100 protein-coding genes (1 of these 100 only partly in view) are annotated in these 115,343 nt (G+C 50.1%); 72 read left to right on the forward strand and 28 right to left on the reverse strand.

What is annotated here, in order from left to right:
* The 4 genes in view from ACJ67_RS03570 to ACJ67_RS03585 are tightly spaced (at most 59 nt apart) and all read left to right on the forward strand, a layout consistent with a single transcriptional unit that may run on beyond the window.
* On the forward strand, nucleotides 1–672 hold the final stretch of the coding sequence (locus ACJ67_RS03570; protein WP_053092877.1) for a TonB-dependent siderophore receptor. 1,590 nt of this gene lie to the left of the window's left edge; only the last 672 of its 2,262 coding nucleotides appear in the window; its start codon lies off the left edge, out of view; its stop codon occupies nucleotides 670–672.
* A gap of 59 nt (nucleotides 673–731) precedes the next feature.
* On the forward strand, nucleotides 732–2,792 hold the full coding sequence (locus ACJ67_RS03575) for a TonB-dependent receptor (RefSeq protein ID WP_049637907.1): 2,061 nt from the start codon (nucleotides 732–734) through the stop codon (nucleotides 2,790–2,792).
* Nucleotides 2,793–2,837: 45 nt separating this feature from the next.
* Nucleotides 2,838–3,320: a copper uptake system-associated protein gene (locus ACJ67_RS03580; protein WP_049637908.1), complete on the forward strand. Its 483-nt coding sequence runs from the start codon at nucleotides 2,838–2,840 to the stop codon at nucleotides 3,318–3,320.
* Nucleotides 3,310–4,791: a PepSY-associated TM helix domain-containing protein gene (locus ACJ67_RS03585; RefSeq protein WP_049637909.1), complete on the forward strand. Its 1,482-nt coding sequence runs from the start codon at nucleotides 3,310–3,312 to the stop codon at nucleotides 4,789–4,791. Before ACJ67_RS03580 ends, ACJ67_RS03585 begins: the two co-directional genes overlap by 11 nt.
* 39 nt (nucleotides 4,792–4,830) lie before the next feature.
* Here the strand turns inward: ACJ67_RS03585 and ACJ67_RS03590 are convergent, their stop codons facing one another.
* A complete protein-coding gene (locus ACJ67_RS03590) occupies nucleotides 4,831–6,114 on the reverse strand; it encodes an HD-GYP domain-containing protein (protein WP_049637910.1) in 1,284 nt (427 codons plus the stop codon).
* Nucleotides 6,107–9,049 (reverse strand): EAL domain-containing protein, encoded by a 2,943-nt coding sequence (locus ACJ67_RS03595; protein ID WP_049637911.1) that lies wholly within the window; start codon nucleotides 9,047–9,049, stop codon nucleotides 6,107–6,109. Before ACJ67_RS03595 ends, ACJ67_RS03590 begins: the two co-directional genes overlap by 8 nt.
* Nucleotides 9,050–9,145: 96 nt before the next feature.
* Between ACJ67_RS03595 and ACJ67_RS03600 the strand changes: the two genes are divergently transcribed.
* The 5 genes from ACJ67_RS03600 to ACJ67_RS03620 all read left to right on the forward strand — a co-directional run bounded on the left by ACJ67_RS03600 (nucleotide 9,146) and on the right by ACJ67_RS03620 (nucleotide 14,676).
* Entirely contained in the window at nucleotides 9,146–10,378 is a 1,233-nt protein-coding gene (locus ACJ67_RS03600; protein ID WP_049637912.1) for a sialidase family protein, read from the forward strand.
* A 317-nt stretch (nucleotides 10,379–10,695) separates the two neighbouring features.
* The gene (clpB, locus tag ACJ67_RS03605) at nucleotides 10,696–13,278 is read left to right on the forward strand and encodes an ATP-dependent chaperone ClpB (protein WP_049637913.1); all 2,583 of its coding nucleotides are present in this window, start codon (nucleotides 10,696–10,698) and stop codon (nucleotides 13,276–13,278) included.
* Between the two features lie 82 nt (nucleotides 13,279–13,360).
* The gene (locus tag ACJ67_RS03610) at nucleotides 13,361–13,870 is read left to right on the forward strand and encodes a hypothetical protein (protein ID WP_049637914.1); all 510 of its coding nucleotides are present in this window, start codon (nucleotides 13,361–13,363) and stop codon (nucleotides 13,868–13,870) included.
* A gap of 52 nt (nucleotides 13,871–13,922) precedes the next feature.
* Nucleotides 13,923–14,342 carry a secondary thiamine-phosphate synthase enzyme YjbQ gene (locus tag ACJ67_RS03615; RefSeq protein ID WP_049637915.1) on the forward strand — a complete coding sequence of 140 codons (420 nt, stop codon included), beginning with the start codon at nucleotides 13,923–13,925 and terminating at the stop codon, nucleotides 14,340–14,342.
* 46 nt (nucleotides 14,343–14,388) lie between these two features.
* Complete coding sequence (locus tag ACJ67_RS03620; protein ID WP_053092878.1) at nucleotides 14,389–14,676, forward strand: hypothetical protein; 288 nt, start codon at nucleotides 14,389–14,391, stop codon at nucleotides 14,674–14,676.
* 76 nt (nucleotides 14,677–14,752) lie between these two features.
* On the opposite strand, the gene ACJ67_RS03625 is transcribed toward ACJ67_RS03620, so the two are convergent.
* On the reverse strand, nucleotides 14,753–16,132 hold the full coding sequence (locus ACJ67_RS03625; protein WP_049637916.1) for a murein hydrolase activator EnvC: 1,380 nt from the start codon (nucleotides 16,130–16,132) through the stop codon (nucleotides 14,753–14,755).
* A gap of 17 nt (nucleotides 16,133–16,149) precedes the next feature.
* A complete protein-coding gene (gene gpmI / locus ACJ67_RS03630) occupies nucleotides 16,150–17,700 on the reverse strand; it encodes a 2,3-bisphosphoglycerate-independent phosphoglycerate mutase (RefSeq protein ID WP_049637917.1) in 1,551 nt (516 codons plus the stop codon).
* Between the two features lie 130 nt (nucleotides 17,701–17,830).
* On the opposite strand from gpmI, the gene ACJ67_RS03635 reads away from it, so the two are divergent.
* The 5 genes from ACJ67_RS03635 (at nucleotide 17,831) to ACJ67_RS03655 (ending at nucleotide 21,181) form a co-directional block, all read left to right on the forward strand.
* Complete coding sequence (locus ACJ67_RS03635) at nucleotides 17,831–18,241, forward strand: rhodanese-like domain-containing protein (protein WP_049637918.1); 411 nt, start codon at nucleotides 17,831–17,833, stop codon at nucleotides 18,239–18,241.
* Nucleotides 18,242–18,263: 22 nt separating this feature from the next.
* Complete coding sequence (gene grxC / locus ACJ67_RS03640; RefSeq protein ID WP_026295337.1) at nucleotides 18,264–18,521, forward strand: glutaredoxin 3; 258 nt, start codon at nucleotides 18,264–18,266, stop codon at nucleotides 18,519–18,521.
* A gap of 93 nt (nucleotides 18,522–18,614) precedes the next feature.
* The gene (secB, locus tag ACJ67_RS03645) at nucleotides 18,615–19,091 is read left to right on the forward strand and encodes a protein-export chaperone SecB (protein ID WP_018986067.1); all 477 of its coding nucleotides are present in this window, start codon (nucleotides 18,615–18,617) and stop codon (nucleotides 19,089–19,091) included.
* A 57-nt stretch (nucleotides 19,092–19,148) separates the two neighbouring features.
* Nucleotides 19,149–20,141, forward strand: a complete 993-nt coding sequence (locus ACJ67_RS03650) for an NAD(P)H-dependent glycerol-3-phosphate dehydrogenase (RefSeq protein WP_049637919.1) — start codon at nucleotides 19,149–19,151, stop codon at nucleotides 20,139–20,141.
* A 119-nt stretch (nucleotides 20,142–20,260) separates the two neighbouring features.
* Complete coding sequence (locus tag ACJ67_RS03655) at nucleotides 20,261–21,181, forward strand: SdiA-regulated domain-containing protein (RefSeq protein ID WP_231587240.1); 921 nt, start codon at nucleotides 20,261–20,263, stop codon at nucleotides 21,179–21,181.
* Between the two features lie 58 nt (nucleotides 21,182–21,239).
* On the opposite strand, the gene ACJ67_RS03660 is transcribed toward ACJ67_RS03655, so the two are convergent.
* From ACJ67_RS03660 to ACJ67_RS03670, 3 genes are all read right to left on the reverse strand, one after another.
* A complete protein-coding gene (locus ACJ67_RS03660; protein ID WP_049639749.1) occupies nucleotides 21,240–21,866 on the reverse strand; it encodes an FKBP-type peptidyl-prolyl cis-trans isomerase in 627 nt (208 codons plus the stop codon).
* Nucleotides 21,867–22,121: 255 nt separating this feature from the next.
* Nucleotides 22,122–23,759, reverse strand: coding sequence for a chaperonin GroEL (groL, locus tag ACJ67_RS03665; RefSeq protein ID WP_049637920.1), 1,638 nt, complete (start codon nucleotides 23,757–23,759; stop codon nucleotides 22,122–22,124).
* 46 nt (nucleotides 23,760–23,805) lie between these two features.
* A complete protein-coding gene (locus ACJ67_RS03670) occupies nucleotides 23,806–24,093 on the reverse strand; it encodes a co-chaperone GroES (protein ID WP_018986062.1) in 288 nt (95 codons plus the stop codon).
* Between the two features lie 237 nt (nucleotides 24,094–24,330).
* Here ACJ67_RS03670 and ACJ67_RS03675 point away from each other — a divergent pair, with 237 nt between their 5' ends.
* Nucleotides 24,331–25,872, forward strand: coding sequence for a DUF6883 domain-containing protein (locus ACJ67_RS03675; protein ID WP_156171639.1), 1,542 nt, complete (start codon nucleotides 24,331–24,333; stop codon nucleotides 25,870–25,872).
* Between the two features lie 31 nt (nucleotides 25,873–25,903).
* On the opposite strand, the gene ACJ67_RS14970 is transcribed toward ACJ67_RS03675, so the two are convergent.
* From ACJ67_RS14970 to ACJ67_RS03720, 9 genes are all read right to left on the reverse strand, one after another.
* The gene (locus tag ACJ67_RS14970) at nucleotides 25,904–26,365 is read right to left on the reverse strand and encodes a hypothetical protein (protein WP_049637922.1); all 462 of its coding nucleotides are present in this window, start codon (nucleotides 26,363–26,365) and stop codon (nucleotides 25,904–25,906) included.
* 25 nt (nucleotides 26,366–26,390) lie between these two features.
* Nucleotides 26,391–27,719, reverse strand: a complete 1,329-nt coding sequence (gene atzF, locus ACJ67_RS03685) for an allophanate hydrolase (protein WP_049637923.1) — start codon at nucleotides 27,717–27,719, stop codon at nucleotides 26,391–26,393.
* 51 nt (nucleotides 27,720–27,770) lie between these two features.
* Nucleotides 27,771–29,336, reverse strand: a complete 1,566-nt coding sequence (locus tag ACJ67_RS03690) for a hypothetical protein (protein WP_197080657.1) — start codon at nucleotides 29,334–29,336, stop codon at nucleotides 27,771–27,773.
* Between the two features lie 30 nt (nucleotides 29,337–29,366).
* A complete protein-coding gene (locus ACJ67_RS03695; protein ID WP_049637924.1) occupies nucleotides 29,367–30,038 on the reverse strand; it encodes a cysteine hydrolase family protein in 672 nt (223 codons plus the stop codon).
* Nucleotides 30,039–30,239: 201 nt separating this feature from the next.
* A complete protein-coding gene (gene hpxZ / locus ACJ67_RS03700) occupies nucleotides 30,240–30,608 on the reverse strand; it encodes an oxalurate catabolism protein HpxZ (protein ID WP_049637925.1) in 369 nt (122 codons plus the stop codon).
* A 16-nt stretch (nucleotides 30,609–30,624) separates the two neighbouring features.
* On the reverse strand, nucleotides 30,625–31,962 hold the full coding sequence (locus ACJ67_RS03705) for an AtzE family amidohydrolase (RefSeq protein WP_049639751.1): 1,338 nt from the start codon (nucleotides 31,960–31,962) through the stop codon (nucleotides 30,625–30,627).
* A gap of 11 nt (nucleotides 31,963–31,973) precedes the next feature.
* Nucleotides 31,974–32,192: a DUF4089 domain-containing protein gene (locus ACJ67_RS03710; RefSeq protein ID WP_197080658.1), complete on the reverse strand. Its 219-nt coding sequence runs from the start codon at nucleotides 32,190–32,192 to the stop codon at nucleotides 31,974–31,976.
* Between the two features lie 87 nt (nucleotides 32,193–32,279).
* Nucleotides 32,280–32,978, reverse strand: a complete 699-nt coding sequence (locus tag ACJ67_RS03715; protein WP_049637927.1) for a GntR family transcriptional regulator — start codon at nucleotides 32,976–32,978, stop codon at nucleotides 32,280–32,282.
* A gap of 303 nt (nucleotides 32,979–33,281) precedes the next feature.
* Complete coding sequence (locus ACJ67_RS03720; protein ID WP_049637928.1) at nucleotides 33,282–35,333, reverse strand: bifunctional diguanylate cyclase/phosphodiesterase; 2,052 nt, start codon at nucleotides 35,331–35,333, stop codon at nucleotides 33,282–33,284.
* 248 nt (nucleotides 35,334–35,581) lie between these two features.
* Here ACJ67_RS03720 and ACJ67_RS03725 point away from each other — a divergent pair, with 248 nt between their 5' ends.
* From ACJ67_RS03725 to ACJ67_RS03825, 20 genes are all read left to right on the forward strand, one after another.
* Nucleotides 35,582–36,559, forward strand: a complete 978-nt coding sequence (locus ACJ67_RS03725) for a methyl-accepting chemotaxis protein (protein WP_197080659.1) — start codon at nucleotides 35,582–35,584, stop codon at nucleotides 36,557–36,559.
* Nucleotides 36,560–36,585: 26 nt separating this feature from the next.
* A complete protein-coding gene (locus tag ACJ67_RS03730; RefSeq protein WP_049637930.1) occupies nucleotides 36,586–36,954 on the forward strand; it encodes a response regulator in 369 nt (122 codons plus the stop codon).
* Between the two features lie 54 nt (nucleotides 36,955–37,008).
* Nucleotides 37,009–37,332 (forward strand): lipid asymmetry maintenance protein MlaB, encoded by a 324-nt coding sequence (locus ACJ67_RS03735; protein WP_049637931.1) that lies wholly within the window; start codon nucleotides 37,009–37,011, stop codon nucleotides 37,330–37,332.
* A 25-nt stretch (nucleotides 37,333–37,357) separates the two neighbouring features.
* Nucleotides 37,358–39,541: a chemotaxis protein CheA gene (locus ACJ67_RS03740; protein WP_049637932.1), complete on the forward strand. Its 2,184-nt coding sequence runs from the start codon at nucleotides 37,358–37,360 to the stop codon at nucleotides 39,539–39,541.
* Between the two features lie 58 nt (nucleotides 39,542–39,599).
* Nucleotides 39,600–41,225, forward strand: a complete 1,626-nt coding sequence (locus tag ACJ67_RS03745) for a methyl-accepting chemotaxis protein (protein WP_049637933.1) — start codon at nucleotides 39,600–39,602, stop codon at nucleotides 41,223–41,225.
* Between the two features lie 69 nt (nucleotides 41,226–41,294).
* Nucleotides 41,295–41,813, forward strand: a complete 519-nt coding sequence (locus ACJ67_RS03750; RefSeq protein WP_049637934.1) for a chemotaxis protein CheW — start codon at nucleotides 41,295–41,297, stop codon at nucleotides 41,811–41,813.
* A gap of 32 nt (nucleotides 41,814–41,845) precedes the next feature.
* Complete coding sequence (locus tag ACJ67_RS14585) at nucleotides 41,846–43,630, forward strand: methyl-accepting chemotaxis protein (RefSeq protein WP_049637935.1); 1,785 nt, start codon at nucleotides 41,846–41,848, stop codon at nucleotides 43,628–43,630.
* A 251-nt stretch (nucleotides 43,631–43,881) separates the two neighbouring features.
* Nucleotides 43,882–45,447 carry a methyl-accepting chemotaxis protein gene (locus ACJ67_RS03760; RefSeq protein WP_369799109.1) on the forward strand — a complete coding sequence of 522 codons (1,566 nt, stop codon included), beginning with the start codon at nucleotides 43,882–43,884 and terminating at the stop codon, nucleotides 45,445–45,447.
* Nucleotides 45,448–45,555: 108 nt separating this feature from the next.
* Nucleotides 45,556–46,086 (forward strand): chemotaxis protein CheW, encoded by a 531-nt coding sequence (locus ACJ67_RS03765; RefSeq protein ID WP_049637936.1) that lies wholly within the window; start codon nucleotides 45,556–45,558, stop codon nucleotides 46,084–46,086.
* Between the two features lie 23 nt (nucleotides 46,087–46,109).
* Complete coding sequence (locus tag ACJ67_RS03770; RefSeq protein WP_049637937.1) at nucleotides 46,110–46,922, forward strand: protein-glutamate O-methyltransferase CheR; 813 nt, start codon at nucleotides 46,110–46,112, stop codon at nucleotides 46,920–46,922.
* Between the two features lie 9 nt (nucleotides 46,923–46,931).
* Nucleotides 46,932–47,471 (forward strand): chemotaxis protein CheD, encoded by a 540-nt coding sequence (locus ACJ67_RS03775; RefSeq protein ID WP_049637938.1) that lies wholly within the window; start codon nucleotides 46,932–46,934, stop codon nucleotides 47,469–47,471.
* A 14-nt stretch (nucleotides 47,472–47,485) separates the two neighbouring features.
* Complete coding sequence (locus tag ACJ67_RS03780) at nucleotides 47,486–48,562, forward strand: chemotaxis response regulator protein-glutamate methylesterase (RefSeq protein WP_049637939.1); 1,077 nt, start codon at nucleotides 47,486–47,488, stop codon at nucleotides 48,560–48,562.
* A complete protein-coding gene (locus ACJ67_RS03785) occupies nucleotides 48,559–49,275 on the forward strand; it encodes a DUF2490 domain-containing protein (RefSeq protein WP_156171640.1) in 717 nt (238 codons plus the stop codon). Before ACJ67_RS03780 ends, ACJ67_RS03785 begins: the two co-directional genes overlap by 4 nt.
* Nucleotides 49,276–49,557: 282 nt before the next feature.
* Nucleotides 49,558–51,882, forward strand: a complete 2,325-nt coding sequence (locus ACJ67_RS03790) for an FdhF/YdeP family oxidoreductase (RefSeq protein WP_049637940.1) — start codon at nucleotides 49,558–49,560, stop codon at nucleotides 51,880–51,882.
* Nucleotides 51,872–52,219, forward strand: coding sequence for a helix-turn-helix domain-containing protein (locus tag ACJ67_RS03795; RefSeq protein WP_049637941.1), 348 nt, complete (start codon nucleotides 51,872–51,874; stop codon nucleotides 52,217–52,219). The genes ACJ67_RS03790 and ACJ67_RS03795 overlap by 11 nt, the downstream gene beginning before the upstream one ends.
* Before the next feature lie 77 nt (nucleotides 52,220–52,296).
* On the forward strand, nucleotides 52,297–53,733 hold the full coding sequence (locus tag ACJ67_RS03800; RefSeq protein ID WP_049637942.1) for a PLP-dependent aminotransferase family protein: 1,437 nt from the start codon (nucleotides 52,297–52,299) through the stop codon (nucleotides 53,731–53,733).
* Between the two features lie 273 nt (nucleotides 53,734–54,006).
* Nucleotides 54,007–57,246: a response regulator gene (locus ACJ67_RS03805; RefSeq protein ID WP_049637943.1), complete on the forward strand. Its 3,240-nt coding sequence runs from the start codon at nucleotides 54,007–54,009 to the stop codon at nucleotides 57,244–57,246.
* The gene (locus tag ACJ67_RS03810) at nucleotides 57,224–57,583 is read left to right on the forward strand and encodes a response regulator (protein ID WP_082163900.1); all 360 of its coding nucleotides are present in this window, start codon (nucleotides 57,224–57,226) and stop codon (nucleotides 57,581–57,583) included. Before ACJ67_RS03805 ends, ACJ67_RS03810 begins: the two co-directional genes overlap by 23 nt.
* A gap of 36 nt (nucleotides 57,584–57,619) precedes the next feature.
* Entirely contained in the window at nucleotides 57,620–58,690 is a 1,071-nt protein-coding gene (locus ACJ67_RS03815) for an HD domain-containing phosphohydrolase (protein WP_231587241.1), read from the forward strand.
* Between the two features lie 650 nt (nucleotides 58,691–59,340).
* Nucleotides 59,341–61,263, forward strand: a complete 1,923-nt coding sequence (locus ACJ67_RS03825; RefSeq protein ID WP_082163902.1) for a bifunctional diguanylate cyclase/phosphodiesterase — start codon at nucleotides 59,341–59,343, stop codon at nucleotides 61,261–61,263.
* Here the strand turns inward: ACJ67_RS03825 and ACJ67_RS03830 are convergent.
* Nucleotides 61,260–62,444: an EAL domain-containing protein gene (locus ACJ67_RS03830; protein ID WP_049637947.1), complete on the reverse strand. Its 1,185-nt coding sequence runs from the start codon at nucleotides 62,442–62,444 to the stop codon at nucleotides 61,260–61,262. The genes ACJ67_RS03825 and ACJ67_RS03830 overlap by 4 nt on opposite strands.
* A gap of 216 nt (nucleotides 62,445–62,660) precedes the next feature.
* The gene (locus ACJ67_RS03835) at nucleotides 62,661–64,568 is read right to left on the reverse strand and encodes a bifunctional diguanylate cyclase/phosphodiesterase (RefSeq protein ID WP_049637948.1); all 1,908 of its coding nucleotides are present in this window, start codon (nucleotides 64,566–64,568) and stop codon (nucleotides 62,661–62,663) included.
* Nucleotides 64,569–64,955: 387 nt separating this feature from the next.
* Between ACJ67_RS03835 and ACJ67_RS03840 the strand changes: the two genes are divergently transcribed.
* From ACJ67_RS03840 to ACJ67_RS03860, 5 genes are all read left to right on the forward strand, one after another.
* Entirely contained in the window at nucleotides 64,956–65,456 is a 501-nt protein-coding gene (locus ACJ67_RS03840) for an RNA polymerase sigma factor (protein ID WP_049637949.1), read from the forward strand.
* A 6-nt stretch (nucleotides 65,457–65,462) separates the two neighbouring features.
* Nucleotides 65,463–66,488 (forward strand): FecR domain-containing protein, encoded by a 1,026-nt coding sequence (locus tag ACJ67_RS03845; RefSeq protein WP_231587242.1) that lies wholly within the window; start codon nucleotides 65,463–65,465, stop codon nucleotides 66,486–66,488.
* Nucleotides 66,489–66,531: 43 nt separating this feature from the next.
* Nucleotides 66,532–67,053, forward strand: coding sequence for a sigma-70 family RNA polymerase sigma factor (locus tag ACJ67_RS03850; protein WP_231587243.1), 522 nt, complete (start codon nucleotides 66,532–66,534; stop codon nucleotides 67,051–67,053).
* A gap of 2 nt (nucleotides 67,054–67,055) precedes the next feature.
* Nucleotides 67,056–68,060, forward strand: coding sequence for a FecR domain-containing protein (locus ACJ67_RS03855; protein WP_049637950.1), 1,005 nt, complete (start codon nucleotides 67,056–67,058; stop codon nucleotides 68,058–68,060).
* 78 nt (nucleotides 68,061–68,138) lie between these two features.
* The gene (locus ACJ67_RS03860) at nucleotides 68,139–71,774 is read left to right on the forward strand and encodes a TonB-dependent receptor domain-containing protein (protein ID WP_049637951.1); all 3,636 of its coding nucleotides are present in this window, start codon (nucleotides 68,139–68,141) and stop codon (nucleotides 71,772–71,774) included.
* Between the two features lie 30 nt (nucleotides 71,775–71,804).
* Here ACJ67_RS03860 and ACJ67_RS03865 read toward each other — a convergent pair whose 3' ends face one another.
* On the reverse strand, nucleotides 71,805–73,787 hold the full coding sequence (locus ACJ67_RS03865) for a tetratricopeptide repeat protein (RefSeq protein WP_049637952.1): 1,983 nt from the start codon (nucleotides 73,785–73,787) through the stop codon (nucleotides 71,805–71,807).
* 392 nt (nucleotides 73,788–74,179) lie between these two features.
* Between ACJ67_RS03865 and ACJ67_RS03870 the strand changes: the two genes are divergently transcribed.
* From ACJ67_RS03870 to ACJ67_RS03995, 26 genes are all read left to right on the forward strand, one after another.
* Nucleotides 74,180–77,665 (forward strand): TonB-dependent receptor domain-containing protein, encoded by a 3,486-nt coding sequence (locus ACJ67_RS03870; protein ID WP_231587281.1) that lies wholly within the window; start codon nucleotides 74,180–74,182, stop codon nucleotides 77,663–77,665.
* A 127-nt stretch (nucleotides 77,666–77,792) separates the two neighbouring features.
* Nucleotides 77,793–78,737 (forward strand): hypothetical protein, encoded by a 945-nt coding sequence (locus tag ACJ67_RS14975; RefSeq protein WP_231587244.1) that lies wholly within the window; start codon nucleotides 77,793–77,795, stop codon nucleotides 78,735–78,737.
* A 173-nt stretch (nucleotides 78,738–78,910) separates the two neighbouring features.
* Nucleotides 78,911–79,849 (forward strand): hypothetical protein, encoded by a 939-nt coding sequence (locus ACJ67_RS14980; protein WP_231587245.1) that lies wholly within the window; start codon nucleotides 78,911–78,913, stop codon nucleotides 79,847–79,849.
* A gap of 73 nt (nucleotides 79,850–79,922) precedes the next feature.
* Nucleotides 79,923–82,094: a calcium-binding protein gene (locus ACJ67_RS03885; RefSeq protein WP_231587246.1), complete on the forward strand. Its 2,172-nt coding sequence runs from the start codon at nucleotides 79,923–79,925 to the stop codon at nucleotides 82,092–82,094.
* Between the two features lie 65 nt (nucleotides 82,095–82,159).
* Nucleotides 82,160–83,917, forward strand: a complete 1,758-nt coding sequence (locus ACJ67_RS03890) for a type I secretion system permease/ATPase (protein ID WP_049637955.1) — start codon at nucleotides 82,160–82,162, stop codon at nucleotides 83,915–83,917.
* Entirely contained in the window at nucleotides 83,914–85,632 is a 1,719-nt protein-coding gene (locus tag ACJ67_RS03895) for a type I secretion system permease/ATPase (protein ID WP_049637956.1), read from the forward strand. The genes ACJ67_RS03890 and ACJ67_RS03895 overlap by 4 nt, the downstream gene beginning before the upstream one ends.
* Entirely contained in the window at nucleotides 85,623–86,972 is a 1,350-nt protein-coding gene (locus tag ACJ67_RS03900; RefSeq protein WP_231587247.1) for an HlyD family type I secretion periplasmic adaptor subunit, read from the forward strand. The genes ACJ67_RS03895 and ACJ67_RS03900 overlap by 10 nt, the downstream gene beginning before the upstream one ends.
* Before the next feature lie 260 nt (nucleotides 86,973–87,232).
* Complete coding sequence (locus ACJ67_RS03905; RefSeq protein ID WP_049637957.1) at nucleotides 87,233–88,546, forward strand: TolC family outer membrane protein; 1,314 nt, start codon at nucleotides 87,233–87,235, stop codon at nucleotides 88,544–88,546.
* A gap of 25 nt (nucleotides 88,547–88,571) precedes the next feature.
* Nucleotides 88,572–88,997 carry a type II secretion system major pseudopilin GspG gene (gene gspG, locus ACJ67_RS03910; RefSeq protein ID WP_018986028.1) on the forward strand — a complete coding sequence of 142 codons (426 nt, stop codon included), beginning with the start codon at nucleotides 88,572–88,574 and terminating at the stop codon, nucleotides 88,995–88,997.
* Between the two features lie 22 nt (nucleotides 88,998–89,019).
* Entirely contained in the window at nucleotides 89,020–90,213 is a 1,194-nt protein-coding gene (locus ACJ67_RS03915; RefSeq protein WP_049637958.1) for a type II secretion system F family protein, read from the forward strand.
* 101 nt (nucleotides 90,214–90,314) lie between these two features.
* Nucleotides 90,315–92,009, forward strand: a complete 1,695-nt coding sequence (locus tag ACJ67_RS03920) for a GspE/PulE family protein (RefSeq protein ID WP_049637959.1) — start codon at nucleotides 90,315–90,317, stop codon at nucleotides 92,007–92,009.
* On the forward strand, nucleotides 91,990–92,904 hold the full coding sequence (locus tag ACJ67_RS03925) for a hypothetical protein (protein ID WP_049637960.1): 915 nt from the start codon (nucleotides 91,990–91,992) through the stop codon (nucleotides 92,902–92,904). Before ACJ67_RS03920 ends, ACJ67_RS03925 begins: the two co-directional genes overlap by 20 nt.
* Nucleotides 92,885–93,397 (forward strand): hypothetical protein, encoded by a 513-nt coding sequence (locus ACJ67_RS03930; protein WP_049637961.1) that lies wholly within the window; start codon nucleotides 92,885–92,887, stop codon nucleotides 93,395–93,397. The genes ACJ67_RS03925 and ACJ67_RS03930 overlap by 20 nt, the downstream gene beginning before the upstream one ends.
* Nucleotides 93,385–93,948 (forward strand): hypothetical protein, encoded by a 564-nt coding sequence (locus ACJ67_RS03935; protein ID WP_049637962.1) that lies wholly within the window; start codon nucleotides 93,385–93,387, stop codon nucleotides 93,946–93,948. The genes ACJ67_RS03930 and ACJ67_RS03935 overlap by 13 nt, the downstream gene beginning before the upstream one ends.
* Nucleotides 93,945–94,439 (forward strand): hypothetical protein, encoded by a 495-nt coding sequence (locus ACJ67_RS03940; protein ID WP_049637963.1) that lies wholly within the window; start codon nucleotides 93,945–93,947, stop codon nucleotides 94,437–94,439. Before ACJ67_RS03935 ends, ACJ67_RS03940 begins: the two co-directional genes overlap by 4 nt.
* Complete coding sequence (locus ACJ67_RS03945) at nucleotides 94,436–96,403, forward strand: type II and III secretion system protein (protein WP_049637964.1); 1,968 nt, start codon at nucleotides 94,436–94,438, stop codon at nucleotides 96,401–96,403. Before ACJ67_RS03940 ends, ACJ67_RS03945 begins: the two co-directional genes overlap by 4 nt.
* Nucleotides 96,404–96,529: 126 nt before the next feature.
* Complete coding sequence (locus ACJ67_RS03950; protein WP_049639760.1) at nucleotides 96,530–96,961, forward strand: hypothetical protein; 432 nt, start codon at nucleotides 96,530–96,532, stop codon at nucleotides 96,959–96,961.
* Between the two features lie 3 nt (nucleotides 96,962–96,964).
* Nucleotides 96,965–97,336, forward strand: a complete 372-nt coding sequence (locus ACJ67_RS03955) for a type II secretion system protein (RefSeq protein WP_049637965.1) — start codon at nucleotides 96,965–96,967, stop codon at nucleotides 97,334–97,336.
* Nucleotides 97,323–97,817: a type II secretion system protein gene (locus tag ACJ67_RS03960; protein ID WP_049637966.1), complete on the forward strand. Its 495-nt coding sequence runs from the start codon at nucleotides 97,323–97,325 to the stop codon at nucleotides 97,815–97,817. The genes ACJ67_RS03955 and ACJ67_RS03960 overlap by 14 nt, the downstream gene beginning before the upstream one ends.
* Before the next feature lie 201 nt (nucleotides 97,818–98,018).
* Nucleotides 98,019–98,657, forward strand: coding sequence for a MotA/TolQ/ExbB proton channel family protein (locus ACJ67_RS03965; protein WP_049637967.1), 639 nt, complete (start codon nucleotides 98,019–98,021; stop codon nucleotides 98,655–98,657).
* Between the two features lie 4 nt (nucleotides 98,658–98,661).
* Nucleotides 98,662–99,075: a biopolymer transporter ExbD gene (locus tag ACJ67_RS03970; RefSeq protein ID WP_049637968.1), complete on the forward strand. Its 414-nt coding sequence runs from the start codon at nucleotides 98,662–98,664 to the stop codon at nucleotides 99,073–99,075.
* Between the two features lie 6 nt (nucleotides 99,076–99,081).
* Complete coding sequence (locus ACJ67_RS03975) at nucleotides 99,082–99,891, forward strand: TonB family protein (RefSeq protein ID WP_049637969.1); 810 nt, start codon at nucleotides 99,082–99,084, stop codon at nucleotides 99,889–99,891.
* A gap of 217 nt (nucleotides 99,892–100,108) precedes the next feature.
* Nucleotides 100,109–100,720 carry a hypothetical protein gene (locus ACJ67_RS03980; RefSeq protein ID WP_156171642.1) on the forward strand — a complete coding sequence of 204 codons (612 nt, stop codon included), beginning with the start codon at nucleotides 100,109–100,111 and terminating at the stop codon, nucleotides 100,718–100,720.
* Between the two features lie 160 nt (nucleotides 100,721–100,880).
* Nucleotides 100,881–101,402, forward strand: coding sequence for an RNA polymerase sigma factor (locus ACJ67_RS03985; protein ID WP_049637971.1), 522 nt, complete (start codon nucleotides 100,881–100,883; stop codon nucleotides 101,400–101,402).
* The gene (locus tag ACJ67_RS03990; protein ID WP_197080661.1) at nucleotides 101,402–102,391 is read left to right on the forward strand and encodes a FecR domain-containing protein; all 990 of its coding nucleotides are present in this window, start codon (nucleotides 101,402–101,404) and stop codon (nucleotides 102,389–102,391) included. The genes ACJ67_RS03985 and ACJ67_RS03990 overlap by 1 nt, the downstream gene beginning before the upstream one ends.
* Before the next feature lie 91 nt (nucleotides 102,392–102,482).
* Nucleotides 102,483–106,022, forward strand: a complete 3,540-nt coding sequence (locus ACJ67_RS03995) for a TonB-dependent receptor domain-containing protein (protein WP_049637973.1) — start codon at nucleotides 102,483–102,485, stop codon at nucleotides 106,020–106,022.
* Nucleotides 106,023–106,024: 2 nt separating this feature from the next.
* On the opposite strand, the gene ACJ67_RS04000 is transcribed toward ACJ67_RS03995, so the two are convergent.
* Nucleotides 106,025–106,924 carry a LysR family transcriptional regulator gene (locus ACJ67_RS04000; protein ID WP_049637974.1) on the reverse strand — a complete coding sequence of 300 codons (900 nt, stop codon included), beginning with the start codon at nucleotides 106,922–106,924 and terminating at the stop codon, nucleotides 106,025–106,027.
* A 112-nt stretch (nucleotides 106,925–107,036) separates the two neighbouring features.
* On the opposite strand from ACJ67_RS04000, the gene ACJ67_RS04005 reads away from it, so the two are divergent.
* Nucleotides 107,037–107,792 carry an SDR family NAD(P)-dependent oxidoreductase gene (locus ACJ67_RS04005; protein WP_049637975.1) on the forward strand — a complete coding sequence of 252 codons (756 nt, stop codon included), beginning with the start codon at nucleotides 107,037–107,039 and terminating at the stop codon, nucleotides 107,790–107,792.
* A 133-nt stretch (nucleotides 107,793–107,925) separates the two neighbouring features.
* Here the strand turns inward: ACJ67_RS04005 and ACJ67_RS04010 are convergent, their stop codons facing one another.
* The 5 genes from ACJ67_RS04010 to ACJ67_RS04030 form a co-directional block, all read right to left on the reverse strand.
* Entirely contained in the window at nucleotides 107,926–108,225 is a 300-nt protein-coding gene (locus ACJ67_RS04010; protein WP_049637976.1) for a type II toxin-antitoxin system RelE/ParE family toxin, read from the reverse strand.
* A gap of 2 nt (nucleotides 108,226–108,227) precedes the next feature.
* Nucleotides 108,228–108,515, reverse strand: coding sequence for a CopG family ribbon-helix-helix protein (locus tag ACJ67_RS04015; RefSeq protein WP_197080662.1), 288 nt, complete (start codon nucleotides 108,513–108,515; stop codon nucleotides 108,228–108,230).
* Between the two features lie 211 nt (nucleotides 108,516–108,726).
* Nucleotides 108,727–109,584: a DUF6279 family lipoprotein gene (locus tag ACJ67_RS04020; RefSeq protein ID WP_049637978.1), complete on the reverse strand. Its 858-nt coding sequence runs from the start codon at nucleotides 109,582–109,584 to the stop codon at nucleotides 108,727–108,729.
* A 162-nt stretch (nucleotides 109,585–109,746) separates the two neighbouring features.
* Nucleotides 109,747–110,274, reverse strand: coding sequence for a YMGG-like glycine zipper-containing protein (locus ACJ67_RS04025; protein ID WP_156171643.1), 528 nt, complete (start codon nucleotides 110,272–110,274; stop codon nucleotides 109,747–109,749).
* Nucleotides 110,275–110,283: 9 nt separating this feature from the next.
* Nucleotides 110,284–110,703, reverse strand: a complete 420-nt coding sequence (locus ACJ67_RS04030) for a hypothetical protein (protein WP_049637980.1) — start codon at nucleotides 110,701–110,703, stop codon at nucleotides 110,284–110,286.
* Between the two features lie 154 nt (nucleotides 110,704–110,857).
* On the opposite strand from ACJ67_RS04030, the gene ACJ67_RS04035 reads away from it, so the two are divergent.
* From ACJ67_RS04035 to pqqA, 4 genes are all read left to right on the forward strand, one after another.
* Nucleotides 110,858–111,436 carry a hypothetical protein gene (locus ACJ67_RS04035; RefSeq protein WP_231587248.1) on the forward strand — a complete coding sequence of 193 codons (579 nt, stop codon included), beginning with the start codon at nucleotides 110,858–110,860 and terminating at the stop codon, nucleotides 111,434–111,436.
* Complete coding sequence (locus ACJ67_RS04040; RefSeq protein WP_049639761.1) at nucleotides 111,436–112,494, forward strand: aldo/keto reductase; 1,059 nt, start codon at nucleotides 111,436–111,438, stop codon at nucleotides 112,492–112,494. The genes ACJ67_RS04035 and ACJ67_RS04040 overlap by 1 nt, the downstream gene beginning before the upstream one ends.
* A 27-nt stretch (nucleotides 112,495–112,521) precedes the next feature.
* Nucleotides 112,522–113,616: a phospholipase A gene (locus ACJ67_RS04045; protein WP_049637982.1), complete on the forward strand. Its 1,095-nt coding sequence runs from the start codon at nucleotides 112,522–112,524 to the stop codon at nucleotides 113,614–113,616.
* A 132-nt stretch (nucleotides 113,617–113,748) separates the two neighbouring features.
* Nucleotides 113,749–113,820, forward strand: coding sequence for a pyrroloquinoline quinone precursor peptide PqqA (pqqA, locus tag ACJ67_RS14590; RefSeq protein ID WP_081624291.1), 72 nt, complete (start codon nucleotides 113,749–113,751; stop codon nucleotides 113,818–113,820).
* Between the two features lie 72 nt (nucleotides 113,821–113,892).
* Here the strand turns inward: pqqA and ACJ67_RS04050 are convergent, their stop codons facing one another.
* Nucleotides 113,893–114,387: a pyridoxamine 5'-phosphate oxidase family protein gene (locus ACJ67_RS04050; protein ID WP_049637983.1), complete on the reverse strand. Its 495-nt coding sequence runs from the start codon at nucleotides 114,385–114,387 to the stop codon at nucleotides 113,893–113,895.
* Nucleotides 114,388–114,407: 20 nt separating this feature from the next.
* Nucleotides 114,408–114,611 (reverse strand): hypothetical protein, encoded by a 204-nt coding sequence (locus ACJ67_RS04055; protein WP_049637984.1) that lies wholly within the window; start codon nucleotides 114,609–114,611, stop codon nucleotides 114,408–114,410.
* A gap of 213 nt (nucleotides 114,612–114,824) precedes the next feature.
* On the opposite strand from ACJ67_RS04055, the gene ACJ67_RS04060 reads away from it, so the two are divergent.
* The gene (locus ACJ67_RS04060) at nucleotides 114,825–115,058 is read left to right on the forward strand and encodes a DUF2171 domain-containing protein (protein WP_049637985.1); all 234 of its coding nucleotides are present in this window, start codon (nucleotides 114,825–114,827) and stop codon (nucleotides 115,056–115,058) included.
* Nucleotides 115,059–115,065: 7 nt separating this feature from the next.
* On the opposite strand, the gene ACJ67_RS04065 is transcribed toward ACJ67_RS04060, so the two are convergent.
* The gene (locus ACJ67_RS04065; RefSeq protein WP_049637986.1) at nucleotides 115,066–115,311 is read right to left on the reverse strand and encodes a hypothetical protein; all 246 of its coding nucleotides are present in this window, start codon (nucleotides 115,309–115,311) and stop codon (nucleotides 115,066–115,068) included.
* Nucleotides 115,312–115,343: the final 32 nt, after the last annotated feature.

Here is a 115,343-nt window from a genome sequence, read left to right on the forward strand (position 1 = left end):
GAGGTGGCACATACCGCCAATATTGCATTTGAATGGCACGACGAGCCCCAAGCCATCTGGTCGACAAAACTGAATGCCTACTATACCTACATTAATGACTATATAGATGCTAAACGTTGTAACTTTGGGCGTTGTCCTGCTTCGCTCCTAAACAGACAGGACAGCTTTGTCCTGCTGCAGTATGTCAACCAGTCAGCAAGGTTACATGGCTTTGATTTCTCCGCTTATAGACAGTTAATCAGCAGCGATGCCGTAGGCGTAATTAGTTCCAGAGCGGTAATCAGCTATGTGCGTGGTGAGAACACAACGACAGGCGATAATTTGTATCACATCATGCCCTTGAATGGGCGTTTTTCTCTGGAGAATAAACTGGGGGGGTGGTTGTCGACAGCTGAGTTGCAGTTGGTTTCAGACAAAAGGCATGTTTCGCAAGTACGTAATGAAACCCGAACCGATGGCTACGGCCTTTTGAACTTGCGAACTAGCTACACTAACAAGTTTATGCGAGTCGATCTCGGGCTGGAAAATGCACTAAACAAGCTCTATTTCTCTCCGTTAGGCGGGGCTTATTTGGGGCAAGGTGATCCAATGAGTACATCGACGATTCCATGGGGTATTAATTTACCCGGTATGGGCCGATCCGCCAATGTCGCAGTCACTTTCTTTTACTAAAAGCATCACTGCATCCATACGCGATGCAGCAATTTGAAATTTTCCCAGGGAGACTAATCATGAACAAAACAAAAATAGCGCTGGCTATCTTGTCGGCACTGCCTTATCTGGCACAGGCAGAACACGAAGGCACTGTGCATCTTGATGAGGTGAAAGTGGTTGCTGAAAAACTGAAGGCATCAACGACACAGCCTGACAAAGAGGCCGCCAAAGAAGCGTTGAACAAAACGGCAGGCGGCACGACGCTGGTGGATATGGATAAGGTGCGAGAAGGCCGCGTTTCTACCTTTCAAGACAGTTTAGGCTTGGCGACTGGGGTTTACATACAATCACGGTTTGGTGCGGAGGAAAGTCGTCTATCCATTCGTGGATCAGGCTTGCAGAGAACTTTTCACGGACGCGGCTTGAAGTTGATGCAGGATGGTGTGCCCGTCAATCTGGCGGATGGTAGTTTTGATTTCCAGGCCATTGAGCCATTGGCCGCCAGTTACGTGGAAGTTTATCGTGGTGCCAACGCCTTGCGTTATGGTGCAAGTAATCTTGGCGGTGCCATCAACTTCTTGTCACATACTGGTTACACCGGTCCACGCTTGGAGGCACGCTATGAAGCGGGTTCTTATGATTACAGCCGGGCCTCTGTGTCGACCAGCAATGTGATTGGTGATGTGGATTACTACGTCAACGCGAGTTATTTCGACCAGCGAGGGTTTAGAGATTTCGCTGATCAGATGGCGCATCGCGTCAATGCAAATATTGGTTACAAGATCAGCCCGGATGTGGAAACGCGTTTTTATGTCGGGTATGCGCGCAGTGATTCAAATTTACCGGGCAATTTAACCAAGGCGCAGCTCAAACGTGATCCAAGTGACGCTTTTCTGGGATCAGTCGGTCAGCAAAAGCGGGATATTGATTTATTCAGGATTGCCAATAAAACCAACATTCAACTGAGTGATCAATCCAGTCTGCAGGTCTCGGCGTACTTTTCGCATAAGGACTTGTTCCACCCCATCTTCCAGGTGATTGATCAGGACACCAATGATTATGGCCTGGATATACGACTGCAGCATTCAGGCGAACTTTTTGGATATAAAAACGAATTTACGCTTGGGTTTAACCCCAGTGCTGGTGTTGGCTATGATGAGAGAAACCTCAACCTACAAGGGCGTAAAGGTGCACTTGTAAACAAGCTGGTAAACCGTTCGAGAAACTTGGAAGCATATGCGGAAAACCGTTTTTTTGTGACGGATAAGCTGGCGTTAATTGCTGGCCTGCAATATACCAACTCGGAAAGAAAGCTGACGGATAAGTTATTTACCAATGCTGCACAAGATGAGAGCTTTAAGGCGACTTATGTACAAACCAACCCTAAGATTGGTGTTTTGTATCATCTTGAACCATCAATTCAGTTATTCGCTAACCTTTCCCGAAGTTATGAGCCACCATCTTTTGGCGAATTAGCTGGTGGTATTCGTCCTAATATTGTCAAGGCACAAGAGGGGACTACTTTTGAGGTGGGGTCACGGGGTAACTCTGAATCAATTGACTGGGATGTGGCGGTTTACTATGGCAAGCTGAAGAATGAGCTATTGCAAACAGCGGTATTTGCCGCAGGCAATAATCCGGTACCGGCGGCGCAGACCACGAATGCAGACAAAACCGTTCACGCTGGACTGGAGTTTGGAATGACTGCAAGGTTACCAATGAGCTTAGAGTGGCGTCACAGTTTGTTGATCAATCGCTTCAGGTTTGACGGCGACGATACATTTGGTAACAAAACATTGCCAGGCATACAGAAAAGTTTAATAAGAGCAGAGTTGATGTACCGCGGAAATGACTTCTTGAATGGTTTTTATATGGGACCTACCTTTGAATGGTCACCTCAGGACTACTATGTTGATTTTGCTGAAACGTTCAAAGCAGATCAGTATTTTATATGGGGTCTCAAAGCCGGACAAAAAGTTAACCAACATTGGTCCTGGTTCCTGGAGGGGCGAAACCTGGCAGACCAGAAATATGCAGCGACGACCTCTGTGGTCAGAAATCAAAATGGTGCAGATGGCGCCTTGTTCCTGCCAGGGGATGGTCGCACCGCTTACCTGGGCGTGACCTGGACATATTAGTGAAAAACCGGGGTGCCTGGCACCTCGTCGATGGAGGGTCATTGAATGAAAGTGATCGTGAAAATCAGCCTGTTGTTAATTGCGCTGAGCATCGCCACAGCGCATGCCCACTCAACCGCCGCAGAAGACGAACAATCGGTTGCAAAAGAAATGCATGAAACCTGGGATAAACCTGATCAGCCTTTGAAGTTGCCAGTGATTGTGATTCATCACGGTATGGCGATTGCGGACTGGATTCAGGGCGATAAGGGAGGGCGTGCTTTGCTTAAGTATCATCCTGAGCATCAGCATTGGCATACCCTGCTTTGTGGTGGGTCGGAGTTGACTGCATCCCGGCATTTGCAGGAGGCGGGCATGTCAGCGGCGGATGCGCAGTCGCTAGTGCTTTTGCTACAACAGCGTGAGCAAGTATTGCCGGAAGATCAACGCAAGCAGGTCAACAGCTTCAGTGGTGTGGTGAAGTTCAGCAAAGGTAAACCTGTCCCCTCGGTAGGACATGAAATGCATGGTGAGGCACATGGCCATTAAATTATCTGCACTTAAAAACCAATGGTTGTTCTGGCACCAGTGGATAGGCCTCGTTGCCTGTATTGGCATGGTATTGTGGGGGTTGTCGGGCGCGTCACACCCGCTGATGAGCCGCTTGCAACCAGCGCCCAGACAATTCATGCCGCCCCTGGTGCCGGTCGATATGAGTCAGGCAGTTTCGCTACCTGGCCTGTTGAAACAACAAGGGATCACTCAATTTAATCATATCAGTCTGGTGCAACTAGAGGGGAAGGGGTATTACCGGATCGCGCAAACTGGGGCAGTTCGCTATTTCTCTCTTATTGATGGTGCAGAACGCAATGATGCCGAGCAAGCGCTGGCTGTGAACCTGGCCAATTACTATACCGGACGTAACGATCCGTCCATGACGTCTGTTGAGCCTGTCACTGAATTTGAGTTGGATTATCATCCGGTGAATCGTTTATTGCCTGTGTGGCGTGTGGCTTATGCGGATGGTCATGGCTTGCGTGCCTATGTAGAAACCGAGCAATCCAGATTGGCTACTCTGGTTGATGACCGGCGCGCTTTTTTGACCAAGGTGTTCCAGTTTGGACATAACTGGTCGTTTCTCCAGGCTTGTTCAACCTTGCAACTAGCCGTGGCAACCTTGGTGTTGGTATTGATTTTGGCTTCTGCCGTGACCGGCGTTGTGCTCTACATCAAGCAACGCAAAACTGCACCTTTCCGATTAAGGCGCTGGAGCCTGCAGTGGTGGCACCGTGAATTTGGTATATGGGTGTCAGTGGTGATTTTATTATTGGCCAGCACGGGTTTGTTTCATTTGTGGATGTCAGACATTCAGCAACGCAGGCCTGTCATCTCTACCGTGTACGCCAGTGAAAGCGCTGCACTCAGTGGGGCAGCCTGGTCGCAGGTGGCCGCTGGTAAAGTGTTAAAACTGGATATTTATGGCCGTGGAGCAACGCTATTCTGGCAAGTGATTCCGGTCGTTGCCCGGGAGCAGGCTTTGCCATCGGCACAAGTGGCCGCCATGCACCAACATCATCATGCGGAGCATGTGCAGCGCCCGGCGGAGCCACTATTATGGTTGACGCGCGGCCAGCAAACATCAGTCCTGACGCCGACGGCGTACACCACTGAATGGCTGACAGTCATGGCTGGCAACACCGCGCCTGATATTCAATCAGTCACATGGGTCACGGCTTTTGCCAATGAGTATGGCTTTGTTTTTAAACGTTTGCCCGTGTTAAAAGTACAAACGGCGCAGACTGATCACACACGCTTCTACCTAGAGCCTGCGACAGGCGTGCTGGCCGCGACGATCAACGACACGGATGGCCTGGAAGGCTTTGTGTTTGCGTATTTGCACAAATGGAGTTTCAAGTCTGTCAGCAAAGATGTGCGTGATGTGCTAGCCATTCTGGCGGCCCTCGCGGTCAGCCTGACCGGGTTGCTTGGGGCTTATTTATTCGCGAAAAAGAGGATATGACACACAGTGACTGGCCCAAAGGGCCAGTGTGCTAGGGGGTTATGAGGCAGCGTAAATCTTGTCCAGGAAGTAACTGGTACGCTGTTTCAACCGTAACATGCTCTGCAGGGCATTCGGGAGTTGTTCAGGTTTCAGGCATTGAATAATATTGATATCCAATGCTTGCCTGAGGTCGATAATTTCCCCTTCTACCTCGCGGTCATCACTCAGCATCTGGATAAACGGGCGCAAAGGTTGTTGCGGATTGGTGGAGAGCACCGTGGCCAGTTTCTGGTCAGACAGGCGCACCACACTTCCAGGCGGGTAAATACCCAGGCACTTGATAAACCGGCGCAGGATAGACTGGTCAAACTGGTGGCGTTGTTGCGCAAACATGACGCTGAGGGCTTCATAAGGGGTTTTGGTCAGCGCCGGATTAGAGGGATTGCACAGGTTGTCGTACATGTTGGCAATAATCAGGATGTGCGATAGCGGGTCAATCTGGTCACAATGCAGCCCTTTTGGGTAGCCGCTACCATCGGCAAATTCATGATGCTGTGAAATCAGCGTCAGTATCCTTCTTGGCACGGCCACGTCGCGCAGCATATTCAGGCCAAGCAGGACATGGGTCTGATAAATCGCGGTTTCACGTACACTGAGCGGGTCTTTCTTGAGCAGTATCTTGTCACTGATCTGGCGCTTGCCGATATCATGCAAAATCGCTGCCATGCCCAGCACCACTGCGTCGTCGTCCGTGATATCCAGGTTTTTCGCGAGCAACATCGCCACCACCAGGGTGTTCAATTCATGCTGGAAGTGCTGGTCACCAATACGGTGGCCATTCATGGCGTGAATCGCTACATCGCCTTCTGTCAGTGTGCTGCTGACCAGGTCTTCAACCAGCTTGGATGCCATGCCATAAGCCTGCTCCGGACGCTCGGTTGATAATTTCTGGATGTTTTTGACTTCACTACTGGTCTTCATGAACTTCTGTTCACTTTCCGCAATCGCTTGCCTCAGTGCCAGCTGTTTCTTTTGCGATGGGCTTAATTCCGGCGCGTCATCAATGATCTCAAGTTTTGGCGAGCCAGCTTTCCTCAGCGGGAATTCAACCACATTCTGGTAAGCAGCATGCCTGAGCGGGGTATTCGAACTGCGTCTTGGGTCATAACGTAGTTGTTTCAGCCCCAGGGATTTAATGGTCTCAATTTGCGAGTCATCTGTGATCTTGAAATTACTGACCGAAAAAGGGTGATCCATCCAACCCAGGTCGAGGTGGATGTATAGACCAACCTGCAGCTGGTCTATGTCTATATAAAAGGTGTCGGAGGCTTGATTAGGCATGGCGTTTTATTTTTCTTTGATTGTTTAAGACTAATAACTGCAGAAAATCCTCGGCATTGACCGGATAAGCATAGAGGTAACCTTGCGCTGTCTGGCACCCCAGCTTCTGTAAAAACTTTTCCTGTTCTTCGGTTTCGACACCTTCGGCAACTACGCTGAATCCCAATTGCGTTGCCATGGCGTAGATAGCACTGGTGATGGCCGCATCATCTTTGTCATCAGGCAAATCTTTGACAAAACTGCGGTCGATCTTGATCTGGTCCAGCGGCAAACGTTTCAGGTGGGACAGTGAGGAGTAGCCAGTGCCAAAATCATCAATGGCAATGGTCACTCCCAGCAGCTTGAGCTGGTTAAAGGTACTCACCACGTGCTGGGTATGCTGCATCAGCGTACTTTCAGTGATTTCCAGCTCAATGATAGAAGGATCACATTCACTGTCCATCAAGATGCCATAGACGGTATCCGCAAATTTGCTTTTCATGATTTGCACGCCTGACACATTAATGGCGATCTTGCTAAACTCAGGATGCTGTTTATGCCATGTATGGGCCTGGCGCACGGCCTGGGTCAAGGCCCATTCGCCTATGCTGAGAATCAGGCCGGTTTCTTCGGCCAGCGGGATAAATTTGGCGGGCGAAATCATGCCCTGGGTAGGATGCTGCCAGCGGATCAAGGCTTCAGCACCGATAATCATGCCGGTCTTCAAGTCAATCTGTGCCTGGTAGAACATTTTGAGCTGATTTTTCGTCAGTGCCTGGCGTAACTCGGTTTCCAGCTGGAAGTGTTCAACCGCATCGCGACTCAAGGAGGCGTCGTAAAACGACACATGGTTTTTACCATTATTCTTGACATGGTACATGGCCAGGTCAGCTGCTTTGATCAGGCTTTCTACATCCTGGCCGTCCTGCGGATACATGGAAATGCCGATACTGGCGCCGACAAAAATCTCATGATGGTCTATCAAGAACTCGCGCCTGAGGGCATCAAGGATGTCATGGGCTTTTTGGGCTGCATCAGATTTGCCGTGCAGGTTTTCCAGCAAGATAATAAATTCGTCTCCACCGAGCCGGCCAACAATGTCCGATTCACGCAGCGAGGCGCGCAAACGCTCGGTCACACCCAGCAGGAGCTGGTCGCCAGAATAATGCCCCAGGCTGTCATTGATATTTTTAAAGCGGTCCAGGTCGATGAACAACACGGCGGCTTGTTGTGCATTGCGGTTGGCACGCTGTATCGCATGCGTAAACAAATGATTAATCAGTCGGCGGTTGGGTAACCCGGTCAATGGATCATGGTTCACCAGTGAGTTCAACTGCTTTTGTGATCGCTTCATTTCACTGATATCTGCAAACACGCCCACGTAATTGGTAATCACATTGGCATGGTTGCGTACTGCAGTAATGGTCATCCACTCGGTATAGCTGTCGCCATTTTTGCGGATGTTCTCAATTTCGCCTGACCATTTGCCATCGCGCTTTAATGCGCCAAATAAACCGCGTGGACGCTGCCTGAAAATTTGTGGTTTAGTCCCCAGCACTTCAGACTCTTCGAAGCCAGTGATCAGCGTGTAACCTTGGTTGATCCCAACCAGCTCGCCCGCCGGATTGACGATCATAATGCCTTCTGTGGTGCTGTCGAAAGCGATCTTGGCCAGCTTGAGGTGCTTGCCGGTACGCTCACGGTCAATCGCAACACTCAGTGTACGGCCAATGGCCATCAGTGAGCCCAGTTCTTGTGAGCTGGTATTGTCGGCATCGAAACAGCGCTCGATGACCACGGAGCCCCACCACTCATCGTCTATCATGAGCGGCACAATCACCAGGTTGACGGTGTCGTGTGATTTGAGCAAGGCCCGCTCTGTTTCGGGTAGCATGAGTGCATCACACATCACAGGTTGCCCTTTCGAGAGCAGGGCATACCAGCGTTGCAGTTCCGGCGACAGGAAAGAAATCTTTTCCCAATGCTGGTACGTGTGATGGAAGCCGTTGATCGCCCAGTGGAACAGTGCTTTTGAGCGGATTTCAGTTTTTTTGCGCGTAGTAATGGTTTCGTGTTGTAACAATACCGCGCGGCTGAAGCGGAAAGACAGGCAGCATTGCTGCAGCACATTTTCTGCCACGCTTTGCCAGCGTTCTGCCGAGTGCAACATCCAGTCGCACGAAATCAGGGTGTCCAAGACTGCACTACGGTTTTGTAACTGGGTTTCAATGAACTTCTGTTCACTGACATCGCGTGCCACAGTAATCAGGTGGCTGGGTTGATCTTTCTGGTCGTGATAGGCAACCTTGTTCACTTCCAGGGTTTTGTATCCACCTTGCGGCAAATGTACCAGCTCCTCGTTGTGGTAAGCCTGTCTGGACTGCCAGACTTGCTGGTCAGACTTTTCGTGGTGTTCAAAACTGTTACGGAAGACCGGGTGTAAAGTGTCTGCAATTTGCAGATTATTGAGAAACTCAAAATCAAAACTATCCATCTGGAAAGTGTTGAGCATCTGCTGGTTGGCCATCATCCAGCGGTTTTCATGGTCCTTGATGCAAATGAGGTCCGGACTCATCTCAATCAAAGAGCGCACGATGGATTGCATGTGCACCAGCTGGTCAGCGAGGGTATGCTCTTTTTCCTCAAGCATGAGGCCGATGGCACGACGGTCCGATGGCGGATAAAACAGGCGGCATTTGAAATCTCGCTTTAAACCATGAATCACGAGTGTGATACTGAGTTCAGTGCGGCCTTCGCGCATAGCTTGAACCAACAGCTGGCAAGTTTCTTTCGGTAGCACCCCATTACTCTCTCCCAATAGCGCCTGGGCAGCGGTGCTGGCCGCAATGCAGTGTGCCCGGCGATTAAGCGCCAGCATAGGCATCTCAGGCATGGTTGCGGCCAGGGGCTGCAACCATGCTGTGCTATGATGATCAAAAGCGGTTGGTAATGACATAATTAAAATCTGCTTTGCTGCAATGTGAGTGTTGGCACAGTTAAGTGGGTTAACGGCGCAATGGGCGCTAAACTTTAGCGAGTTTCACTTGTGTTAATGAACGTCAATCTTATCGGTAACGGTAGCCTGCACAGGCTGCGTTTAAACGTGTTTTTGAGCCTGTTTCTGCTGGTGACAGCGTGGCTGGATTGTGCACACGCCCATGAAGGGCATCATGGTCATGCTGAAGCGCAGCCCACAGCGTTGTCGGTCAGCGTGGCCTCTGATGCTGCAGGCCGGATCTGGCTGGCACAAAGCAGGCAAGGGCAGGTTTGGGTGGCATCGCTGGATGCCAATGGTAAGTTGCTAGGCCGAGAGATAGTGGTTAATCCAGTGGCAATGAAAGTGGCCGCGGATGGCGAAGCCCGGCCTAAAATCGCGGTCGCGCCCAACGGCAATCTGTATGTTACCTGGACCGAATCCCTGAAAAAACCCTATGCGGGATATATCTGGTTTGCGCGCTCAGTCGATGGTGGTAAAAGCTTTGAGGCGCCATATATCGTGCATCAGAATCGCGACGAGATCACCCATCGTTTTGACAGCTTGCAGGTTGCGGCGAATGGCACCATTACCGTGGCCTGGATTGATAAGCGGGATTTGCTGATAGCCAAGGCGGCAGGTAAACCTTATGACGGTGCAGCGATTTACTACGCGGTTTCAACGGATCACGGCAAAACTTTTGCGCCGGAACAAAAGTTGGCGGATAGCAGTTGCGAATGTTGCCGGATTGCCATGACCAGCAAGCCGGATGGGACGGTAGCGGTGCTCTGGCGACATGTGTTTGAAGGGAGTGAGCGAGATCACGCCATGGCTGAAATTGGCGCATCGGGCAAGCCGGTGCTGGTGCGTGCCAGTTATGGCCACTGGAAAGTGGATGGCTGTCCGCACCATGGTGCGGCGATTGCCGTTGGTGAGGGCTTTGGCTATCACCTCGCTTATTTTGATGGCGCAGGAGATAAGCCGGGATTGCGTATCGCCCGCATGGATGACCATGCCTGGGTAACCTCACCGCCACGGCGCATCGGCGACGCTAAAAGAAATGCCGGTCATCCGGCCTTGTTGAGTATCGGCGATAAAGTCTGGCTGGCTTGGCTAGAACATGACGCCGGAGGGTACGAAGTCTGGGCTATGGCCTCACTGGATGGCGGCCGTACCTGGGGCTCCGCGACCGTTTTGTTGCACAGTGCTACCAAGCTTGACTATCCGCAATGGTTAAATCTGCAAGGCAAAGTGATACTGGCAGTGAGCACTGTGGATAAAGGGTTGCAACTCATTTCCTTTACCCAGTAGCAATGCAAAGGATACACGGAATAAGTGGCTACGCGGCCAAATTGCTGCGTTGCGCGGTTTTTTGGTTTCGGCATAACCTAAAGGTTAGCCTACACCGCAACACTTCGTTAGTTGTCGCAACCTCGCTGTACACCTCGTACTATCTCGGTTCCTGCGTTCCGTGCGCCTTGCACTTTATCTCGCTCACTCACTTATTCCGTGTATCCTAAAATCTTACAAATTTGATCTATATCTATTGAAAACGCTAAAACCCGCCGCATTATAGGGTTATCCAGCCGCAAGGGTGCGGCATGACTTTAATAGTGAAAGGGTTTGCAATGCGTTTTGATAAACTCACAACCAAATTCCAGCAGGCACTGGCCGATGCCCAGAGCATGGCCGTGGGTGCCGATCATCCCACCATAGAAGCACCACATTTGTTACTGGCCATGCTAAACCAGGACGACAGCAGTGTTGCTGCGCTTTTGTCACGTGCGGGTGCGCAGGTAAGTGCGCTTAAAAGCAGTCTGCAACAGGCCATTGATGATTTGCCCAAGGTCAGTGAAAACAGTGGAGATGTCAGCATTTCGCGCGATCTCAATAACCTGCTGAACGTCACTGACAAACTCGCGCAAAAGAGTGGCGATAGCTACATCGCCAGCGAAATGTTTTTGCTGGCATTGGCTGATGACAAAGGCCATACCGGCAAACTGCTCAAGCAACATGGCGCCAACAAATCAGCGCTGGAGCAGGCCATCAAGGCTGTGCGTGGCAATGAGTCCGTCAATAGCCAAGAGGCCGAAGGTCAGCGTGAAGCATTGAAAAAATACACGCTGGACCTGACCGAGCGTGCGCGTGCAGGCAAGTTGGATCCGGTCATTGGCCGCGACGATGAAATCCGCCGCGCTATCCAGGTCTTACAGCGTCGTACCAAGAACAATCCGGTATTGATTGGTGAGCCTGGCGTGGGTAAAACTGCGATTGTTGAGGGCCTCGCGCAGCGCATCGTCAATGGAGAAGTGCCTGATTCACTTAAGAACAAAAAAGTATTGAGCCTGGATATGGCCGCCTTGCTGGCTGGTGCCAAATACCGTGGTGAATTTGAAGAGCGCTTGAAAGCGGTGCTCAAAGAGTTGGCACAAGATGAAGGCCAGACCATCGTCTTTATTGACGAAATTCATACCATGGTGGGGGCGGGCAAGTCTGAGGGGGCGATGGACGCGGGCAATATGCTCAAACCGGCCTTGGCGCGCGGTGAGCTTCACTGTGTAGGTGCGACCACGCTGGATGAATACCGTAAATACATCGAAAAAGATGCAGCCCTGGAGCGCCGTTTCCAGAAAGTGCTGGTGGATGAACCTAGCGTCGAGGCGACCATTGCCATCCTGCGCGGTTTGCAGGAAAAGTACGAATTACACCATGGTGTGGAAATTACCGACCCGGCGATTGTTGCGGCGGCTGAATTGTCCAACCGCTACATCACAGACCGCTTTTTGCCGGATAAAGCCATCGACCTGATCGACGAGGCAGCCTCACGCATCAAGATGGAAATTGACTCGAAACCGGAAGTGATGGACAAGCTGGACCGACGCCTGATTCAGCTCAAGATCGAACGGGAAGCCGTACGCCGCGAAAAAGACGAAGCCAGCCAGAAACGATTTAGTCTGATTGAAGATGAAATCAGTAAGCTGGAAAAAGAGTATGCCGACCTCGAGGAAATCTGGAAAGCGGAGAAGGCTGCCGTGCAAGGCTCGGCAGGCGTAAAAGAGGCGATTGAAAAGGTCAAGCTGGAGATGGAAGCGGCCAAGCGTAAAGGCGATTGGCAACAGGTGTCTGAATTGCAGTATGGCAAATTGCCGCAACTCGAAGCCCAGTTGAAGCATGCCTCTACAGCGGAAGCCAGTGGTGCGGTTAAACATAAAATGCTGCGCACCGAGGTGGGTGCCGACGAGATTGCCGAAGTGGTGAGCCGTGCCACCGGAATTCCTGTCAGCAAAATGATGACCGGTGAGCGGGAAAAACTGCTGAATATGGAAAGCCGTTTACATGAGCGCGTCGTGGGGCAGGATGAGGCCGTACGTTTGGTGTCAGATGCCATCCGCCGCTCGCGTAGTGGCCTCAGCGATCCTAACCGCCCGTATGGCAGCTTCCTGTTCCTGGGCCCAACCGGTGTAGGTAAAACCGAGTTGTGTAAAGCACTAGCCAGCTTCCTGTTTGATAGCGAAGAGCACCTGGTGCGCATCGATATGAGCGAGTTCATGGAGAAGCACTCCGTCTCGCGCCTGATTGGCGCGCCTCCTGGCTATGTTGGCTATGAAGAAGGTGGCACCCTGACCGAGGCCGTGCGCCGCAAACCTTATTCGGTGGTATTGCTGGACGAGGTGGAGAAAGCGCATCCAGATGTGTTTAACGTGTTGCTGCAAGTGCTGGATGATGGCCGTTTAACGGATGGTCAGGGGCGTACGGTAGACTTTAAAAATACCGTGATTATCATGACCTCGAACCTGGGTAGCCAGATGATACAAAGCATGGCAGACCAGGATTACCAGGTAGTGAAACTGGCCGTGATGGGTGAGGTAAAAACGCACTTCAGGCCGGAATTCATTAACCGGATTGATGAAGTGGTGGTGTTCCATTCACTGGGTGAAGCGCATGTGAAATCGATTGCCAATATCCAGTTGCAGTTGCTGGCCAAACGTCTGTCAGCCATGGATATGCAGTTGGACATCTGTGATGCGGCACTGGCCGAGATTGCCAATGCCGGGTTTGATCCGGTGTATGGCGCGCGTCCTCTCAAACGTGCCATCCAGAGCGAGATTGAGAATCCGCTGGCAAGGGAAATCCTGGCTGGGCAATTCGCAGCCAAAGACACGATCCGTGTTGATTTCCAGGCCGGAAAGATGCAGTTCCGCAAAGGCTGACAAAGGCGGCGACTGAACCTTGAACCATCGCAAAGGGTCATACCCGTATGACCCTTTGCTTTATCGGGTAGAATGGATCCTTATGCACTCTTCAAATTACGTTGCTTTAATAGTTGTGTTGGCTTTGTTGGCTGGCTGTGCCACCCAGCCGCCACAACCTGTGCAAATTGAACGCATCTCCCCTGAGCAACTTGCTGCGTTGGTGCCACCACCGCAGTCAACCTTGACGCTGGAAGAAATTGTCACCATGAGCAAGCAGGGTAAAACGGATGCCGAGATTATAGAAGCGATCAAGCAGTCACAATCCCGCTATGTGTTGACGCCTTCCCAAGTTTTGTCATGGCATCAAAAGGGTATTTCCAAGGGCGTGCTGGATTATATGCAGCAGGCCAACGCGCTGGCCGAGCAAAATGCCATTGCCGATGAAATCAACAAACGCGAAAAAGCACGCGTTGAAACTGAAACCAAGCTCAAGCGTGAACGGGATGCCGCCAGGTTGCGTAGTATGGATCCGTGGTTTTATGGCCCCGGCTTTTATGGCGGCCCATGGGGATACCGGCCTTATTGGGGTGGTGGCTGGCGCTACTGGTAATCCAGGCTAGCGGTTCACGCGATAAGTCGGTTTTTTGGGTTGAGAATCTTGCATGCGACAACAGCACGAAACACTTTCGATTAATGCACAAGGTCGGCGGTTGTATGATATTACGCCGCAAGTCCTGCAGTGGGTACAGCAGTCAGGCATCCAAACCGGTTTGCTGACGCTTTATATTCAACACACTTCTGCCAGTCTGTTGATCAATGAAAATTATGATCGTGATGTGCTGGTAGATATGGAAGCCTTTTTCAATCGGCTGGTCCCAGACGGGGATGATTTGTTTATTCATACCGTAGAAGGGCCTGACGATATGCCGGCGCATGTGCGCACGGCATTGACGCAAACCAGCCTGTCTATTCCTGTGTTACAGGGGCGGGTAGCGCTGGGCCAGTGGCAAGGCATTTTCCTGTTTGAGCACAGACATTTGGCTTCTCGCAGGCGGGTGCTTATGCATGTGATGGGTGATTAAACCCAGATTTTTATAACTTAGTAAAACACATAAAGAGGAGATGCGTATGAAGTGGAGCACATGTTTGTTAACGATATTCCTGGCTTTGGGTCTGATCTCTTGCAGCAAGGAAGAGGAAATGCCTGTTCCGGAAACTTCACCAGCGGCTGAACCCGCAGCCCAGGAAACCCCTGCGCCCGCAAAATCATCTGGCGGTGGTGGTTATGAGCCGACAGCAGATGAGCGTGTGCCGGGTATTACCATGTCTCAGGAAGAGATTGATAAGCAGACTGCAGAAGCACTGGCAAACACCCCTATGCCTGACATTCCTGGTGAGGAATCCTCTAATAAATAGTCTCTAGTCTATCTATCAAGGGCGTGCACCTGCGTCCTTGTTCAACTTCCTCTATCGCAATCGATTTTGCGACCTGCTATTTGACAGTACTCCACTGCAAGGGATCAAAAGGGACACTGTTACGGCGTAATTCATAATAAACGCCATTTTCTGCGTTACCGCCACTGTTACCTACTGCTGCAATGGTGTCGCCAGTTTTAACGGCTTGCCCTGACGATTTGTACAAGGCTTCGTTATTGCCATACAGGCTCATGTAACCATTCCCATGGTCAATCACAATGAGGTTGCCAAAACCACGCATCCAGTCAGCAAATACCACCTGGCCGCCTGCCACAGACTTCACCTCGCTACCTTCTTTGGCGCGGATAAAAATGCCTTTCCAGCTGACACCAGTGTCGGCGCGCGCAGTTCCAAAACGGTTAATCACATCGCCACGTACTGGCAAACGCAAGCGTCCGCGCAGTTGGGCAAAATTTTCTTTGCTGGCGCTGTATTCAGGTAAGGTTTCATTTTTGGCGATGACGGTGCTGGAAGAGGTGCTCTCGTTGTCCTCAACATTGGTTTGCGGTGAGCGTTCAAAGGTACGGCCTGCAGACTTTTTCTTACGGGCCAGTTCCGCTGCACGTTTCGCCGCTGCTGCTTTTTCGCGTTTGGCTTTTGCCAGCGCTTCCTGTTCACGCTTTTTCGCTTCCGCCAGCAAGCGCTGGAACAGTTGTGACAACGCCTCTTCGTCTTTTTTCAGGCGTACCATCTGTTGCTCTTGCGTTTCAATCTGTTTAGACAGCTCGTTGAGTGCCTCCGTACGACGCGATTTCTCGCCTTCTAACTTTTGCGTCGTTTCGCTATATTGGTTTGCCAGTCGTTCGGTTTCATGTAGCTGTTCGGTCGTGGCTGCACGGACACGCGCGATGGCTTCCTGGTTGTCTTGCAGTGATTGAATTTGTTGCTGGTGTGCTGCGGTCAGGTACCCCAGATATTTGAGGTTGCGTGTAGTGTTAGCAGGGTCCTGCTGTTGCAACAGCATTTGCAAGGGGCTGTTGTTGCCGTGACGGTATTGCTGGTTGAGTTGTTCACTCAGCGTATTGCGCTGCTGGTTGACCTGGCGCTGCAACAGCGATAACTGCTTTTGCAGGTCCTGCAGTTTGCTGCGGTTTTCCTGTTGTGCATCCTGGATCTCACGCAGTTTTTTGCGCGAGGCGCTGATCGCCGTTTCAGAGGCTTTCAAGGCCTCGTGCGCATCCTGTTTTGCGACGCGGGAAGCTTTGAGCGCATTGGCCAATTGCTGTATTTTTTCTTTGACCTGCTCCAGATCGCCTTTAGTTGTCTCCGCTTTATCGTTTGCTGCGGCACTCGCAGGCAGGGCTAAGATGCCCAGCCATAGACAGAGGCAAACGGTGCAGCAGGAGGTCCATCTTGAGGACTGCTTGGACAGGGCGAAAATGCTGAACTCAGACATGCATCAGGCTTAGCGGCTTAAGCGTTTGCATTGAGGGTAATCAGGTTCTTGCCAGTCATTTCTGAAGGTTGGGGAATGCCCATCAGTGACAGCAACGTCGGCGCAATATCAGAAAGCGCACCACCTGCAGCAATGCTGCCTGGGCGGCCAATATAAATAAACGGCACCAGGTTGGTGGTATGCTGCGTGTGTGCCTGATCGCTGGCATGGTCAAACATGCTTTCTGCATTGCCGTGGTCTGCGGTAATAATCACTTCTGCACCTATTTTCTGCGCAGCGGCTACCACACGGCCAATACAGGTATCCAGTGTTTCCACGGCTTTAATCGCCGCTTGCAGGTTGCCGGTATGGCCTACCATGTCGCCATTGGCATAGTTGCATATCACCGCCTGGTATTGCCCTGACTCAATGGCGGCGACCAGTTTGTCGGTGACTTCTGGTGCGCTCATTTCAGGTTGCAAGTCGTAAGTGGCGACTTTTGGCGAAGGGACCAGGATGCGGTCTTCACCATCAAATACCGTTTCTTCACCGCCATTAAAGAAAAATGTCACGTGTGGATATTTTTCAGTTTCGGCGATACGTAGCTGTTTGAGGCCAAGCTTGGAGACATACTCACCAAACGTATTAGGAACCGTGTAGGGGGCAAAAATCGGTTCGGCCAGCGTCTGGTTTTTGTCATACTGGGTCAGCGTAAAGTAGTGGCTGAAGTGAGGGATGCGGCTACGGGCAAAACCGCTAAATTGCTGGTTGAGCAAGGCGTCAGTCAATTGGCGGGCGCGGTCACTCCTGAAGTTCATAAACACCAGGCAGTCACCGTCCTCCATGCGGATCGGGGCGTCATTAGCGGCGCGGATGGCGGTGCATTTGACAAACTCGTCACTCTCATCACGCGCATAAGCCTGTTGTAATGCCGTGAGGCTATCGGGTGCAACATGGTCTGCAAGGCCATTGACCAGCAACTCATAAGCGACCGACACACGCTCCCAGCGTTTGTCCCTGTCCATGCCATAGAAACGGCCACCCACAGAGGCCACTTTGCCTACGCCAAGGGTTTTCAGGTGATCCTCGAGTGCTTGCAGGTAAGGTTGTGCGCTCTTTGGCGGTGTGTCACGGCCATCCAGGAAGGCATGCACATACACTTTGCTCAGGCCTTGCTGTTTGGCCATATTGAGCATAGCGTGAATGTGTGGCTGGTAGCTGTGTACGCCGCCATCAGACAACAGGCCGAGGATGTGCAGGGCTTTGTCGTTTGCTTTGAGGTCTTGCAGGGCATTCACCAGTGCGGGTAACTGGAAAAACTCACCGGTTTGTATGCTGTTATTGATGCGCTCGAAGTCTTGAAAGACGATACGTCCCGCCCCAATATTCAAATGGCCCACTTCTGAGTTGCCCATTTGTCCGTCAGGCAGACCGACGTAGTGTTCAGAGGCATTGATCAAGCTATGCGGGTACGACGCTCTCAGTCTGTCCAGGTTGGGCGTGTTCGCTTGCAGGACGGCATTGAATTCAACGGTCTCGCTGTGACCAAAACCATCGAGAATCAGCAAAATAACAGGTTTGATAGGCATGGCTAAGAATCTTTAAAGTGGTGACGCAATGTCAAATGAATGATTCGTCTATTATAATCGCAACCGCAGGTGACGCCTACCAGAAGGGCGCAGGACTGTGAAAACATAAAGTGAATAGGCAGGTAAAAAAGTGGATTTTTTTAAGCAAAATGTATTGTTGATCGGTTTGGCAATTGGCTCCGGACTGGCCTTGTTGTGGCCCATGCTGAATCGTTCGTCAGCTGGGGCGACTGTGCTTTCGGTCACTGAAGCAGTTGTACTGATGAACCGAAAATCTGCTTTGGTGCTGGATGTGCGTGAGGCGGACGAGTTTGCGCAAGGCCATTTGCAGGGTGCCCGCAATATACCGCTTTCGCAACTGGATGCACGCAGCAAGGAACTGGAAAAGTTTCGTGATAAACCCGTATTGATTGTCTGCCAGCGTGGCAGTCGCGCCAGCAAAGCGTCCAAATTACTCAAAGCGCAAAATTTCAGTGCATTGAATGTATTGAAAGGCGGCATGCAGGCCTGGCAGGAAGCCAACATGCCCACCGGCAAATAAGAACTCATTTTTAAGGATCATCATGGCTAAAGTCGTAATGTATACCTCAGCAGTCTGCCCATACTGCATGAATGCGGAGCGCTTGCTCAAAAACAAGGGCGTGACCGAGATTGAAAAAATCCGTGTCGATTTGCAGCCTGAACTGCGTGCTGAAATGATGGAGAAAACTGGCCGCCGCACGGTACCGCAGATATTTATCGGTGACCATCATGTGGGCGGTTTTGATGACCTGCATGCGCTGGATGTGCAGGGTGGGCTGGATCCATTGCTGGCCGCATAGATACCGCTGCTTTTGTCACAAAAAACACATAGTCATGCCGCACGTGTCCGGTTAGAATAGCGGCTTTGTGTATTGATCAATTAAGGATAATTCATGGCTCAGGATTCACAGAACCAAACAGAACAGAACGCAGCGCCCATTTTCAGCATTGAAAAATTGTACGTACATGACGCTTCGATTGAAGTGCCTAATGCGCCTGCCATTTTCACTGAGCGTACCACACCGCAAATCAATGTGGAGCTGGGCAACAGCGCGCAGCAGATCGAAGACGGCATTTTCAACGTGTCTATTAAAGTGACCGTGACGGCCAAAATAGAAGACAAGACAGCGTTCCTGGTTGAAGTTAACCAGTCCGGCATTTTTGCGATCCGTAACGTGCCACAAGAAAACATGGAGCCTATCCTGGCCGTGGCTTGCCCTAACATCCTGTTCCCATATGCACGTGAAGCGATTTCCGATATGGTCACCCGTGCAGGCTTTATGCCGGTATTGTTGAACCCGATCAACTTCGAAGCACTGTACCTGCAACAGCAACAACAAGCCGCACAAGCTGCTGGTGCGCCTAACTAATTTATTCAATGAAACGGCATCGCTAGTCACGCTGGTGATGTGTCTGGATAAAGTCAAATGAGTAAGGTTGCAGTTCTTGGAGCCGGTGCCTGGGGCACTGCGCTCGCCATGCATATCGCGCTACAGCACGAAGTTGTGCTGTGGGCGCGTAACAGCGGCCATGTTTCCGGTATGCGTAAAGCGCGTGCCAACCCGCTCTATCTCGGTGACTTTGCATTCCCTGAAAAACTCTCGGTAGAAGATGATCTGGCGGCTGCGATTGATGGCGCCGATTTGATTTTATCCGTTGTACCTACGGCCGGGTTCCGGCCTATCTTGCAACAGCTCAAAGCTTTGGGTATTACACAGCCCTTGATCTGGGCCAATAAAGGTCTTGAACCCCAAACGGCCAAGCTGCCTTTTGAAGTGGCACAGGAAGAGCTGGGTGCTGATTATCCATGGGGCGTATTAAGCGGCCCCAGCTTTGCAGCTGAGCTGGTACGTGGCTTGCCGACGGCGATTACCTTGGCTGCCAATCACCGCGAGCTAGCGCAGCAAGCGGCACAGCTCATACACGGTGGCTGTCTGCGCGTCTACGATAGCACCGATGTGGTCGGCGCTTCTGTCGGTGGTGCGGTGAAAAACGTGATGGCGATTGCCTCCGGGATCTCAGATGGCATGGGTTTTGGCAACAATGCACGTGCGGCCATGATCACGCGCGGGCTGGCAGAAATCACCCGCTTTGGCATGGCACTCGGCGCCAAAGCGGAGACCTTTATGGGGCTGGCTGGGGCAGGTGACCTGATCCTGACCTGTACCGGTCAATATTCGCGTAATCGTGAGGTCGGTTTGCAACTGGCTTCAGGCAAGTCTCTTGAAAGTATCCTCGCCGGTTTGGGCCATGTGGCAGAAGGCGTGAATACGGCGCGTGAAGTGATGCGCCGGGCTGAAACCATTCATGTTGAAATGCCGATTACCTTTGAAGTCAATCAATTATTGACCAACCAAAAGACTGCGCAAGAGGCTGTCAGTGCCTTGCTCGGTCGCGGTCAGCGTCAAGAATCCGTTTAACCATCCTCCCAAATACTCCTGAGTCGAGTCGACCGGGGACAACTCTTTAGCCGATTTCTGGAACTTACGTACACGCATGTATGTCTGCCTAATGGGTAACATTTACAGGTAGTCCTCTTATGAAGTTTCTAAGGCCGCGCATGGCTAAAGCCGGTTTGGCATTCAGTTTACTGGCAGGCTTGCTGGCAACGCTTTACATGATCAAAGCCGAGGCGCTGGTGTGGCACGTGTGGCATCAATTACATCCGACAGATCATCACGGGCTTGATCTGGCACAGTATCAAGTCTCGATAGAGGCCAAGCCGCTATCTGGTTATAAAAACTTATCTGGGATTACATTTAATCGCGAAACCGGTACCCTTTTCGCCGTCTTGAACGATATGGGTAAGATTATTGAGTTAACTACTGATGGTGTGCCTTTGCGTGAGATCAGTGTCCAAGGTGTCGATGACCTTGAGGGGATTACGCATATTGAGCGAGATTACTTTGCGGTTGCAGATGAGCGTCAAAGTCAACTTTTGCTACTGAATATTGGTCCGGAAACGAGGGAAGTGTCGATCAATGATGCTAAATTATTCCGTTTGGGGCTGAATGAACGGGGAAATAAGAATTTTGAAGGCGTGTCTTGGGACAGCTTGCATCATCGCCTGATTGTCGTCAAAGAGCGTGATCCAAAATACGTCATTTCAGTCACCGGCCTCTATCAAACCGAGCAAACACAGCTTAATGGGGTCGTGGTTGAGCGCATGCCTCAATATGACCAGGCGATCAAATGGGTGATGCGTGACTTGTCAGAAGTATCGCATCACGCACAGTCTGGGCACCTGTTTTTGCTCAGTGACGAATCAAAACTGTTAAAGCAGTTTGACGAATCAGGGCAACCCATGGGGTCGTTGGCCTTATGGAAAGGGTTCCATGCTTTGCATAAAAGCATACCGCAACCTGAAGGGGTCACTTTGGACGACGCAGGAAATATTTACGTCGTCAGCGAGCCTAACCTCTTTTATGTGTTCAAGCCGCAGTCCAAGCGACCAGTTTAAATAACAAGAAACCCGCCAAAGCGGGTTTTTATTGGCGTTAATGAACAGAGTTTCAGCCTTATTCAATTGCCAATAATTCAACTTGAAATACCAGCGTAGCATCCGGGCCAATCACAGGACCGCTGCCATTTACGCCATAAGCCAGGTTGGATGGAATGGTCAGTTCAAATTTGCTACCCACATTCATCAACTGTAAGCCTTCTACCCAGCCTGCAATCACACCGGTGACCGGGAAAACGATAGGCTCGCCACGCTCGTAAGAGCTGTCAAACACGGTACCGTCTGTCAGGGTGCCGTGGTAATGCACCTTAACGCGGTCTTGAGTGGTGGGTTTGGCCCCATTGCCTGCCACCAACTCTTTATACTGCAAGCCGCTGGCTGTCGTGCTCACCCCTTCTTTTTTAGCATTCTCTGCCAGGTAGGCGGCGCCTTCAGCCTGGTTTTTAGCAGATTTTTCAGCATGCGCGGCGCGTTGTTTTTCCTGGCTATATTTTTGTACTTCCTCAATCGTGCTGCGTTTTTCAGCATCGGATAAACGCGAAGGCGAACCTGACATCACATCGGAAATCGCCAGCGCTAATGCCGTTGGATCAATATCCAGGCCGTCGTTTCTAAGCTGGTGCGCCATGTTTTCACCAACGATATAACTCAAGCGCTGGATTAAAGTATCTAACTGGTTTGCCATAATGGTAAGTTCTTTCGTAATTTGAATAGATTGCGTTTGAATGGCGCAATCCATCATTATGGCCGAGAAAGCCAGATAAAACAAAACCCGCCAAAGCGGGTTTTGTCAGTTTTGGAGCGTTACTTAGTGCATTTCAACTTCAATGCGATGGTGAGGCTAGGCGGTGAGACATTTGCGACGCAGACAGTACATGAAGTACGGCAAGGAGCAAATGTCGAAACCAACGACGCATCACCGATGCAGTGAAGATTGAAATTACATCATGCCGCCCATGCCACCCATCCCGCCCATATCCGGCGCAGCAGGTGCATCTTCTTTAGGCAGTTCAGCGACCATGCAGTCAGTAGTCAACATCAAGCCAGCCACAGAAGCTGCGTTTTGCAGTGCAGAGCGCGTGACTTTAGTTGGGTCCAATACGCCCATTTCAACCATGTCACCATAGGTTTCGTTGGCAGCGTTATAACCGTAGTTGCCTTTACCAGCAGCCACATTGTTCACTACTACAGATGGCTCAACACCAGCGTTTTGCGTGATTTGACGCAGTGGCTCTTCAACTGCACGCAATACGATTTTGATACCAGCATCTTGATCCAGGTTGTCACCTTTCACTTTGGCAATTGCCTCGCGAGCACGAATCAGTGCTACGCCACCACCAGCCACGATCCCTTCTTCAACCGCAGCACGTGTTGCGTGCAATGCATCTTCCACGCGGGCTTTTTTCTCTTTCATTTCGATTTCGGTTGTCGCGCCAACCTTGATCACGGCAACACCGCCAGCCAGTTTGGCTACGCGCTCTTGCAGTTTTTCACGGTCGTAGTCGCTAGACGCTTCTTCGATTTGAGTTTTGATCTGACCGATACGCGCTTTGATCGCTTCTTCGTTACCTGCGCCGTCGATAATGATGGTGTTTTCTTTACCCACTTCGATGCGTTTAGCTTGGCCCAGATCGTGCAGTTGTACGGCTTCCAGTTTCAGGCCGACTTCTTCAGAAATCACAGTACCGCCAGTCAAAATAGCGATGTCTTCCAACATGGCTTTACGACGGTCACCAAAACCAGGCGCTTTCACAGCGGTGGTTTTCAGGATGCCACGGATGTTGTTCACTACCAACGTTGCCAAGGCTTCGCCATCAACATCTTCAGCGATGATCAGCAATGGACGGCCCGCTTTCGCTACTTGCTCCAGGGTTGGCAGCAAGTCACGGATGTTGGAGATTTTCTTGTCGTGCAACAATACGAATGGGTTGTCCAGCAACGCGATTTGACGCTCTGGGTTGTTGATGAAGTAAGGGGACAGGTAACCACGGTCAAACTGCATGCCTTCAACCACGTCCAGCTCGTTGCTGAGGCCAGAACCGTCTTCAACAGTGATCACGCCTTCTTTGCCTACTTTGTCCATCGCATCAGCAATGATTTGGCCAACAGAAGTGTCAGAGTTAGCAGAAATAGCGCCTACTTGAGCGATTTCTTTGCTGGTCGTACAGGGTTTGGATTGTGCTTTCAGGTCAGCAACAGCTGCTTCAACCGCTTTGTCGATACCGCGCTTCAGGTCCATCGGGTTCATGCCCGCAGCCACAGATTTCATGCCTTCGCGGATGATCGCTTGTGCCAATACGGTCGCAGTTGTTGTACCGTCACCAGCGATGTCATTGGTTTTAGAAGCGACTTCTTTCACCATCTGTGCGCCCATGTTTTCGAATTTGTCTTTCAATTCGATTTCTTTAGCGACTGAAACACCATCTTTAGTGATGGTTGGCGCGCCGAAAGAACGCTCCAATACCACGTTACGGCCTTTAGGGCCCAAAGTGACACGCACTGCGTTAGCCAATACGTTAACGCCATTTACCATTTTTTGGCGAACGTCATCACCAAATCTTACGTCTTTAGCTGCCATTTAAATTCTCCTAAATTTCAAATGTTTGGGATCAGTTGTGAGTCGATTACTCAACAATCGCCATAATGTCTTCTTCGCGCATGACCAACAGCTCTTCGCCGTTGACTTTCACTGTTTGGCCGGAGTATTTGCCGAACAATACTTTGTCGCCGACCTTCACGTCCAAGGCAATTGCCTTGCCGTTTTCATCTTTTTTGCCATTGCCAACTGCCTGAACCACACCTTGGTCTGGTTTCTCGGTTGCACTGTCAGGGATCACAATGCCAGAAGCAGTAGTGCGCTCTTCAGCAGCGCGTTTAACAATTACACGGTCGTGCAACGGACGAATGTTCATTAGATTCTCCTTGGAGTTTTCCTAAAGTGTTATAGGGATAACGTTAAAACTAAAACAATAAAAGCGGTACGCATTTTAGCACTCGCGCACCTTGATTGCTAATTGGGGTGGGATTTTCTGATTTCAAGGGGGAACACATAAAAATTTTGTGGTTTTTTGTAGCAAAAATTCTTTGTGTTTACTCTTAAGCTTTACTAGGATATTTTTGCTAAATTAAATAACTACAAATTAAAAAGTATGGAAGAAACTACGGGACCATTCGCATTTTTCTTTGATTCTAAACACCATGATTGCGATGAGCATTTTTACGGTCCGCCTTGCACATCAAAAATAATGGATGCTCTTGCAGAATGCGGAAGTGAAATCAGTACTCAAATTACCCGAGGAGATCTGCTTCTTCATTATTTTGCATATCAGATATCTGCTGTTAGATCTGAAAGAACAGGGAAAAATGATCTACTTACGGTGGGACATACTCTAACGGCGAATCAAGAGTTGTATCGTTTATTACTTTGTGACTTCACAGACTCTTTGAAAGCTTATTGGCATACTGTAAACACTGTTAACTTTATGTTTCAGTTACCTAAGAATCACATTTGGACAATAGTGCTTCCCACAGTCCCTCTTTCCGTTGCACAACGTATTGATCAAAAAGTAAAAAGTTTTGGTCCTTATTTAGGCGCTTCATATGTAGATATGGGCAATCCTCTTCATTCAAAAGTATTTCAATTTCCAGCAGGATTATATTTTCAAAATGGAAAGTTTTATTCAGACAGTGAAGAAATAACATCGCTTTATAGTCACAGCGTTGAGACTGTAATTATTGATGAATCTAATTATTATGAGCTGGAGATGCCACGACTATTACAGCCATTGGAACTCAGCGAGCGTGGTAAATTGAGTCTTGAGAGAATGCAAGGAAGAAATTTTGAGACTCACGCAATCAAATTAGCAAAAGCATTAATGGAGTATTTAAATAAAAATTCTAATCCAGATGCTATTTCGTTTAACGCTGCCAGTGGGCATTCGAATTTCGAGCCAGTTTGTGATGAAAGAAAAATTAGGGATTATCTCCTTAACCCAGATCATATTGAAGGGGGGCCAAAAGCTAAGTTCTTCACTGAAACGTTAGGAATTACTAGGGATGACTGGAGGTATTTAACTGATCAAATTATTAATGCTGTTAAAACCGTTCCCGCATTCACTGTTAGAAAGAGTCCTCATGGGATTAGTCACAGCGCTGTAATTGAAATAATTGGAAGGAATAACCGTACAGCTTTAATAAAAACTGCCTGGATAGTAAGAGAAAATGAACCACCACGTTTTGTTACAGCAATTCCATTTTCTGAGGATTTAGATTTTGAATTCCAGGTGCCGGCTCAAAATATTTCGCCTGTTGGGTTACATGGGGATGAGTTATATGAAGATATCTATAAAAGAGCAAACACGGCGGGTTTGAAAGCAGCTGAAAACTGTGTACCTATACCTATGGTTATAGAGGGCTATGGTCCTGTATTTGGAGGTGAATGTGGCGATGCTTGGGTTACGATTCCAAATGATGAAGCTGGTATGAAAGCCTGGCTTAAGAGCAATAATATTGGAACGAAAGACTATAAATTGGGATGGAGAGTGGATGGTAATTTAGAGCAGTTTCAACCAAGTAAAGGAGAGTTCTGGACTCTTCAGGCAATCGCTCCAAAAGAAGCATACGCTAGAGCATTTTGCAAAGTTCTAAATGATAATAATATCAAATGCAATGTATTTACATTGCTAGATTAGTTAGAGGGTATAAATAATTTTCTGTAAACGGTCATTTTGCAGGAAACTGCGATCGTACTTTTGGAGTAGAAATGGCCGTATCTGAAGCCCTTGAATTGCTCCCGTTTTGCGCTTCCAAATAAGCCCTCCACCCCACAAAGCTCGATATATCAGTCGCAGTTTCACTGGCATAGGCTTCGCACAAAAAAACAGCGACTTGCTGGCCGTCTTGCAGGGTGAGGGTGCCAAAGCCTAGCGGTGCGGGGACGCTGGCGACCAATTCGCCGTAATTCTCCAGCGGCAGTTGCCAGACTTCCAGGGCGATTTGGCTGCCGCCTGTATTAACTCTGACCAGACCCGGACGGGGTGGATTAAAGCCTGCCAGACTGTAGAGTTTGTAGTCGGCTGAGGTGTGGGTGGCGCGCACAAAGGTGGCTTGCAACGCCAATAGCTGCGGGTTGAGGGGCAGGCCTTGCATATGGGCGCCGCAGACGGCGACTTCTATCATGCGCATGAGTTTTCCTTGTATTTTTGTGGGGTTATCGTCCCAGGCGTTGCGCGAGGTTAGCCAGTGCTTGGTCATGAAAGGCGGGCGCGCAGAGCGTGATGCCAAATGGCAGGCCGTTTTGCTGGAATCCGGCCGGGATGGCGATGGCAGATAAATCAAGCAGGTTCATAAAGTTGGTGTAGTAACCAAGGTTGCTGTTGGTCTGGATCGGGTCTTGTTCTACTTCTTGGATGGTGTAAATCGTGCCTGCCGTCGGCGTCACCATCAGGTCAACCTCGGCCCAGTATGGCTTTGCCTGTGCCTGGTTTGCTTTGAGCTGGTATAGCGTGCGGTAGGCATCCGCTGCGCTGAATTTGCTGGCGCCTTGAATAATCTTGCGCGTGACCGGATGCATGGCTTCTGCGTTTGATTCAATAAACGGCTGAATGGCCGCATAGCGCTCGGCGACGATGGCGCCTTCATAAAGCAAGCGCGCGGTGTTTAAAAACACCGAAAAATCGACTTCAACTTTTTGCCCACCGATGGCTTGCAGGGCTTGAGTGGCTTGGGTAAACAAGGCCGGGGTCTCGGGGTTGCCAAAAAAATTGAGTTGGTCAGGCCGTGGCACCCCAAAGCGGAATTGGGTAGGAAATTGGCGGGGCGCATCTATTGGGAGCGGGCGCGAATAGGCATCTTGGCTATCTTCTCCTTGTGCGACTTGCAGTACTGTTTGTGCATCTTCGGTGGTGCGGGCAAAGATGGAGACACAATCGAGTGAGCGGCAAGCTGGCACCACGCCATGCGTGCTGAGCAAGCCACAAGTCGGTTTGATGCCTACGAGGTTGTTAAATGCGGCTGGCACGCGGCCAGAGCCCGCGGTGTCTGTGCCCAGGCTAAAACTGGCCATACCTAACGCCACGGCCACGGCAGAGCCGGAGCTGGAGCCGCCGGAAATATAGGCGGGATCAATGCTGTTTTTGCAGGCGCCATAAGGCGAGCGCACGCCGACCAGGCCGGTGGCAAATTGATCCAAATTAGTTTTGCCGACCGGGATCGCGCCTGCCGCGATGAGTTTTTTGACTACCGTGGCATGTTGCCCGGCCGTGTAGGCAAAGTCCGGGCAGGCGGCCGTGGTTGGATATCCCGCCAGGTCTATATTGTCTTTGATGGCAAACGGGATGCCGTACAAAGGCAGGCTGGCCGGGTCCATGGCTTCCAGTTGGCAGGCATAGATCAGCATCTCTTCCAGGCTGATGCTGTAAATCCAGACGTGATGGCTGTCTTCGGCATGGATTTTTTCTGCCAGTTGCCGCACCAGTTGGCTGGGTTTTAAACTGCCAGCCAGATAAGCAGCGCGTAAGTGCGAGATGTTCAAGTTCATGGGGCGCGGCTCCAGAGTGATTGGGTGAGTTTTAGTGCGCGCTGGCGCTACTTAGTGTTGGCTGGCGAGCCCGCTGGGCATGGGATTTAAACGCGCATACTTGCTGCTCAGCCCTAGCAGGACTGCGACTACCAGATAGCTGGCGGCAATCGGCAGGGATTGCCCGATGCCAATGGCTTCGCCATGCATGAGGCCAAAGTAGGTAAATACCGCTGCAGCCAGCGCAAATCCGGCAGCTGTTGCCAGCTTGCGGTCTATGACCAGTGCGGCAATGGCACCCAGCATCAAACCGCCTAAAATGGCACCACCGCCTAGTACTTCCAGACCGTGGTACAACACGCCTACCTGGCCCAGCTTATCCAGCCCCAGCGTGGCGGCGTTGGTGCCAGCCACCGCGAGGACGTTGTCAATTTGCAGCTTTCCCCAGGCCGCGATGTGAGGCAAAAAGGCCAGGATAATCGCGGGCGCATGGCTTTTGGGCGTTTCTTGAAACGCTTGTGCGCCAATCAGCATGCCGATATATAGCAGGATAGGTGAGATAGCGACCACCGGAATCAATGAGGCCATGAGGGCGATGATGCCCAGCCAGGAGAGCAGCAAGACGATCACCCCCGTAGCCGCTGAGTAGCCGATACGTCCGCCCATGGCTTTCCAGCCCGGGTGGCCGATGTACACCGCATTGATAAAGGGGTTGCCCATCAGACAGCCAATCAGGCTGATCACCCCGTCGGCCGTCAACACTCTTGTCGTCGGAAAGCTGTCGCCCCCTGCTGCGGCGCTTTCCACGTTGTCCATCGCTTCGACCAGGTCATAAATGCCAAACGGGATGGCGGTCACCAGAATGACGCCTAAAAACTCAAAGCCGGAAAAGACGTGGTTGATGGCAGGTAACGGGATGGAAAAACCAAAGTTGGCGATGGCGGCACTGACGTTGGTGAGGCTCATCTGCGCATAATTGAGCCCCAGCAGGTTGGAGCCCCAGGCGATCAGCGTACCGGCAGCAATCGCCACCAAGCCGGCCGGGATGCCTTTGAAATAGCGCACCCCGCCAAACCAGCTGGCGAGGATAATGGCGAAACACACCACGCCGACCATGGGGGTCATAAACATCTCCAGCGCCGGGCGCAAGCTGATAAACGCGACCGAGACGCCCGCCAGTGTCCCCAGCAAGGCGGCACGCGGGGTAATTTTGCGGATCACCGGGGCAATAAACCCGCCCAGCATCAGTACAAAACTCTGGATAAATACCCAGGCCAATCCGGCCTCCCAGCCTTTGACCGGATCGCCGCTACTCAGCGAGATCGGCAGCATGATGACAAATACCACCACAAACATGTGCGGCACGCTGACACCAGAGGGTAGCGCGCACACATCATTGCGCCCGGTTTGCTTAGCGAGTTGATAGGCCAGCCAGGCGTAATACATGGTGCTCAAAAACAGCATCAGCCCGGTGGCAGGTAAAATGCGGCCAAACACCATCTCGTCCGGCATTTTGAGCACGTACCTGAGCAGGCCGGTGAGCACCAGCAGGTTGACCAGAATATTGGTGCCAAAACCAAAGAGCGCGTTCCAGTCGCCTGGTGACCAGAGTTTGATGCCTGAAGCGGTTTTCATCATGGGGGTTCTCCTCAAATGGCGGATGCCTGATTATTTTTGCAATACGTTGACCAGTTGCTGGCTATCGGTGACCCAGCCAAAAATCGCGCCTTGGGCGGCAAACATGCGCAGGCTGACAGCGTGAAATTCTGGGTTGTATGAGGCGCAACAATCGCCTGGAATCAGGCATCTGAAGCCACGGTCATTGGCTTCACGCACGCTGGTATGTACGCAGACTTCGGTCGTCACCCCGCAGACAATCAGCGCCTCGATGTTGCGCTTGCGCAATAGCAACTCCAGGTCAGTGGCATAGAAAGCGCCTTTACCTGGTTTGTCGATCACCGGCTCGCCTGCGATGGGCGAGAGCGCCGGGATGATGTCGTGTCCCGGTTCGCCACGGATTAGGATACGGCCCATGGGCCCTGGATCACCAATGCGCAGTTTTGGCGAGCCGCGTTCCACTTTGGCCGGAAAGGCGTCAGTCATGTCTGACCGGTGGCCTTCGCGGGTGTGGATCACCAGTATGCCCTGTGCCCTGGCGGCCGCCAGCACTGCCTGGCAAGGCGCAATGGCGGCTTTTAGCAAGCTGACATCATTGCCCAGGCTTTGCCCAAACCCGCCTTCTTCAATAAAGTCGCGCTGCATGTCGATGATCAAAAGCGCCGTGTGTGTCAGGTCAACATCGAAGGGTTCCGGTAGGGCGGGCACGCTGAGAATTTTCATTGGGGCGGTTTTCTTAAAGTGGCGTTTGAAATGGTTATGTTGTATACAACAAAGCAAATCGTGTGCCTGAGTGGGTCTTTAGCTGATTTTTAAAAAATCCCTTTTAAAACAATATGTAATCAGCCGGGTGGGTCAGGGGAAATACTTGGGTGCAGGCATTGATTTGGCACAAAATAGTGCAACTTGCACCATGCTTGTACATTATGGTTTTAGGAAAGACACATGCGCCGCTGCGATTTTCCAGCCTTGTGCGGTACGTATCCAGCTTTGACTCTGACGGCCATGGACGTCACCGCGCATGAATTCTGTGCTGGTATTGGCGTAGTCTTCACCGTAGGTGGTGATTACAGTATTCAGCAGGGTACGTGATGCTGGCGCAGGACGTTGTTTTCTGAAAGCGGAAATTTGTTCCCAGCCATAGAGATTTTCTGTCGCACCATAACGGACGGCATGCGGACTTTGCCAAAAAAAATCAATCAGCGCCGTCACGTCATTGTTGGTCAGCGCCTGCTCATAGGCAGCAAAAACGGCCTCGATTTCAGCCAATATTCTTGGATCGTTGATGTGCATGGTGATCTCATTACCTTTAGTTTCTGACTACGGGAGCCTGACAGACCGATTGTTGTTGCAACCAGTGAGCTACAACCAGTAAATTCGCTTCCTGATGGGGGGCGCCAATCAGCTGAACTGCGATTGGCAACTGGCCTGGCAAATGTACCGGCACGGCTACGACAGGCAAGCCGATGAATGAAATTGGCTGGGTGAACATCCCCATATTCGGCCTTAACAGCATGCGATGTCCCTGGATGTCCATTTCTTCCTGTCCCAACGGTTGGGCACAGCATGGGGTAGCCGGTGCAATCAGTATGTCATGGTCTGCAAATAACTGCATGGCTTGCTCAAAAAACCAGCGACGCAGGCGTTGCGCTTGCACGTACCAGGTGGCAGGCACCAGCGTCCCGGCCACTAATCTTGGAAAAACCAGTGGGTCAAAGTCCGTCCCTTGTGTGCGCAGCCTTTCCAGATGACGGTTGCCGCCTTCGCTGGCGGTAATCAGGTAGGCCGCTGAACGTGCACGAGCTACCTCTGGTAACTCAACCGTTTTTGAGACTTGAAGCGCCTCACATACCGCATTAACCGCCGCCAGTGACTGATCATCGCCTTGTTCAAAATACCCCCCCAGCCTGGCAGCGCGGGCGGGTAATGCGTTACTTTGTGTAAAAGGCTTGCCATGGAGCACTTCAAAACAAAGTGATAGATCTGCTGCCGAGCGTGCAAAAACACCGGCATGATCAAAACTGTGCACAAATGGAAACATGCCTTGCAAAGACAAGCTACCGTAGGTTGGTTTGAGTCCAAACAGGCCGCACATCGAAGAGGGCACGCGGACAGAACCATTGGTATCCGAACCCAGTGTCAGCGGAACAAAACCGGCAGCCACGGCGGCGGCCGAGCCGCCTGATGATCCTCCGGCACTGCGGCTGGGATCATGCGGGTTGCGGCTCGCACCAAAATGATGATTCTCAGTGGTGAAGCCGTAGGCATATTCATCCATGTTCAGTGCGCCCAGCAACACCGCACCAGCCCGTTGCATGGCGGTGACCAGATGCGCGTCTGTATGGGCTGGCGGATAACCCTGGTTGATTTTGGCACCTGCCAGCGTGGTCAGTCCTGCAATATCAAACAGGTTCTTGACGGCGTAAGGCACGCCAGCGAGTGGCGGTAATGATTCACCACGTTGACGGGCGGTATCAATGGCAGCTGCTTCCTGCAAGGCTCGGCTGGCTGTCACGGTGGTGAAGCTGTTATAGCGCCCGTCATGTTGGGCAATCTCATCCAGCACCCGCTCGGTGACACTCACGGCACTGACCTCGCCATGACGAATGGCGTGAGCGATGGCGATAGCGTCATCGCTTCCGTTCATAAGTGCACCCTTCATTGACCTGAGCTTTCATCACCAGGATGAAACACGGGTGCGGGCTCAATATGCTCGTCCAGAGGCAAGCCCATCACACGCTCTGCATGACCAAGCAGCAGTGTGTAGTGATGTGTGGTATGCGAGAGGTCTGCCGGGGAGAGGGTAATCCCTTGAAGGAGTAACTGGCGGGCAACAAATGCCAGGGTGTCAGCGTCTGCTGGCTGGGCGTTAGACAAAATAGACTCCTTGATCAGTGTGTTATTGTATACAACAAACAAGCAATTGCCATACCAGCTCCCCCTGCCGGCGGCCTGGGCAGGACGCTATTTTGTAGATTTTCCCATCGGCTTTTTTCTTGCCAGGGCAGTCAGGGTCAGGGTTTTGGCGAATTCACGACTACGCTGGATATGCCGTTTCATGGCAAGTTTAGCCTTGCCTTTATCACGCTCTTTAATCAGCTGCAAAATCTCAAAATGCTCACTGTAGGTGCGTTGACTGCGATTGTCCGAGTTCAGGTCGAGGCGGCGGATCACCCGTATCCGGTGATTGATCTTTTCCAACAGGGCGGCCAACACCGGCTTTTCACTGGCAAGGGCCAAACCCACATGAAACGCTTCGTCTTTGCCTCCCAAGTCTATCCCGCAAGACAATTCCTGGTCATGCGCTTCCGGTTGCCAGGCTGCCATCATCTGATCTATCTGTTTGTCATTCATGGCGTTGACGGCGGATTCCACGATCAGCAATTCAATGGCAATCCTCGCTTCATAATATTCCATCAACTCGCTCACATCGAGTTCGCGGATAAAGCACCCTTGCTTAGGGCGGATGCTGAGGAACCCCTCTATCTCCAGACGTTGCAGCGCCTGTCGAATAGGTGTGCGGCTGACACCAAACATTTCGGCCAGGACTTGCTCGGTCACACGCGAGCCAGGATACAGCTCAAACGAAATGATTTTTTGCTTGAGTTCTCTATACAGGGTATCCACTTTAGAGGGTTTGTCGGTTTTTTGTTTTCTGGGCATACACATAATGTGTCGGGGAAGACGCTTTAAGATACTTGGATAATCGGCTGTCAGCAACTGTTGGACTGCTTAAAAAGGCTCTTTTCTGCGTTCTGGTCTGTGCTGACCAGGCAGGTTCGGCGGGATATCTTTTACGGGAGGTCTGTTGCTTCAGTATTTTGGTGATTTTTAAACGCCGACTGGCCTTGGACATGACTATGGTAACGAAGGAGATATTTTGGGCGCAAGTGCGAATGCTGCGACGCGAAAAGCAGATACTACAAAAAGCTGGCTGACGCTGCTCTATCAGTTTTAAGGCTTCGCTTAAACTAGATTAGCTGTCTGTTTTTCGCTTAACTGCAACTTAAACTGCGCATACGGCATGGGTTTGTAATAGTAATAACCCTGCACGATGGTGCAAGACGTTCTTTTAAGGAAATTCAGTTGCTCCAAAGACTCAATACCTTCCGCAACGATCTCAAAGTGCAGGATTTCTGCAAGCTTGATGATGGCCTTCACCAGTTCTGTATTGTCCAGATGTAGCGGAATGTCACTCATGAAACTGCGGTCTATCTTGATCTGGCTGATAGGGTATTTCGTCAGATAACTCAATGAAGAATAACCGGTGCCAAAGTCATCCAGCGAGATGGTGATGCCCAGCGCGGCAATTTGTAACAGGGTTTTGAGGACCTCTTCACTCTTTTCCAACAGCACAGATTCGGTGATCTCCAGCTTGATCCAGGTGGGATGACATTGCCAATGGTTCAGTTGGTATTGCAGGAGATCAAAAAAGAGGGGTGCCTGAACCTGGTGCGAAGATAAATTGATTGAAAGCGGGATAATGTCATCGCGATACTGATTGATTTCGGCGGCACAGCTAATCCCTTGACTCAACACCCAGTGACCAATGTCCAGAATCTGCCCGTTGCGTTCAGCCACGGGAATAAACTTGTCCGGTGGAATAAACCCTTTAAGCGGATGTTTCCAGCGGAGCAAAGCCTCTGCACCGGCAATCCGGTTGTCGCGGATATCCACCTGCGGTTGCAGATAAACTTCAAACTCCCTGTTTTCAAGCGCATGCGACAGGGCCGTCTCCATTTCAATGTAATCCAGTGACTCCTGCAAAAAGCCGGGGGCGAAAAACAGGTATTGTTGCAGCGTTTTTTCCGCCTTGGTCGCGGCCAGTGTGGTATACGGGACCAGAAGCTTGAAGTTCTCAGTATCTTGCGGCAATTTCATGATCCCGGCATACGCCTTGATCTTGATCGTACGGATCCCAAGCGAATAAGGGGCTTGCAAGCGATTAATCAATGTTTCAATTTCGGCAACCAGCTTTTGATCATCGCCACATTCTTCCCTGACCCATAAAAAACTTGAATAAGAAACACGTGCGATCAGGCTATTGGAAACCACTTTTTCTTGTAGTCTTGCCAGAAACTGATTCAACAGCTCAGTGGTGTTGGCGGGGCCAATAAACTCGGACAGCTCCTCCAAAGATTGCATCTTGATCAAGGTCGCCACCACGGGTTGTTCTGCTTTAAAGCACTGAGGATATTGCTGTAAAAATCCCAGTTTATTGAGTACCCCCGTTTCCTTGTCAAACAACAGGGATTGCTGCAGCCTGTACATCAGGCTGTTTTCTGACACTTGATGCGGGGGTAACTGCTTTCCTTCGAGTAAGTTATTGATTAAGCTTAAAAATTCACTAGGCTCTGATCCCAGCACTGCCATTATTTTTTGATAGGTTTTTTTGCCGGAAACATACAGGACAGCGAGCAGTAACAGCATGCTGGCCAGATAAATGCCGATGTTGGTGAACTCCAGGTATTCGAGCGCCCTGAACTCTTGCTCGGTTTGCGACAGATTGGCAGCGAGTGCGTGATCTATGCTCTCTATGGTTGCTTTTCCTGCATGAAATAACGGTGTAAATCGTGGGGTGAGCGTGGCCTCTGATTTGTCTCGCGGCTGTTGAATTAACAAGTGGTGGAGCTCGAGATTAAATTCTCGGTACGCTTGTTCAATGTTGTCAATCAGTGCCCGGTTTTGCGGATTGAGTGCGGGTTGTTCTTTGAGCTGCTCCACTTTGGTGGTCAGCATGTTTGTTTTGTTCAATATTTCTGTCAACACATCATTGTGCGCATATAGATCCTGCGTTCTGAGCGACTCTCTGACATCTGAAATCAGCATTAGAGTTTGCGTTCTCACCTCATTCAGCGTTTCCATATTGGGAATCAAGGTATTTGTGATCACACCACGCGAGAAATAGGTCTGGTGCGTCATCCAGATCAGGCAACCAACGGTCACAGAAATGCTGGTCATCATTATTAAGATGAGTCTTAATAAGGTTTTCTTGATATTGACTTCCTGCATTTTCATGACCAACTCCTTGTTTTACGTGAAAAATTCACGTGGTCGGTTGTGTGCCGCTCGTCTCTTTATAACGCCATAAATACAGCTTGCTTTAACCTCATTTTGTAGTGTTTAAAACTGGATAACAAAACCCGTTCTTATCCTGTAATTAAAGTGTTGGTTCGTCCATTAATATTGAGATAAATAGATTGGGAAATCTTTCAAGGACGTCATGCATGCAAAATTACTACGATCACACTTCAAACAGCAGCAACATGTCTGAATTTCATCATGACGAATTGCAGCAGTTGTGCCAATCGGTACTGCCGCTTTGGGCTGATCAGATTCATGCGGCAAAAACGCTGACCAGCAGTTCGATTGATGAGTTGAGTGCGAAATTTTCAGGGCTGTCACAAAGTGTGAGGGCAGTGACCAGTCAGGAACAGTCACAAAGTAACCAACAGTTGCTTGAGTTACTAAACCTTAGCCAGGACCAATTAGCCACAGTCATTGTCTTGCTCAAAAACAGCATCGAAGAAAAACAAACTTTGCTACAGGCTGTTTCCACGTTATCCGGGTATACCAAGAACTTGCTGGATATGGCAGATGTGGTCACCAGAATTGCCAAGGAAACCGGGATGGTGGCAGTCAATGCTGCGATTGAGGCTGCGCGCGTGGGTGACCGCGGACGAGGCTTTGCTGTGGTGGCAGAGGCGGTGAGAAGATTGTCTACCGATGCCGGGACAACCGGTTCTCATATTTCCGAAACCGTTAAAAACGTGTCAGAAGCCATTAAAAATGTCTCCCAGGTCTCTAAAGAGTTTGAAGCAAAAGATGCCAAAACGCTGGTGGAGGCCGAGCAGATTGTGAACTCTGTGGTAGATAAGTTTGGACATACCGCTAACGAAGTCATCCAGGCCAGCCAGCAGATGATGAATGAGAGTCAGCAGGTGGCTAATGAAATTGACCAGGTACTTTACGCCTTGCAATTCCAGGATCGTGTCAGCCAAATGCTCAGCCACGTACAGCAGGATATCGAAAAACTAAATCACAAGGTGGACGATGTCAATGGTCTGGGCGGTGTCGATGAGTGGTTAAGGGAGCTTAAATCCACTTATACCATGCGCGAACAAACCCAGATTCATGAAAAGCGCGCTAAGCCTGCTTCTGGATTCAGCAAAAAAACCTTCGGTGCAAAAGCCACCCCTCCGCCTGCGACTAGCAATGATGCGGATGACATTACTTTCTTTTAAACCTTATCTATCACAAGGACTAAGCCATGGCAAAAACCATTTTAATTGTCGACGACTCTTCCTCTTTACGATCCGTGGTGGGCACTGCCCTTAAAGGTGCAGGCTACGATGTGATTGAAGCCGAGGACGGTAAGGACGCACTCACCAAGTTAAACGGACAAAAAATTCACCTGATTATTAGCGATGTGAACATGCCTAACATGAATGGCATTGAGTTTCTTAAGGCCAGTAAACAAATTCCGGCCTACAAATTTACCCCAGTCATCATGCTGACGACAGAAAGTGCCGAAGAGAAAAAAATGCAAGGTCAGGCAGGTGGCGCAAAGGCCTGGATGGTGAAACCGTTTCAACCACCACAATTGTTAAATGCAGTCTCTAAATTAGTACTGCCATAACAGTGAGCAAATCAGTGCTGTCGGCCAATCATATCTCTTACGGAGTCCCCCATTATGCCAGTCATGATCAATACCAATGAGGCGCGTTGTGCGCTGACCTTCAGCGGCGAGCTGAATATTTACAACGTGGCCGAGACACTGGCACAGATCAAGGCTGAAATGAGCAAGACATTGCCCATTTATGTGGATTTGTCCGAGGTGGATGAAGCCGATGCGGCTGGCTTGCAGATATTGATGGCTATCCGCTTACACACTCTTTCTCATGGTCTGGCTTTCCAGCTTGAAAATCCCAGTGAAGCGGTCATGGCATTGATCGAGCTTTCGGACATGGCCGGTTTTTTTGGCGTCACCCAAGTGCTCACTGATATCGCCGCTTGAGATCAATATACGAGGATAAAACACCATGCAACTAGATGAATCCCTGCAGATTTATATTATTGAAAGCCGCGATTTGTTGCAGCAAATGGAAGAGGCTTTGCTCACGCTGGAGCAAAATCCGGAAGACGAGGAAAAGATTAATGCCATTTTCCGTGCCGCGCACACCATTAAAGGGTCAGCAGGATTGTTTGGCCTCGATTTTATTATCAGCTTTACCCACGTGGCCGAAAGCGTACTTGATAAGGTGCGTAATGGCCAAATCCCGGTGACCGAAGAAGTTGTCGCCCTGTTCCTGGAGGTGGGCGACTTTATCAGCAAGCTGATTGATCATGTGGCCGAAGGCACCAAACCTGACGCCGATACCATGGTGGTGAATGATGGCCTGATTAACCGGTTGAACGTCTACTTGGGTGCACCTCCTGCAACGGCGTCTGCCTTGCCTGTTGCCTCACAAAATGACGCTTCTGGTGAGGTCGAAAGCCTGGATGGTGTAGAGACCAGTTGCTGGCATATCTCATTAAGATTTGGGCCTGACACTTTCCGCAGCGGCATGGATCCTTTCAGTTTCCTGCGTTATATGAATACCATGGGCAAGATTGTGCATGTCGCGACCATCACCCAGGCACTGCCATCTCTGGAAGGCATGGATGCAGAGAGTTGTTACCTGGGCTTTGAAATCAGCTATGAAAGCCAGGCAAGTAAAGTTGAAATCGAAAGTATTTTTGATTTTGTTCGTGACGATTGTGACATTCATATCCTGCCACCGCACAGCCAGGTTCAGCACTATATTGACCTGATTGACCGCCTCTCGAATGAAGAGATGAAGCTGGGCGAGATTCTGGTCAAGTGTGGCACCCTGACGCCAACAGAGCTTGAAGCGGCACTGGCCAAACAGGCTGATGTTGCCGCGGATGATAAACAACCGATTGGTGAAACGCTGGTTAATGCGCAGCTGGTACAGCCAGCGGTGGTCAATGCGGCGCTTGAAAAACAACGCCAGGTCAAAGAAACCAAAAATTCAGAATCCAACTTTATCCGCATTGATGCCAACAAGCTCGATGAACTGATTAACCTGGTAGGCGAGCTGATTATCGCCGGCGCAGGTGCTACCTTGATTGCCGACAGAATAGGTGACAGCGCCATGAACGAAGCCACTTCCAATATTGCGACATTGGTAGAGCAAGTGCGCGACTCAGCCCTGGCACTGCGCATGGTGCAAATCGGTGCCACGTTCAGCCGCTTTAACCGTGTCGTACGCGATGTGAGCAAGGAGCTGGGTAAAGATATCCGCCTCGAAATCAGTGGCGAAGAGACCGAACTCGATAAAACCGTGGTGGAAAAAATCAGCGATCCGCTCACCCATCTGGTGCGTAATTCCATGGACCACGGTATTGAATCTGCCGAAGCGCGTGTCGCTAAAGGCAAGCCCGCTTATGGCACGCTCAAGCTTAATGCTTTCCATGATTCAGGCAGTATTGTGATTGAGGTCAGTGATGATGGCGCAGGCCTCAACCGCGACAAGATCCTGGCCAAAGCCATAGATAAAGGCTTGGTATCCGCAGAACAGTCACTCAGCGATAAAGACATTTATAACCTGATTTTTGAAGCAGGTTTTTCAACGGCAGATGCCGTGAGTAACCTGTCTGGCCGCGGTGTGGGCATGGATGTGGTCAAGCGCAATATCCAGGCCTTACGCGGCACCATAGATATTCAATCCACCCCAGGACTGGGATGCACCATGAGCATCCGCCTGCCGCTCACGTTGGCGATTATTGATGGCTTCCTGGTCGGTGTGGCGGATTCCTCCTATGTGGTGCCATTGGACATGGTGGTGGAATGTATCGAATTGTCGGCTGAGGATTACGCATCTTCAGTCAGCGATAAACGTAACTTTATTAACCTGAGGGGCGAGGTGTTGCCTTACCTCAAGCTCAGGGATGAGTTCGAATGTAAAGGGGAACCTCCCACACGGCAAAACATCGTCGTCATGCAGTACGCAAATCAAAAAATAGGATTAGTGGTGGATAAGTTAATTGGTGAATTCCAGACCGTGATTAAACCCTTGGGCAAGGTGTTTGAACATGTGAAAGGTATTGGCGGCTTCACCATTCTAGGCTCAGGCAGTGTGGCACTGGTGCTGGATGTGCCGCGCATGATGCAACTGGCCAATATGGAAAGCATAAAAGAACAGGCGCTTGTAGAAGAGTAGTCATCGTTTTCAAGCGATTCAGCCAAACAATTTATTGATTAATGAAAGTAGGTTTTTAATGAAAGTTTCTCAAAAAATATCACTCATGATCGCCATTGCAGTCATTGGGTTATTCAGTTTGATCGGCCTTAGCTATAGCAGCATTGAAAAGGTATTTGAAGCCACAAACAATGCAAACGTGAATGGTATTCCAAGCATCAGTACTCTGAACGAGGGGATGAAAAAGTTTGGTCAGTTGCGTGTCAGGGTGTATCGCCATGTGCTTAATACTGACCAGAACAATATGACCAAGATCGAAGAGGCCATTAGCGAAGCAAGGAAAGGTCTTGAAGATGCGCTCGTTAAATACAACAATGAAAACATCGCCGATGCTAAAGATAAAGAGTTATTGGAAAAAGTGCGCAAAGGCTTCGATGCTTACGCCCCTGGCATGACTGAGGTGATCAAACTTTCCAGAGAGGGTAAACAAAAAGAAGCATTGGCTATCTTGACTGCAAATGCCAAATTGGCAGAAGAGCTGAATACGGCCATTGATGAGCATATGGCCTATAACCAGGCACTGGCTAAATCCTCTGCTGAAACTGCGATTGAAATCAAATCGTCTGCTGTGGTGACCGGCTTGGTGGTAGGTGGGGTGCTTTCATTAGTGGTGTTAGGGTTGGCATTTGTCACCATTAGATCGATTACCCGCCCCTTGAATAGCGCGGTCAAATCTGCCAATGCGATGGCTAACGGCGATCTCACCGAACGTGTGGAAGTGAATTCAAAAGACGAAATTGGGCAGATGATGGCAGCAATGAAGACGATGTCTGAAAAAATCAGCAATGTGATTCATGAGATCAAATCTTCTGCTGACAACATTGCCAGTGCGTCTGAGCAAGTGAGTGCAACCGCACAAAGCATCAGCCAGGCGACTAACGAGCAAGCGGCCTCTGTAGAAGAGACTTCTGCCTCAGTAGAACAGATGAGCGCTTCGATCAACCAAAACGCAGAAAACTCCAAAGTGACCGATGGCATTGCCGGTAAAGCGGCCACAGATGCCAACGAAGGCGGCGCCGCGGTGAAAGATACTGTCGCTGCCATGAAGAGCATTGCAGACAAAATCAGCATTATTGATGACATTGCCTACCAGACTAACCTGCTGGCCTTGAACGCGGCGATTGAAGCGGCACGTGCGGGTGAGCATGGGAAAGGCTTTGCAGTTGTTGCCGCAGAAGTGCGCAAGCTGGCAGAGCGTAGCCAGGTGGCGGCGCAAGAGATTGGTGAAGTCGCCAAGAGTTCTGTGGGCTTGGCTGAGCGCGCTGGTGACCTGCTGGATGAGATCGTGCCTAGCATCAACAAAACCAGTGACTTAGTACAAGAGATTTATGCTGCGAGTGAAGAGCAGAGCAGCGGCGCATTGCAGATTACAGCGGCCATGAACCAACTGAGCCAGGCTACCCAGCAAAACGCCAGCTCGAGCGAGGAACTGGCAGCGACAGCAGAAGAGATGAGCGGCCAGGCTGAGCAGTTACAGCACCTGATCGGGTTCTTTAAAGTGAGCGTGGATGACGTTCCTGTGTCTTCAGCGACTAGAAGCGTGATCAAAAAAGTATCCAAGCCCCTGGTTTCTAAGCCTGCGGTGAATACGTCCCATCATGACTATGAGGCGCAAATTGATGAAGCTCAGTTCGTCAAGTTCTGACGAAATTTAACGCAGCAGTATTGACAGTTAACCTGATAGAACTTGACGGCATCTTTGAAAGGAAAATTCATGAGTAACCTTAGTGTGGCAGAGCCACCAAAAACTCAGCAAGCAGTGTTAGAAAACAGGATTCAGCAATATCTGACCTTTGTTCTCGGGAGAGAAATATTCGCCCTCAATATTCTCAATATCAAAGAGATTATTGAGTATGGGCAACTCACCGAAGTGCCAAAAATGCCAGGCTTTATCCGCGGTGTCATTAATTTACGCGGAGCCGTGGTGCCGGTGATTGATATGGCCGCACGATTTGACAAGCCCAGCGCAGACATTACCCGTAAAACCTGCATTGTGATTATTGAAGTTGCGCATGCAGGCGGTACGCAAGTCGTTGGCGTCATGGTCGATGCCGTGAATGAGGTAGTAGATATAGAGTCAGGCAACATTGAGCCAGCCCCTACTTTTGGCGCCAACATCCGTGCTGACTTCATTGAAGGCATGGGGAAAATTGAAGGCAAGTTCGTGATTATCTTGAATGTCAACAGTGTGTTGTCTGTAGACGAGATAGCAACCTTGGCTAGTACGGTTTAAATGCATCACTAAATGTTGAAAAGGAAGATGAAATGAAAATGACCGTTGCAAAAAAAATGATATTGCTGATTGGCACAGCGGTATTTGGCCTGATTTTAATCGCCTCCATGGCGCAATATTATCTGGATCAGGTGTACACCAAAACCAACTACCTTAATATCAATACAGTGCCAAGCATTATCGTGCTGGATGATATGTCCAAAGCTTATTCAGATATGCAAGAAACGGTTTATCAGCATATCGTCAATACGGATGACGCCACCATGACGCAGCTTGATCGAGTGATCTTGGAGTACCGAGCCAAGCTGGATGAAGGCGTTAAGAAGTATGAGTCCGAAAATATCACGGATGATAAAGATCGTAGCTTGATTGAAGGGATTAAATCGGAACTCAGAAGCTATGACACCGTGCGTGAACGAGTGCTGTCTCTTTCGCGTGCCAACAAGATTGACGAGGCACGTAAGGCAGTCTTTGCGGCGAAAGATGATTTTCTGAAAGTGTCTCAGGCGATAGAAGCGGACAGAAGATATAACGTTGAGATTGGTCAGAAGGCCTCAAAAGACGCCTCTGAGACACAGGCGACCGCTTTACTTCTATCTCGCACAATCGCCTTGGCAGTTATCGTGCTAGCGGCCGCAATAGGCTTCTTTATCACTCGTAACCTTCTCAAACAATTAGGCGGTGAGCCAGATTACGCGGCATCTGTGGTCAAAACAGTGGCCGCAGGTGATTACACCGTTCAGGTGGAAACCAAGCCAGGTGATACCAGCAGTCTGTTGTATTCCATGAAGCAAATGGTTGAACAATTGCTGGCACAAATCGGTGGCGAGCCCGCTTATGCGGCGGGCATTGTTAAGCGCGTGGCTGAAGGGGATTTAACCGTTAAAACAGATTTACGCCCAGGCGACACAACCAGTATTTTATTTGCCATTGATGGCATGGTAAACCGCCTCACAGGCATTATTTCTGAAGTGCGTGGCTCTGCCGACAATATTGCCAGTGCTTCTGAGCAAGTGAGTGCGACTGCGCAAAGCATCAGCCAGGCCACCAACGAACAAGCCGCTTCTGTAGAAGAAACCTCTGCCTCAGTTGAGCAGATGAGTGCTTCCATCAACCAGAACACCGAGAACTCCAAAGTGACTGACGGCATTGCCGGTAAAGCGTCTAAAGATGCTAATGAAGGCGGTGCTGCGGTAAAAGATACCGTGATTGCCATGAAGAGCATTGCCGACAAGATCAGCATTATTGATGACATTGCCTACCAGACTAACCTGCTGGCCTTGAACGCTGCCATTGAAGCGGCACGTGCCGGTGAGCATGGCAAAGGTTTTGCGGTAGTGGCAGCAGAGGTACGCAAGCTGGCCGAACGTAGCCAGGTGGCCGCACAAGAAATCGGTGAAGTGGCTAAGAGCTCTGTTGGCTTGGCCGAACGCGCTGGTGACCTGCTGGACGAAATTGTCCCTAGCATCAACAAAACCAGCGACCTGGTGCAAGAGATTTACGCTGCCAGTGAAGAGCAAAGCAGTGGTGCATTGCAGATTACTTCTGCCATGAATCAATTGAGCCAAGTCACGCAACAAAACGCCAGTTCGAGTGAAGAACTTGCTGCCACAGCCGAAGAGATGAGCGGCCAGGCTGAGCAACTTCAACAACTGATTTCCTACTTTAAAGTAGGTTCTGACGGGAATGGTAGCTTTTCAGCTGCAGTGAAAAAGAGTGCTAAGAAAGTGACTCCACCAGCCAGTAGTAAAACATCAGTACAAGTAGCGACTGCTATGTCGGCTGACATTGATGAGTCACAGTTTGTGAAGTTTTAATTGATCAGGTGTGTGAGGCATGTGACTGGAAGCATCTTTCATACGCCTAAAAAAGCGAGTAGTTTTTTTAAAATGTGTCATCCTTTTCAGGGGAAACCGCAATGTCTATCTTCAACTATAGGGTAGTGAATAAAAGTCGTATCCAGTCTGCGCAGCAATGTCTGAGCCAATTTGTGAACGGGCAATTGAATCACACGATAGACCTCAGTATCCAAGATGAGTTAACCCCCATCTTCATGCAGATTCACGAATTGCAGCAGCAGTTGGCTCAGAAGCAACAATCTCTCGATATCTTTATGCATGAAATGAATCATATGTCCAAGGAGCATGACGCGGGTGACATTGATGTGGTGATGAATGTGGAAAAATTCCAGGGCGACTTCAAAGTGATGGCGCAAGGCGTGAATGATATGGTTGCGGGTCATATTGCGGTGAAGAAGAAAGCGATGGCCGTGGTAAAAGCATTCGGTGAAGGTGATTTTGATGCGCCTCTAGAGGCTTTCCCAGGTAAGAAAGCCTTTATTAATGCCACCATAGAAAAAATGCGATCAAACCTCAAAGGATTTATCAAAGATATGAATCATATGTCTGATCAGCATGATGCTGGAGACATTGATGTTGTGATGGATACAACCAAGTTTGAAGGCGACTTTAAAGTCATGGCTCAAGGCGTGAACGATATGGTCAATGGACATATCGCCGTGAAGAAGAAGGCCATGGCGGTGGTAAAAGCCTTTGGTGAAGGGGATTTTGAGATGGCTTTAGAGAAATTCCCTGGTAAGAAAGCTTTTATTAACGAGATCATCGAGCAGGTCCGTAGCAATCTCAAGGCGGTAGGAGAGGCTATGTCGGTGATGAAGGAAATGGAGGCTGGAAATCTGACTGTCTCTATTAAAGGCAATTACGTGGGTGAATTTGATGATTTCAAGAAATCCTTAAACGGGATGATTGAAAAACTTTCTTATGTCATTGCTGAGGTGAGAGGTGCAGCCAATAACATTGCCAGTGCCTCTGATCAAGTCAGTGCCACGGCACAAAGTATCAGCCAGGCCACCAATGAGCAAGCCGCTTCGGTGGAAGAAACCTCTGCTTCTGTAGAACAGATGAGTGCCTCTATTAACCAAAATACCGACAACTCCAGAGTCACAGATGGCATCGCTGGTAAAGCAGCGACAGACGCTAACGAAGGTGGCGTAGCGGTGAAAGATACAGTTGTTGCCATGAAGAGTATTGCTGACAAGATCAGCATTATTGATGACATTGCTTACCAGACCAACCTGCTGGCATTGAATGCTGCGATTGAAGCTGCCCGTGCCGGTGAGCATGGCAAAGGCTTTGCCGTGGTGGCGGCTGAAGTGCGTAAATTGGCAGAGCGCAGCCAGGTGGCTGCTCAAGAGATTGGCGAAGTCGCCAAGAATTCTGTCGGGTTAGCCGAGCGTGCCGGTAAGCTCCTGGACGAAATTGTGCCTTGTATTAATAAAACCAGTGACCTGGTGCAAGAGATCTACGCCGCCAGTGAAGAGCAAAGTAGTGGTGCATCGCAGATCACTGCGGCCATGAACCAGCTGAGCCAGGCGACACAGCAAAATGCCAGCTCCAGCGAGGAACTGGCAGCGACAGCCGAAGAAATGAGCGGGCAGGCTGAGCAGCTGCAACAACTGATTGCTTTCTTTAAAGTGGGTTTAGAGGATGTTCATTCATCATCAGCAAAACATAGCGAGAAAAAAGTCAGTAGTCATCATGGTTCCAGAACGCCTTTAAAAGTAGCGACTACCCATGTAGCGGATGTGGATGAATCCCAATTTGTGAAGTTCTAGGGTGTTGTGAAGTGGGTGGCGTTTAAAAACGACGCATGGGCAGGGTTGTTTCCAGCTAATCAAGCGTAGCGCTGGTAAATCTCCATCATTAAAAAGAGGATTTGAAAGATGACTGAACTGGCAGTGGCCAATGCCCAGAGTAAAGCAGGCACTTTAATAGCGAATACGATCCAGCAATACCTGACGTTCGTGTTAGGCCGAGAAATTTTTGCCATCAATATCCTCAATATCAAGGAAATTATTGAGTATGGGCAGTTGACCGAAGTGCCCAAGATGCCGGCATTTATCCGTGGCGTGATTAATTTGCGTGGTGCGGTGGTGCCTGTGATTGATATGGCGGCACGGTTTGATAAACCTACTTCTGAGCTTACCCGTAAAACTTGCATCGTGATTATTGAAGTTGCGCATGCCGAAGGGACGCAAGTCGTTGGCATCATGGTCGATGCCGTGAATGAAGTGGTGGATATTGAGCTTGGTAACATTGAGCCAGCGCCTAGTTTTGGCGCCAATATCCGCGTCGATTTTATTGAAGGAATGGGCAAGATCGAGGGCAAATTCATTATTTTGCTCAACGTGAACAAAGTGCTTTCTGTTGATGAAATTTCCAGTCTGGTCACCGGTACCAGCTTGGCAGGCTAAAAAGTAGGTGAAGGGTGACACAGATGGACCATATTGAATCGCTGACGGCCAAAGAGTTTGGCTTGTTCAAGAGTTTTATTTATTCGCAGGCCGGGATTGCATTATCGGATGTCAAAAAACCGCTGGTGAGTGGCAGGCTGACTAAACGCCTGCATTTTCATAGGCTTAACTCATTCACGCAGTATTACAAATTGATCAATGATCCGGCCAATGCGACCGAGAAACAGATTGCGATTGATTTGCTCACCACCAATGAAACCCATTTTTTCCGGGAACCCAAACATTTTGATTTCTTTAAAGATGTCATTTTGCCCAAACGCAGCAAAGGCAAGCCTTTCCGGGTCTGGAGTGCGGCCTGTTCTTCTGGCGAGGAGCCTTATACCATTGCCATGCTACTGGATGAACATCTGGGTAAAGAGCCATGGGAAGTAGTCGCCTCTGATTTGAGTACCAAGGTGTTACACCAGGCACAAACCGGTTGTTACAACATGCAGCGGGCTTCTGAGATCCCCAGGCAATATTTGACCAAATATTGCCTGAAAGGCACGGGGGATCACGAAGGTGAATTGCTCATGGTTAAGGAACTGCGGCAGCGGATCAAGTTTTTACAGGTCAACCTGACCAAACCTTATCCTGATCTCGGCCAGTTTGATGTGATTTTTTTGCGTAATGTGATGATTTATTTTGATGTAGAGACCAAGCGCCAAATTACCGATCAAATGCTGCCGCTGCTTAAAAATGACGGCTATTTCATGATCAGCCATTCCGAGAGCTTGAATGGCGTGACAGACAAGTTTGCTTCAGAGGCGCCCTCCATTTATAAAAAAAGCACTTAATGGTTGCTTATGTTGAAGCGTACCCAGCCTGCATTTTGTTTTGGATTGATGGATAAAAAACCGGAAGAGGTTTTTGAGGTATTTTTGCAGCCTGGCGAATGGTACTGGGGCGATGCAGATACCAGAATCCGCACCATCCTAGGCTCTTGTGTGGCCGTCACCATCTGGCACCCTGAGAAGCGTGTAGGCGGTATGTGCCATATCCTGCTGCCTCAGCGCCAGGCCTCTCACAAAAAAAATAGTCCCGCCCTTTCCGGCAACTCTGCAAAGTATGCGGATGAAGCGCTTGCCTTAATGATGGGCGAAATGGCAAAACTCAAGATTCGTCCCAAAGAGTGCCAGGTGAAGGTGTTCGGAGGCAGCAATATGTTTCCCAAATTGAAATTACAGCAAAAAGATAATATTGGAGACCGGAACTTGCATGCGGTCCTCATGCATCTGGCTGAACATGGTTTTCAAATTCATGCCAATCATTATGGTGGTGAGGATTCGCGGTATATCATTTTTGATATCTGGAACGGGTTTGCCTGGGTGAAGAGCAGGGTCTAAAAACGGATTTTAATATGAAAAAAATCAGAGTAATGATCGTGGATGATTCTGCGGTCGTCAGAAAAGTCCTCACTGAGAAAATTGCCAAATCGTCTGAGATTGAGGTCATTGCCTCTGCCTCAGATCCTATTTTTGCCATGGATAAAATGATGAAGGACTGGCCGGATGTGGTGATCCTTGATGTGGAAATGCCGAGGATGGACGGCATTACTTTCCTCAAGAAAATCATGGCACAACGTCCGACACCGGTCATTATCTGTTCTACCCTGACCGAGAAGGGTGCGGAGACCACTATTCAAGCACTGGCGGCTGGGGCAGTCAGCATTGTGACCAAGCCCAAAGCAGGCTTAAAAGATTTTTTAGAAGATGATGCTAATGACATCGTCAATGTGATCAAGATCGCGGCTAAAGCCAACCTGAAACGCATGGTGCAGATGGAGCCCGTGGCTAAAGTACAGCCCAAATTGACTGCGGATGCGGTGTTGGCTGCGCCCAGCACTCGAGCCATGGCGCAAACGACAGAAAGTATAGTCGCCATTGGCACCTCTACCGGCGGTACACAAGCGCTGGAAGCGGTGCTGACCAGCTTGCCTCGCGTGTCTCCGGGTATGGTGATTGTGCAGCATATGCCAGAGAACTTTACCGCAGCGTTTGCCAAACGACTCAATGATCTTTGTGAAATCGAAGTGAAGGAAGCAGCGCATGGTGACCGTGTGATTCCCGGCCGTGCCCTGATTGCCCCTGGCGGCAAGCATATGCTGCTTAAACGCAGTGGCGCCCAATACCATGTTGATATCATCGATGGCCCATTGGTCAGCCGTCACCGGCCCTCGGTCAACGTGCTATTCCGTTCGGTGGCGCAACAAGCCGGTAAAAACGCCCTGGGAATCATTATGACCGGCATGGGCGATGACGGTGCGCAAGGATTAAAAGAAATGCTGGACGCCGGGGCAGAAACCCTGGGACAAGATGAACGAAGCTGCGTTGTTTATGGCATGCCCAAAGAAGCACACAAGCTGGGGGCGACCCCTAAAGAAGTGCCGCTTAGCAAAATCCCTCTCGAAATCATGAATTACTGGAATAAGAAATGAAATCCCTATTAAGTAGTCTGCCATTTGATTTTAAACCCTGGCTGCAAACGGCAGCCGCGCTGCCTTTGTGTATGCTAGGCAGCCTTGCCATGGCCGACGTCGAAGAGGATGGGCGCTACTGGCTCAATATTTATGCCCAAGGCAAGTTGCCGGTGGAAAACTTGTACTGGAGCATGGATACGCACCCGCGTTGGCGCGATGAGGGTAAACATTTCGATACGCTTATTCTGCGTCCTGCCATTTTCTACAAGGTGACGCCAAAAGCCAGCGTCTGGCTTGGCTATGATACGGTCATTAACCATCCTGCGGGCGCTTCTTCCTATAAGGAAAATCGCCTGTGGCAACAGTTCTTATATCAGTTTGATCCTGTCGCAAATGTCACTTTTATGAGCCGGTCACGCCTGGAAAACCGGGACCGTGAAGACTTTAGCCAGAATGCCTATCGTTGGCGTCAGATGGTGCGTGCCAGCATGCCTTCCACATTCAATCCGCATTTATCCTGGGTGGTGTACGACGAGCTGTTTATTAATTTTAATGACACCAATTGGGGTGTGCGCAAAGGCTTCGACCAGAACCGTTTGTTTCTGGGGGTCAACTGGAAATTCAGTGATTTTAGCAATGCGGATATTGGCTACCTTAACCAATACATCAATACCAAAACAGTAGACCGCGAAAATCATGTGCTGATGACAGCCATCCGCTTTAACTTCTAACACTATCCCTGTTAGGGAGCGTTCGTATTGCTACCGCCGTGTGCAATACGCCAACAGTGCATCATCCGATCCGTGGGGCCCGATTATCGTCCCTTCTGTGAGGGAGATTCCGGCCTGCACTTTGTGTCTTTGATGGCCTGACTGTACCCTAAAAATTAAGCCTGTCTGTATCTGGTTTCTTTGCCCGGCCTGCCTTACGATGACATTCATCAAAATTCCGCGAGGATAGGCTGACAAAGATAAGCCGATGTCAGTCTACCCTCTGCCACCTTAGTAGGACATATGTCACAACCTAAAGCTACCATCAAACCATATCACCACCCGGCCGCCGGTTGGGGGGCGTTAAAACAAGTGGCTGCGCAACTCGCGCTGCAAAAAATCCCTGTGAAGGGTGTGATGACCCTGCTGGCGCAAAACCAGCCGGATGGCTTTGACTGTCCTGGCTGCGCTTGGCCAGATAAAGAGCATACCTCTACCTTTGAGTTCTGTGAAAACGGCGTGAAGGCCGTGGCTGCAGAAGCGACTGCCAAGCGCGTACCGCCAGCGTTTTTTGCCAAACACACCGTCACTGAGCTGATGGGGTGGGGAGATTTTGAGCTGGAAAATGAAGGCCGATTGACGCACCCCATGCGGTATAACGCGGCCACGGACAAGTATGAAGAAGTTTCCTGGGACGACGCATTCGCGTTGATTGCATCGCACCTCAATGCCTTGGCAGACCCCAATGAGGCGATTTTCTATACCTCAGGCCGTGCCGGGAATGAGGCAGCTTTTCTTTATCAATTGTTTGTACGTGAGTTTGGCACCAACAACTTCCCTGATTGCTCTAACCTATGCCATGAATCGACCAGCATTGCCTTGCCTGCTACGGTCGGCATAGGCAAGGGTTCAGTCACATTGCATGATTTTGAGCATGCGGACACTATTCTGATTTTTGGCCAGAACCCGGCCACCAATCATCCCCGTATGCTCGGCGAATTGCGCGAGGCCGCTAAGCGCGGTGCGCGTATCGTAGCAATTAACCCGCTCAAAGAGCGCGGCCTGGAACGTTTTGCCGACCCGCAAAGCCCGTTTGATATGCTGTCGTTCAAGGGCAGCAAGATCAGTGACTTGTTTATCCAGCCTAAGTTGGGCGGCGATTTGGCGCTGATCAAGGGCATGATCAAATTTGTCATCCAGTGGGATGACGAAGCGATCAAGCATGGCAGTGAGCGTGTGGTGGACGTGGATTTTATTAACCAGCACACCAACAATTTTGAGGCGATTGCCGAAGATGCCCGCCAGGAAAGCTGGGCTGTGATTGTCAAAGAGTCTGGCGTCCCCTTGGCGCAGATTGAGGAAATCGCACGCATTTATGCCACGGGTGATCGAGTGATTTCTACTTGGGGCATGGGCATTACCCAGCACAAGCATGGCGTGGCCACCATCAAGACCCTGGTCAATTTAATGCTGTTGCGCGGCAATATCGGCAAGGAAGGTGCTGGCCTGTGCCCGGTGCGCGGTCATAGCAATGTGCAGGGCAACCGCACGGTAGGCATTTACGAGAAGATGCCAGCAGAATTCCTCGAAAGCCTGGAGCGCGTGTTTGATATCAAAGTGCCCAGAACGCCGGGTTATGATGCAGTGGGGGCTATCCAGGCCATGATAGATGGTAAGGCCAGGGTATTCTTTGGCCTGGGCGGTAATTTCTCCATCGCTACGCCTGACACCGACCGCACCTGGGAAGGCATGCGCAATTGCGATTTGACGGCGCATGTGACCACCAAACTGAACCGCAGCCATCTGGTGCATGGTAAAGAAGCGCTGATCCTGCCATGCCTGGGCCGAACCGAAATCGATACCCAGGAAAGCGGCCCGCAAGGCGTGACCGTGGAAGACTCCATGAGCATGGTGCATATCTCTTACGGCATGAACAAGCCAGCCTCACCGCATTTGCTGTCTGAGCCAGCGATTGTGGCCCGCCTGGCGCATGCCACGCTCAAACACAGCAAAACACCGTGGCTGGAATTCATCAAGGATTACAGCAAAATCCGCGATGCCATTGAGCAGACCATGCCGGTGGCCTTCAAGGATTACAACGAGCGCATCAAGGTGCCTGGTGGATTCCGCATGCCAGTACCTTCCAGCGAACGCATCTGGAATACGCCTTCTGGCAAGGCCGAGTTCACCTTACAGGCCATCCCGCAAAACTCGCCTATCCACCAGGCGCGTGAGCAATATGGCGACCAGTTGTTTGTACTCATGACGACGCGCTCACATGACCAATACAACACGACCATTTATGGCATGGATGACCGCTACCGCGGCGTGTTTGGCCAGCGCCGCGTGGTGTTTATGAACCCTGCAGATATTGAGCGCATGGGGCTGCAAGCAGGCGACTGGGTCAACCTGGTGAGTGTCTGGCAGGATGGCATTACCCGCCGCGCAAATAATTTCCTGGTAGTGTCTTACGACATCCCGCAGGGCTGCCTGAGCGGCTACTACCCCGAAACCAATAACCTGGTGCCTTTAGAGAGTGTGGCTGACCAGTCACGTACGCCTACGTCTAAATCCATCCCCGTCATCATCGAGAAAACGAAATCAACAGAGGTCGCCAATGCTGCGTGAGTATGATGCCTATCCAGAGCAGGCATTAGAAGCATCTTCCCAGGTAGAAACTTCTGTCGAGGAAGGCTTCCTTTCAGAATATGTCCCTCTCGATAACAGTACGGTATTGATGCTGGGTATTCTGGAGTTGCTGCATGCTGAACATGCACAAGGCAGGGCGGCTGTCTCGCTGGCCGTCATCTGCAAACGGCTGGGCGTTCGCATGAGTACCCTGCAACGCTTGATGACCGCGTTAAGTGAACAGGCCTTGGTCGAAGTGGTCACGCAAAAAGACCGCCTGGTAGCCAGCCTGACCAAAAACGGTGAGGAAGTGGCACTGGCTTTGCAGGCCTCTTAATCACAATGTAGTGAAACGCCAGCCATGTCTGTGGCTGGAGTATAATCAGGCAATCCCATTCCCGCCTGTTCGCCTTCATGAAGCTTTATGTCTCGTTCGCTGCCCGCATCCGCGCCATGATTGATGAAGGCGTGCTACGGCCCGGTGAACGGATTTTCTCGGTGCGCCAAGCCAGCCAGAAATATGAGCTCAGTATCAGCACCGTGTTACGCGCCTATCTGTTGCTCGAACAGGAAGGCGTCATCAGCAGCCATCCGCAATCCGGTTATTACGTCACGCCACGCAAGCGTTTGCAGCAAAAGCAAGCTTCCCCATTGGCCAAAGATATCAACCTGTCCGAGATTGATGCCAGCAAACTGGTGCTGACCACACTCAAATCCATCCGTGAATTTGGCACGGTGCCCCTGGGTTCACCGTTTCCGGATCCACAACTGTTTCCACTCAAGCGTATCCATCAATATGAAAAAGCACTCACCGATGATGAAGGAGAGTGGGGTGTACTCAGCGACTTGCCACCAGGCAATGAGTTCTTGCGCCAGCAGATTGCGCGGCGCTACTTGGTCAACGGTATGGATGTATCGCCGGACGATATTGTGATCACCCATGGTGCGACCGAGGCGATCACGCTTTGCCTGCAGGCAGTGGCTAAGGCTGGGGATACCATTGCGCTGGAATCGCCGGGCTACTATGCACTGGCTCACACGGTGGAACGTCTGGGCATGAAGGTGGCAGAAATCCGCACTGATCCTGAATCGGGGATAGACCTGGATGCGCTGCGTGCGGTCACGGATAATGTGCGGATTGCCGCGGTGATCCTCACCACGAACTTCCAGAATCCGCTAGGCTTTGTCATGCCCGATGACAAGAAAAAGGCCTTGGTGGCTTTCCTGACCGAACAGAATATCCCGCTGATTGAAGATGACGTGTATAGCGAACTGTATTTCAGTGACGCACCACCTTTACCGGCTAAAGCGTTTGATCAGGCAGGCATCGTGTTACATTGCTCCTCGTTTTCCAAATCCCTGGCGCCCGGTTACCGTGTGGGCTGGACGACTGCTGGACGCTACCGCCAGGAGGTTGAACGCCTGATGTTCCTGAATAGCCTGTCGCTGACGTCTGCCCCGCAGATCGCCATTGCAAAATTTATGCAGCGCGACAGTTTCGAGCAGCACCTGAAACAGTTGCGGCACACATTGCGCTCAAACTATGTATTGATGCGCAATGTCATTGAGCAGACTTTTCCTGCCGGGACGCAGCTGTCTGTGCCTCAGGGCGGCTATGTGATCTGGGTAAAACTGCCACCGGCACTGGATGCGCTTGAGCTATACCGCAAGGCCATCGACAATGGCATTACTGTTGCGCCTGGGACCATCTTTTCGCGCAAAAAAGAGCTGACCCACTACATCCGCCTCAATTTCAGTCACTTGTGGACACTGGCGATTGAGCAAGCAGTGCGTGATGTTGGCGCATTGGCTTGTGAAATGATTGCGGCTGACGCTTCAGTCAGAAATTAAGCCGAGCCTACTGGAAAAGGCCAAGCCAGCCTTGGCCAGCGTTGATTCACACTGCAAATTTTTTAAAGCGACTGGCATGGCTGGCCGATTTAAAAAAGTTGTTTACACGCTGCTTGTTGATTTCGTCACAAACCACTCTGTAAATGTATTAATATAAATGCTATTGCGCCTTGTATAACATTAACAAGAAACTGGTGCTACAGCGTTAACGGATCAATCCTGGGTGTGATCAAACAGTGGGGGGCATCGGTATGCGAGTGGCAGGAGTCGTTTGTGAAGCCTAGAAAAAACGAGTTCTGGGCACTGGAATCCGTGATTATTTACGGGTTCATCAGCTTTTTTGCGCTATTGGTCTTGCTGGGCATCACCAGCATGATCTATCTTCAGCGTTTTTCTGAGAATAGCAGTTGGGTGACCCATACCCATGCCGTGATTTCCAAACTGGACCACGGCTTGAATTTTTTCAACCAGCTGGAAGTTGCCCAGCGCGGATTCCTGCTGACTGGGGATGTCAGCTCGATCGGCCGCCGCGATGCGGCCTTGGCGGATTTGCAGAAAGAAATTTCGCAGCTTGCAGTCCTGACCAAGGATAACACTTTCCAGCAACAGCAAATCACCCAGCTAAGGCGCCTGATCGACCGGCGGATTCTTTACTTTTACCAGCTTAACGAGCTTGCACGTGCAATGCCTGCAGATAAATTGAAAGAGCTGCTGCGTAAAGATTTTATCCGCAAGGAAGAGATGCTCGAAATTCGCGGTGTGTTTAACGCCATGTCGCTGGAGGAGCAGGGGTTGCTTTCAACGCGTACCCAGTCAGAGCAGGAGCATGCCAAAGATCTGCTTATCCTGTTTGCGGTGATGTCTATCGCCATCCTCATTTTCTTCCCGCTGCTGCTCTGGCGCATCCAGCGCGATCTCAATATCCGTAAACAGGCTTCTGTTGTACAAAAGCGACTGACAGATATTCTCGATGCCTCACCAGATCTTATTGCCAATGCCAATCTGCAAGGGGATTATTTTTACCTGAATAAAGGTGGGCGAAAGTTACTGGGCATAGGCGAGGATGAAGACATTACTTCGCAACCTGTCTCACGCATGCGTCCGCAGTGGGCGATTGAGCTCATCCATAATAAAGGCATCCCGACCGCATTGAGCAATGGTTTCTGGAGCGGTGAAACCGCTTTTATCACGCGTGCCGGTACAGAAATCCCGGTCTCCCAGGTGGTGGTGGTGCACCGCAATGCTGAGGGTGTCCCTACCCATTTATCTACCGTTGCTCGCAACGTGAGCGACTTCAAGCAGATTCAGTATGACCTGACCCATGCTGCGGTGTACGATCAAACGCATAGTGAGGTGCTCAGGCTGTTCAATGCCAACTATGACCGCGCACATATCTTGCCTAACATGCTGGAAATTTTAGCCAGGAATCATGCCTTCCCGGTGTCGGCGGTTTATGGCTATGACGAATGGAGCGGATTCTACCGTCTGGAAAGCGCACACGCAGCCCCGGTGGATATCCTCAATGAATTTAAGCTGGGCCACGGCGTGATTGGTGAAGCCATCCAGAACAATCAAACCCTCATCCTGAGCGAACTGGATGAATTACCTTCGCTGACGATTGAAACCGGCTTGATGTCATTCAAACCTAAAGACATCATTATTTGCCCTGTGACGTACCAGGAGAAACGTCTGGCCGTGCTGGTGCTGGCCGCAAGTAAAACCCTGACCGAGCGGGATCAAACCTTTATTGAGCGTTTATCGGCGCAACTGGGCGTCGCACTTCACAATATCCAGCAGTACGGCGATCTTAAACTCTTGGCCGAACAACTACGCCTGCGTAGCGAAGAAATTGGCTTAAAGAACGAGCAATTATTGGAAGCCGACCGGATGAAGTCAGAGTTTCTTGCCACCATGTCGCATGAGCTACGCACGCCTTTGAATGCCATTATCGGCTTTTCCGAGATTCTCAGGGATGGCTTGATTGGGCAATTGACGGATAAACAGAAGGCTTACGTCAATGATATTTTTGAGAGTGGTCAACACTTGCTCTCACTGATTAACGATGTGCTCGATTTATCCAAGATAGAAGCCGGACGGATGGTGCTGGAGGTGGAGATTATCGACCCCAGGGCATTGCTGCAAAACTGTCTTTCCATCATTAAGGAAAAAGCAGTCGCCCAGCGGGTCCAATTACAGACAGAGGTGTCGGAAGCTTTGGGCGCTGCCTGGTTAGATGCACGCAAAGTGAAGCAAATTGTGTATAACCTGTTGTCGAATGCGGTCAAATTCACGCCTGAGGGTGGGCAAGTCACTTTACGGGCGCAACTGGTTGAGCGCGAGGCGATACTGGCCAAAACAAGACATATTTCGGGCAGCCACATCTCAGGGCTAGGCAACGACACGCCATTTATTGAAATTGCCATTACGGATACGGGCATCGGCATTGAACCACAGGATATTCCACGTCTGTTTCAACCTTTTGTCCAGGTGGAGAGCACGTTGTCGCGCCGTTTTGAAGGCACCGGGCTGGGATTGGCGCTGGTACGCAAGCTGGCTGAAATGCACGGTGGCGCTGTGGCTGTAACCAGTACTCCTGGTAAGGGCAGTACATTTACCGTCTGGTTGCAATACAAGTCCAGTTCGCCAGAAACTGCTTCTGGCCCCATGGCCACGGCTGACGGCATGCGGCCACTGCCAAGCAGTGAGCCACCACATGTGTTAGTGCTGGAAGATGATGACCGCGCTGCTGATCTGATCCGACTACAGCTTGAGGCAGACCATTGCAAGGTGACGCGGGCAGCCACAGCCGAAATTGCCCTGGCGATTCTGGCAGGTGATCCACCGCCAGATTTGATTACGCTGGATATTTTGCTGCCTGGCATGGATGGCTGGGAGTTTCTGAGCAAACTCAAGGCCGACAAAAGGCTGGCACATGTGCCGGTGGTGATTCTGTCTATTGTGGCAGACAGCAACCGCGGGTTGTCGCTGGGGGCTGCACAAGTGCTGCAAAAGCCCGTGTCGGCAGAAGATTTGCAAACGGCCTTGTGCAAGCTGGGCTTTGTGAAGCCGGTTGATCAACAGCCAGGGTTAAATGTGTTGGTGGTGGACGATGACCCCAAAGCGGTCGAAATCATTTCCACCTATCTTGAGCATGCCAACCACGCTGTGTTGCGTGCCTACAGCGGCAGTGAGGCCATACACATTGCAAAATCACAAACGCCAGATTTGATTGTGCTGGATTTGATGATGCCGGAAATCAGCGGGTTTGAAGTGGTTGAAGATTTAAAGCTGGATAAGCGCACGGCTAAAATACCCATCATCATCGTCACCTCCAAATTCCTCACACCTGACGAACGGCAGATGCTCAAAGGCCAGGTGCTGGCAGTGCTGGAAAAGTCTGAATTCAATCATGGCAATTTCATCAGTGAAGTCCATCGTGCATTAGCGGGTAAGCGTGGCCGCCAGGCACCGCGAAAAAATAAAGGCAAGCATGGCAAGCATACTGATCATTGAGGATAACGCCATGAATATGCGTCTGGCGCAATTGATTCTGGAAACTGCAGGCCATGAAGTATTACAGGCGGTCAATGCGCAGGAGGGCATGGAGATTGCCCGTAGCCAGTCTCCAGCGATGATATTAATGGATATCCAGTTGCCAGGCATGGATGGTCTGACCGCTACCCAATTGCTTAAAAAAGATGCAGATACCAGGCACATCAAGATTGTTGCGTTGACGGCTTTTGCCATGAAAGGGGATGAAGAAAAAATGCGGGCGGCAGGGTGCGATGGTTACATCGCCAAACCTATCCGCTACAAAGCGTTTCTGGAAACAATTGAAGCCTTACTCTAATCAAAACAATACGCAGGAAGGGGGTATAAATTGGACATGAAAGTGACACGCAAGACCATACTCATCGTTGATGATGAAGCAACTAACCGTACCTATCTGGAGACGCTGCTCAGCGCTGAAGGCTATGCCACCTTGCAGGCACAGGACGGGAAAATGGCCTATGACATGATACTGGCACATCGGCCTGACTTGATCCTGCTGGATGCCATGATGCCCGTGCTGGATGGTTTCGAGTTGGCTGAACAGCTAAAGAGTCATCAAACCACCAAGATTATTCCCATCATTATGCTCACTGCCCTGGCCGATAGAGAATCCAAAATGCGCGCCTTGCAATGCGGTGTTGAGGAGTTTGTGACCAAGCCTGTCGACCGGGCAGAACTCTGGATCAGGGTCCGTAACCTGCTACGCCTCAAGGAATATAATGACTTCCTGGCGGATTACAGTCATACGCTGGAAGAGCAGGTAGAAGAGCGGACCGCACAACTGGTGGCCAGTTACTTTGATTCCATGTTCAGCATTATGCGTGCTGCAGAGTTTCGCGATGAGGAAACAGGCGCCCATATTCACCGCATTGCATTCTTCTGCAAAGAGCTGGCCGCCGATTTAGGCATGCCTGCAGACTTTATTGATACGATTTATCATGCCAGCCCGCTGCATGATGTGGGCAAGATTGGGATTCCTGATCATATCCTGCTCAAACCCGGCCCGCATACAGCTGAGGAGTGGGCCATCATGAAAACCCATTCCGCATTGGGCGACAGTATCCTCGGTCACGGCAAGGGTACTTCCCCTTTTATGATGATGGGGGCAGAGATTGCCTTGAATCATCATGAACGGTGGGATGGCAGTGGTTACCCGAATGGCCTGAAAGGGGAAGAGATTCCGCTGTCTGCGCGCATTATGATGATGAGTGATGTCTATGATGCGCTACGCAGCAAGCGCCCATATAAACCGGCGTTTACGCACGAGCATGCAGTTAAAATCATTATGGAAGGAGATGGCCGAACACAGCCTGTTCATTTTGACCCCATGATTCTTGACGCTTTTAAAAAACTTTCTGCGCGTTTCAGGGATATTTTTGAAGAACATGCCGATCCAGCAGCATGACATGGGTAAAAATGATGGCTTTACCTCCTGATCCTCGTCTTTGGATACCCCCTCCCACGGAGGGCTGCATATTGATCCTTATGACACTTGATAAGACGGTGCGTTATTGACCTTGCAGGGTGAAGTTCCCAGGCCTGAAAAGTCCTCACATCCTTTATTAGTCCGATTGGGCTATCAAGAAAAATGCCTGCAGGTTTTATAATGCTCAGCATAAATAGGGTTTGTTTCATATAAAGGGTGCTTCTATAAATTCAACTTCCGTCGCCATGCGGTGTTGCTCATAAAAAATTTCTCCTTACATATTACCTATATGCTGCGTCAAATTTTTTAATCGCGCCTTGTCTGGCTTAGCAATTTGAATTTATAGAAGCACCCTACAGAAGCTTGATGATTGCATACAAAGCTTCAGCGTCCCATAAACTGCTCGGACATGTCACGTCAAGTGATGTCTTCGATGATTCGATGGTCTGTTCACAAAGTCTGTCCCCCCTTTATCAACGCGTGTTGATCTCAATGTTGGCTGCTTGGAAAATGCTGCTTTCAGTAAACGCTTTTTTAACCCAGTTGGATTGGCTGCACTTGCGCGCATGTCTTTTTTTAGCGATGACGGTATGTCATTGCGTCATGAATGTTCAGAGATTGTTTAAAAGATGATCAGCATACGGTATTACAACTATTTCGATGAAGACCTTCTCCGGGCCAGGTACTTCTCCCTCTTGCCTTATGTGCCTGTGGTGATTGTGGCGGCGGTGGTGGCCATGCTCACGCAGATCTCCGTGTTTCATTCCACTGAGCCATTCTTGTGGTCATTTGTGATTCCAGGCTTGCTGACCGTGGTGTCGGCGGGGGTGTTTGTGTACTGGTTTTTTCACCGCAAGGAGCAGCCAGACATTGCCATCGTCAGGCGTCGCTTGCAATTTTTTGCCAGTTTGCTGGTGGTGGCCGGCATCACAACCATTATTTGTGATTTGCATCTTTTGCAACATTCTGCTGGCTACAGCCGCTATTTCCTGATTGTACAAATGACCTTATATGGGATCTGCTTTCCATTTTTGCTCGTGAGCCTGGGACGCCCGGCCTATATCTACAACCTCATGCTCATTACGACCACGGTGTTTTACCTGTTGTATGCCGATGTCGAATACGCCCAGCCCTTTGCCTTTATGATCCTGGTTTTTGAGGCTGGGATGCTCGCGGCCATGCACCGGCGCAATAAAGGATTTGACTCGCTGGTATTCAGCTCACTCCACGCGCAGCAGCTGGCCATTGAAAATGCGCGCCTGGCCAACGTTGATATCCTGACCGGGTTGCCTAATCGCCGCCAGTTTTTTGCAGCAATTAAGGCTCAATCGCTAGATCATTTAAAAACGACAGGGATGCGCTTTGCCATCGGCATTATTGACCTGGATAGATTCAAATTGGTCAATGATTCGCATGGCCACAGGGTGGGTGATCTGGTGTTGATAGAAATTGCACGACGACTCAGTGAGTATGATGACTGTCACCAGCCGATCAGTTTCTATCGCCTGGGCGGGGATGAATTTGCTTTTCACAAGCATTTTGGTGGCGATGAAGCTGGCTTGAAAAGCTTGGGGCAAGCACTGATTGCGCTCATTGAACAACCGGTGTCGGTAGATGGCCTGGTATTCCACCTCAGCGCATCTACCGGGATCGCCGTGTTCCCCGACGTGGACGATTCAACCGAAAAGCTGTACGAATACGCAGATTATGCGCTCTACCAGGCTAAAAATAGTGGCCGTGGACATCCCGAGCTATTCTCGCCACAGCATCTTGGCAGTTTGCAGGCCAGGACTCAAACCGAACGGGCGTTACGCACTGCGAATATCAGGCAGGAGTTTTCCACGGTATTCCAGCCCATCGTCAATACGACAGCCAATCGCCCTGTGGCGTTTGAATGTCTCGCCCGCTGGCATAGCCCCGTCATCGGAGAGGTCACACCTAATGAATTTATTCCTGTCGCAGAAAGTATCGGCCTGATTTCGAATATCACACTGGTGCTGTTCGAAAAAGCAATACAGGCCATGCGTGACTGGCCGGAACAGGTCGGTTTGTCATTCAATTTGTCGGCCAACGATATTACTAACGATAAAGTGATCCATGACCTGATCCAGATGATTGCCGGCAGTGGCGTAGAGGCACAACGTTTTACTTTTGAGCTGACGGAAACGGCCTTGCTGCAAGATTATCTTTCGACCAGGAATAATATCGAATTATTGCGTCAGGCAGGCGTGGCCCTGGCGCTGGATGACTTTGGCACAGGTTACTCCAGCTTGAGTCATGTGCAAGGTTTGCCCTTGAATAAAATCAAGGTCGACCGAAGCTTTGTGCACGACATTGAAACCAACCCGAAAAGTAAAATGATCGTCAGTTCGATTTTGGTTTTATGCCGTGGCATAGGCATCGATTGTGTGGTGGAGGGGGCAGAGTCAAGAAGCCAGATTGAGCTTTTACAGGCCATGGGCTGCCATATTATCCAGGGGTTTTATTACGCCCAGCCCATGAACGCACAAGCGATCCCAGCATTTCTGGCAACCACCAGCTCACCCCGCTAAAACTGGCGGTTCCAGCCTTGCAGCCAATGTAGTGCGGTTTCCTGGTCCATTGGCCGTGCAAAGTAATAGCCCTGGCCATAACGGCAGCCCAACTCACGCAGGCCGATGGCTGCCAGCGTGTTTTCAATGCCTTCGGCAATCGTTTCCATCTTCAGGCTTTCTGCCAGCTTGAGGGTGGAGGCAATCACCTTTCTTGATTTTGAGGAGGCTTCCAGGGTACTGACCAACGACTTGTCTATTTTAAGCTCGGTAAAAGGCAGGTTTGCCAGCAGCGACATCGAAACGTTATTGTTACCAAAGTCATCAAGACTTAATTTAAAGCCTTCTGTGCGGAGCCGTGAAAGGATTTGTTTTGCTTGTTCCGGATCTTCCAGCGTCGCGGTTTCTGTCAGCTCAAGGATGACTCGTTCAGGGGGTAAATCGCAGGCTTGGCATGCACTGACTAATACATTCGTCAGCGACTGGTCTCTAAAGCTGTTGGCCGAAATGTTCAGGGAGAACGACAGCGTGTTGCCAAGCGAGCGGATAAAATGAAAGCCTGTTTCTATGACAATCTGAGTCAGCTGGGTAATTTGGCCTGTCATTTCGGCAACAGGGATAAACAGGTCGGGTAGTTTGATACCGAGCACCGGGTGGTTCCAGCGTAATAATCCCTCAAATCCGATCACCTTGCCGTTCACTAAGTCTATCTGTGGTTGATAAAACACCGTAAATTCATGATTGCGGATAGCTTCGTCTATCGTCTTGGCGTCGACAATCAGAGGCTGTGTACTGAGATCGCTGCCAGTATGCGCATGCAGGTCGACAGAGGCCTGATCAGAGAGCATGTTTCTGAGGATATGCTGGTGAAAAGGGTAGTGCAAAATGCCGCGGATATTGAGTTGATATTGGATGGCAGCGAGTTGTACTGCGGGCAGGGCGGCGGTGCCTATGCCACTGGTTAAAATAATCGAAGACTGGCACTGATGTTGGGCCAGCGTTTGCAACAGGCTCACGCCATGCACGCCGGGCATCAGGATGTCGATCGCCAGATGGGAGGGTCTTTCAGCCAGGAATGCTGCCATAAAAAGGTTGGCATCATCAAAAATTCTGACTTCAAACCCCTGGGTCTGAGCTTCACTGGCGATGATCTCGGCATCATTTCCATCATCATCCAGAATTAAAAGAGTACTTGCACGCATAGAGTAACCTCCATTTTTAGCGATTAACCACTGCTGGATAGACATCCCTGAGTGAAGCGCATACCAATCTAAATGTGAAGAATATTTATATTAATGTATTTTTGTGAAAACTGTATAGTCTTATTGGGTGTTCAATTGAAAAGTCGTTCATGCTGACATGATGTGTCGCGGGATTGGCGACCCAAACAGCCATCTATGGCGAAACTCAATGGCTTATTATGCAATAGGCGTGGCGGCGTGACCAAGATAGGCCTGAATCTCTGCTTCAGACATGGGCTTTGCAAAATAATAGCCTTGGACCCACTGGCAACCCATCGCTTGCAGGAATCTGACCTGGCTTTCGGTTTCTGCCCCTTCGGCCACGCATTCCATATGCATGCCCTGGCACAAAGCCAGAATTGACCGCACGATGGTTTGGCTGGTGGTATTGGTTTCAATATCCTTGATGAAACTGCGATCTATCTTCAGTTTATCCAGAGGCAGGTGCTGTACATGGCTTAAACTCGAGTATCCCGTGCCAAAGTCATCCAGCGCGACTTTGGCGCCTGCCTGGCGTAAGCGCTTGATGTTTTCCCTGGCTGTTTCAAAATCCTGCAGCAAGGCAGTTTCTGTGATTTCAAAGACAAATCTGCCAGGCCGTAGATGGCTGGTTTGCATCATGCTGATCAAATCTTCAATCACCGCCTGGTTGGTGACATCGTAGGCCGATAAATTGAAAGACAGGCGAATCTCTTCTGGCCAGTGAGTCATGCAGTGAATGGCGCGGCGAAACATCAGTTTGGTGATGTCGGTGATCATCCCCAGGCTTTCCGCCACGGGAATAAACAGCACTGGGGAGACGTCACCCAGAGTCGGGCTGCGCCAGCGTGCCAGACTTTCGAAAGCGCCCACCTCACCGGTATCAATGTCGATAATCGGCTGGAATACCGGGAATAATTCTGCATGGATATCCGCCGCCCGCAGTGCCTGGTCTATCCGGTTTAATTGCTGGCGCTCTTTTTCCAGGGTATCGGAATAGATTTCGAGGTTGCCGCGCTCGGTACGCTTGACGTGATACAGGGCAAAGTCGGCATGCTCATACAGGGTTTGTGCCGAGGTCTGCTGGTCACAGACAATACAGGCCCCCATGGAGGCTTTGATGACTATCCGCAGGCCATCAATGCTGATGGGTTGCGAAATGGCCTGGTTGATTTCATAAGCAATCTGCCTGAGCGACGCATGCTCATCATCCGTGACCAGATGGAAAGCAAACTCATCGCCTCCCAGGCGGTAAAAGCGCACTTCATCCGGCCTGATCTGTGCCAGGCGTTTGCCTACTTCCACCAGTACCAGGTCACCGATATGATGGCCATGCACATCATTCACCGGTTTGAAATTATCGAGGTCGAGGATGCCTACCGCAAAGCACTGGCTGGTTTGCCTGGCCAGGATCAGCTCCTGCTCAACCTGCACAAAAAACTGGCGACGATTCGGTAGTTGCGTCAGTACATCCTGGTTGGCCAGGCGCTGGTTATCTTTGAGTAAAGCCTGCGTTTCATAAGTGGCATTGACCCATTGATCAAATACCGTGCCGCTGGCATGCATGGCCAGTAGCATGCCGACTTCAAATACCACGATCAGCAAGGCAATCAGATAGGCATGTTCTATGTGGCCGATAAACACACAGGCAATCGCCGAGGTGATCATCACCAGGTTATAGAGATAAGCGGCAGTCCCGATTTTCCTGAGAATAAAAGCAAAGCAGAAGCCATACAGCGTGTTATGGAAGATCAGGTAATAGTGTCCGAAGTTATCGGTAAGCGGGTAAATGTAGAGACTGCGCCAGAAAGTGACTAGGCCAGCAAAGATGAGGATGCAGGAGCCAATATCCAACCGCCTGTGGATGGCATGCGTGGGAGGATGTTCGTTGCGATGCCGGAACCAGTATAGAAGCATGCCAGCACAGATCAGCATCCTGAATGCCGGTCCGGCAATGGCCAGTTTCCAGTCCACGCTGTCTTTTAAGACGAGCATTTGTATGGAGAGCGCACTCATCGCCATGAAGATGGCAACAGGCACATCTTTCAGCAGGCTGTTATAGCGCGCACGCAGCAATTCATGGCTGGTTGTTCTAAAAAATAGCATTGCGACGTTAAGTTATTATTTTTTTAAGGCTGCTTAATCTTAAGCAGCCTTATGGTGTTTCTATCTGGTGAATACAAAGCAATTCACTTTCCAATTGTGGCTTTGATAAGCCAGTGAGTTTGTGAATGCTATCACCCTTTAAAGCCTGTTGCCGACAGGTTTTACCGCATCTGCATCCCCCGGCCGGGATTGTACGTTTTTTATCGCAAATAAAATGGTTTAAAACAGCCAATTATTAAAAAAATGGTTGTAATGAGCCGCATTGATTAACCATAAATTTATCTACTTAATTTTTTTTAATTGATAATCAGTCTCTTATAGCAAAGAGACATGCTGGCATGTGTTTTGCAATCAATATAAAAATAAGGATATGGCAGGGAGTCTGAGATGAGCGAAACATTAGCCTGGTGTGGCATAGACTTGAAATGGGCATATAGCGATGTCTTGCGACGCATTGGGCGTCGTACGGCCTGTGTGCAACGCGCCAAGGATATCCTGCATGACGCGCTGGTATTCTTTGCGGTTTCCAGTCACCCGGCGCGCGAAGAGTCCCCGCAAGCCTACCTCAATGGTATCGTCAACCATTTACTGGTCGATGAGTTCCGCTACAGGACCCGTTTTGTCGATGAAGAGCAGATAGACGAAACGGCGCTCATTCTCGAGTGTACCCCAGAGCAGCTATATGAAACCCGCCAAAAACTCTATCACCTGCAACGTGTGGTGGATCTGCTACCGGAAAAATGCCGCCAGGTATTCTGGTTATACCATGTGGATGAAATGAAGCAGCGCGAGATTGCCGTGCAGCTGGACATCAGCATCAACATGGTCGAGAAACACCTGATCCGCGCCATGCTTGATATCCGCGCCTTTCAACAGGCCATCAATTAAACCATCATGTCCAAGCCGCTGAACTCAAAGTCGCTGACCCTTAGTGAAATGGCCGCGCGCTGGTACCTGCGCATGCGTGAGCATGGGCACAATCAGCGTCATGCCGAACACCATGCCTTTGAGCAATGGCTGGCCGATGACCCGCGTCATGGTGCCGAATACGAGAGTATCGCGCGTGCCATGGGCCAACTGGATTCCACCGAAGGTTTGTCCAAGCTCGCACAGGCTGCCGAGCAACATGCTTTTTTGGCGAACGAAGCACGCCGAAAAGCCAAACAGCGCCGCCTGGCGCAACTCATGGTTGTCTGCTTTATTTGCATCGCTGGCTTCTTCACGCATCAGCAATACCAGGTTTGGCAGGCAAAGCCCGTCATGCAGATGGCTGCACAAAACCCGGTGGGCCAGATTGTGACCAAAACACTTGATGACGGTACCAAAGTCACCCTGAGTGCCAAGAGCGATATGGAAGTCACCTATTATCGCCATGAACGGCATGTGCTGCTCAAGGAAGGCGAGGCGGTGTTTGAAGTGACCAAAGACGCTGACCGCCCCTTTATCGTTGAAACCGATACCGCTAAAGTCACCGTGCTGGGGACACGCTTCGCCGTCAACCGCCTCGAGCAGGTCGTGCGCGTCAGTGTGGATCACGGCAGGGTAAAAGTAGAGCCCAAGTTGGAAAGCGCATCAGGCAATGCTGGCAATCCGCTGGATATTTCACGCGAAATTACGAATGGACAAGTGGTCGAGGTCTACCCCAACCATGCCATGGTGCTGGTCAACCGCCCGGCCTCCGATGCCTTCGCTTTCCTCAAGGGACGGTTGGTATTTGACCGCGCTGACACCAGTGAAATCGCCTATACCGTCTCCCGCTACCGCGTAAAACCAGTGCAATCACAAGGCAAGCAGGTGCGTAATATTTCTGCAGATATCAATATCCAGGACATCGATCAGTTCTTGCGCGGCCTGCCCAATATTGCCCCGGTCAGGCTGCAAGAGACCGCGCAATATACCTTGCTGGATAGCCAGAAATAGCGCGGATAAAGAGCGTTGTAAAAGCATTAGGAATGCATTAGCGATGAACTCCTTGATTGAATGGCATGGCATCAATTTAAGATGGGCGTATTGCGAGCTCTTGCCTGCCATCTATCACGACATCCGTTGCCGTCACAAGGCTTACGACATCCTGCATGACGCCTTGTTGAAGTTTGCCATTTCCCCTGCAACCACCCATCTCGAAAAACCGCACGCTTATCTGCGGGTCATCGCCCATAATCTGGTCAACGAAGACCGCAAGTTTAATAAAAGACTCATTACATTCTCCAGCGATGAGTTTGATTTGACGGCCTTTTTGGAAGACCCAACCAGGGCAGCGCCGTCACCCGAGGAACTGACCTCACTCAAGCAACGGCTGGAAGCCTTGCAACGCGTCATCAACCGTCTTCCACCCAAATGCCGCGAGGCGTTCTGGTTATATCGCATCGATCAACGTTCCCTCAAGGAGATTGCTGATCAGTTATCCATTAGCGTGAATATGGTGTCACGGCATATCACCCGCGCCATGCTCGATTTAACCCGGTTGCAAGACCAGGTATTGTAACCATGCCGCCTAGCCATACCGATAAACTGCGCGAAGTCGCGATTGGCTGGTTTATCCGCATTAAAGATGCCGAGGCAGATGACCCTTTAAGAACAAAGTTCGAACAGTGGTTAATGGCAAGTGCAGCCCATCAGCAAGCCTATGCAGATGTGACGAAAGTGTGGTCGTCTTTTGATTCCACCCCAGCGCTTGAAAAGCTGGCGGATATCGCCGACCAGGATGCTTTTTTTCAACAATCAACCCGCACAAAAAGAATCAAAAATGTCGTTGCTGGCGCAATCGCCGCAGTTGCGATTGGGATGGGTGGCGTGCTCGGCTTTCAAACCTGGCACGCCCAACCTGTAATGCAAATGGTCGCCCAGGTCGAGGTTGGCCAAGTACAGTCACAACGCCTCGAAGACGGCACGCTGATGACCATGAATACCGGCACCGATATTGAAGTCACCTATTACCGTGACCGGCGCCTGGTCACGCTCAAGCGCGGCGAGGCCATTTTTGAAGTCGCACGCGATGAAAGCAGGCCCTTCATCATTGATAGCGGCAAGACCAAGATCACAGTGCTGGGCACCCGTTTTGCCGTCAACCGTCTGCAAAAACTGGTGCGTGTCAGTGTCGATCACGGCACCGTCAAGGTTGAACCGCAGTCTGTCGGGGACGCGACTCTAGCAAGTGCATTGATACTGCATGATGGCGAAGTAGCAGAAGTGAAACAAGACGCTCCCAAACCCGTACGTTCGCATCACCAAGCCTCTGATGCATTTGCCTTCGAAAAAGGCATGGTCGTCTTTGAACAAGCCGATTTAGATGAAATTGCAGAAACCTTGTCCAGGTACCGTAAGCTGCCGTTAATTGCAGAAGCGCCGGTGTCCGGCAAGGTGCATATTTCTTCCATGCTCAAAACCAATGCCATTGAAACCTTCATCCACCAGATGCCGGAAATGGCACCGGTGCAGATTGTACCCACCGCAACAGCCACCCTCATCAAAAGCAACTCTGTAAAAAAATAATAAGATTCAAAAATCGACATCACAATATTGCCCGCCCAAAGCGTCATGGCACTAACAAGACGAATTCAGGGATGGGCAATGGCACAGAGGATCACACATAAACACAGCCTAGTAGCATGGGCTGTGTTATCAACAATCAGCAGTAGTGAAGCTGTTTTGCACCCGTTGTACGCAGCCGAACTCAATACCAATGTGCCTACTGCCAGCGAAACTGGCGGCTTCCCGGTGCAAATCAATTTACCTGCACAACCCCTAAATCAATCCATCAGGCAGTTAGCCAATCAAACGGGCTTGAGTATTTCTTTTGATAGCGAGCTCACCAAAAACAAAACCGCTCCAGCCGTGAAGGGTTTCCTCTCCCCACAAGAGGCTTTAAAGAAAGTGCTGCAAGGTAGCGGGTTGCAACTGAATATCAGTGGTGATTCTGCGGTCATCAAACCCGAGCCAGAGAAAACCTCCCAATCTCTCAAACTAGATGCGATTGAAGTCCGTGCTAAACGCTTCTATGAAGTCGGTCCGCTGCCAGGGCTTGGTCTGACGAAAGAGGAAATTCCAGGCAATGTTCAGAGTATTTCTGCGAAAGAGATCAAGGAAGCGCATTCGTTGAGCTTGACTGATCTTATGAATCGCAAGCTGCAATCAGTGACAGTCAATGATTACCAAGGCAATCCATTTCAAATGGATGTGCAATACCGTGGTTTTACTGCGGGACCTCAAATTGGTATGCCTCAAGGGTTATCAGTGTTTTTAGATGGTATTCGTGTGAATGAGCCATTTGGTGATGTCGTTAACTGGGACATGATTCCCATGAACGCTCTGGCTGGTGTTGATGTATTTCCAGGGTCTAATCCGATTTTTGGTTTAAATACTCTTGGTGGTGCATTTTCCTTGAAAACCAAAGATGGTTTTAACAATGCAGGTGTTGATGCTGACGTGCTAACAGGTTCTTTTGGACGCAAGCAGTTACAAGTTGAAGGCGGGTGGAACAACGGCACCATAGGTTTATTTGCTGCCGGTAATTTCTTCATGGAAGATGGCTGGCGCAAAAATTCACCAAGCAAAGTAAATCAATTATTCACTAAGGCCAGCTTTCGAGGTGAAAAACTTGATTTAAATCTGAGCACATTGCTGGTTGCCAATGATCTGGTTGGCAATGGTCTGATTCCCAGTGAAATGTATGACAGAAGTCGTAATGATATCTTTTCAGCACCGGATGAAACAAAGAACAGATTGCAGCAATTTCAATTGTCAGGAAGCTACTTCGTCAATGATAACTTTACTATCACTGGGCAAGTTTATCGGAGAGACAGTGACAGAAAAGGGATTGGAGCAGATGTATTTACTGATTACGATCAAGATTTACCAGCAAGAAGATTGTTAGCAGGTACTGGTGAGCAGTTCACCTGTCTATTTAATAGTAATGGGGCTGCTAGGGCCAATGGGGTTCCAGATTACTATGTGATTCAAACGGATGCGAGTACTGGTTTTGATATTTATGGAACTCAATTTTTTAATGATTCTCAAGGTTACAATGGGCCAATAAGTCATGCACAGTTTGAAACCGATTACGCGCAATATAAAAATATAGAGCTTCCGCAAGAGTTTTTAACGGCTTACCAATATCTTTTTAATCAATTTAAGAATTTTGAACAAACACAGAGATATAACCGAGATAATACGCCTTCCCCTCCATTAGCAGGAAATATTACGCCTGAGTTTAATAATGAAGCTTCGTATAGAACTATTTTCTCAGCCTTGAATGGAAGTGGCGCGAATCCTGTTGGATTCAATATAAATGTCATAAATTATGGCGATGAGTATTTCTACACCGCCCCTAAAGATGCAAATGGTAACCCTGTGCTTGATGTAAATGGGGATCCTGTAATTTATAAAAATTACGTATTTGTTTCTGCACCTTCAAATAATGAGCAGTGTCGAGCTTCGCAAGATGATGTAGCAGTAACTAATGTTCCTGGTGGAGGTGCATTAACTTATGACGTCAATGGACGGCCGGTTTATGTGGATGGTGCAGGGCGAGGAGGTACTGGTGTGGTGGAAGGTACGCCAACAGGCATTATCAATAAAAACAATATTAAGCAATTAACAGATGGTGCTTCGTTTCAACTTAACTGGAATTTTGAACATCACAAGTTTATGGTCGGCGCATCAATTGATGCAGCTGGTGCCAGTTATGAAAATACCAGTCAACTGGGCTTTCTTGATGCTAACCGGAATGTGTATCTGGATCCTGCACAGGCCCATCCTCAATTTGGCGGCGCATTTATTCAATCCCGTAATAATGATTTCGAAGGTACTAATACAACTAAGAGTATTTATTTCAGCGAAACGTGGACACCGGTTGATTCTGTCCATTTGAATTTCAGTGGACGGTATAACTTTACAAAAGCAAAAAATAAAATTGCTGCAAGATATGGCTTACTTGGAAATGTACCTATTGGCGACATGGTTGGGTTGCCTGATACCAAAGATATATGTAATGGGAATTGCGTAGCTGACCCTAATCTGCCAAACGCAGTAGTTGATCCTAATCCGCCAACCACTGGATATAGGGCACTCAATATTACAACTCCTTTAGATCCAGCCGAAACTGAAAAATTTTCTTTCTATTCGTTTAACCCATCCATTGGTGGCACATGGCAAGTAAATGAAAAACTTAATGTTTTCGCGAATGTTGCCCAAGGCACAAGAACTCCAAGTGTGATCGAATTAGGCTGTGCTTTAGATAAAACACCTGTCTTGATTTCAGCAAACGCAAATCCCAATGATCCAAATAATTATCGATATAAAAGTGTTTTTGAGAACCGGACTTGTACGCTACCCACAACATTGTCAGGCGACCCATATTTGCCTCAGATCAGATCAACCAGTTATGACATAGGTATGCGTGGAACTTTTACCGAAAATATTCAATGGAATTTAGGTGCGTATCAGACTGACCTTAAGGATGATATTTACTTCGTGAGTGTAGCGGGTGGAGCAGGTGGAGGCTCGGGATTTTTTGACACCATTGGTAATACGCGTCGACGTGGTTTGGAAGCGGGGTTAAGTGGGCGAATGGACAGATGGAGGTTTGGCGTCAATTATGCATTAACAGATGCTACATTTCAAAACGGCTTTGAAATGATTAGTAACAACAACAGTAGCGCCAGAATTGTGGATGGAGATCGTACGGGCATTATAATTGTTGAAAAAGGTGACCGAATGCCAGGAGTTTCTTTGCACAATTTAAATGCATCCGTTAATTACGAAGTCACGGATAAATGGACTATAGGCTTAAGTACTGTTGCGCATTCAGATAGCTTTGTAAGAGGTAATGAAAATAATGAGCACCGGCAAGGCGCAATTCGAACCATCACCTACACTGATCCAGTAACGAACCTGCAGAGGTTGATTCAAACACCGCCCACCAGAAACCCTGGCAAAGTTGATGGATATGCAGTTGTGAATTTTCAGACAAGTTATAGATTCAATAAAGAGTGGACTGCAACGATGATTGTTAACAATCTACTGGATAAAGAATATTTTTCAGCTGGACGCTTGGGAGTAAATCCATTTTCACCAAGTATCAATGGTGCGATTGGGCCAGATGGTTACAACCACAACTCTGATGACTGGCTCAGTACCAACTTTATTGCGCCGGGCGCACCACGTGGAGTGTGGTTTAGCTTGAATTGGCATTTTGTACCTGACTAGATATTTAGGCAGGGATGTTCGGGTCACCCATTAAGTCTTGGATATCAGTAACTCTTCCAACGCTTTTCTGACCTTGAGTATGGCGCTATCCCAGTCTCCTACATTTGCCTGTCTGAAGAGGCGGGCGGTGGGGTACCAAGGCGTATCTTCTCTGTCCAGCATCCAGCGGTAGTCTGGTAAATAAGAGATTAATATCCAGACATTTTTACCCATTGCGCCTGCCAGATGTGCCACTGAAGTATCTACGCTGATGACCAAGTCGAGGCAGTCCACCATGGCTGCGGTATCAGAAAAATCGTTTAATTCCTCATGGTATTGCTGTATGTGGTCTAGTTTCGAGAGAGCAATTTTGTCTTGTTCCCGGACTTCTTTTTGCAGGGAGTAAAAGGTTACCGGCAAATCAAGAATAGGCGCTAATTGCTTTAATCTCAGGCTACGATCATGATCTTTTTTGTGGTCTTTTGAGCCAGACCAAACCAGCCCAACTTTTAATGAATTGCTTGCGTAAGCAAATTTTCTTTGCCAATAATCCCTTTTGAATGGATCAGAAAAAAAGTAAGGAATCTTGTTGGGAATGGTTTCAACGGTTGTTTTAAACGCCAATGGCAAGCTCATGATGGGGCAGTGTAAGTCAAACTCCTCAACCTTCTCATCATTCCTGACAATTCTGGCATTGAGACCCATCGTTTTAATCATTGTGTAAAGTGCATTAGGCACTTTTAAAACAACTTTTGCACCGAGTTTTTCAACCAAGGGAACATAACGGCAAAATTGGATAAAGTCGCCTAATCCCTGCTCAGGATAAATATACAAAATTTTATCGGTGATGGACTCCTGCCCCAGCCATAAGGGTTGCTCATAGATTGGGTAAGAGCCTTTTAGGTCTTGTTTGTAACGGCGATACTCATATAACTGCCAGCCTTCTTCATACTCTCCTTTTAGGATTTTAAGTAGTGCTTTGTTCCAATGTGGATCCGCCATGTCAGGATTCAATTCAATGGCTCTATCATAGTTTTGTAGAGCCTCATCAAAATTTCCCTTACCTAGCATGGCAAGGCCACGATTTACATAAGGGCCAGCAGAGTCTGGAACGAGCGCCATGGCTTTTTCATATCCCACAATCGCGTCATCAAAACGTTTAAGTTCCTGAAGAACATTACTCATCCCATTATGGGGGAAAGGCGAAAGTGAGTTAAGTGCGATGGCTTTTTCATAGCTTATTAAGGCTTCGTCAAATTTTTTTAGCTCCATTAAGACGTTGCCTTGGCCGTTATATGCAAAAGAATAATTAGGATTTATTGCAATGGCTTTTTGAAAGCAAGCTAGTGCTTCTTCAAATCGTTTCAGTGTGATGAAAACATTCCCACAATTGTTATAAGCATCCACATAATCGTTTTTTAAGGAGAATGCATTCGTGTAACTGTCTACAGCATCATGGTATCGATTGAGCTCTTTAAGAACTACTCCGCGATTGTAGTATGCCTCTGCATGACGCGGATTTAAACTGATGGCATGCTCGTAACTCGTAAGCGCTTCCTGATATTTTTTGAGCTCTTTAAGCACATTGCCACGATTATTGTAAGCATTCGTATAATTTGATTTTAATGCGATTGCTTTGTCGTAATCACTGAGTGCTTCGTCATGCTTGCCATATTTTTCATGCAAAATTCCTCGGTTGTAATAGCCTTCTGCATAGTTGTTATTTAAAGCAATCGCTTTGTTGTAGTCACTATAAGCCTCGTCAAACCGGTTAAGTGCAAACAAGGCTGCTCCACGGTTCCCATAAGCAGTAAATTGGTTTGGGTCTATGCTCAGCGACTTTTCTACGTACTCTAATCCTGCTTCAAAACGGCCTTGTTGAAATTCAATCATTGCCAGGTTATTCAATAGGCGAGAGTTGGTTGAGTAAGCCGCCATCAAGGTGAGATATAGATTCTTTGCCTCATTTATCTTTCCACTTTTGTGGAGATGCAAGGCCTGAATAAACTGTTGATTTTGTTGTAAATCATTCATCTGGCACCCCTAATCACTGGATAAGAAATTGACTACCTATTTTTAGTTTTATGTGTGTAAGAGCGTTTTGTCAATATTAAAAACTCCCAGCTATTTGTAACATTCGTAAGTCTTTATCTCAACCTTTCAACTGCATATTAAAAAACACCTGCCCCCACGGCTACCTTAATTAGTGCCGTTGCAACATCCTTCAGCAAGGGAGTTTTCGCCTCAACCAAGCCTAATTTGGTTCTTCATATCACGCAGGAAAAAAATCACAAATGTAAATATTTGTTACCAACATCAGGTTTTTGCTTCGCTCACAGATGAGTCATAGACAGGAGAGGACTGTGAGTACGCATAAGAAATTGAAGAGAAGAGGAATACACACTGCGTTAGCTGCTTTAAGTGTGATGGCATCGCAAGCAGTGTGGGCAGAAGCATTAAATACCCAGTTGCCTAAACAACAGGAGGAAAGCTTTAGTGTGCCCGTTAATGTTGATATTCCAGCGCAGCCATTGGCGAATTCATTGCATGACCTTGGCAAGGCCACGGGTATGAATATTTCATTCCCCAATGACGTTGTCTCTGGCAAAACCGCACCTGAAGTGCGTGGCCGGATGACGCGCAAAGAAGCGCTGCAACGCGTGTTGGGCGAGAGTGGTCTCGTACCTAAAGTTGAAGGCAATAACATCTTCATCCAAAAACCGCCTAAAGAAGCCAAAAAAGATGTTCAGCTTGATAGGGTTGAAGTCCGTGCTAAACGCTTTTATGAAGTGGGTCCGCTACCTGGCTTGGGATTAACCAAGGAGGAAATCCCAGGCAATGTACAAAGTATTTCTGCGAAAGAAATTAAAGAGGCTCATTCGTTAAGTATCACTGACTTGATGAACCGTAAGTTGCAATCAGTGACGGTGAATGATTACCAGGGGAACCCATTTCAAATGGATGTGCAGTATCGTGGTTTTACAGCAGGGCCCCAGATTGGTACGCCGCAAGGTTTGTCAGTGTTTATTGATGGTATTCGCGTGAATGAACCTTTTGGTGATGTAGTGAACTGGGACATGATTCCAATGAATGCCTTAGCCAGTGTGGATGTTTTCCCCGGCTCTAATCCAATCTTTGGTTTGAATACCTTGGGAGGTGCATTTTCCCTTAAAACCAAAGATGGTTTTAATAATGCTGGTGCTGATGTTGATATTCTGACTGGCTCTTTTGGGCGTAAACAGTTGCAGCTTGAAGGTGGGTGGAACAACGGAACTGTTGGTTTATTTGCAGCAGGTAATTTCTTTTTGGAGGATGGCTGGCGCAAGAACTCGCCAAGCAGGGTGAACCAGTTATTCACCAAAGGCAGTTTTCGTGGGGATAACCTAGATCTGAATTTGAGTACTTTGTTGGTGCAAACCGACTTGACTGGCAATGGCTTGTTACCAACGAATGAGTACGAACAAAATCGGGATGGGGTATATACGAGCCCAGATGTCACTAAAAACACATTAGGTCAATTTCAGCTATCGGGCAGTTATTTTGTTAACGATAAATTTACCATTACTGGTCAGGTCTATCATCGCAATAGCAAGCGTAAGCAGAAAAGCGGAGATGTTTTTACTGACTATGAGAGTGACCTATTGGCCAGAAGAAGGCCTGGCATTAATGCCCTTACGGGGACGCCAGAGGAGTATGCCTGTTTATTTAGTAGTACCGGCCTTGCAGCAGAGTATGGTGTTCCGGATTACTATCTAGTCCCTGTTATCTTAGATTCAGCGGGTAATCCGGATTTTTCTACATCAGCATTCATGACGGATATGTTTCTGGATGCAACCCCAGGCGTGCTGGACAACGGTAACTATTCCAGTCTTCGTAATGCGCAGATAGATAATGCTGGTTATCTTCAAACGTATAAAACAGTGCTTAATTACTACAAAAATTTCTACGAAAGTGCATTTTACAATCGGACCAATGGAACCTTGAATGGCCCAACGGGTGAGGGGCCTACTGTAACTTATGGTTATGGCAATGATCCCGAGTATAGGGTCGGAACAGCACTTTGGGATTCAGGAGGATACCTCCAGAATGTTGATGGAGTCATGCTCACGACTGAGAATTACTATAATCAGGTAAGTGGTAACGTGATTACCCGATATTATGTTTTACCATTGGCCGCCACAAATTTCGATAACTGTAATGAAACACAATTAACTAATAACGCTACAGGTAGCAATCCAGGCGGCAATGCCTACACCTATCCTGATCCAAATGGTGGCCCATTCCCAACAACAGTTGATGGAGTCGCCACTGGGCAAACTGGTGTGGTAGATGGTACACCTACAGGTATTATTACCAATAACCAGATTGATCAAATTGTCGATGGCTTTTCCTTCCAGTTAAACTGGAATCTCGACCAGCATAAGTTTATGGTCGGAGCATCTTTAGATTCCGCAAGGGCTGACTATACTAATGAGCAGCAACTTGCATTTATTAATGCCAATCGTGAAGTTTACCTGGATCCATCCCAGGCACATCCGCAGTTTGCCGGTGCATTTGAGCCGATAGCCAATAATAATTTTGACGGTACTAGCATCACTAAGAGTTTGTATTTCAGTGATACCTGGACCCCTGTTGAAACTTTGCATTTTACTGCTGCTGGCCGTTATAACCAGACGCGAGTCAAAAATACCATTGCAGCGCGGTATGGCGTAGGCGCATACCAGATTGGTGATTTAATCGCGATCCCTGATAACTACAATATTTGCCCAAACGGTGATTGCACAGGGATAGAAACCAACTATCGTTTACCCGAAATTCTCAATGCGTTGGATACGGCAGAAACTGAAAAATTTACTTACTATTCTTTTAACCCATCATTAGGAATGACTTGGCAGGCAAAAGAGAATCTGAATTTTTTTGCCAATATTGCTCAAGGTACAAGGACACCAAGTGTCATTGAGTTGGGGTGCGCATATGATGACACCCCCGTCCCGGGGCTAGGTGGCGCGCTTGGACCTCGCAGCATTGTAGAAAACCGGTTTTGCTCACTACCTACCACCTTGTCTGGCGATCCATTCCTCAAGCAAATTAGGGCCACTACGTATGACATTGGTTTGCGCGGAACGATTGGCGAAAATATGCAGTGGAATCTCGGCGCATATCAGACCGATCTTAGAAACGATATTTACTTTATTGCAGTAGGCTCCCCGGGGCAGGGTTTTTTTGACAATGTAGGCAGAACCCGCCGTAGAGGTCTTGAGGCTGGGCTTTCTGGTCGAAAAGATAGGATGCGCTTCAGTTTGAATTATGCACTGACCGAAGCGACTTTTCAGGACACGTTTGACATGCCTAGCGATGCCAACAGTAGCTCAAACAATGTTAATGGGCTTGGCACTATCCGGGTGACACCAGGGAGTCATATGCCTGGTGTGCCACTTCAAAACCTGAATGCAAGCGTCAACTATGATGTGACGGATAAATGGACGGTTGGTCTAAGTATGGTAGCTCATTCTGATAGTTACCTGAGGGGCAACGAAAACAATCAGCATCAGCAAGGTATTGCACAGCCGCGGACAGTCTATGTACCTGGTACGGGGTATACCACAGTCTATCGCCAGCCAACTACTAATCCAGGAAAAGTAGATGGCTATGCTACCTTCAATTTTCAAACCAGTTACAAACTCAGTAAAGAATGGACTGCGACCATGATGGTCAACAATCTTTTTGATAAGGAATATTTTAGTGCTGGTCGTTTGGGGCGTAATCCATTCTCTCCCAGCATCCTTGGCGCAGTCGGGCCGGATGGCTACAACCATAACTCTGGTGATTGGCTGAGTACTAACTTTATTGCACCGGGGGCTCCCAGAGGTGTGTGGTTTAGCCTGAATTGGCATTTTGAGCCTGATAAGTAAACTTCAGGAAGAAGTCCTGATGACGTATCTCTTAAATTGAGAAGAATACCGAGTTAAGTTGAGTAGTGGTGGAGCCATGGATTTTAAGCGGCACAAATGTCCTATTTGATATTTTTGGGAGAGTTATATGAAGATGTCATTGTTGAAATTAGCAATATTAGAGACTTTGGGGCAAACGATGAATGTTTATGCCGCACCTGGCTTTGTTGGATTGCCCATCACGGGCTTTGCTAGTTCTGCTTATACCAATTGTTTTAATGATGGTAAAAGTGCAGCTGATCCGCGAGGCAACTTCGGATCCTATTCACCATATCTCTTGCCAACAACGACGATGAACAATACATGCTGGGTTGTAAAGCCTGCTGCTGAGTTAGTTTCGCCGATTGCTGGCTATACATTAGTAGGTAGTCGGACGGTAAATATACCTCGTGCCACAGGGGATAGTAGCGCCACTATTGGAACGTTAGTGGATTATGTGTGGCGTAATTCTTCTGCAAATATGTGCATTATTGGGACTCGCGTCACAATGATCGGAATTGACCATGATAATACTCTAGCTGGAACTCAATATTTTCAAGCAAATGATCTGGTAAGAGGCGGGTTTAGTGGTTTGGAGGTCAATGCTGGCTATGCATTATTTACTCAAAGTGGTTTTCCAGTTTTTCGTGTAGGGCGTACTTTTACGTCGGTACAGCATCGCGCTTTGAGTTATGTAACAGCCTGGGATAGAGCTCAGGATGGTGTTAACTATTTAGATCTGCCAACAAAAACTAGCGTGACAGTAAATATAACTGGTGAAAACTTCCCTATTAGTTCGACAGCAATTGCTTCGACTACATTAGCAACACAAGATGCAATGGTTAATGACAACTGGGTGGATTTTACTATGGAGGTCACATCTGTAGACGCGGACACCTCTGCAGGAGCAGTATCACCTTTCACCTATATACAAGCTCCTTGTGCAACAAGTCCTACTGTAAAAACAGGTGCGATAAGGTTACGTCAAACAGCGCAGGAAAATACTACCTTTAAAGAAATTATTATGGATGGTTATGCTATTGGCACTCCATAAGGTGAAACATGAAAAATCAAAAAATAATCATTTGGTTATTGGCATTTGTGGCTTCCTTTAAGTATTAACCTCGACTTGTTAAGAGCTTGAGCGGCGCTAAGCAAGTTGCGGTGAATTGGTGATGCAGGCAGCCACAAATGCCTGCTAATTATATACCTCTTTAGGAGAGCGTAATGAAAACTTCATTGTTGAAATTGGCAGTATTAAGTGCTATCGGAGTTATGAGTAATGCAAATGCAGCACCAGGGCTTGTCGCATTACCAACTACAGGTTTTGCTAACTCTGCGTATACCAATTGCTTTAACGATGGCAGAACTGCATTAGATCCGAAAGGCAATTTTGGATCATATTCTCCAATTACTGTTCCAACAAACTCAGTAAACAACACATGCTGGGTTGCAAAACCATCTTCTGAATTATTTGCTCCTCTTTCAGGTTATACATTAGTGGGTAGCCGCACTGTGAATATTCCTGGTGATAGCGGCAACATTGGTACTCTGCTTGACTATGCTTGGCGTAATTCATCTACTGGTATGTGCATTATTGGCACACGCGTCACTATGACCAACGCCGATCATGACAGCTCCACTCCAGGTACGCAATATTTTGAGGTGAATGATATTGTACGTGGTGGATTTTCTGGCCTCGCAGTAAATGCGGGTTATACATTATTTTCTACAACTGCTTCACCAGTTTATCGTCAAGGTCGCACCTTTACTTCTGTCCAACACCGCGCGTTAGCGTATGACACCAGTGCAAATAAAGCGTTGAATGGTACCAATTATTTGGATTTGCCAACAAAGAATACCGTCACAGCAAATTATTCCGGTGTGAATAGTCCAATTGATGCAACAACAACCGCTTCAACATCTTCTGCAACACAAGATGCAGTCGTCAATGATAGCTGGGTAGATTTCACGCTTGATAGTGTCTATGCGGATGATGATGGCAGCACAAATGCTGTATCAGCATTTACTTATGTACAAGCGGCTTGTACTGCCAATCCTAGCGTGATTACAAACGGAGGCGCGATTCGCTTGCGTCAGACCGCTCAAGAAGCTACTACCATGAAAGAAATCATTCTGGATGGTTATTCCATCGGTACGCCATAACTAAAAAAGTTGGAGTCTTTTAGTTTAATTTTGTAAGTGGCTTCAAGCCACTTACAAACCTAATGAGGAGTTTATGATGGCTGTTAAAATTTTCAATTCAACAGAAACAAGCTATACAGGTACAAATAGTTCTGACTTAATTGTTGGAAATGATCTGGGAAATATTATTGATGGTGGTGCTGGTAATGATGTTATCGCTGGAGGTGCTGGTGATGATATTTTGTTCGGGGGCGACGGGAGCGATCTCATTTCTGCTGGCGATGGTAATGATGTTGTTGATGCTGGAACTGGCAATAATATCGTAGATGGTGGCGCTGGTAATGACACCATTTTTGCTGGTGAGGGTAATGACATCCTTAGTGGTGGAAGTGGAGATGATACGATTTTTGGCGGTGATGGCGACGATATTCTAACTGGGGGCGAAGGTGCAGATTACCTGCAAGGTGATGGCAGTAGCTTCGGCAATGAAACAGTTGATGGAAATGTTTTTATTGTGACTTCTGATGATATTTTAATCGGAGGTGATGGAAATGATACATTTATCATCGGTGATGAGGAAGATTCAGAAGGTGTCGTAGTTGAAGCTGGTGTTTCTGGTCTCGATAACGAGGGTAATGAAGCTCGCTATATTGAGTTGTCAGAATCAAGTGAAATTGACGAAGAAGCTCCTCTACTTGCCATTGATACAACTACTGGTTTGGTAGTTGAAATTGAAGATGAAGATATGTCTCTGGAGGCCGAGACAGATGTTCGCTTGAATATTGTCACTCGCCCTGGTTCTTCCGCAATTAGTACTTTTGCAACAACTGTAGCTGGATATAATGCGGTAGACACATTGGCCTTTACTAAGTCTGGCGAATTTGAAGGTATTAAATTCTCTGGCATCGAGCGTATCGAGTTGGCTAGCGGTGTGGAGATTACTCTGGAAGCCGAGCAGTTGGAAGAGAACGGCGAGTCCCTTAGCTTGGGTGAAATCAATCCAGGTTACCAAATCCACGGTGTTGCTGGTGGCGATGTTGAAAATGTCACCATTGAAATGGAGTTTGAAGAGGAAGAGTTTGAACCAGCCGATACCATCGTAGGTGCCACCCCAGTTACTTACGATAAAGCGGTTTTTGAGGTAGATGACTTCTCTGTTGCTCACCTCTACTTCAATGTTGATGTCACCTACGACGCTTCAGAAGGCGAAGCTGGTAGTTTCACCCGTATCGACGGCGCTAACGAAGGCAGCGATGCGCATGAAATCGTTCTGGGCAGCGAAGGCGTTGATTACGCAACCATGCGCCTGGGTGATGACACTGTGTACGGTAACGGCGGCAATGACTTGCTCATCGGTCATGGTGGTGCTGACTACCTCGACGGTGGCGAAGGCGATGACATTTTTGTGATCGGCGGTTTTGGTAGTGGTGTGCAAGGCACGACTTCCAAGGCAGATGACGGTAACAAAGAGTGGATTGCGACTGGCGCCAAGCATGATGTCATCGTCGGTGGTGACGGTGTGGATACATTGCGTATCACCACTGGTATTGGTGCCAACACCAAAGCCAATGGTACTGTGGTGCTCAATGACGCTAACTTCCAGTCTATGGAAGTGGTGCAAGTGGGCGGTACTGTCGGCCGCTTGAACGTTGAAAACACCGATCTGCAGTTGCTCAATGATCATTACTACTTCAAGGCCAATGGCACTGTGGCTGACCTCTCCAACACTCTGGGTAACAACGGCGGCACCATCAACAATGTGGTTGTGGATGCATCCGGCGTGACTGCAAACGGCCTGCGTTTTGAAGGCAATGCCAATCAGCAAACATTTATCGGTACAACCCAAGCTGACGTATTTGTTGGCAATGGCGGTAACGATACGCTGACTGGTGGCGCTGGCGCGGATACCTTTGTGTTCGGCAAAGTGTATGAAGAAGTGGTCACTGGTTCTTCTACCACCGTTCAAACCTATACCAACACGGCGTTTAACCTGACCGGGGTAGACACCATCACTGATTTCACCCGTGGCACCGACAAAATCGAGTTGCACCTGGATCAGTACAGCCAGTTGGCAGGTTTCAACAGCAGCATGTTGCGTGTGAACAGCACAGGCACTGCGCAAGACGCGAATGATTACCTGGTTTACAACACCACCACTAAAACCCTCAGCTATGACGCTGACGGCAATGGTAGCGGTGCCAAAGTAGACATCGCGATCCTGACCGGTGTGAACACATTGTCAACCTCTGACTTTGTGATCGTGTAATCAATATTGTGACGGGTGGGGAAGCCCACCTGTCGCAATTCCTTACGGAAGTTTTCGTCGTAAACATGTTTTCGCAATCCGAGACCATCAAAGAGGTCCTGTCCGAACTTTGGCCCACATGGCGCAAAGTGTGGACGTTTGGCATCGTGACGCATTTGCTGATCCTGGTGCCTTCTTGGTATATGCTGGAAGTGTATGACCGTGTCATTAACAGCCGCAATGTGTCTACATTGCTGATGTTGACGCTACTGGCGACCTTTGCCTATCTGGTGATGGAAGGGCTGGAATGGCAACGCCGGCATTTATTACAAGCCGCTTCAACTGGCTTTGAAACTCAATTACAGCAACGCCTGTTTGAGCGTGTATTTACCGCTAAATTGGCGATGCCGGAATTTCCGGCACAACAAGTCTTTTCCGATTTTTCTACTCTCAAAAGTACATTGCATTCTTCAGCGTTTTTAAACCTGATGGATGCGCCTTTCTGCCTGATTTTCCTGGTGGCTGTGTTCCTGATTCACCCAGCGCTGGGTGTGTTGACCTTACTCGGGCTATTGATACAACTGGTACTCACCGTGCAGAACCAGGCACGCGTGGCCCCCATGATGAAACAGGCCAATGTGCATGCGCTCGAATCGCAGCGTTATTTTGCCAGCATCAGCCGTCATGGCGATGTCATGCAGGCCATGCACATGATGGTCCCTGTGGAACAGCGCTGGTTAAAAAGCCAGCATGGTTTCTTGTGGCAGCAGACACTGGCTTCTGAATTGGCTGGCAAGAATGCAGCCGTTTCCCGCTGGTTGCAAACCCTGCAAACCAGCCTGATTCTGGGCTTGGCCTGCTACCTGTTTATTGCCGGTGAACTGTTTAATGGCGGCGCCATGATGATTGTGGCCTCTATCCTGGCGGCCAGGGTGCTGGCACCGCTGGTGCAATGTGTGGGCCACTGGAAAACCTATGAGCAGGCATGGACCGCCTACCAGCGTATTGACAGCTTGTTTGCCGGCGCCGCCGCAAAAGCAGACGGGTTGGTATTGCCCCCACCAACAGGTGAAGTGACGGTGGAGCAACTGGCTTATGCAATCCCGCAGCCAGGCAAAGCACAGGCAGAGGCTTTTATCCGCCAGGTGCATTTCAAATTGTCAGCCGGCAATGTGCTGATTGTGGCCGGGGCTTCCGCCTCGGGCAAAAGTACACTCGCCAAATTGCTGGTGGGATTGTTGCCGCCCAGCAGTGGCCGTGTGCGCTATGACGGGGTAGATGTGTATGGCTGGGATAAAACCAGGCTTGGGCCTCATATTGGTTACCTGGCGCAGGAGGTGGAGCTGTATGACGGGCGCCTGATAGATAACATTTGCCGTTTTCAGGCGCCAGACACTGCGGCGCTCACGGAAGTGCTGGATTTACTCGGCCTGACAGATTGGATACAGCAGCTCCCTGAAGGCTTAAATACGCATATTGGTCAATCCGGCATGATGCTCTCGGGTGGTGAGCGTCAGCTCATTGGCCTGGCACGCGCTTTTTATGGCAAGCCACGCATCGTGGTGCTCGATGAGCCCAATGCCAACCTGGATACTGGGGCTGAGCGATTATTGCAACAGGCCATTGCCCGCCTCAAGCAGCAAGGTACCACGGTTGTGATAGTGAGCCACCTGCAACATATCCTCAATATTGCCGACTGGATGCTGGTGATGGGACAGGGGCAGATGATCCGTTATGGCAAACCGGCTGATGTGCTGGCGAGTTTTCAGGCGCCTGCGGCCAAAGAGGCCGTGTCTCAAGCACCAATCGCTCCAGTGCCAGCGGCCAAGGTGGCTCAAACATGAGTGTTTTGCAGAAAATCGCATTATGGCCGTTGGTCAAAGCGTTCCGCCAGCAGTTTATCCATATGGCCTGGCTCAGTTTACTTACCAATGTACTCATGCTCGTCCCCACGTTATACATGCTGCAACTGTACGACAGGGTGATGATGAGCAGGAACACCATGACACTGGTAGCCATTACCCTGCTTACGGCAGGCTTGCTGCTGCTGATGGCAGGGGCCGATTGGCTGCGCAACCTGTATGCAATCAAAACAGGCGTGCAGCTGGACCTGAGCTACGGCAAGCAGGTATTTTCTGCGGCATTTAATCCGCGCACGCCGCCGCAGCAATCGCCAGTGCAATCGTTGCAACAGCTGACCACGGTCAGGCAGTTTCTAACCGGGCAAGGGTTGTTTGCCATGCTGGACCTGCCCTGGAGTGTGGTCTATATCGCCGTGCTGTTGACCTTGCATCCGCTGCTAGGGCTGACGGCGGTGGTGTTCTGCCTGATCCAGTTTGGAGTGGCTGTATGGAACCAGTCCGTCATTGCCGGACCCGCGCAGCAGGCGCAAGCCGCCAGGCAAACCATCGAAAACTTCATCCAGCAAAAAATCCGCCATCTGCAAACCAGTCATGTGCTGGGGATGTCGCACACCTTGCGCCAGCGCTGGCAGGCATTGCTTGCCGAGCAATCCAGTGCGGAGCGCATATGGTTGTCTGCCAGTGACCGCAGCCAGTTTGTGAATAAATGGGTGCGCTATACCATGCAGTCGCTAATGCTGGCAGTGGCGGCCTGGTTGACGATCAAAGGGGATATCAGTGTCGGTTCCATGGTGGCTTCCAATGTATTGATTGCGCGCGCCTTGCAACCGTTTGATGTCATTGTGCACAGCTGGCGGCAGTGGTTGCAAGCCAATGATGCAGCCAGTGATTTGCAGGCATTACTCACCAGCGCCAGGCAAACGGATGCGGCCCATGTGCCCACCCAGGCATTGCAAGGTCCTTACACCCTCAGGCTCAAAGGCATGGGTGTGACGCTGCAGTCACGCCGTATTCTGCATGCGCTGGATTTAACGATTCCTCCCGGTCGCTTGCTGTGCATCATGGGCCCCTCCGGTTCCGGTAAGAGCACGCTGGCCCGCTTGCTGGTGGGGGCTGTGTTCCCCACGCAAGGCGGCTATCAGGTCAACCAGACAGTCATCCATGCAGGCAATGTCCGATCTGCCATGACCAGTGTCGGTTATCTGCCGCAGCAAGTGTCACTGCTCGAAGGCACCATTGCCGAGAATGTGGCCAGGTTCGGTGAGTTAAACAGCCAGCATATTATTGAGGCATGCCAGCGCGTAGGCTTGCATGAGGCCATTTTACGTTTGCCACAAGGTTACGATACTCGCCTCGATGAACAAGGGTTACCTTTATCCGGTGGGCAGCGTCAGTTACTGGGTCTGGCCCGCGCAATCTATCAAGAGCCCGCCTTGCTGGTGCTTGACGAGCCGAATGCCAGCCTGGATGAATTTGGCGAAGCCAGGCTGATGCAGTTGCTGCAGGCCCTCAAAGAAAAACAGACCACCATTGTGGTGGTCTCGCACCGTTCCGGTGTGCTCAAGGTCACCGATGACTTGCTGGTGCTCAAGCGAGGTGAGGTAGTGCATCACGGCCCGCGAGATGCTGGCATTGTCTACCTGAACCAACTGAATGCCACTGCAACAAGCGTCACCTCGGAGTCTCCATGCCCTTAACCATGCCTCAACCTGTTCCCGATAATGTGCACGCGATTGAGGCATATGCCAAGCAAACCAGCCAGACGCGTAAGGGCGCATTTATTCTGTTGGCCGGACTGATAGGGTTTGTGCTGTGGGCAGCCTATGCGCCGCTAGACGAAGGCGTGCCCACCGAAGGGCAGATCAGCGTCGAAAGCAATCACAAGGTGGTGCAGCATTTGAGCGGTGGCATCGTGAGCAGTTTGCTGGTACATGAAGGGCAGCAGGTGAAAGCGGGCGATCTGTTGTTTAAGTTAGATGAACAAGCCAGCAAGGCGCGCTATGAAGAAGTGCGCCAGCGCTATGCTGGCTTGCGTGCGCAAGAAGACCGCTTGCGTGCCGAGCAGTTACACCGCCCGGTGATTGATTTTCACCCGGACCTGCTCAAGCTGCAAAACGACCCGTTGATCCAGCAACAAATGCGCAACCAGAGTCAGTTACTGGCGGCGAGAACGTCAGCCCTGGCCGCCGATATCGCCGGTAAACAGGAGTCGATTGCTGGCTACCAGGCCATGATCCAGGGCTATCAGGGCATGCTGGCCAGCCATGAATCACAGCTGGCTTTGCTCGAGGAGCAACTGCAAGGCATACGTGCGTTGACGGCGGAAGGTTATGCCCCGCGTAACCAGCAAAATGACCTGGAGCAGCGTGTGGCTGCTTTGCATGGTGAACGCGCCAATACCCAGGCCAATATCATCCGTGCGCAGCGTACCATTCTTGAGTTGCAGCAGCAGATCAACCAGCGCAACCAGCTGGAGCGTAAAGAAATGGATGCCGAGATGGCGCAGGTCAAGTTGCAAGTGGAGGCCGATGCGCAAAAACTGGTGGCCTTGCGCGATGAGCTGAGCCGTACCGAGATCCGCTCGCCGGCCTCCGGGCAAGTCGTTGGTTTGCAAGTGCATACCGTGGGCGCGGTGATCCAGCCAGGGCAAAAGCTCATGGATATTGTGCCCTCTGGTGAATCGCTGATTATTGATGCGCAGATTCCGCCACACCTCATCGATAAAATCCACGCCGGCCAGGCCGCTGATGTCCGCTTCTCCACATTCTCTAATAGTCCGCAATTATTGGCCGAAGGCCGCTTGAAGTCGGTTTCCAGTGACTTGTTGACTAAACCGACGGCAACCTTGGAAGGCAGCCAGAGCTACTACCTGGCCAGGATAGTGTTGACCGAAAAAGGCATGCAAGCCTTGCAGGGCAGACAGTTGCAGCCTGGCATGCCGGTGCAGGTGGTGATTAAAACAGGCGAGCGCACGCTGTGGGATTACTGGATGCATCCGTTGAGCAAGCGGTTGGCTGCCTCCATGAAGGAAGAATAATGGAAACGCTTAATAAGTGGCTGCGCAGGCAAATTGCGGCGTTGCGCGTTACTCCTAACCTCGCCGTACTATTTGTACTGTGGCTACGGCCGCTATGCTTAACTTCGCTACGCGAGTTAGCCTCCACCGCAACACTTCGTTGGTTGTCTCGGCTCGTCCGTTCCGTGCAGACTTATCATTTATTCTCTTGGGAACTTTATCCCGCTCGCTCACTGATTTCAGCTTTCCATATGCGTCATTGGTATTTATTGAAAGCATGCATGCTGACTGTGATGATGGGCTGTGCTTCTGCACATGCCCTCGAAGACCTCAACGGTCTCTATCAGTTGGCTGTGAATCACAATGCAGATTATCGTGCCGCGCTAGCAAATACCGAGGCCGAGCGCGAAGAGCTGACCAAGGCCAAGGCTTTGTTTTATCCCAAGGTGAATCTGGGCCTGATGCGGGGCCGTGGGGTGACTGACCGCACCACGCAAACGAATATAGGCTCACTCAACAGTAACCTGAATTATGAGCTGGAGAATTACAGTTTTAGCGTCAAACAGCCTTTGTTCAATAAAGAAACCATGGCGATTTACGGCGGGGCCAAGTCCTATGTCAGTGCGCAGGAGTCTTTGCTGGAACAGGAAAATGCCAAGCTGATTCTCAAGCTGGTGTCAGTCTACCTGGAAACACTGTATGGGCAGGAGCGTGTGCGCTTGCAGCAAAGCAAAGTGGACGCCGTGAGCCAGCAGTTGCGGCAGGCCGAGCAGCGCTACCAGCGCGGCAGCGGTACGGTGGTGGAGGTCAGCGAAGCACAGGCTAACCTTGATGTGGCCAAGGCAGAGCAGATCCAGGCAGAAAATGACCTGCTTTCCAATCAGCAAAGCTTGCAAATCCTGACAGGCGTCTCTCAGCCACTTTCTGCCGAACTCGTGGTGGATGGTTTAAACCGGTTTACTGGCGCGGAATATCCCATTGAGCGCTGGCTGGACCTGGCGCGGCAGAATCACCCGGAGTTGGCTGCAGCTACGTTGGAGGTGGATGTGGCGAGGAAGGATATAGAGAAGAAACAGGCTGGGCACTACCCGACACTGGATTTGGTCGGCGTGCGCTCCTATAGCCAGAATGACAGCAATAACACCTTGGGGTCGCGGTTTGATACCACCACCATTGCCCTGCAGATGAATGTGCCCTTGTTTGCTGGCGGGTATGTCAGCGCCAATGTGCGCCAGAGTGCTAACCGCCTCACGGCCAGTGAAGAAACCATGACGGCCAAATCACGTGAGATTGAGTTCAATGTGCGCAAATATTACCAAAGCCTGCAGGCGCAGCAGCAATCTATCTCGGCTTACCAGCAGGCGGTGCAATCAGCCACGGTGGCGCTCGATGGCACACAAAAAGGCTTCCTGGCTGGGTTCAAGACCAACCATGAAGTGCTGGATGCCCAGCAAAAACTGTTCTCTACCCGGCTGTTATTGACCAAGGCCTATTACAGCCTGATCAGTGACTGGGTTAATTTGCAGTTCAGTAGTGGTTTGCTGTCGCTGGAGGCACTCAACCGTGTCAGCCAGGTGTTTGTGTCAAAAAAATAGAGGGGTTGAAAAGGTGATCTATAACATGAAATCAGTGTGTATAAAGTGCAAGCAGGCCGGGTTTACCTTGCTGGAGCTGCTGGTGGTGATGGTGATTATCGGCTTGCTGGCTGGCTATGTCGGCCCCAAGTATTTTGCCCAGATCGGCAAGTCGGAAACCAAAACCGCCAAGGCGCAAATTGAGGCTTTGTCACGTGCACTGGACACCTATCGGCTGGATACAGGGCATTACCCGACCACTGAGCAAGGCCTGGCCGCGCTTAACCGCCAACCCGATGGCGAGGCCAAGTGGCAGGGCCCTTACCTGGCCAAAGGGGTGCCTGCCGACCCATGGGGGCGGCCTTATTTGTACCGTTACCCTGGCGAGCACGGCGATTACGATGTGTGGTCACTGGGCAGTGATGGCGCCGCTGGCGGCCAGGATGCCGACAGTGATGTGGGTAACTGGTAAACCACAGTTGTGAGCCAGTACGATGAAGTTTGAGCTGAAAGTATTGCAGGGCACACAGGTGAGCTGGTTGTCAGTAGAAGCGACTGACCGGCAGTCAGCGCTGCACCAGGTGCAGGCGCAAGGGTATGGCGTGTTGCAGGTACGTGCTGCGCGCGCAGGCAGCTGGTGGCCACAATGGCCGCTCAAGGCCCAGAGCTTTAACCTTAGCCTGTTTAGCCAGGAGTTGCTGGCGCTGCTGGAGTCCGGCCTGAGCCTGATTGAAGCCATTGAAGGCCTGGCCGAAAAAGAGCAGCAGGACCATGCGCGTGCGGTACTGGCAAGGTTGCGTATTGCACTCTACGAAGGCTTGCCCTTGTCGCAGGCGCTGGCTTTGCAGCCCTCGGTATTCAGCCAGCTGTATATCGCGCTGATCCGCGCCAGTGAGCGTACCGGTGACATGGTGCAGGCGCTGCGCCGCCATGTGGCTTACCAGGCACAGGTGGATGCGATCCGTAAAAAAATCATTTCGGCCTCGATTTACCCGGTATTGCTCATCGCCGTGGGCGGGCTGGTGGTGCTGTTCCTGCTGGGGTATGTAGTGCCACGCTTTAGCAGCATTTATGAAAGTGGTGGCGATAACTTGCCATGGGCCAGCCAGATGCTATTGCGCTGGGGCCAATTGCTACAGGGGCACGGCGAGTGGGTGTTGCTGGGCACATTAGGGATAGGGCTGTGCCTGTGGCTGGTGTTTTCGCGCCCCGCCAGCAAGGCCTGGATCATGCGGCGTGTGTGGCAAATCCCCAGCCTGGGTGAAGCGTTGCGCATTTACCAGCTGGCCAGGTTCTACCGCACCCTGGGCATGTTGTTACAGGGAGGAATTCCCTTGCTGACTGCCCTGGGGATGGTGCAGTCTCTGTTACCGCAAGAATTGCAGCTGGCCTTGCAACGCGTGATCACCGATGTGCGCGAAGGCAAACCACTGTCAGGGGCCATGGAGATGCATGGACTCACCACCTCGATCGCCAACCGCATGTTGCGCGTGGGCGAGCGTAGCGGGCAACTCGACGAAATGCTGGGGCGCATTGGTGTGTTTTACGATGAAGAAACGGCGCGACGGGTGGAGTGGTTAAGCAAGCTGCTGGAGCCTGCACTGATGGTATTGATAGGCTTGATTGTCGGCCTGGTGGTGGTGTTGATGTATATGCCGATTTTTGAATTGGCAGGCGCGATTGAGTAATCGCGCCTCAAATGAAAAGTTTCGATTGAGTAATCACTGCTCAAAGACGGAAGTGAACGTGCATTCCATGAAAGAGGTTGTGACGTGAAAAGGACTGGCGCATGAATATGCAGGACTTGCCTGGTAACGACGTGCCGCCGCTGGCTGCGGAGTGGCTGCCACAGGCACGGCAGTTGTCCATGCAGAGTGGGCGGCCGCTAATGGAGGTGCTGGAAGAGCTATCTGGCCTGGCGCCCGATGTGTTTGTACTGGCGCTGGGGCAAACCATGCATTACCCGACGCTGACAGCACTCGACTTGCACGCCATGCAGCCTATGTTTGAGCTGTTACGCTTTGCCGACGCCAGCAGCCAGCATGCCGTGCTCATGCAAAAAGACGACCAGTCGCTGCACATGGTGATTGCCGACCCGTTTGATGAGCCCTTGCAAATACGGTTGCAGAATAAGGTACGGTTACCGGTGCAATGGTGTTTGGCACACCGCAACGATATTGCGGCCTGCCTGCAGTTTCATGAGGCACAGATGCGTGCACTCGACCAGGTGCATCCCAGCGACGCGACAAATAACGAAGAAGAAGCGCCGGTGGAAGAGCTGTCACTGAAATCCATCAGTGAAGACAGCAGCCCGGTGGTGCGTTTTGTGCGCTCTACCTTATACGATGCCCTCAAGGCCGGGGCCAGTGATATCCACCTCGAATCCACCATGCAGGGCCTGCGTGTCAAATACCGCATAGATGGCGTGCTCAATGAAGTGGGCGGGCTCAGTGGCGTGATGCAGGCCGAGCAGGCGATTTCCCGGCTCAAGGTGATGTCCGAACTCGATATTGCCGAACGCCGCATTCCGCAGGATGGTCGCTGCAAGGTGCATGCGCTAGGCCGCGAGATAGACCTGCGCGTGTCTATCATGCCCAGTGTGGTGGGTGAAGATGCAGTGTTGCGTGTGCTGGACCGCAAGGCGCTCAGTGAAGCACAGGGTATCAGCCTGGAGGTGCTGGGCTTTGCGCCACATTTGCTGGCACAAATCCGTGCCCAGGCAGAAGCGCCTTACGGCATGCTACTGGTGACCGGGCCAACGGGCAGCGGTAAAACCACCACCCTGTACGGCATGATTTCCGAGATCAACCAGGGGCAGGACAAGATTGTCACCATTGAAGACCCGGTCGAGTACCAGCTGCCCGGTGTACTGCAAATCCCCGTCAAAGAGAAAAAAGGCCTGACTTTTGCGCGCGGCTTGCGTTCGATTTTGCGGCACGACCCGGACAAGATCATGGTGGGCGAAATCCGAGATGGCGAAACGGCGCAGATTGCCGTGCAGTCGGCATTGACCGGCCACCTGGTGTTGACGACGGTGCATGCCAACAACGTGTTTGATGTGATTGGCCGTTTTACCAATATGGGCGTGGATGCCTACAGCTTTGTTTCTGCCGTCAACGTGATCCTGGCCCAGCGGCTGGTGCGCGTGATCTGCCCGTTTTGCAAGGCAGATGACCAGCCCGATGATGGCTTGCTGCTCAAGTCTGGTTTGAGCGCTGAGACCACTACACATTACCGTTTTAAAAAAGGGCAGGGTTGTGGCCAGTGCCATGGCAGCGGTTACAAGGGGCGCAAAGGCATTGCCGAGCTGTTGTTGTTTGATGACCGCATGCGTGAACTGATTGTGTCCAAAGCCCCCATCAGCCAGATCAAGGCACTGGCAGCCACCACAGGCACACGCTCCATGCGTGAAGCCGGACTGGCACTGGTCGCGGCCGGTGAAACCACCTTGCAGGAGATCAACCGTGTTACATCATTATCCTGATCCGGGTGTGGATTGCCGCTGGCATGATAGCCAGCGCTGGTGGCAGGCGCTGACTGCGCCCGAGTTACGGCTGGTTATCAGTTGTGATGAGCTCGAAGTGTTCCGGTTTGCGCGGCAAAAACTACCCAATTTCACCAGGGAATTACTGGATCACCAACGCTATGCGCTGCCTGGCAACGGTCAGGACATGCTGCCGCCAGAAGCCTTGTGGCAAACGTTGGATACTGTGCTGTCGCCATTGGCAGGCCAGTACTGGCATCTGGTGGTGGTGGTGTCCAACCAGTATGCGCGTTGGCTGGTGCTGCCGTGGCAGGCGGAGCTCCGCTCACAGGCGGATAGGCAGGCTTATTATCTTCATGGCCTACAACAGGCCTTTGCCAGCGAGATGCAGGACTGGCAGGTGCGCGCGCAGGCAGGTGGTTATGGCCAGGCAACGCTGGTGAATGCCCTGCCAGCCGCCCTGAGCGAAAATCTGCATGCGGCATTGGCAGAACATCGTTTATCGCCCGGCATGATCGTTCCGGCCTGGGTGTTGTCGGTCAACCAGGCTTTGTATAGCCAACGTCAGCAGAGATGCTCGCTCGATGGCTGGATCGTTTGCCGGGAGTCTGGCCTGTTAACCATAGGCTGCCTGATGCAAGGGGCGTGGCAACAGGTTCGCCAGCTGCCTGTCGGGCAGCAGTGGCAGCAAAGTCTGGTGCAGTTACTGCAACGCGAACTGGTGGTGCATCCTGAGCGCGCAGGCTTGCCGGTGTACCTGTCCAAGCTCAATGGGGTGGTGCAGGCTTCCCTGGCTCCTTTTGAGGTGCTGGATATCCTGCCTGCACACGGGCTCGGTGAAGTGTTTAATCAATCCATGCGCAGGAGAATGGCTGATGCAAGCCCTGCAGTTTAATTATGCACAGGGCCGCCTGCCAGGGCCTGTGCCCTTATTGCTGGGAGTCATGCTGGCAGTTGTACTGGCCTTGTTGGCTGCTACCTATCACCGCTTTGCGCTTGAGAATGCCGCCTTGCAGCAACAATGGCAGGCACGCCAGTCCACATTGGCTGCCAGGCAAATGGTCAAAAAACAGGTGGTGGATCCTGCACTGGCGGCTGAAATGGCTGAGGCGCAATTGCATATACAAACGCCCTGGTTACCCTTGTTGCGCGATCTCGAACAGGCCCAGCAAAGCGAATTGTACTGGCTGCAACTGGCCCCGGATGCCAAACGCAAGCACCTGCGCATGACCGTGTTGGCACATCAGCGTCAGCAGGGGTGGGCACTGGTGGAGCGTCTGAAAAAGCAGCCTGGTCTGGCTGATGTCAAGCTCAATGCCAGTGAAGCCAGCGAGGTGAACGGCTTGCGCATGACGACCTTGCATCTGGAGGCCACATGGAAATATTAGCGTTAACCGCGTGGCAACGGCTGTGGTTTGCCAGCCAGCAACTTGTGTTGCGTCACCGCTGGCTGACAGGCATGGTATTGCTGGCGGGATTACTCACCGGCCTGGTGTTGCAAGCCTGGTGGCAACAGCAGTCATTACAGCAGCGGTTGCAGTCATTGCCTGCGCCAGTCTTGATGGCAGCCGAGACAGCCAAGCCGGCGCAAACGTATCAGTCCGATTCAACCGTCGTTTTGCCAGACTGGCCTCCAGAAGCTGAAGCCGAACGCATCAGTGCCGACATCCTGAGCGAGGCAGATGCCATGGGCATGATCTTCGAACGGGCTGAGTTCCAGTCACTCCCGGTGGCGCATGCCCGTTTGCAGGTGCAACGCATTAAATTGCCGCTCAAGGGCGAATATTTGCAGGTGCGGCAGTTTTTGCGCCAGGTGTTGCAACGCTATCCCAGCCTGGCACTCAGCCAGTTTAAATTGCAACGCACAGATGTCATGCAGCCAGCCATAGAGGCGTACGTAGAGTTCAGTTTGTATACCCGCAAGGGAGGCCAGCCATGACACAACGCTGGTGGATTTGGGCGTCGCTTGCATTCACCTTGCTGGCCTGCTGGTGGGTGGAGCAGGCCGAGCAGCCTGAGCAGGTGCTAGCAACGGCCAGTCCGGCGCCTGCTGTGAAACGCCGTATGCCTTTGGCCCAGGTCATGCCCGCACTCAAGGTCGCAGAAGCCCCAGCGGTCAGTCCTGACACGCGATTAGCGCTGGCAGAGGACCCTGGGGTGGATTTGTTTGCCGTGCTGGAGATGCCTGCAGACAACGCTGCCGAGGTGCAGGTGGCAGAAGCGGTCAATCCATACACCTATGCCGGCCGCCTGCAGGAAGAGGGGCGCTGGGTGGTTTTTTTGACCGATGGCCAACAACAATATGTCGTGCATGAGGGTGACCACTTTGCCGAAGGCTGGCGGGTGGCGGTGCTCGATCAACAGAAAGTCGTGCTGCAACATGCAGCCGAGCGCTTTGAAATCAGGCTGGATAACGGGGTGGTGTTTTGAATAAAAAAGTCAATCATAAACATTGGGTATGGGCCTGCGCACTGCCCTGGCTGGTCAGTTGCAGTAGCTTCAGCCCTGCCGGATTGGGGCCTGAGAACCCGGCTGGCGATGCCACACTGGAACAGGCCAGGATTTATGCCGCACGTGGCCAGGATGAGGAAGCGATCAGGCTTTTGCAGCCGTTGGTAGAAGCCAATCCGCGGCAGCCGCAATATAAAAACTGGCTGAGTTTATTGCAGGAGAAAAAACTGCAAAAGCAGCTGCAACAAGCCGATAGTTTGCTCGTCTCGCAACAGTACGATGCGGCCAGTGACATGTACCTGCAAGTGTTGCAGCAGGCGCCGAATAACCGTGCCGCCAGTGATGGTGTGCAAAAGGTGCAGTCAGCCCGCCAGCATGCTGCGCAGATTGCACAAGTGAAAGTCGCCATTGCCGCTGAGGACTGGGCCGGTGCCGAGTTTGGCTTGCGCAGTATCCTGGCCGAGCAGTCAGCCCATGTCGAGGCGCGGCAATTGTTTGAGCAACTGGAGCAAAAGAAGAACGAAAAAAGTAGCGTGGTGCGGCCATTACAGTCTTCGCTCAAAAAGAAAATCACGCTGGAGCTGAAAAACACCCCGGTCAAACAGGCCTTTGAATATATTGGCAAGGCGGGCAACCTGAATTTTTCGTTTGATCAGGAGCTTAATGAAGGCATACGCGTGAATGTGTTGCTGCGCGATACCCCGATAGAACAGGCGCTGGAGGTGATTTTAACCAGCCACCAGTTGGGCAAGAAGGTTCTTAACAGCAATACGCTGCTGATTTACCCGCAAGCGCGTGCCGCCCAGTACGAGGAGTTGTTTGTTCGTAGTTTTTACCTCACGCATATGGATGCTAAACGTGCGCTCAATATGATGAAAACTGTGTTGCGGGCTAGTGATGTCTACATTGATGAAAAACTCAATACGCTGGTGATCCGTGACACCATGGATCGCATCAAAGTAGCGGAAAAGCTCATTGCCTCGCAGGACCTGAATGAACCTGAAGTTATGCTCGAAGTGGAGGTCATGGAGATTAACCGCCGTAACCTGGAAAACCTGGGGATTCAGTATCCCAGCCAGATCGGCGTAGGGGTGCAGGGTAATGCGGCAGGCAGCAGTAACGGCACCCAGCCGCAGGCCGGCAAACTGAGCCTGACCGAGTTGCGTAACTTCAATGGCAACCTGGGCGTGTTTACCATCAATGATCCCGCCCTGGTGCTAAACCTGCTGCATCAGGATACTGACACCAACTTGCTGGCCAGCCCCAAAATCCGCGTCAAGAACCGTGACCGCGCCAAGATTCATGTCGGTGACAAAATTCCGGTCTTGACCAGTGTTGCCAGCGCGCAGGGCTTTGTTAGCCAGAACGTGAATTATATTGAGGTCGGGATTAAGCTGGATGTGGAACCTGTGATCCAGATGCAGGACCAGGTCAGCATCAAGGTGGGCATGGAGGTCAGTAATATCACTGACCAGGTTACCACCAGCTCTGGTGTGCTGGCTTATACCATAGGCAGCCGCAATGCCAATACCACCTTGCAGTTGCGCAATAATGAAACACAGATATTGGCCGGTCTGTTCCGTGACGATGAGCAGAAAACCCGGCGTAAAGTGCCCGGTTTGGCCAACCTGCCCCTGATCGGCAGGCTGTTCAGCAACAACAACCAGGACAAGCGCAAGAACGAAATTGTGTTGCTGATCACGCCGCGCATCATGCATAACCTGAGTCCGGCCAGTTCGGTCTATAGCTTGATCCCATCTGGGATTGCCGCCACGGCCAATCCGTTGGGTGCTGGTGGCGCGCGTGCCGTGCAAGCCAATGAACCGGCACCTGCGGCACCAGCAGTCACGCCGCAATCTACGCAAAGCAATAATATGCGTAACGACAGCGGCTTTGCCAACCAGATGATGAACAGTACGGATACTGGCAGTGTTCAGCCGTAGTGTGTTCAAACATAGTGTGTTCAGGTGACGCAATTGATGCTTCAGCGAAAAAAACAAGGCTTTACTGTGGATTTCACTAGAGGTTTCGCTCCGCGCTTCACGCGGGGCTTCACGCTGGTCGAGTTAATGGTGACACTGGCCTTGCTCGCCTTGCTGGTGACCTCGGCTAGCCCGGTGCTGCAACTGAATACCAAGCGCGAAAAAGAGCGTGAACTCAAGCGTGCCTTGTGGCAAATCCGCGATGCGCTGGATGCCTATAAAGACGCGGTTGACCAGGGGCTGATCAAGAAAACAGCCGATGGCAGTGGTTATCCGCCTAGTCTGGTCATCCTGGTCAGCGGTGTTGAAAATGCCCAGGATCCCAAAAAGAAAAAACTGTTTTTTTTGCGGCGTATCCCGCGTGACCCGTTTGCGGCCGATGTCGGCCAGAGCAATGCCGAGACCTGGCGTATCCGTGCCTATGATGGTGCCATCGATGAGATGGCCAAAGATGTTTATGACGTCTCCTCGCGTTCGCCAGCCATCGGCATCAACCAGCAACCTTATAGTGAGTGGTAAAGCATGAAGCGCGGATTCACCCTGATTGAAATGCTGGTGGTGCTGGCGATCCTGGCCATGCTGCTGACCATCGTCACACCCAAGTTTATGCATATGCTGCAACGTTCCAAGGAAACCAGTCTGCGTCATGACCTGCTGACCATGCGCGATGCCATCGACAAGTTTTATAGCGATAAAAACCGTTACCCCGAGACGCTGGATGAACTGGTTGAGCGGCAATATCTCAAAGCCATTCCGCCCGACCCCATCACCGAGCGCACAGACACCTGGGTGATTACACTGCCACCTAATATAGACGAGCAAGGCAGTGTGTTTGATGTGCACAGTGGCTCGACATTACTGTCCGAGGACGGGACGCCGTATGCGTTGTGGTAAGCCTTTTTCCAGCGGCTTTGTATTGATCGGCATGTTTATGATGATCATGCTCAGTGGTCTGGTGATGGCGCAAGCCAGTATGCGCTGGCAAACCCAGGTGCTACGTGAACGTGAGTACGAGCTGATTAAGGTCGGGCTGGCTTACCGTGACGCGATTGGCCGCTACTATAACCAGACGCCTGGCGTGGTCAAAACCTATCCGCCGACGCTGGAAGCCCTGTACGAAGATACACGCTTCCCCACGGCACGCCGTCATTTGCGCAAAATGTATCTGGACCCAATCACGCAACGCGAAGGTTGGGGCATTGTAGAGGCGCCCAGTGGCGGCATCATGGGCATTTACAGCTTGTCAGACAAACCGCCTTTCAAAACCAAAGGTTATCGCGGCAACCTTGAGCATTTGAATAACAAGCGTTATTACGGTGAGTGGTATTTTGTCTATGTGCCACAACCCATCAGCAGTAACGCCGCAAGCATGTAGTTTCCTTTTTCATCGCTAACTCACTGCTTTTAGCTTCTTTTCTAGGCATATGTGTAAAGTTATGTTAATGACATCAGGCTTTTGGCTCTCCCAACGATTAAACAATTGAGAGGGAGTGAATAGGAAACTTTCCCTAATTTGGCGGGTTTTTTTCCTTGTGTTTGAAAATGCCCGGTTTGAGCGTGACTGACGGAGTGTATTGTGGATCTGGTACCAGATATTGTTGATATTGTATTGTATTTGCTGGGCGGGTTGTCAGTCCTGGTATGGTCCATCATTCTGTTTAAGGGTTGGGCGTGGTACCGGTCAGGGGGCGAGTCCAGTCAATTTCTCTCCGAGTGGCAGCATGTTAAAACCATTTACGAGTTGCCCAAACTGATTGCGCACAGCAACAGCAGCTTTGCGCGGTTGTGTGATGCAGGTATGCGGGCCATGAACGAAGCAATGGCCAACTCTGTTCTGCGCAGAAATGAGCGCCAGGAAGTGATTTTGCTCTCACTCAAGCAGCAGGCCTATCTGGAGCAAAAACGCATGGATGGTGGCGTGGCAGTGTTGGCTAGCATCGGTTCTACTGCGCCGTTTATCGGTTTGTTTGGTACCGTGTGGGGCATTATGAATGCTTTGCGTACCATTACAGCGACCGGTTCTGCTGGTCTGGATGTGGTGGCTGGGCCGATCGGTGAAGCTTTGATTGCTACAGCCATTGGCATTGCAACCGCAGTCCCTGCCGTGTTGGCGTACAACTACTTTATGCGCAAGCAGAAGGTGCTAAGGGCTGAGATGGAGCAGGTCGCCAGCCGTTTTCAATCGCTGCTGACACAATCTGGCGCGGAGGGTTAATACCATGGCCATGTTTAGTGAAAGTGAGAGCGAAGACTTAGTCAGCGAAATCAATGTGACGCCGCTGGTAGATGTGATGCTGGTATTGCTGACTGTGTTTATCGTCACGGCACCGTTGCTGATGAATGCCGTCAAGGTCAAGCTGCCGCAAGCTAGTGCAGAGGTGGCGGTGACAGTGCCCAAAACTGCGCATATCAGTGTGACAGATACCGGGGATGTGTACCTGGACCAGAAAAATATGCCGCTTGATAGCCTGACTACTGAGTTGGGGACGCTAAAGCAAAAGCATGATCCGGCGGTAGAAATTTATGCCGATGAACATGCGCAGTATGGCGTGGTGGCAAAAGTGCTGGCCGCGATACAGCGGGCAGGCATCAGCAAGTTCAGTTTTGTCATGTCGCCAGAGTCTCGGAAATAAATTGGCATGACCACCCTGATTTATCCTCAAGCACACAATGACTCACTGCTTTGGCGAGCAGTGGCAGTGTCGCTGGGGTTGCATCTGCTGGTGGCGATGATTTATCCAAAACTAAGCCAGATTCAATTGCCAGCCATCCCCGAGCGCATGGAAATCGAGTTTTTTTCGATCAAAGCCCCTGCGCCTGCAGTACAACAGGTTTCGCCGCCAGTAGATATCCCAAAACCTGCGGAGCCGCCAAAGGCCGAACCAAAGCCCGTGATAAAACCAGTGACGCCTGTGGAAACACCTAAGCCTGTGCTGGCGACGCCTAGTCACAATGACTCGGATTACCGTGTGCAGGAGCAGCCTGTGCAGCCGCCAGCCAAGGTTGAGCCTGCCCCGGCACCTGCGACCAACAATACAGCTGACACTGCGGCGCATGCATCAGCGACAAGCAGTGAAAGCACTGCCAAAGAAGCCAAGCCAACGGCGGCCCCGGTGGCCACTGCCACTGCAGAAACAGACGAGCTCAGTGCGAGTGACAATGACGCCTGGGGTGACTATGGCGAGCAGTTGCGCTCGCTGGTGAATAAAAGCAAACAATATCCGCCGATTGCTATCCGCCGTCATCTCGAAGGTGAAGCGATCGTGGTCGCGCAGTTTGTAAAAGGTGAGTTGGTGAATGTGTCACTGGCAGATAGCAGCAAACATGTGCCGCTGGATGAAGAGGCCATGCGCATGGTGAAAAAGGCGATTGCCCAACTTGGCGTGAAAGACAGTTTAAGAAAGAAAAGCTTCAAAATAACAATACCAGTCGCTTTCAAGCTGGAGTGATCCGTTCGCGGTTTCCCGAAGCCAGGCGTTATTTAGAAAGTACATCCCTCACTTTCGCTCAACGATAACGTCTGTTCTCTACCCCCTGTGGTTTGCCATTCTTTCCTCCGGCAAAACATGGGGGATTTTTTTGAGAGTTGAGAATGCGGGAACGTTTCCCTGTTAAGGGTTTTACATAGTAGCTAAGATGAGTTCAAACGATAAGAGGTAGGAATATATGCTAATAAAACAAGTAAGAATATGGCTTGCGGTCGGGGCACTTATGCTCAGTTTCAATACTGAAGCAAAGATTGAGTATTTCCAGGACAGCTTTAGTGGGGTTTTGGCCAGGGACGTGCAAAACGATTTTTTCTGGTTTACAGGACAGTCTACTTTTGTAAGCGGTAATGTAGGTTTAACCACGACTCATGAGATTGTTGAGTTCGAGCCGGACTCTTTTTATGCGTTTGGTATTTTTTCAAGAAATGATGACCTGAAAACCTTTTCAGGTAACTTTGAGCTTTATTACAAAGTTGATGACCCATATAACCCTCCAAATCCATGGCTTGACCCGTTGACGCCATTTCCTGTCGGCGGTTATTTCAGGTCTGAACAGAGTCTGTATTCTCCGGTAGATGGCACTGTGTTAGAGCAAACGATTCTGTACGGTGAAATCAATGGTGCCATGACCAATCGAGAGTATTTGTCATTTACAGTCAATTGGACGCTTTATACATTTGATGCAGCCAGTGCTGTTCCAGCACCCTCTCCAATTTGGTTGTTTGCGAGCGGTTTACTCTTGCTGTCATCAATAAGTTACAGGAAAAAGTATCATTTGTTCAGCAGATAATACTTGGAGAGGTGCTTCTAAAGTCATGCAATTTCGCTCTACCTATGTGGTTATTATCAGCCATGTTGGTGGTTGATAAGCATCAATATCAGAAGCAGGTTCGCGCATAACAAGTAAAAGCGTGCATGATTTGGTGGCACACATTTTGCCAATAAGGAGCATGGATAAAACAATGGTTTGGTGTGGCATCAATCTGCAATGGGCGTATACCGATTTGCTTGGTTACATACGCTTTAAGGTTGCGTGCCCGCACCTGGCCAAAGATATCCTGCATGATGCCTTGATCCGCTACACCATCTCCGGCAGTGCCAACAAGGATGCCGAACCGCATGCCTATATGCGCAGCATTGCTAAAAACCTGATTGTGGACAGCTATCATCACGCACAGCGGTTTGTTTCGCTGGAGGCTGAAATAGGCCTTAACCGCGAATGGCTGGATACGCCAACCTTATCCGTGGAGCAGCTGAGTGATATCAAGCAGCGGCTGGAAATGATTCAGCAGATTCTGGAGCAATTGCCGCCACGTTGCCGCCAGGTATTCTGGATGTATCGCGTAGAAGGGCACACCCAAACCGAGATTGCGGCTGCGCTCGGCATTAGCAAAAACATGGTTGAGCGTCACGTGATGCGTGCCATTCTCGATTTAAGCAGTGCACGCGAGCTCATAGAGGCAACCGTGTGATGAACCATAAGCACGAGGATATGATCAGGCAAGCGGCGGCGCGTTGGTATGTGCGCATGCGTGAAGTCGCGCCAGACTCGCCCGAGCGGACCACCTTTGAAGTCTGGTTGTTGTCAGACCGCAGGCATCAGGCCGCCTATCAGATGATTGAAGCCACCATGGAAGACTTTAGCTCTACCGCCAGACTCAAAGAGCTTTCTAATGCACTCTCGCAAAAACTCTACTTTGAGCAAACAGCCCGCCGCAAAAAAATCTCCAAACTGGGCTCTGGCCTGGCTGTGATGCTGGTATGTGCAGGCTTGGGCCTGTTGGGCCACACGCAATATATGCAGTGGCAGGCCGCGCCGCTCTCCACTGAAATGCAAACCACCGCCGTAGCACAAATGCTCAAGCGTACGCTGGATGATGGTTCAGTCGTCACGGCCAACGCCAATAGCGCCATGGAGATTGTGTTCTACCGTCATCAGCGCCTGGTGAAACTCAGCCGTGGTGAAGCCATTTTTGAGGTCACCAAAGACCCTGGCCGCCCATTTGTGGTTGAAACCCCGCAAGCCAAGGTTACCGTATTGGGTACGCGCTTTGCCGTCAACCAGCTCAGTAAAAAAGTGCGTATCAGTGTCGACCACGGCCGCGTGCAGGTAGCCCGTGCAGATGGCAGCGAGCAAGCAGTCATCCTGCAAAATGGCGAGGTGGCCGAGATTGAGCCAATGAGCGCACCGCACAAGGTCAACCGCAATGCGGCGGATAGCTTCAGCTTTACTAGTGGCCGCATCATTTTTGACCGTGCCGACATGTTTGAAGTCGCTGATACCTTATCGCGTTACCGTAACCCAACCGTCAAAGCCATGTTCTTTGGCGACCAAACGCCCAAAGTCAATGCTGTCGTTAAAGTCGCTGAGGTTGAAAGCTTTATCCAAACCTTGCCGCAATCCGTCCCGGTGAGCTTGAAGCGCAAAGACAATGCATTGCAGATCGAGCCTAAACGGTAACTCTTTACATTTCTTTTAAGTCACGCATATCAGGCATTTTGCCAGTCCGCCAGTTACATGTTTAACAAGACCTGTAATTGACGGACGTCCCATGCAAAATAACACGCTTAAAACAGCCATACTGGCGGCACTCATCGGCATGAATACACCCGCAGCCCTGCATGCTGAACTCAATACGGCACTGCCCGGCGAGCAAGAAGAGAGCTTTGCCTTGCCGCTGAATATAGACCTGCCTGCCCAACCACTGGCTGCTGCGCTACGTCAGTTTGCCATCCAAAGTAATTTATCGCTCACGGTAGATAGCGCACTCATCGTCGACAAAAAATCTCCCGCCGTTAAAGGCCGCATGACGCGTAAAGAAGCTATTAAAAGGTTGCTCGATGGCACAGGTTTGCAAGGGAAGATTGAAGGCGAAAAGATGCTGATTCAACGTGCTTTGAGAGATGAGAAAAGTGTTCAGCTGGATAAGGTTGAAGTGCGCGCCAAACGTTTTTATGAAGTCGGACCGCTGCCCGGTCTGGGTTTAACCAAAGAGGAAATCCCCGGTAATGTGCAAAGCATTTCGGCCAAAGAAATCAAGGAAGCACACTCCTTGAGTCTGACTGATCTCATGAACCGTAAATTGCAGTCGGTGACTGTTAATGACTATCAGGGCAACCCATTTCAAATGGATGTCCAGTATCGTGGTTTCACGGCTGGGCCGCAAATTGGTACACCTCAAGGCTTGAGTGTATTTTTTGATGGTATTCGTGTCAACGAGCCATTTGGCGATGTCGTGAACTGGGACATGATTCCTTTGAATGCCTTGGCTGGCGTAGATGTTTTTCCTGGCTCTAATCCGATTTTTGGCTTAAATACTCTAGGCGGTGCATTCTCCATGAAAACCAAAGATGGATTTAATAACGCAGGTTTGGATGCCGATATTCTGACTGGCTCCTTTGATCGCAAACAACTTCAGGTTGAAGGGGGCTGGAATAACGGCACCATTGCTTTGTTTAGTGCAGGTAATTTTTTTCTGGAGGATGGGTGGCGTAAGGATTCTCCAAGCAAAGTAAATCAGTTTTTTGGTAAGGCGAGTTATAGAGGGGAAAAACTTGATTTGAATTTAAGTACTCTATTGGTTAAAACAGAGTTAGTCGGCAATGGACTTGTTCCCAGTGAAGTTTATGCCCAAGACCGTAAAAATGTATTTACATCCCCAGATACGACTGATAACAACCTGTCTCAATTCCAGTTATCAGGCAGTTATTTCGTAAGCGACAATTTCACGATTACAGGGCAGGTTTACAGTCGAAACAGTAAGCGACACCAGATCGGGGCGGATGCATTTATGGATTGGCCTGAAACCCGAACGGTCAAAAGGCTACCGCAAAATGGTGAGGAATTCACTTGTCTATTTAAGAGTACTAATCAGTATGGAATGCCTGACTATGTGCTGATTCCGGTCAACATCACGCAAGGCGAAGATTTTTTCTCAGGAGAATTTACACAGGATTATTTCAACAATAACGGCGTAGTTGACTTGGATGTGAAATATGCTTCTAACGTAAATGCGGCGTTACCAGATTACTTTGTGAAAGCGTACACCACATTTTTTAACTCAACACGTAATATTTACACAGCTCAGATGTTGGCTAGGGACTTTGAATATGAATCACCCCCGACAGGACCCACTACCGATTATAGTTTCGGGGAAGTTTCTTATTCTGTGAATCCTGGCATTTTCTCTGATTATCACCAGCTGAATACTCCAACTTTTCAAGGTGAAAATGTGTATTGGTATGCTGGCATCGATACTTATTATTATGAAAAACAGGCAAATGGCGACATCATTAAAAATTATGTGGTGATGAAGCCAGCCCTAAATATTGACAAATGTCAGCCCGCGAGCTCATTGGAAAATACCGGTAAAGATTTTCCAGGACCCTACAATATTAAAGATCCTGGGCAAGACTTTCCGACGTTGGTCGATGGAGCCTATTTTGGTCAGTCAGGATATGTGGATGGGATTCCTACCGCCGTTATCACTGATAACAATATCAACCAGACTATAGATGGGGCTTCTCTGCAATTCAACTGGAACCTGGAAAAACATAAGTTCATGATAGGAATGTCTATCGACAGTGCACAGGCGACCTACACTAACAGTCAGCGCTTTGGCATGTTGACACCAGATCGTCACGCCTATCTGGCGCCAGATGAGATTAATCCGGTGTTTGCCGCAGCGACCATTCCGTTACAAAACAATAATTTCAGTGGTACCAATCTCACCAAAAGTATTTATTTCAGTGAGACCTGGAATCCGGTCAAGAACTGGAATTTCAATCTTTCCGCCCGATATAACGAGACCCAGTCACAAAACAATATTGCTACACGCTATGGCTTCTTTTCATATGGCTTGGGTAATTTGATTAATTTTCCATTTGGTCATGATGTCTGCAGAACTGACGAGGAGTGTGCCAATACACCGCTCAACTATCGAAGCCCGATAACAGTCAGCAATCTTGATCCTTCAGAGACCGAGAAATTCAGCTACTACTCTCTCAATCCATCGATGGGTTTGACCTGGCAGGCCAATGAAAATGTGAACGTATTTGCAAATATCTCTCAGGGAGCTCGCACACCGAGCGTGATTGAGTTGGGTTGTGCCTTTGATGAAACACCTACAGTCAAAGCCTCTTATGACGACAATAATGATGGTATCCCTGATCGTTTTGATTATGGTGCAAAGAGTGTAGTTGAAAATCGTTCTTGCTCTTTACCCAATACGCTGTCTGGTGATCCTTATTTAAAGCAAATCCGTTCAACTAGCTATGATTTTGGTGCAAGAGGTAAATTGTCTGAAAATATACAGTGGAATTTAAATGCTTATCAGACTGATCTAAGAAATGATATATATTTCATTGCCGTGAGTAATGGACTGGGTTTTTTTGACAATGTCGGAAATACTAGGCGCCGAGGAATAGAAGGGGGTATTTCCGGTAAGATAGATAAATGGAATTTTGGATTTAACTATAGCCTCACTGATGCGACTTTTCAAGATAACTTTACTATGATTAGTGAAGATAATAGTAGTGCCGTCTTCGATAACTACTACGGAAATAATGTCATCAAGGTAAAAAAAGGAAATCGCATGCCCGGGGTGCCTTTACATAATTTAAATGCGAATGTCAGTTATGACCTTACTGACCAATGGACAATCGGGTTCAATACCGTTATCCACTCTAAGTCCTTTGTCCGTGGTAATGAAAATAACGAGCATCGTGCAAATGTACCGCAATACAGAAATGTGGCGGTCCTAGAGAATGGGGTGATACGAGATGTTTTGGTTCCACGTCAGGCAGGCAATAATCCAGGTTATGTTTCGGGATTCGGCACAGTCAACTTTTTTACTAGCTATAAAATCAGCAAAGAATGGACTGCAACGTTATTAATAAATAATCTGTTTGATAAAGAATACTTCAGTGCCGGAAGATTGGGGCGCAATCCATTCTCGCCAAGTATTCAGGGTGCTATTGGTCCTGATGGCTATAACCATAACTCTAATGATTGGCTTAGTACTAACTTCATCGCGCCCGGTGCGCCTCGTGGTGTGTGGTTTAGTTTAAATTGGCATTTCGTGCCTGATTAGTTTTATAAGTTGCTTTGAACAATCTCAGTCAACCAATCCATAAAAATCCGCACACGCTTTGATAAGTTGCGACGGTGCGGAAACAGCAGCGCAACGCTCATGCTTGGTGCGGTGAATGTAGGTAGTATTTCAACCAGTTGTCCGCTAGTCAGCATCGCCATCGCGCCTAGTTTTGGCGCTTGCATAATCCCCAGCCCGGCCGCGCAGGCTGCGCGGTAGGCGTCGGTGTTATTGACACAAATGCGGCTGGGCATTTTGAGGCTGTGGAGTTTGCCGTCCTGCTGGTATTCAAAAGCGTCAAAGCGGTTATTGCTGCTAGTTTGGTAGTGAATGAGGTAATGGTACTGTAAATCTGCAATGGTTTTGGGTGTGCCATATTGCGCAAGATAAGCAGGGCTGACGAAGTTGCTCTGTTGCATTTCGCCTATCTTGCGCATGATCATGCCGGACTCTTCAACTTCACCGGTTCTGACCACGCAGTCATAGCCTTCCCTGACCAAATCGACTTTACGGTCTTCGCTGCTGATTTCGATATTCAGGTTGGGGTGGCGTTGCAAAAAAGGGGGTAGGGCGGGGATGACGAGGTGCCTGGCCATGGGTTGCGACATATTCACTCGGACGATGCCTGTGACCTGGCTGTCGTCGCTCATGAACAAGGTTTCCAGTTCTTCTATCTCACTCAACACATCTTTGCTTTTTTCGTAAAACAGTTGGCCATCGGGCGTGAGTTGTACTTTGCGTGTGGTGCGGTGAAACAGCTGTGTTTGCAGTTTAGTTTCCAGTTGCTGTATCGCTTGTGAAACGCTGGCTTTAGGCAGGCTCAGACTCTCCGCTGCTTTGCTAAAACTACCCAGTTCGGCGACGCGCATAAAACGTTTCAGGCTTTCGGTGCTATCTATCATAACTGTTCAATTGTTCATTTATTATGAACAGTATAATCACTAATGGCTGATTTATCTTTAATTTTAATGTCAATAAACTACGCACATCTTTCATCAACACAGGAGAATGAGCATGACTAATATTGCATTGATTACAGGTGGTAGCCGTGGTTTGGGTAAAAATACGGCATTGGCGATGGCAAAACAGGGCATGGATGTGGTGCTGACGTACCAAAGCAAACAGGCCGCTGCCCAAGAGGTGGTGAATGAGATTACTGCCCTGGGACGCAAGGCGGTGGCTTTGCAACTGGATGTGTCACAGGTGAAGACCTTTGATGCATTTGCTAGTACCTTGAAACAAGCATTGCAAACACATTTTCAGGCAGAAAAATTTGATTATCTGGTGAACAATGCGGGGACTGGCCTGACTGCACCCTTTGCTGAAACGACTGAACAGATATTTGATGACATGGTGAACATCCACCTGAAATCCACCTTCTTCGTGACGCAGAAGTTGTTGCCATTGATCAATGATGGCGGCCGCATTGTGAATATTTCCAGCGGCCTGGCACGATTCACGCTGCCTGGTTACAGTGCTTATGCGGCCATGAAAGGCGGTATTGAAGTGTTGACGCGTTATATGGCGAAAGAGCTGGGTGCACGCCAGATTGCGGTGAACACCGTCGCGCCTGGGGCAATTGAAACCGATTTTGGCCAGGGTCTGGTGCGGGATAATAAGGAGGTGAATGCCTACATTGCTGGGCAAACAGCGCTTGGCCGTGTCGGCGTGCCGGATGATATTGGCCCCATGATTGCCAGCCTGTTGTCTGAAAATAACCGCTGGGTGAATGCGCAACGCATTGAAGCTTCTGGCGGTATGTTGATTTAATCCCCTTGAGTGAAAACGAAACAGGCAGCCTCTGGCTGCCTGTTTTTGATATTAGGGGTCCGTGATACTAGGTTCAGCGTAAAAATGAATGGGAATATGCACTGTTCCAGCACCCACCTAAACCTAAAAAGTCTCAATCCCTCTCAGCATATCCCGCCTCACTTTGGCTTCTAATTGCCAACACAAAAATGGTATCTATCTCTGAAACATAGCGGTAAAGGGCGATGTAACCATGTGAACGTCGACCGATGATTAGCTCGCGCAGCCCAAAATCCGTTGGCCGACCGATTTGTGGGCTATTGCTGAGAATGTCGATGGCATGGATGATTTCTTCAATCCGCTGCTGTGGGTGTTCAACCTGAAAAGTGTTTAAGTGGGCCAGTATGCGTTGAAAGTCCTGACCGACTTCTGGGGCAAGTTCAATCGCTGTCATGATTAACGCACGAGTTTACGGCTTTTGGGTATTGGCGCATCCGCGTTGGCAATATTTGCCTTGAGGTAGCTTTTCATCTCATCCCAGGCGATGGTTTCCCCTGTGGCAATGATGTTTTCATAGCGCGCTTCAGCTTGTTGTAAAAAATCTGCGCGTTTTTCATATAGGGCGGTCTTGTCAGCAATTGCTTCCAGAATAAAGCCGTGCGTGGTTGTACCTGCGCGCTTTGCTGCTTCAGCTACGCGGGCTTTAAGCTCTTTGGATAGTCGGATGGTTGTGGTGGTCATCATACGCCTCAAGTGACAAACTGAAATGAATGTAGCACACAAGTGCTACAAATTAAAACAACGATCTTCAGGGTTAGACTTTTTGGATTTAAAACTGAAAAAAGATACTTTCGGTCAAAATAAAAAGTAAAAGAATTTCTCTTTTACTCAGCCCTCAATGACCCGCAAATCCAAATGACCAGAGCGACAAGATAGACCCTTCAAACGCCACAGATCATTTGCTTTGCAACTGCGTAAACTGCGTCTTGTAATCCTCTATCCATTGTTGTGCATGCTGGCGTTGTTTGATCGTTGTTGAGGTGTGTAGGCTTGCGATGGTTTCACACGTTTGCTGCGTGACTTTATCGATATAAGCCTGGTAGGCCGGATTCGGACTGTTTTGCATGCGTTCAAACCCTGCGCGGACCAGTTGCGATTTTTGTTCATTTGATAAGGCTGGATCTCGTAATGACTTAAGGATCGCCAACGACTCTTCGTCGCGACGCAAAATCTCAGAGTAGGTGATGGCCGGATCAATGTCACTCCTGGCAATGGCCTGCTTTAAAAGGTTTATTTGTTTTTCGTTTAAATCGCCATACACTTTTTCAGCAAAGTCCTGGGATTTTTCCAGCCTTACTTCGCGCTGTTCTTCTATCGTTTCCTGCCACCATTCCTCTTTCCATTCCTGGTTGCGTTTTTCCAGCTTTTTCTGCAAATACTGCAGTTGCTTATCACTGAGTGTCTCGGCGACGTCAACAATAATAGGGATGATTTTTGTTTGAAGCGTTCGCAGATTTGATTTGATGGACTCAATGCGTTGGCAGGCAGTTTGTGAACTTATCTCATGGTTGAGATCATCGTTTATTTCATCCAGCAACGACACATAGCGCGGTAACTCGTTTTTACGATGCCATGCATGCAAGTCCTGCAGTGCGGGTTTCAGTTTGGCTTTTTGTGCTTCGCTGAAATTAAAATAATGATCCAGCCGCCATGCGATCAGTGCAGGTGCGTTGTTGTAAGCGGTCTTAACCAGGCTACAACTGATGATTGAAAACGCGAGCAGGAGGATGAAAAAGGTTTTGATGATGCGCATGTCTCTACGACCAGGACAGACATGTTAAGTTTGCGATAGCGACAATGGACATTCACCGTTTTTAATGCCTATGCGGTCAAACTGATGACCTGCGTAACGCTGACTCGGACTGATGAATAAGCTGGATAAATTCAGGCAGCACACGACTGCCTGATTGCTTGGCTAACGCTGATAACCGGGTGGTGGCGGAGGCGGAGGATAATAGCTGGTGCCACCAGTCGCTGGTGCGGTGTTTGTCCCCTGCGAATAGGTCCTTGCCATGCTGGCGGGTACCGGGATTTTATGCCCGGCCGCATACATGCATTGATAGTAGGCATTGTCATATTTGTCCTGCGCGTTCATGCCGCTGACAGAGGCCGTATTGGCGCCGATGGCGCCGCCAGATAACGCCCCCACACCTGCGCCGATGGCTGCGCCTTCACCACCGCCTGCGGCGGCGCCAATGGCGGCACCGACGACAGTTCCGACGGCAGTGGTGGCTGCCAGGCTGGAATCATATTGCTGGTTGATGGTTTTGCCACCAATTTGCGTCAGCGCAAAATCGCGGCAGGATAAATCATCTGCACGGAAGACATTAAAGTCTTTGCCAGTGCCCGGTAGCGCCATATTGCTGGGGCCGGTCGGGTTGGTGGCACAGGCAGATAAAGTCAGCGCCATTGCTACGATGCTCAACGTTGGGTAAATAGTCATGGCTTTACCCTATTTGGCCGAGGTGGCGGGTGGCGGGGCAGGCGTCACCTGTTTCCAGCCCGCCGGGCATTCTTTCACGTAGGGGTAATAGCCGTCAGACTGTTCACAGTAATACCAGTAGCCTTGCCCATTACCGTTGCTGGCACTCGCCGGAGGAGTGGTTTGTGCGGGTGCGCTACTACCGTTGCCTTGCTCAATGTAGACCTGGGGTTGCGGTGGTTGCGTGATAATCACCGGCGGAGGGCTATACACATAGGGGTAAGGATAGGCCGCGTAAGGGTAAGGATAGAACGGGTAGGGGGAGCCGAAATACACACCGACATTGCCACGCCAGCCACCATGGCCGGGCGGATGAGCATGGGCGACTTGGCTGGCCAGAGCCAGGCTTGCCAGCAAGCTGGTAAGTAATAATTTTTTGCGTGAAATCATATCGCCTCCATCGGAAATATTCCTGTTTTGTCAGACAAAAGCATACGCAAATTTATCCGGCAATAGCGTGGCGGTTTTGTATCGGAGTGTATCTTTGGCGCGGGTGATCGCTGATAGTATTAGGTAGCTGCTGCCTGACTGCGGTATGCTATCCATGACCGTTTGCAAATCGTGTATCCCCATGCAACAGCAATCCATACAGCAGATCAATCTTTCTTATGACAGGCAGCAAGACCGCTTGCTGTTGAGAACCGCTGTCAGCCCGGAGCAGGAAGTCCAGTTATGGATTACCTACCGGGTGGCACGCGAAATCTTCAAGATATTCAACCGCGAGGCACATTTGCCAGTGCCTGCATCGGTGCCGGAAAGTGCGCAGTCCCTCGTCGACGCCACGCGCCAGTTTGAGCAGGAAGCCGAAGCGGTGCAACAACTGGAGCACCTAGATTTTGAGACGGCTTACCAGCAACGGCCCAACATGGTCAGCGATGAGGTGCTGTTGGTGGTTGAAGTCCGGTTTGTCTCCATTAATGACCAACTGAACAATATGCAAATGGTTTGTGCCAATGGGGTCAACGTCAATATGGGCTTGAACCCGCAGTTGGTGCTGGCGATCAGCCGTATGCTGATGATCGCCAGCCAAGATGCGGGTTGGGCCTTGCCTGCTCCTAAGGAACCTGAAGCGGTTTCCAGCATCGTAATGCAAGTACCTACAGATAAACAGGTGTTACATTGATTGATTTTACATATTTGGGTGACAGCGGTATTCATGTTTCAAAAATCACGCTGGGCACCATGACCTTTGGTGACCAGAATACCCAGCAAGACGCCAACAGCCAGCTCGATTTTGCCTTAGAGCAGGGCATTAACTTTATAGATACGGCCGAGATGTATCCGGTGCCACCGCGTGCCGAGACGGTGACGCGTACTGAAACCATACTGGGTCACTGGATCAAGAACCAGCGCCGGGACCGTTTTGTACTGGCCAGTAAAGTGGCTGGCCCCAGGCGCGGCATGCAGTGGATTCGTGGCGGCCCGACTGGCATGGACCGCGCCAATATTCGTCAGGCCGTGCATGATAGCCTGACGCGCTTGCAAACCGATTACCTGGATGTGCTTTACTTGCATTGGCCTGAACGCAATGTGCCCATGTTCGGCCAGTACCAGTTTGACCCCAGTGCAGAACTGGACGCCAATGGCGAGCAACAGGCCTGGGTGCCGATCCAGACCCAGCTTGAAGTCCTGGATGAATTGATTCGCGAAGGCAAGATACGGGCGATAGGCTTGAGTAATGAGCAGCCCTGGGGCGTGATGGAGTTTTTGCGCGTTGCCCGTGAGCAGGGCTTGCCGCGCATTGCCGTGCTGCAAAACTGCTACAACCTGATGAACCGCGGCATGGAGTTTGGCATGACCGAAGTGCTTTACCGCGAGCGCATCAGCCTGGCCGCCTATTCACCACTGGCGTTTGGCCACCTCACCGGTAAGTATGTGGATGATCCTGCCACGCCGGGCCGCGTCACCTTGTTCCTGGGCTATGCCCAGCGTTACAAAAAACCGGGCGTGCCTGCCGCCTCCAAAGCCTATGCCGAGCTGGCGCGCGCGCATGGCCTGACACCGGCACAATTGGCGCTCAGTTTTGTGTATCACCGCTGGTTTGTCGGCACGACGATTATCGGTGCCACCAATATGCACCAGTTGCAGGAAAATATCGCGGCTTACCAGGTTCGCCTGAGCGATGACGTATTAGATGCGATTGAACAACTGCATTTGACCATAATGAATCCGGCGCCTTGAACTCAGCGCCCTAAGAAGGGAATCCACATGTTAACACCTGGCGACCTGCGCCACATTTTACTGCGCAGCCTGATTGTTTTTGCCTTGCCCCTGAGTGTGCAGGCGGCGGATGGTAACGATTTGCAGAACGCCCTGCGCACCTGCCAAAGCGAATTTGGTGAGGATGCCCGCCGTCGTTTGCTGTGTTTTGACCAAGTGGCGCAACAATATGCACCCACCTCGCCTGAGGCAAAGATCCACACTTCAAAACAGGCTGCTCTGGTGGAAAAGGTGGATTCAAAAACCAATTACCTGGCGCGTAAGTGGCACCTGAATGCCGATGATGAGCTGCACTTTACCGATCTGGAGACCTACCAGCTCAATTACGTGGTGGCGGCATATTCCAATAATCCGAATGAGGTGCCGACCTCCCCCTCCAGGCCCAATACCCAGGACCGGGATTTAAACAATAATGACCTGCACTTCCAGATCAGCCTGAAAACCCAGCTCATGAATTTGTCTGACTGGCTGCCGGAAAACCGCTGGGTGCATAGTGCGCGTCTGTGGGGTGCCTATACGCAGCAATCTTTCTGGCAGGTTTATAGCGCGAGCCAGTCTCGCCCGATGCGAGATCATAACTATTCGCCCGAGTTAATCTTGTCCCTGGGGTTGAACAAACCGGGCGAGCCCAAACAATGGGCGGCCCTGCCGGATATGGTTAACCTGGGCGTGGTACATGAATCCAATGGTCGTTCGGAGCCGCTTTCACGTAGCTGGAACCGGATTTACCTGCAAGGTGGCTGGCAATTGAATGACAGGTACAGTCTGCTGTTCCGGCCCTGGTGGCGCATCCCCGAGACCAAGTCCAATGACGATAACCCGGACATTAGCAAATATATGGGCTACGGCGATGCAGTGCTGCGTTGGGATAACGAAGCCAATACGACCGCTGCCAGCGTCACCTTACGCAATAATTTGCGCAGTGATAACAAGGGGTATGTGAAGTTTGATGTGCAGTACAAACCGCTCAAAAGTGAAAGTGTGCGCTTTTATGCCATGCTGGCAAGTGGCTATGGCGTCTCGCTGCTCGATTACAACCAGGCACAAACCATGTTCGGGATTGGTTTCGCGATTGGAGAATAGAGATGCCTGCAGCTAAGTAAAATCATGAGTGATTTTTAAGAAGGCTGCGCAAGCATTAAATTAATACGATGCGTATAGTGATGCCTAACGAGATGTACTTATTGATCAAAAACTTATTTAAGGAGAATGACCATGTGGACTAAACCAGCTGCTACTGAAATGCGTTTTGGCTTCGAAGTGACTATGTACGTCATGAACAAATAATCCAGACGTTAACTTGCATTACGACAAACCCGGCATACGCCGGGTTTGTCGTTTTAAAGCAGGCGAGTGCATTTACAAATGATTCAGGCGGGCGTGTTCTCCGAGCCCAATCGGTTTTGATGCGGCCATCGAGGCCACCATGGCAAACAGCCTGACCACTTTGCTGTGAGGGGCATCCCAATATTCTGCCAAATGAGGGACAAATTTTAGCAGGCACAGCGACGACGAATCAGGTCCTTCAGGAAACCAGGGCCTGACATAAGGGGACCATAAAGCCTGTTGGCGGCCAGGGTTGACCTCTATTTCACCATGACCGGACAAGGAAACATACATGCCATCGGGTTCGCCGCTGAAAGACAGGTTTAGTGTTTCCAGATGATCCACCTTTTCAGACCTGCGGTCGGTGAAGAACCAGATCACGCCATCATTATCCATTTCAATCGGCCCCATCGGCTGGCTGATCAACAGGCCCTGGTGGTTCATGAAAGTAAGCATCGCGATATCAAAATCTGCAATCAGCTCACCTAGTTTGTGGCGTTCTTCTGTTAATTGTCTGTGAATTTTCATGGGATATTCCTCCAAAAGATTTAAACGCTGATGGATTTTTCCACACTGTCACCATCGGCGACGATGGTGTAATCCTCCAACTTCAATTCGGGGTGTTCAACGCCAAAACGCGTTTTGCCTATCCTGTAACCTTCTTCTACATCCGGCGCCAGCACATTGGCTTGCCAGACGGGAGTGCCTTCATGGGGTTTTCCTTGCCAAACGGTGATGTTGAATATCGCCATGGAGTGCCTTTCAAAGCATGATCTTGAATTATTTTTAATGTTAAGGGATGTCACCGGGAAAACACCGTCGGGCGCAAACTGACTTGTTTGTCAGATAATCAAGACAGAGAGGTCTTCTCAGGATTCTTACAAGCAATTCAGTCAGAATGGTCTAGCCGTGGAAAAGCGGGCAGGGCAAAGTAGAGGCTCATTACTTTAAAAGGAATTTTTGCCATGATTGATGCCGCAGAAATTAAAGCTGATATGCCTGTCACCACCGCCCAGGCAGAACATGTGGCCGTGGTGGACCATCTGGTCAGCGATGATGTGATCAAACTGAAAAAAGATGACTCGGGTAAGCACCATTACATCCCGGTCAGCTGGGTGATCTCTACCGAAGGTGGCATAGTGAAAACCAATCGCACACTGGAACAGATCACCCATGACTGGGCAGATGTACAACCTTGATGCCAGATCAGTCTGTCGGAAGGTAGTTTAACAGGACGTCCTGAATAAAGCGGTTGGTCTTGTTCCTGGCTTGAACATGTTGTTCCCATAACTGCTCTACCATTTCTAGTTCTTCATCAGTAGGCAGGCATCCATTCCCTTTGAGGAAGGAATGCATTTTATCGTCTATGATGGCTTGCCGCACTTTTGCTTTTTTGAGGGAGTCGGCCCATTCGCTGGTCAATTGCTCCCACTTTTCTGTACTGTGGCTCACGTCGCTCTCCTGATAGTGTCACGGCCGGAATC

Origin of the sequence: Methylophilus sp. TWE2, assembly GCF_001183865.1 — a bacterium.
GTDB lineage: Bacteria > Pseudomonadota > Gammaproteobacteria > Burkholderiales > Methylophilaceae > Methylophilus.

Coding starts and splice junctions, on each gene's coding strand:
- ACJ67_RS03575 (WP_049637907.1), top strand. CDS start 732: ATGAACAAAACAAAAATAGCGCTGGCTATCTTGTCGGCACTGCCTTAT.
- ACJ67_RS03580 (WP_049637908.1), top strand. CDS start 2,838: ATGAAAGTGATCGTGAAAATCAGCCTGTTGTTAATTGCGCTGAGCATC.
- ACJ67_RS03585 (WP_049637909.1), top strand. CDS start 3,310: ATGGCCATTAAATTATCTGCACTTAAAAACCAATGGTTGTTCTGGCAC.
- ACJ67_RS03590 (WP_049637910.1), bottom strand. CDS start 6,114: ATGCCTAATCAAGCCTCCGACACCTTTTATATAGACATAGACCAGCTG.
- ACJ67_RS03595 (WP_049637911.1), bottom strand. CDS start 9,049: ATGTCATTACCAACCGCTTTTGATCATCATAGCACAGCATGGTTGCAG.
- ACJ67_RS03600 (WP_049637912.1), top strand. CDS start 9,146: ATGAACGTCAATCTTATCGGTAACGGTAGCCTGCACAGGCTGCGTTTA.
- clpB (WP_049637913.1), top strand. CDS start 10,696: ATGCGTTTTGATAAACTCACAACCAAATTCCAGCAGGCACTGGCCGAT.
- ACJ67_RS03610 (WP_049637914.1), top strand. CDS start 13,361: ATGCACTCTTCAAATTACGTTGCTTTAATAGTTGTGTTGGCTTTGTTG.
- ACJ67_RS03615 (WP_049637915.1), top strand. CDS start 13,923: ATGCGACAACAGCACGAAACACTTTCGATTAATGCACAAGGTCGGCGG.
- ACJ67_RS03620 (WP_053092878.1), top strand. CDS start 14,389: ATGAAGTGGAGCACATGTTTGTTAACGATATTCCTGGCTTTGGGTCTG.
- ACJ67_RS03625 (WP_049637916.1), bottom strand. CDS start 16,132: ATGTCTGAGTTCAGCATTTTCGCCCTGTCCAAGCAGTCCTCAAGATGG.
- gpmI (WP_049637917.1), bottom strand. CDS start 17,700: ATGCCTATCAAACCTGTTATTTTGCTGATTCTCGATGGTTTTGGTCAC.
- grxC (WP_026295337.1), top strand. CDS start 18,264: ATGGCTAAAGTCGTAATGTATACCTCAGCAGTCTGCCCATACTGCATG.
- secB (WP_018986067.1), top strand. CDS start 18,615: ATGGCTCAGGATTCACAGAACCAAACAGAACAGAACGCAGCGCCCATT.
- ACJ67_RS03650 (WP_049637919.1), top strand. CDS start 19,149: ATGAGTAAGGTTGCAGTTCTTGGAGCCGGTGCCTGGGGCACTGCGCTC.
- ACJ67_RS03655 (WP_231587240.1), top strand. CDS start 20,261: ATGAAGTTTCTAAGGCCGCGCATGGCTAAAGCCGGTTTGGCATTCAGT.
- ACJ67_RS03660 (WP_049639749.1), bottom strand. CDS start 21,866: ATGGCAAACCAGTTAGATACTTTAATCCAGCGCTTGAGTTATATCGTT.
- groL (WP_049637920.1), bottom strand. CDS start 23,759: ATGGCAGCTAAAGACGTAAGATTTGGTGATGACGTTCGCCAAAAAATG.
- ACJ67_RS03670 (WP_018986062.1), bottom strand. CDS start 24,093: ATGAACATTCGTCCGTTGCACGACCGTGTAATTGTTAAACGCGCTGCT.
- ACJ67_RS03675 (WP_156171639.1), top strand. CDS start 24,331: ATGGAAGAAACTACGGGACCATTCGCATTTTTCTTTGATTCTAAACAC.
- ACJ67_RS14970 (WP_049637922.1), bottom strand. CDS start 26,365: ATGCGCATGATAGAAGTCGCCGTCTGCGGCGCCCATATGCAAGGCCTG.
- atzF (WP_049637923.1), bottom strand. CDS start 27,719: ATGAACTTGAACATCTCGCACTTACGCGCTGCTTATCTGGCTGGCAGT.
- ACJ67_RS03690 (WP_197080657.1), bottom strand. CDS start 29,336: ATGATGAAAACCGCTTCAGGCATCAAACTCTGGTCACCAGGCGACTGG.
- ACJ67_RS03695 (WP_049637924.1), bottom strand. CDS start 30,038: ATGAAAATTCTCAGCGTGCCCGCCCTACCGGAACCCTTCGATGTTGAC.
- hpxZ (WP_049637925.1), bottom strand. CDS start 30,608: ATGCACATCAACGATCCAAGAATATTGGCTGAAATCGAGGCCGTTTTT.
- ACJ67_RS03705 (WP_049639751.1), bottom strand. CDS start 31,962: ATGAACGGAAGCGATGACGCTATCGCCATCGCTCACGCCATTCGTCAT.
- ACJ67_RS03715 (WP_049637927.1), bottom strand. CDS start 32,978: ATGCCCAGAAAACAAAAAACCGACAAACCCTCTAAAGTGGATACCCTG.
- ACJ67_RS03720 (WP_049637928.1), bottom strand. CDS start 35,333: ATGAAAATGCAGGAAGTCAATATCAAGAAAACCTTATTAAGACTCATC.
- ACJ67_RS03725 (WP_197080659.1), top strand. CDS start 35,582: ATGTCTGAATTTCATCATGACGAATTGCAGCAGTTGTGCCAATCGGTA.
- ACJ67_RS03730 (WP_049637930.1), top strand. CDS start 36,586: ATGGCAAAAACCATTTTAATTGTCGACGACTCTTCCTCTTTACGATCC.
- ACJ67_RS03735 (WP_049637931.1), top strand. CDS start 37,009: ATGCCAGTCATGATCAATACCAATGAGGCGCGTTGTGCGCTGACCTTC.
- ACJ67_RS03740 (WP_049637932.1), top strand. CDS start 37,358: ATGCAACTAGATGAATCCCTGCAGATTTATATTATTGAAAGCCGCGAT.
- ACJ67_RS03745 (WP_049637933.1), top strand. CDS start 39,600: ATGAAAGTTTCTCAAAAAATATCACTCATGATCGCCATTGCAGTCATT.
- ACJ67_RS03750 (WP_049637934.1), top strand. CDS start 41,295: ATGAGTAACCTTAGTGTGGCAGAGCCACCAAAAACTCAGCAAGCAGTG.
- ACJ67_RS14585 (WP_049637935.1), top strand. CDS start 41,846: ATGAAAATGACCGTTGCAAAAAAAATGATATTGCTGATTGGCACAGCG.
- ACJ67_RS03765 (WP_049637936.1), top strand. CDS start 45,556: ATGACTGAACTGGCAGTGGCCAATGCCCAGAGTAAAGCAGGCACTTTA.
- ACJ67_RS03770 (WP_049637937.1), top strand. CDS start 46,110: ATGGACCATATTGAATCGCTGACGGCCAAAGAGTTTGGCTTGTTCAAG.
- ACJ67_RS03775 (WP_049637938.1), top strand. CDS start 46,932: ATGTTGAAGCGTACCCAGCCTGCATTTTGTTTTGGATTGATGGATAAA.
- ACJ67_RS03780 (WP_049637939.1), top strand. CDS start 47,486: ATGAAAAAAATCAGAGTAATGATCGTGGATGATTCTGCGGTCGTCAGA.
- ACJ67_RS03785 (WP_156171640.1), top strand. CDS start 48,559: ATGAAATCCCTATTAAGTAGTCTGCCATTTGATTTTAAACCCTGGCTG.
- ACJ67_RS03790 (WP_049637940.1), top strand. CDS start 49,558: ATGTCACAACCTAAAGCTACCATCAAACCATATCACCACCCGGCCGCC.
- ACJ67_RS03795 (WP_049637941.1), top strand. CDS start 51,872: ATGCTGCGTGAGTATGATGCCTATCCAGAGCAGGCATTAGAAGCATCT.
- ACJ67_RS03800 (WP_049637942.1), top strand. CDS start 52,297: ATGAAGCTTTATGTCTCGTTCGCTGCCCGCATCCGCGCCATGATTGAT.
- ACJ67_RS03810 (WP_082163900.1), top strand. CDS start 57,224: ATGGCAAGCATACTGATCATTGAGGATAACGCCATGAATATGCGTCTG.
- ACJ67_RS03815 (WP_231587241.1), top strand. CDS start 57,620: ATGAAAGTGACACGCAAGACCATACTCATCGTTGATGATGAAGCAACT.
- ACJ67_RS03825 (WP_082163902.1), top strand. CDS start 59,341: ATGATCAGCATACGGTATTACAACTATTTCGATGAAGACCTTCTCCGG.
- ACJ67_RS03830 (WP_049637947.1), bottom strand. CDS start 62,444: ATGCGTGCAAGTACTCTTTTAATTCTGGATGATGATGGAAATGATGCC.
- ACJ67_RS03835 (WP_049637948.1), bottom strand. CDS start 64,568: ATGCTATTTTTTAGAACAACCAGCCATGAATTGCTGCGTGCGCGCTAT.
- ACJ67_RS03840 (WP_049637949.1), top strand. CDS start 64,956: ATGAGCGAAACATTAGCCTGGTGTGGCATAGACTTGAAATGGGCATAT.
- ACJ67_RS03845 (WP_231587242.1), top strand. CDS start 65,463: ATGTCCAAGCCGCTGAACTCAAAGTCGCTGACCCTTAGTGAAATGGCC.
- ACJ67_RS03850 (WP_231587243.1), top strand. CDS start 66,532: ATGAACTCCTTGATTGAATGGCATGGCATCAATTTAAGATGGGCGTAT.
- ACJ67_RS03855 (WP_049637950.1), top strand. CDS start 67,056: ATGCCGCCTAGCCATACCGATAAACTGCGCGAAGTCGCGATTGGCTGG.
- ACJ67_RS03860 (WP_049637951.1), top strand. CDS start 68,139: ATGGCACAGAGGATCACACATAAACACAGCCTAGTAGCATGGGCTGTG.
- ACJ67_RS03865 (WP_049637952.1), bottom strand. CDS start 73,787: ATGAATGATTTACAACAAAATCAACAGTTTATTCAGGCCTTGCATCTC.
- ACJ67_RS03870 (WP_231587281.1), top strand. CDS start 74,180: ATGGCATCGCAAGCAGTGTGGGCAGAAGCATTAAATACCCAGTTGCCT.
- ACJ67_RS14975 (WP_231587244.1), top strand. CDS start 77,793: ATGAAGATGTCATTGTTGAAATTAGCAATATTAGAGACTTTGGGGCAA.
- ACJ67_RS14980 (WP_231587245.1), top strand. CDS start 78,911: ATGAAAACTTCATTGTTGAAATTGGCAGTATTAAGTGCTATCGGAGTT.
- ACJ67_RS03885 (WP_231587246.1), top strand. CDS start 79,923: ATGATGGCTGTTAAAATTTTCAATTCAACAGAAACAAGCTATACAGGT.
- ACJ67_RS03890 (WP_049637955.1), top strand. CDS start 82,160: ATGTTTTCGCAATCCGAGACCATCAAAGAGGTCCTGTCCGAACTTTGG.
- ACJ67_RS03895 (WP_049637956.1), top strand. CDS start 83,914: ATGAGTGTTTTGCAGAAAATCGCATTATGGCCGTTGGTCAAAGCGTTC.
- ACJ67_RS03900 (WP_231587247.1), top strand. CDS start 85,623: ATGCCCTTAACCATGCCTCAACCTGTTCCCGATAATGTGCACGCGATT.
- ACJ67_RS03905 (WP_049637957.1), top strand. CDS start 87,233: ATGCTGACTGTGATGATGGGCTGTGCTTCTGCACATGCCCTCGAAGAC.
- gspG (WP_018986028.1), top strand. CDS start 88,572: ATGAAATCAGTGTGTATAAAGTGCAAGCAGGCCGGGTTTACCTTGCTG.
- ACJ67_RS03915 (WP_049637958.1), top strand. CDS start 89,020: ATGAAGTTTGAGCTGAAAGTATTGCAGGGCACACAGGTGAGCTGGTTG.
- ACJ67_RS03920 (WP_049637959.1), top strand. CDS start 90,315: ATGAATATGCAGGACTTGCCTGGTAACGACGTGCCGCCGCTGGCTGCG.
- ACJ67_RS03930 (WP_049637961.1), top strand. CDS start 92,885: ATGCAAGCCCTGCAGTTTAATTATGCACAGGGCCGCCTGCCAGGGCCT.
- ACJ67_RS03935 (WP_049637962.1), top strand. CDS start 93,385: ATGGAAATATTAGCGTTAACCGCGTGGCAACGGCTGTGGTTTGCCAGC.
- ACJ67_RS03940 (WP_049637963.1), top strand. CDS start 93,945: ATGACACAACGCTGGTGGATTTGGGCGTCGCTTGCATTCACCTTGCTG.
- ACJ67_RS03950 (WP_049639760.1), top strand. CDS start 96,530: ATGGTGACACTGGCCTTGCTCGCCTTGCTGGTGACCTCGGCTAGCCCG.
- ACJ67_RS03955 (WP_049637965.1), top strand. CDS start 96,965: ATGAAGCGCGGATTCACCCTGATTGAAATGCTGGTGGTGCTGGCGATC.
- ACJ67_RS03960 (WP_049637966.1), top strand. CDS start 97,323: ATGCGTTGTGGTAAGCCTTTTTCCAGCGGCTTTGTATTGATCGGCATG.
- ACJ67_RS03970 (WP_049637968.1), top strand. CDS start 98,662: ATGGCCATGTTTAGTGAAAGTGAGAGCGAAGACTTAGTCAGCGAAATC.
- ACJ67_RS03975 (WP_049637969.1), top strand. CDS start 99,082: ATGACCACCCTGATTTATCCTCAAGCACACAATGACTCACTGCTTTGG.
- ACJ67_RS03980 (WP_156171642.1), top strand. CDS start 100,109: ATGCTAATAAAACAAGTAAGAATATGGCTTGCGGTCGGGGCACTTATG.
- ACJ67_RS03985 (WP_049637971.1), top strand. CDS start 100,881: ATGGATAAAACAATGGTTTGGTGTGGCATCAATCTGCAATGGGCGTAT.
- ACJ67_RS03990 (WP_197080661.1), top strand. CDS start 101,402: ATGAACCATAAGCACGAGGATATGATCAGGCAAGCGGCGGCGCGTTGG.
- ACJ67_RS03995 (WP_049637973.1), top strand. CDS start 102,483: ATGCAAAATAACACGCTTAAAACAGCCATACTGGCGGCACTCATCGGC.
- ACJ67_RS04000 (WP_049637974.1), bottom strand. CDS start 106,924: ATGATAGATAGCACCGAAAGCCTGAAACGTTTTATGCGCGTCGCCGAA.
- ACJ67_RS04005 (WP_049637975.1), top strand. CDS start 107,037: ATGACTAATATTGCATTGATTACAGGTGGTAGCCGTGGTTTGGGTAAA.
- ACJ67_RS04010 (WP_049637976.1), bottom strand. CDS start 108,225: ATGACAGCGATTGAACTTGCCCCAGAAGTCGGTCAGGACTTTCAACGC.
- ACJ67_RS04015 (WP_197080662.1), bottom strand. CDS start 108,515: ATGATGACCACCACAACCATCCGACTATCCAAAGAGCTTAAAGCCCGC.
- ACJ67_RS04020 (WP_049637978.1), bottom strand. CDS start 109,584: ATGCGCATCATCAAAACCTTTTTCATCCTCCTGCTCGCGTTTTCAATC.
- ACJ67_RS04025 (WP_156171643.1), bottom strand. CDS start 110,274: ATGACTATTTACCCAACGTTGAGCATCGTAGCAATGGCGCTGACTTTA.
- ACJ67_RS04030 (WP_049637980.1), bottom strand. CDS start 110,703: ATGATTTCACGCAAAAAATTATTACTTACCAGCTTGCTGGCAAGCCTG.
- ACJ67_RS04035 (WP_231587248.1), top strand. CDS start 110,858: ATGACCGTTTGCAAATCGTGTATCCCCATGCAACAGCAATCCATACAG.
- ACJ67_RS04045 (WP_049637982.1), top strand. CDS start 112,522: ATGTTAACACCTGGCGACCTGCGCCACATTTTACTGCGCAGCCTGATT.
- ACJ67_RS04050 (WP_049637983.1), bottom strand. CDS start 114,387: ATGAAAATTCACAGACAATTAACAGAAGAACGCCACAAACTAGGTGAG.
- ACJ67_RS04055 (WP_049637984.1), bottom strand. CDS start 114,611: ATGGCGATATTCAACATCACCGTTTGGCAAGGAAAACCCCATGAAGGC.
- ACJ67_RS04060 (WP_049637985.1), top strand. CDS start 114,825: ATGATTGATGCCGCAGAAATTAAAGCTGATATGCCTGTCACCACCGCC.